Origin of the sequence: Cohnella sp. OV330 (assembly GCF_900112065.1) — a bacterium.
In the GTDB taxonomy this organism is placed as follows: domain Bacteria; phylum Bacillota; class Bacilli; order Paenibacillales; family Paenibacillaceae; genus Cohnella.
Map to the genome: position 1 here is coordinate 571597 of NZ_FOKE01000004.1, position 87014 is coordinate 658610.

The window sequence follows — 87014 nt, forward strand, 5'->3', positions numbered from 1 at the left end:
TCATGCCCGAGCCCTCCATCTGGCGGATCGGGTTGACGCGCGGCAGCGCCCGGCGGCGGACGAATACATGCGCCTCGGCAACGCCTGCGCCGAGCGCGAAGTTGGCATTGTCGAAGGCGGATGCGCCGCCGCCGAGCACGGCGATCTTTTTGCCGCGAAGCGCCGCGAAGTCGATCGCCTGCGACGTATGCGCGTAGAGATGCGGCGGCAGGCTGTCCGCGATCATCGGCGGCACATGCCATTCGCCGCCGCCCTGGATGCCCGTGGCCAGCACGACCTTGCGGGCGAGCACCGCAGGCGATGGCGCGCCCGCGCCTTCGAGATGCAGACGATGGAGCCCTTCGCCCGCAGGCTCCACTAGCTTCAGCTTCGTCTCGTTGACGACGGGCAGATTCAGCGTCTTGCGGTACCAGCGCAGGTAGTTCATCCAGTCGCCGCGCGGAATTTTGTCGATCCGCTCCCAGCCCTCAGCACCAAACTGCGCTTCCCACCAGGAACGGAACGTCAGCGACGGCACGCCCAGATCGATCGAGGTGAGATGCTTGGGCGTCCGCAGCGTCATCATCCGGGCATACGTCTCCCACGGGCCTTCCGCGCCTTCGGGATTCTCGTCGACGATCAGAATATTATAGATCCGCTCGCGCAAGAGGCCGAAAGCGATCCCTAATCCGCTCTGCCCGCCGCCGACGATGACCGCGTCGTAGACGTGGCCTTCCGGATGCGCCATCGGACGGACCCAGGTCGCTCCGCCGAACGCCAGATAGGCAAGATCGGTTTTCACGCGCTCGTTCAACGCTTCAAGGCTCATCGGGATCCTCCCTTTCCTAGGCGAACGAATGGATCTGGATCGCCGATTATGTCACTATTGCAAACATCTCTTGTTAGCTTATTCCTATCTTAGCGTCTTCGGCTGGCGATGGACAGTGCGGAGCGACAAGGATTGTAAGGATCGCTAAATTTCGTTTGACGCATTGTACGCGATCACGAGCAATGCACCGAGACAGCATGTCCGCGTCGAGGCCGATGCAAAGAAAACGACACCCGGGACGGGATTAGCCCGTTCAGGTGCCGTATCTATAACGCGCCGTATGGCCTCGGAACTTCTAAGAATCACTTCAACGCGCCTGCATCCGCAAAGTCCATGAACCGATCCCAATCGTACGCCGTCAGGTCGTGGCCGCCGCTGCGCAGATGATAGCCCATCCGCTCTCCGAACAGCGGCGATTCCGGCGCCGGGAAACTTGCATCCCCCAAACCCTTATAGCCGTACAGCCGGTACGCCGGGGAGGCCTCTATAAGCGACGCGAACTCCGATGCGGGATCCGCCCACTCGTCCTGCACGGCGCTCGCTACGTACACGGAGCGCGGCGCGATCGCCGCGAGCAGCATGTGCTGGTCGACGGGCAGCGCCTCCTCGCGGCCGTTGAAGGATTTATAATTGCCGTTGAACCAGTGCGGGAACCGCTCGTTGATCGCTTGGATCGTCTCGCCGCGCTTGCCTCTCGACAGCGCGGCCCCCGTGCTGCCGGATTCGTTGCTCACGACCAGCGCGAAGCGCTCGTCCAGGGCCCCGGCCCAGAGCGCGGTTTTGCCGCCCCTGGAATGCCCCGCGACGGCGACCCGGCCGGCATCGAGGTCCGGGTCCGTCGCCAAATAATCCATTGCGCGGCGCGCCGCCCATGCCCAGGCTGCGATCGTAGCCCAAGCATCCTTCGGGCGTTCGCCGTCGTATTCGTCGAAGATGCCGTGCACCCCGTTGCGATGGCCCTCGTCGACGTCCGGATCCGCATCCTCGAGGTCGAGCGCGGCCGCCGCGTATCCCCGGGCGACGATCCGCTCCGCGGGCCAGAACATGGAGATGGCGCGCCGCTCCGGATCCAACTCCGTGACTCCCCGATTGTTGAGAAACAAGAAGGAAGGATAAGGCCCTTTTCCCTCGCTCGGGACGAAAAGCACCAGGCGGATCTTCCCCGTCCCTCCCGGGCCTTCGAAGCGAATCTCGACCTGCTTGCGGACTGCGGCGCCGTTCATCGTGCCCGGCGTGACGACGGTCTCAAAAATCTGGGATGCCGGCCGATCGACCGGTTCTCTGCCGTATACGTACGTGCGGAACAATTCCAAAATTTCGGGTCGCCTCGTGTTATGCCACTCCTCGACCGTCTTGATCGCGTTCCCGTTTAATCCCTTGAGAACATCCGGTAACCCGCGCTCATCCGTCATATCGTCCTTCTCCATCCTCTCCAGAATGTGTAAACCGGTACGAGGCCCCGATATTGCTTCAGTAATAGAACCGACGATTCATTTGCCATTTTATAATAGCGCTTTCTTCGGGCAAATTAAAACCGCTTCCCCCAAAAAAAGGGAAGCGGTCGCGATTCGTATTTTATTCGGTGGCCCGGATCAGCACGCGCACGCCGTTCTGCGCCAGGCTGAGCTCGTCGCCCGTTATCGGCTCCCCGGTCTCGGCGTCCTGGTAAGCCCGGCCGTCCAGCTTGACGCGTTGGCTCGCGCCGCTGTAATTTTCCACGAACACATAATCCGATTCGCCGTCCGTGCGGACATGCGCCGTCACGCCGCGCGGCAGATCCGCCGCGATCGCCCTCGGCAGTGCCAGCCTGCCTGCGAGCTTGGCGTACAGCGCGTCAAGCAGCGCGGCGTCGGCCCGGGTCGCGAGGTAAAAAGCGCTGCCTCGGCCAAGGGAGTTGACCGTGAGCGCAGGGCGACCGGCGTAAAAGTCGTCGCGATACGTCGCCAGCGCCGTCGCGCCTTCAAGATGCACGAGCTCGCACAACTCGCGCGACTCGTACGTCTCCGTTAAGCCGAGCGCGTTGCCTTCGATCGGGACGAGCGCGTTGCGTTCGTCGTCGTACAGCGAGTCGATCTCCTCCGCCCAGATGCCGAGCGTCCTGCGGAGCGGCCCGGGAAATCCGCCGAGATGGCACAGGTCATGCTCGTCGACGACGCCGCTCCAGTAGGTAGCGACGAGCGTGCCCCCCGCCTCGACGAAGCGCTCCAGGCGTTCGCCTATAGAGGCGCGGCACAGATACATCATCGGGGCTGCGATCAGGTCGTAGCGGGAGAGATCCCGCTCTTCCTCGGAGCCGATGATGTCCACCTGAATGCCGAGCGACCACAGCGCGCGGTAGTGCTCCATCAAGGTGTCTTCGTAATGAACGCCCGCATTGCGCGGCCCTTGCGAATCGTTGACCGCCCAGCGGTTGTCCCAGTCGGTCAAAAGCGCGGCGCGGGCATTTACGCCGGTCCCCGCCGCGTCCGCGATTCGCTTCAGCGTCTCGCCCAGGTCCGCCACATCGGCGAAAACGCGCGTATGCTCGTGCCCGACATGGTCGACGACCGCGCCGTGCAGCTTTTCGCTCGAGCCGCGGCTTTTGCGCCACTGGAAGTACTGCACCGAATCGGAGCCATGGGCGACGGCCTGCAAGGAAGCCAGCTTGTGCATACCAGGCTTTTTCAGCTTGCTGATCGGCTGCCAGTTGGTCATGCTCGGCGTGCTCTCCATAAGCAGGAACGGCTTGTCCTTGAGCGAGCGGAACAGATCGTGATTGTACGCGAACCAAGCCGCGACTTCGATGTCGTCCCGCGCGCCGTGCCACTTCGGATAGGCGTCCCAGGAGACGACGTCCAAGATGTCGGCGAACTTGCGGTAATCCAGTCCTTCGTAGCCCTCCATCAGATTGGTCGTGACGGGCAGCTCGGGGTTGTACGGACGCACCGCCGCGATCTCGTGGGCGCAGAAGTCGACCGTACGCGCGGTCACGAAGCGCCGCCAGTCGAGATTTTGCGCGTGCACCATGTTCTCCCCCCGCGGCGACGGCGACTCGATCTGGGACCAGCTCGTATACGTGTGCGCCCAGAAGGACGTCCACCAGGCGGCGTTCAACGCTTCCAGCGTCCCGTATTCGGCCTTCAGCCAGTCGCGGAACGCTTCCTGGCAATAGTCGCAATGGCAATCTCCGCCGTATTCGTTGGAGATATGCCAGCCGACGACCGCCGGATGCCCGGCGTACCGCTCCGCCAGCTTGCCGTTCATGATCGCCGTCTTTTCCCGATATACCGGCGAGCTGTAGCAGTGGTTGTGGCGAAAGCCGTGCAGGTTGCGCACGCGTTCGGCGTTCACTCTCAGCACTTCGGGGTAGCGCTCGGACATCCATGCCGGCCGGGCGCCGCTCGGCGTCGCGAGCCAGGCGAAGATGCCGTTCGCCTCGAACCGTTCCAGCACGCGGTCCAGCCAGTGGAATTCGAATCTGCCTTCTTCCGGCTCGATCGCCGACCAGGCGAAGATGCCGACCGCCATCACGTTGCAGCCGGCCAGCTTCATCAGCCGGATGTCCTCCTCGAGCACCTTCGGATCATGCTGCCATTGATCCGGATTGTAGTCCGCGCCATGCATGAATCCCTTGATCTTGCCGCTCGCCGGCGCATATCGCTTCGCCATCTCGTCTCGCTCCTTCGCACTTGTGCTTGTCGCTCATTGCTAACGCTTTAAAACTAAACTATAGTCTGATTGTAGGCGTACAATCGGTATAATCGCTAGCATAATGCACGTCAAAATAAGCACAAAATGAACATGGAGGAAAATCGATATGCAACTCCCGTTCCGGCTGTCCCCGTCCGTTCATCGCGAGCGGCTCCCGGTCAGCCTTTACTGCGTAGGCGCGCATGCCCAGCATCCGGTAGACCGGCCGGCCGGCTTTCCCGTCATGCAATGCTTTATTGCCTTCGGAGGACGGGGCCGCTTTGAATTTTCCGGCGGGGACCGTCTGTCGATCGAAGCCGGCCAGGCCCTGCTTCTTCCCGCGGACGAAGCGCATCGCTACGAGCCGTTCCCGAGGGAGCCGTGGCTGCTCGGCTTCGTCGGTTTCGAGGGACCCTGCGCGCCGGACATCGCGGACGCATGCGGATTGCCGCTGCGAACGGCCTTTTCGCTCAAAGAGACCGCAGCGCCGGCTGCGGCCTTACGTGCGCTATGGCGGCTCGCGGAGCGTGCCGATCCGGACGCCGCGCGCCTGCTGTCGGCCCGGCTCTACGATCTGCTGCTGCTGCTCGGCTCGCTCGTCGCCGGACCGGCGGCTCCGGCCGCGCCGCCTCGCGCGCGCCAGTCCGACGCCGCGCTCGAACGCGCCGTCCATTATCTGCACGAGCACTTCGCCGAGCCGCTCGTCATGTCCAACGTCGCCAGCGCGGTCGGTTATTCGGTCCAGCATTTCCAGCGCCTGTTCCGCGAAGCTTATGGCGAACCGCCGCTTGCGTACCTCCGCCGCATCCGGCTCCATCAGGCCGCGGTATGGCTGGAAGAGGATCCGCGCGCCTCGGTATCGGATACGGCGGGAAGGATCGGCATGGACCCGAACTATTTCATCCGTTCGTTCAAGCAAGCCTACGGCGTTCCGCCCGGCCGCTATCGCAAGGATAAAGGGCCTTAATCTCGCCGGCCGGGGTCGGCGCCTTCCGTCAAATACCGTACCGTATATCCGTTGCGGAATTTGCCGTCCGGATCGAGCCGCGCGACCAACCGCTCGAAGTCCGGCAGCCTGGCGTAATGCGGGCGCAGTTTGTCCGGCGGCATGACGAACAACTTGGCCCAGTGCGGGCGAGCACGGTAAGGTTCGAGCGCCTCCTCGATCAGCGGAAGCAGTCCGGAGACAGCTTCCTGGTCGGGATTCCACGTAAAATGGATGCCGACCGAATCCCGCCCGTAGCTAGGACTCATCCACAGCTCGTCCGCGGCGACCGTGCGGATCTCGGATACGTAGAGCAGCGGCGCGATCCGCGTCCGCAGCCGTTCGATCGCGCACAGCGCATCGTATGCGGCGGCGCGCGGGACGAAATATTCGCTCTGCAGCTCTTCGCCCGCGCTCGGCGTGAAGTTCAAGCGGAAATGAGGCAGCCGCTCGTACCATTTCCCCACGATACCGAGCTGCTCGCTGCATGGATCGGCCGACAGTCCGGGCACCGGATGCTTGCGCGCTGTCGCGCGGGTCGCGCCGTGGAACGACGGCTCGTCCCAGCGATGCGCCCCGTCCGTCTCCGTTCGTTTGATCCACACCTGATTAAACGAGGCCTCGCGCCAATCCGTGAACAAGCTGACGCTGTATCCGGCAGAGAATACCGCGTCGAGCCCGTCCTCCAGCGCCGCGAGCGGCAAACCTTCGTAGACCGTCTGGCTCATGCGGAAAGCCGGTATGACGTTAAGCGTGATCGCGGTCACGATCCCCAGACAGCCGAGTCCGACGGCAGCCCCGGCCAGCGTCCCGTCCCCGTCGTCGCGCGAGATCGCGATTTTCTCCCCGTCCGCCGTCACGATATCCAGCGCGTGCACCGACGTCGCTAGGTTGCCGTTAAGGTCGCCGGAGCCATGCGTGGCGGTCGCGCATGCGCCGGCGACCGTAATATGCGGCAACGAAGCCAAGTTGGGCAGCGCATACCCGCGCTCGTCCAGATAAGCGCACAATTCGCCGTACCGAATACCGCCCTCAACCTTAACTCTGCCGTTCGTTCGGTCTAGTGCGACGACCCGGTCCAGCCGCTCCAGCGACAGCATCGTCCCGTCCGTATCGGCGATTCCGTTGAATGAATGTCGCGAACCTAACGCTTTCACGCGGCGGCTGCGCGCCACCCGCTCCTGGATCTCCTCTACGCTTTCCGGAAAAACGATCTCGGAGGCCCTGTATTCATAATTGCCGGCCCAATTGCGATCGTATGTCGGGTCTTTTCGCATCGTCACTTCCACCCTTCGAGAAAAGGATTACGTTTTCACCTCTTAACATAACACGATTAAGCGTCGCCCGCTCGGCATGTTTACAGCGCGAAAAAGACGCCTGGCGCGGCCAATCCGCGACAAGCGTCTTCGGTCAACGAGGACTGCAACAGCCGAGAGACATTCGGCCGCCGCTATCGCTTGAGTCGATTGCGAGCGGCTTTGCGCGCCCGCGGCGCCCTCGCTTTCGGCCGCCGGCTGTACGCCATGATCTTTCGATACATGCGCTTGTCGGACAGCGCGTTAAAGATGGATCTGTCGGGACGCGAATTGACCTCGATGATCCACGGCTTCAGCGACCGGTCGATGCCGATGTCGACGCCGTACGCGCGAAACTGAGGGAAATAACCGCTCAAATGGCGGCTGACTCGAAGCGCAAGCCCTTCCAGCCGCCCCTTGTAGCCTTGGCGTTTGGCAGCCGGGATGGCAGGCGAGAGCAAGGCGTCGGCCGGCATCGGCTTGCCGCCGTTGTGATAGTTGGTCACGATCTTGTTCGCCATGGCGAGCCGACCGACGATGCCGGTCGCCTCCCAGGCTCCTCTCGGATTGCGCTGCACCATAATGCGAAGATCGAACGGCCGGCGCTTGTATTGAAGCAGCGGGATCCCCATCTGCACCAGGTATATTCTGTTCGCCCGGGCCTTGTCGAACGCGGCATAAGCTTGTTCCAGCTTCGGGTAGACGCGGCTTCGGGTGCCGTGCCGGAGTTGGTACCCTCCCTTGAACCTGGACATTTTGAAAATGCCGTAGCCGCCGGTGCCATGACTCGGTTTGATATAGACGGCCGCATAACGCCCCAACATTGTCCGAACAGCCTTCAAGGAAGCGATCGCGGTCGGAGGCAGATGCCGCGCCGTCGCCCGATCCTTAAGCATCAGCTTATATTTGCCCATCTTGTTATTCCCGTGCATGATCGTCCCCCGTTTTCCGCATTTGGCCCCGTTTTCTTTATATGCGGCGGCGACTCCGGTCTCCTATGCGTTTGACGGCGTGTTTTTCATGCGACGGCGAAATTCCGCGCCATAAAAAAGGTACGCGCCCGTAACCGGACGCGCACCCCATGTAAATTCAAATTGCCGATGCCTTGTTTAGACCGCCTTGCCCATATACTGACCCAAAATTTGCGAGATCACTTCGCGCTTCACGGGCTTGCTCACGTATTCGTCCATGCCGGCTGCCAGGCATTTTTCCCGATCGCCCTTCAGCGCGTTCGCGGTCACCGCGACGATTCGCGGGCACTTGCCGGGCGCCGACCGTTCCTTGATCGCGCGCGCCGCGTCCAGGCCGTTGATGACGGGCATATGAATATCCATGAAAATAAAATCGAACGATTCGCGCAGCGCCGCCTCGATGACCTCTTTGCCGTCGGCGGCCACCGTTACGTGATGCCCCATTTTTTCGAGCATTTTTTTCAACACGAGCGTATTGATCGGATTGTCTTCGCCGACCAATATTTTCGCTTGGGCAGCGCCCGCTTCATTCGTCAATGCGGCTTCGGGCGCCAATTGATCTGCAGTGGACTCGTGCAGTTGGATGGTGAATTGGAAAGCGGAGCCGCTCTTGCCGTCGCTCTCCGCGCGAATCTCCCCGCCCATCAGCTCGACGATGCGCCGGCTGATCGAGAGCCCGAGGCCCGTGCCTTCGTGCTTGCGCATCATGAAGCTGTCGATCTGCGAAAACGGCTCGAAAATCTCCTCCAGGCGTTCCGGCGGGATGCCAATGCCCGTATCCGTCACGGTAAACGCGAGCATCGGCGTTTTTCCTTTTAATTTTTTGACGGCGATCGACACCTTGCCGCTTGACGTAAACTTCACCGCATTGCCGAGCAAGTTGAGCAGCACTTGCTTCAAGCGATCGGCATCGCCGTAAATGTAATCGGGAACGTCGTGATGGATGGCGTACGACAGCTCGAGATTTTTTTCGTCCGCCTTGGCCGAGACGACCGACATGCTGTCCGTGATGCATCTCCTCAAATCGAAGGACGTCTCCTGCAGCTCGCTTCTGCCTGCCTCGATCTTCGACAGATCGAGAATATCGTTGATGATCGCGAGCAGCGCCTCTCCGCTTTTGCGTATAATCTCGGCATACGCCTTGCTTTCCTCGTCGAGGTCCGAATCGAGCAGCAGGTCGGTCATGCCGATGACGCCATTCATCGGCGTGCGGATCTCATGGCTCATCATAGCCAGAAACTCGCTTTTCGCTTTGTTGGTGGCTTCCGCCATTTCTTTGGCCAGAACGAGCTGTTTTTGCTCCGATATATCCTTGCAGATCAGGTAGAAGCCGATATTGCGGTTGCTGACGAAAATCGGGGCGATGCTCGTAATCACCTCGACGGTCTCGCCTTCCTTGGTGACAAGCGTATCGATGCTTTGCTCGACGGTGGCGTCATGAAGCGCGTCCGCCAATATGCGGTCCACGTTCGGCTGACCGATAATGTTGGCGAGCTCCATCCCGATGAGCTCCTCCGCGATGCAATAGCCCGTCAGCTTCTCGGCCACGGCGTTTCCGTTGATCACGCGTCCCTGAAGATCGAAGGAAATAACGGCGTCGTGGTTGTATTTTTTGAGCGACGTATATCGCTCGACCGATTCCTGCAGCTGGATCTCGGATATTTTCTGCTTCGAGATGTCGATGACCTGCAGAATATAATAAAGCGGGGTACCCTCGTCGTTGCGGAACAGGCGAACGGACATCAACGTCCACAGCGTCGCGCCGTCTTTTCTGAAAAAACGCTTTTCCATCTGCCACTCGACCTCGGTCTCCCCCATCGCCTCTTTTAGCTCTTCGATGGATTTGATCGGGTCGTCCGGATGCGAGAAGCAACCGAACAGCTGCCCTTCGAATTCTACCTTGCTATAGCCGAAAATCCGCTCCATCGCGGGATTTACCGTTAAAAAAAGTCCTTTCGGATCGAGTAGCGCGACGCCGAAGGACGCATATTGAAACACTTGACCGTTGAAGGAATTCTGATCCAAGTTAACGCGATGCATGCCGTTACCTCCAAGTTTGTACCGTCTGCCGCCAAAACGTATGCAGGCATAGTTTTGATCTAATTACCCTTTTCAAATCATTTTGAAACAAAAAGGCAGCGAGCGTCCGGAAAAGACGTTCCGGACGCCCGCTGCCAAAGAATACGGGCTATGCTAAGAAACGGGCTGGCCTGCCGCCTTCTGATACGACCTGCCGGGGCTTAAGCCGAGCGATTGCGCGGTCGATGCTTGAACGTCGCGGAGGAGCTCCGGATTTTTAAGCAAGGAAGCGCCGTAAGACGGGATCATTTCTTTTAACTTCGGCTCCCAAGCTTGAATTTGCTGCGGGAAGCACTTTTTAATGACGTTCAGCATGACCGAGACGGCGGTCGAAGCGCCCGGGGATGCGCCAAGCAGCGCGGCCACCGAGCCGTCGGCGGCCGTCACGACCTCGGTACCGAATTGCAGCGTGCCTTTGCCGCCTGCGGCCGTATCCTTGATGACCTGGACGCGCTGGCCGGCTACGACCAAGTCCCAATCTTCGCTTTTCGCGTCCGGCACGAACTCGCGCAGCTCCTCCATACGCTGTTCTTTCGACAGCATGACCTGTTGGATCAGGTACTTGGTGAGCGACATGTTTTTGGCGCCCGCCGCCATCATCGTGACGAGATTGTGCGGCTTGACCGAAGTGATCAGATCGAGCATCGAGCCCGTCTTCAGGAACTTCGGCGAAAAGCCGGCAAACGGTCCGAACAGCAGCGACTTCTTGTTGTCGATGAAGCGGGTGTCGAGATGCGGTACCGACATCGGCGGCGCGCCGACCTTCGCCTTGCCGTACACCTTGGCGTGGTGCTTGGCGATGACGTCCGGATTGTTGCACGACATGAACAGACCGCTGACCGGGAACCCGCCGATGTGCTTGCCTTCGGGGATGCCGGTTTTTTGAAGCAGGTGCAGGCTGCCGCCGCCGCCCCCGACGAAGACGAATTTGGCGGCATGCCGCTCGACGCGGCCGTTATCGGCGCGAACCTTCAATTCCCAGGCGCCGTCGCGAGTGCGCTTGATATCGTCCACTTTATGCTTGTACTTGATCTCCACGCCATTTTTGTTCAAGTGCTCGAACAGCATGCGCGTCAAAGCGCCGAAGTTGACGTCCGTGCCGGCGTCGACCTTGGTGGCCGCGATCGGCTCGCTTCCGCTCCGGTTTTTCATGATCAACGGGATCCATTCCTTCAGCTTGGCATGGTCCTCGGTATACTCCATGCCGTGGAACAATGGATTCGCGGACAACGCTTCGTAACGTTTTTTCAGGAACGACACGTCTTTTTGCCCGTGCACGAGACTCATGTGAGGCAGGGCCATTATGAAGTCCTGCGGATTGCGAATCAGCTTGCTCTCGACGAGGTAGGACCAGAACTGCATGGAATCCTGGAACTGCTCGTTGATGCTGATCGCCTTGCTGATATCTATCGATCCGTCCGGCTTTTCGACGGTATAGTTCAGTTCGCACAGCGCCGCGTGTCCCGTGCCGGCGTTGTTCCATTCGTTCGAGCTCTCTTCGCCCGCGCTCGCGAGCTTTTCCAGCACGGTGATTTTCCAGTTCGGCGCCAATTCCTTCAGCATGGCGCCCAACGTCGCGCTCATGATGCCCGCGCCGATCAAGATTACGTCTGAACTCGTTTGTCCGTTACTCATTATGACCATCCTTATATCTTAAGATTTGCTCGAATTTTGATCCAGGTCCGATTAACCTTATCTATTTTAACACTATTACCATCCGACTTTAATAAATGTTTACTATAGAGATGATCGATATAAGTTATTTCATTGCCCTCAAACAATTGGAGGCAAAGTGGGTCAATGCTTTTTGGTTGCGCAAAAAAACCGTACTCTTCGCAAATGGAGGAAAGATGCTTCCATTTCACTAAAGAACGGTTTCTTTGCGTTATGGCGAAGAGCCTGAAACGGGAGCGCCGAATGCAGACGGACAAGCGCTTTGATGCACAAGAATTGTGCATATGCGAAGCAAGTGCGCCTCCCCGCTAGCGTCGCTCCCCGCGTGCATGCGGATCTTCAAACCAAAAGCTCGGGATAGTTCCACGCATACGATTGGAAACAGCCGCTGCTCACATTGCGGTGCCCCGCGACCGGGCGATACGGTGCGGCAAAGCGCGCGTAGGCTTCGTCCCGATAAATAATCGCCATCGCCTCGAACAAATCGACGGGCCACGTATCCGCGCCGAGCGGGACCGGCATGTTCTGCTTCTCCTCGCCGAAGGGCCATTCGCCGGATCGGCCGTCAGCGTAGCGAAGGAAGGTATCGAGCGCTCGCTTGATGCTCTTGCCTCCGGGCGTCGTCCAACGGAAGAGATCCTCCCCGGTCGCGTCCAGCACGAGCTTCGCCGCGGCCGTCATCGGCGCCAGGGCGAAATAATGGTACCACATGGCGTTGGCGCCTCTGGCCGCTTCCTCCGGCAAGAAGCCGTCCTTCGCGATCGCATGATCGATGTGCGCCTTCAACTCTTCCGTCGCCGCCGCGAACGCGGCGTCGTCTCCCGTTAACCGATGGAGCGCGAGACGCGCGTACAGGCTCCAGTCCCACCAATTGTTGCGGCCTTCGATGCTTTCCCATGCGCCGAGGCACACTTGCTTCAACCAGCCTTCGAACCGGTCGCGCGCTTCGCGGCTCCAGGCCTCGAACGGCTCGAGCCACAATCCCGCGCGGATGAAGCCGACGCCTAGGTAGGCCGACACCAGCGGTCCGTCGTGTCCGCCGATCTCCCGGTTTACGCTTGCCCAGCCGCCCAGAATGTCCGCGGCTTTGGCCGCGTAGGCAGCCTCCCCGGTGATCCGGTACGCCAGCGCGGTCGTATAGGCAGCCTGGGCATCGGGCTCCATTAACCGTTTGCCCGTCTGATGGCCCTCGCGATCGTAATAAAAACCTGGGATCGACCAGACAGGCACCGCGCTGCATACCGTCTTGAGGCTTGCCTGCGCTTCGCGGAGCAGCGCTTCGACCGCGGGCGCTTGCGACGTCGACATGGCGATCAAACTTCCTTTCATCACTCATCCTATGTTGCATCATAACTTTGATATTTTCCGATGAACATGCACGTTATATCGTTCGCATATCCATTCTTTCACGCCGGGGGGAAGCGTTAGGACAAGCTCTTCTTCAATCGGTATTCGCGCGGCGTCGTGCCGAATTTCTTTTTGAACGAACGGAAGAAGTGGCTCTGGTTGCTGAAGCCCGACTGCTCCATGATCTCGTTGACCGTATAGTTGCCCTTCTCGAGCAGTTGCATCGTCTGTTCGAGCCAGCTCCAGCACTGCCGTATGGAAACGGTACCGGTCGTTAGAGACCAGCTTCAGCTTGTTGGCGTTCGCCTCGGATACCATGGGTGATCCTCTCTATCCATCCCGTCATTCATCCGCTTCTCGTAAAAAACGATCGTCATCTTGTCGTTAATAACCTTGCTTCCCTCGGTTTTCCTGTAGCCCAGTTTTTCGTACAGGTAACAAAGGCCCGCCTCCTGCAGGATGGTAGCCAGCTCCCACTTCTCGGCATCTGCGTATTGTCGCTCGATCAACTCGAATACGATTTGCGCGATCCCCCGGCTTTGGTACTCGGGCAACAGGAAGATCGGACTAACCCGGTACGTTTTATTTGGCTTTTTAACGATTCGAATCGCCCCCACCGACAGAGAGGAAAGAACAATGAGGTAGTATTCGGTAAAAGGTTGTTGAAGCCTTTCGACGATTCGCTCGACCTTTTCGTTGGCCGGATTCGTATCGAAGTCTTCGTACTTACGCAGCAATGGCATAAACGCTCTGATTTGCATTTCATGAATAAGGGATGCATCCTGAATGTCCGCTCGTACCAGCCCTACACTAAACTGATCATGGCCCTCGTCCAGGCAACCGAACGATACGCTCCGCGGTAAATTCGTATCTTTAAGCCTCTCGTAAGCTTCAACAATATCCGGTCGATGCTTTTTCGTGAGTATCCAGCCGCTTATTACATTCATAACGATCTCGACTTCGTTTTTATCGCGCTTCGACAGATCGTCTTCCGAAATCTCGATGGGCTCCCCGAAATGCTGCGATAACGCGGACGCGATCTGCAGCCACTCCGTTTCCGCGAGCTCCTTAAATTGCGCGAGGAGCTTACAATGGTTCGGTTCCACGGTCATTCTCCTTTGTCGTGCAGGATCTTCATCTTATTCCATGCCGCGCGCCCCGTATCCTGCTTCTGCTGTATAATGGGCAGAACGCAACTTCATTCAAAGGCGGTTAGGATTTGGCTTCTTCCCATTCACCCATCGCATATTTATATACCTATGCATCGCACGAGGACGAGCGTTCGTTATGCCGGCTGGAGCTGCGCGCCTTGTTCGGCGTCGATCCGGAACTGCCTGTTTTTAAAAGCAGCGTCACCATCGATCCCAGCCGAAGCCCTTTTATCAGAGAACGGATCGAGGTCATGTACGAAGGCGACAGCATCAGCGATATCGCGCTTCAAGCGGCCGATATGACTGCCCTTTCGACTTCGTTCAAGGTATTGTTCGTGAAGACGAACGATCTGGCGGCGGATGAAAAAATGACGTACGAGGATCAACGTGAAATCGAGCGGCAGGTCGGCATGCGGATCAAAGGCAAAGCCGATATGCGCCATCCGGATCGCATGTTCGGCATCGCGACGATGGGCGGGCGCTGGTACTTCGGCCCTTATGAGAAAAACCGTTCCGTATGGCTGACCCATATGAACAAACCTCGCAATTACTCGATGGCGCTCCCCGCAAGACTCGCGAGAGCGGTCGCCAATATCGCGGTTCCGCGTCCCGAAGGCGTCTTGGCCATCGATCCCTGCTGCGGCATCGGGACCGTTCTCGTGGAGGCGCTCTCGATGGGCATCGACATGGTCGGGCGCGAGATCAACCCGCAGCTGGCGGTCGGCGCGCGCGAAAACCTCGCCTTTTTCGGACTCCAAGGCGAGGTTGTCTTCGGCCCGATCGCCGAAATTAGCACCAGCTACGATGCGGCCGTCATAGACTTGCCGTACAATCACGTTTCCAAAATTACCGCCGAGGAGCAGCTGGCCATCCTGCGGCATGCTCGCCGGATCGCAGGCCGCGTCGCGGTCGTCTCCATCGAACCGATCGACGACATGCTGACGGCTGCGAGGCTCGCTATAGCGGATCGCGGTATCGTCAAAAAGGGAGCATTCCGCCGACACGTGATGCTATGCCTTTAAAGTGCGGCGAATTGGATCCTTGAATGATGGACGCGGTTCGCAGGCAGCGTCGAGCGGACGATCGAGCTGGAGCGGGAATCCTGATCCATTAGGGTGCGATCGTCAATGATCGTAAACCGGCTCAATCGAAAGCATACGAGGCAAACCGCCTGGCGTTCGCCATGCTCGTCCAGACGTCCAGGCTCTCCCCGCCCATATACCAGAAGCCGTAACCGGCTACGCCGAACGATTCTCCGAGTCCGACCTTTAAAGACAGCGAACGACCGTCCTCCAGCCAGATGCGATGCAAAGACGCGGCCGTCCCGTAATAGGCGTAATACTGGCCCATCGCCTCCTCCCAACTCGCTTTGGCTTGCATCCCCGTCACCCGCGCATTCTGCTGCAGCAGGCTGATCTCCTCCGAGACGGTCATGCCGGCTTCGCTTTTCCAGTCCCGGTTGTACAGCGGCAGCGCCAGTACGACCCGTGCGGCGGACACCTGCTTTAACAGCGTCGTCAAGCCGAGGCGAAGCCAAGGCAGCGAGGACACCGAGCCCGGATCGCCGCCTCCCCAATGCTCGTCGTAGCCCATCAGCACGATATAATCGGCGGCCTTCCCCAGCGCCGCATAATCGAACACGTCCGTCCAATCCGTACCGAAGTCGGGAGAGACATTCACCGATAAGACGGCGCGAAGGTCGTCCAATGCCTCGCTCAATTCGGAGATGAAGGCGGTAAAAGATTGACGGTCGCCTGGCGCCATGTTCTCGAAGTCGATGTTGAGCCCGTCCAGGCCGTACTGCCGGACCAAGGCGGCCAACTGTAAAGCGAACGCGCTTCGCCGTCCGGCGTCCGACAGCATCGCATGCGTGGCGGCTTGGTCGGACCGGTTGCCGACCATCGTCCACACTCGCTTGCCTTTGGCGTGCGCCCAAGCGACGAGCGCGGCGTCCGTATAGTCCGCGACCGTACCGCTCTTGTCGAGGAAAAAGGAGCGCGGCGACAACGTATTGATGCCGGAGGCGAGAACCTCCTTTTCGTACTGCGCGGCCGACTGCCCGTATTGCCAGCCGAGCTGGATCGGGGCCGCCTGCGCAGCCTGAATCTCCGCCGCCCATCCCGGATACGACCACATCCGGTCGAGCAGAACGGCCGCTTCTTGCCTCGTCATCGGAGACGCCGGCCGAAAGCTGCCGTCGTCGTCTCCGCCCATGAGGCCGAGCTGCCGCAGCCGATATACGGCTGGCAGCGACCAAGCCTGGATACGCGCCTGGTCCCGGTAGAACGGCGCGGATGGCGCCGCGCCGGCGGCGAGCGCTTGCTTCAAGGCGCGCGCGATCAGCACCGCCGCTTCCTCGCGCGTCACCGGGCGGTTCGGCTCAAACGAGGAACCGGAGGTCCCCTTTGCCAATCCGATTTGGACCGCGGACTGCACCCATCGGTAAAACCACGCCGTCTTCGGAACGTCCGAGAAAGAAGAAATCGCGCTCTCGACAGGCTCGATGCGCAGCAGCCTGTCCAGCATCGTCATAAATTCCGCGCGGGTGACCGGCTTGTCGGGCTCGAACCGACGCTCTCCCGTGCCGGTCACGATATGTAGGGCCGCCATGTTCGAGATCGCTTGGGCGGCGAAGTTGTCGCGCACGTCGTCAAAAGGAAGCGCGCTCGAGACGGAGAAGGAAGCGGCAGCAGCCGCCGGCGTTAACCAGGGCACGCCCATCCATCCCGCCAGCACGCCGGCGAGCGCCGCGGCCGCGGCGCCTTGCGCGACACGTCGGCCAGTTTAGACAGCATCAGGTATCACGCTCTCCGATCGTTGATAGACTCTCGCACTCTATCGTAATCAATCGGAGATCGGATACCTATCCTCAAATAATGGCAAGCCCCTTCTGCCTTCTACTCTTTGACGGAACCAAGCGTAATGCCGTGAATGAAAAACCGCTGCAAAAACAGATAGACGACCAGCACGGGAATCATCGCGATAAATATTTTGGCCGCGTTCAGCGTCTGGTTGGACAGCTCGTTCATCCGCTTGTATTGATCCTCCGTCATGTTCGCGGCGTCGATGACGACGACCAACTGCTGAATGAACGTCTGCAGCGGGTAATGATCCTGCCCCGAAGTTAATACAAGGCCGTGGAAAAACTCGTTCCAGTGATACACGATGGTGAACAAGGTCACCGTGGCCAGCACGGGGACCGCGAGCGGCACGTAGATCGCAAATAGCATCCGCCAAGGCCCTGTGCCATCGACCAGCGCCGCTTCGTCCAGCTCCTTCGGCAGATTGCGGAAGTAGTTTACGATCAGGATGACGTTGAACACCGGCACCCCGCCGGCGAGCACCAAGCCCCAGATCGTATTGTATAGGCCCAGCGCTTTGACCGTCATATACCACGGGATCAAGCCGCCGTTGAACAGGAGCGTAAAAACGAGGATCCACATGAATACGTTCCGCGGTCCGAACTCCCTGGTATTCCTCGAGAGCGGGAAGGCCATCAGCGTCGTGATCGCAATGGTGATGACGGCGCCGAGCGCGACCCGCTGAATCGAGATCCAGAACGAATGGAAGAATCGGCCGTCGTTCATGATTTGTTCGTAGGAATTAAAGTTGAAGCCGACGGGCCACAGCCAGACTTGACCCGCCGTGGCCGCGGACTTCTCGCTTAACGATACGGCCAGCGTGTACCAAATGGGCAGCAGACAGAGGAAAGCGACGAGCAGCAGCGCGATGACGAGCAGTCTGTCGAACAACCGCGATCGCAGGCCGGCGTTCTGTATCATAGCGGCCCTCCTTCCTTAAAAGATGCGATAGTTCGCGAATTTGGATGCCAGCAAGTAGGAGACGACGATGAGGACGAAGCTGACGACCGACTTCAGCAAGCCTACCGCGGTCGCAAGACCGTATTGCATATTCAGCAAACCTTCCCGATACACCCAGGTGTCGATGATGTCGCCGGTCGAATAGAGCAGCGGGTTGTATAGGTTGAAGATTTGATCGAATCCGGCGTTAAGGACGTTGCCGAGACTGAGGACGGCGAGCAGGACGATCGTCGTTCGAAGCCCGGGCAAGGTCACGTGCCACATGCGGCGAAGTCTCGAGGCGCCGTCGATCGAGGCCGCTTCGTAGAGCGAAGGATTGATGCCGGTCAGCGCCGCCAAATAAATAATCGTATTGAAGCCGAATTCCTTCCACACGTCGCTGCCGACGACGATGTAGGGGAACAGGTCCGCGCGGGCGAAAAAGAGAACGGGATCCGCCCCGAAGGCCGACAACAGGGTGTTCACGGGACCGGTATACGAAAAAATGTCGAGCAAAATGCCGGATAAAATGACCCAGGACAAAAAGTGAGGCAAGTAGACGATCGTCTGGATCCAGCGCTTCATCGCCATGAAGCGAAGCTCGTTCAGCAGGATGGCGAACGCGAGCGGCACCGCGAGATTGGCCGCGATTTTCATGACGGCGATGAAGACCGTGTTGCCGAAAATTTGCGCCGTGTCGTTCAGGTCGAACATGTACCGGAAATTATCGAACCCGATCCATTCGGACCGGAAAAAGCCTTGTCCGGGATTGAAGTCTTCGAATGCGATCACGATCCCGAACATGGGAACGACGCTGAGCAGGATCAGCCACACGAACCCGGGCAGGAGCATGAAGTAATAATGCTTGGCGAACGTACGGTTTCTCATCCCGTGTCTCCTCTCTCTATCGCCGCTAAGGCAATCGCGCAAGACGCCGGAATGTCCGGCGTCTCCGACAACGGCTGCCTTTACTTGACCGCTTCCTTCACTTCCTCGGTAATCTTGTCGCCGCCTTGCTTTTTCCAGTCGCTGACGAACTTGTCGAAGTCGTCCAGCGGCGCGGCGCCCATGATGATTTTGAGGAAGGTTTCGTCCTCCAGCTTTTTCAGGTTCGACCAGCGGCTCTCCATCGTCTTGGTCTGCGAGTAGAGCAAGCTGTACACCTTGTTGTAGTCCTGCTCCAGCGGCGACGAGCCGACGAGCAGCGAATAGATCCGGCTCCAGGTGCCCATATCGGCCTTCGGATCCCAATTTTGGATGTCCATGTTGTCGTACGGCTCTTTCTTAACCTTCGTGACGTTTTGAATATCGGCCGCAAGCAGCTTATAGCCCGGATCCGTGAAGTCCTCCGGCTTCTTCGTGCCGGCCAGCACTTCCTTCAGCGCCTTCGCGGAATACTCGCTCTCGTCGGTGTAGGACATCGGCACGCGCAGCGGGTAGAAACCGACCGGCACGCTGATATCGAACTTGGATTCGTCCCGAACGAGCAGATTCAGCATTTTGACGACCGCTTCCGGATGCTCGTAGCCCTTCCGGACGACGACGAAGAGCGTGGACGGCGCGCCCATGTGAGCGTTGAACTGCCCGTCCGCGTCGAGCGGCAGCAGGTACGCCTGCCAGTTCGCGTCGGGGTTGTTCTTGATCGCGTCCGGCAGCGGGCCGTAGCCCATCCACCAAGGGGCGAAGAAGATCCCCGCCTGGCCGCTGACGATCGGCTCGTAGGCGCTCTTGCGGATGCCGATCTCCTTGTCGATCAAGCCTTGCGCGTACATGTCGCGCAGCTTGCCCAGCGCTTCCTTCGTCTCCGGCAGCGTCGAGCCGTAGACGGGGTTGCCCGCTTCGTCCTTGAGCCAATAGCCGGGATAAGACTTGTAAGCGCCGAAGATCGGGTCAAGGCCGAACGTGTTGTTGGTCGATTCGAGGAAGTTGGCGTACAGCTTGCTGCCGTTCTGCTGGCCGGAGATGCCGATCGTGTCCTTCTTCCCGTTGCCGTCCGGATCCTGTTCCACGAACGCTTTGGCGACCTTCTCGAGGTCCGCCATCGTTTTCGGCGGCTCAAGGCCGAGCTTGTCGAGCCAGTCCTTGCGGATCCACATCTCGTGCACGCCGTCGGATTGCACCTGGATGCTCGGGATCGCGTACATCTTGCCGTCGAACGTGACCGACTCCATCGATTTGCCGCCGGTCTTTTCCATGAAGTTTTTCATCGCCGGCGACGCGTATTGGTTGAATACGTCGGTCAGATCCGCGAGCTGTCCGGACTTCACCATCTCCCTGAGCTGCGTGTCCTTTACGACGAGGGCATCGGGCAGGTCGCTGCTAGAGATCGCCAGGTTAACCTTTTGGTCGTAGTTCGTGCCGGAAGCGGCCTGCCAGGTTACCTTGGTGTCGATGTTCAAGTTGTCCAGAATGTATCGCGAATATTGGTTGTGCTCCGGCGTATCGCCCGCGGGCAAGCTGTTGTCCGTCGGGTCCACCGCTTTGCCGTACGTCAGCGTGATCTGCTCCGGATATTTGCCGAACGGATCCTGGGTCTCGGCGCTTGCGGCAGGCGAGCCCGATCCGGCGGATGCGGTTGAGGCCGCGGTTGAGGCTTTGGTTGAGGCTTTGGTTGAGGCCGCGTTATTGTCGTTGTCCGATTGGCTGCACGCGCTCAGCGCGACGGCCATGAGCGTCACGGCCAGCGTTGCGGATTTTTTGTTCAAGGTGTTGCTTCCCCCTTCGTTTCGCGCTTTATTAATGAAGCAAAATCAATATAGCACGGTTGAAAGCGCTCTTAAGATGGAGCGGATGCCGAGGATCAGGGAGAGAAATGAACGGCGCTTGTCTCCGTCGGCCGAATCTCCCCCTCGTCGCCGCCATCTGTCTACCCTTGCCGATGCCTGGTCCGATATTCGCTCGGGAGCATGCCGGTCTGATCCCTGAACGTACGGCTGAAGTACTTCTCGTCGGCATAGCCCGTGTGCTCGGCCACCCATTGAATCGGCTTCGTCGTCTGGACGAGGTACTCCCTGGCTTTGTCGATCCGGGTTTTGCGAAGGTACTCGTTAAAAGAATAGCCGACGACTTCCTTGAAAACCTGATTGAAGTAGCTGCGGCTCAAGTTGACCCGCTTCGCGACGTCGATGGCGAACAAAGGAAGCGCCAGCTCGTCATGGACGATCTTCACGGCGGTCGAGATGCTGCCGCTCACCTCTCCGCTCAGATGCGTCTGTCCCGACGCCGCCCTCGACATCTCCCTGAAGGCGTCCAGCCAAACCACGCATTCTTCCCAGCATGCGAGCTTGTCGGGAAGCGCCGCACGGGTCTGCGATACAGCGCGGTATATCCGGTTCCACTCGACGGTGCAGCCGTAAAAAAGCTGCGTCAGCTTCTCGGCCGGCAGCCGGAGCGCAAGCAATCGGCGCTGCAACTCCTCGAAGCTCGTCTCGTCATGCAGCCAGCGAAACGCGTGCAGCAGCTCCCGCGCTTCCTCGATGTCCCGCGCGCATGGAGCGGCGCGCTCGCCGCGAAGCTGCGCGAGGTCCAGCTCGATCGGCTGCGCCTCGCGGCCGTCGCAGTCGTAAAAGAAGTCCAGCTGCCGGTAGCGGTTCAAGCCGAGCTGCAGCTCCGCGATCGATTCGCCGGCCGCGTGGCGGACCCGAACCAGACGCCAGTCCGACGGCAGCAAGTCCGCCTGAACGGGGGGCCGTCCGGTCCGCTCCGCCGCTCCGCCGAGCCGGTCCTCTTCATTCGCCGGCAGCCACAGCCTGACAAGCGGGTCCACGTCCGCCCGCCAGCAGCCGGCTCCTTCCGGCGCTGAAGGCGGCGCCTTCGCCCCGGCCGGCTCCCGCAGCGCAAGCCATGCGTAGGCGTCGCTGCCCGGGAATCGCTCTTTGGGCGCGGCAGCGTCGTCCTTCATTCGGCCGGTCTTGCCGGGGACGATCCGCGCCCGGATTCGCGCCAGCACCTCGCCGAAGTACTCCTGTTCAAGCTGGACCTTCGCGATATAGTCGATGGCGCCAAGCCGAAGCGCTTCCTGAATGTATTCGAAATCCTGATGCAAGGTGAGCACGGCGACGGCCACGTCGGGGTACCGCTCGCGCACGATCCGAATTAGTTCGATGCCCGACATGACGGGCATGGCGAGGTCGGTGATCAGCAGCTCCACCCGATTGGAAGCGATGAATTCAAGCGCCTTCTCGCCGTTCGCGGCCTCGCCCGCGATCCGCATGCCGAATTCGTCCCACGGCATCGCGGTGATGAGCCCTTTGCGTACCAGATTATCGTCGTCCACGATTAACACATGGATCATTCAATCGTCCTCCTTGATCGGCAGCCGGATGACGATTCGGGTCCCTAGGCCGAGTTCGCTTTGCACCCGCATCTCGGCCCGGCCTTCGTAATGCGACTCCAGCATCCGTTTGACGTAGTTCATGCCGATGCCCATCCCGACGCGATGCCGCTCCGTCTGCTCGCCAGCCAGCAGCGCCGCGATCTTTTCCTCGGAGATGCCTCCCCCGTTGTCTTGGATCGAGAGTTCGAGCCGATCGTTCAGCCGGACCTCCACTTCGATCCTGCCTTCGTCATCGAGCCCGTGATACAGCGCGTTCTCGACCAGCGGCTGAAGAATGAACCGGGGCACCTGAACGTCGAGCAGCTCGTCCTGCACGTGAAGCCGGACATCGAAACGGAAGTTATATCGGATCTGCTGAAGGATGAGGTACTGCTTAAGGGAGTCGACCTCCTCGCGAACGGTGGAGAGGCTGTCTCCTTTGCGGAGGTTGTAGTAAAGCAGCTTGTTCAGGGAAGTCACGAGCCGGTCGATCTCCTGCTGGCCGTTCATGACGGCCAACCAGTGCGCGGTGTCCAGCGTATTCATCAGGAAGTGGGGATTGATCTGATACAAGAGCTTCTCGATCTCCAGATCCGCCCGCCGCTTCTCTTTGCTCTCGACCTCCGCGAACAGGTCCGCGATTTGCGACTTCATCTTGCGGAATTGCCCGAGCAGCGCCTCGAATTCCGGGATGTTGGTCCGCATCGTGACCGCGTTGAGATTGCTGTTCGCCATCCACTTGATCTCCTTGCCGAACCTCGCCAGCGGTTTGTATACCATCTTCCACAGAAGCCAGCCGATGGAGAGGCTGACCGCGATCAGCAGCAGCGCCATGACGAGCATCTTGACGATCCAGGCGTTCTTCTCCTGGTTGTAGCCCGCTTTAGGCACGAGCGAGACGACGCTCCAGCCCTGCGTGCTGACCTGCCGGTACCAATAATAGCCCGAGGAGACGCCGGCGCTCTGAGAAGGCGCTTTCAGTTCGGCGAACGCCGAATTTTCCGGGAAGTCGTCGCCGAGTTCGCTATAGGCGACGCGTCCGTCGTTATCCAAAATGAGATGGTACGTATGCTTGCTGACGCCGTCCAGGTCGAGAATGCTCTGCGTGAGCTTGAAGCCCGATTCGACGTAAATGTACGCATCCTGCCGATCCGGCAGGTCGACCTTGCGAAGCGCGGAGAGCACGTACTGGTCGTTAAAGCGGTCGTTGCTCACATGCGGGCCGAAATACGTAATGCCATAGTAGGAAGCGAGCACGGGCAGACGGTCCAAATCGAACGAATCCTTGACGCCCGACGATTCGAAGAGCATCGACCGGTCCTTTTGAAAGTAATACATCGTCAGCCCGATGTTTGGGTTCGTAAAGGTAATGAGATTAAGCTGATATTTGATCTGGTCGGTCAGTTCGCTTCTCGCATACGGCTCGTCCGCGGTCATGAACGCCTCCAGCTGCCGGCCGATATCCCCTGCGAAGGCGAGCTGCTGCGATACGTGATTCAGGTTGCCGAGCGTGCTTTCCAGGGACAGCTCGACTTGCTTCAGATTGCTCTGGATGCCTGCCGTCAGTTTTTTGTCCAAAATGGACGCGATCGTGTTGTAAGACAAGTAGCAGGTAAAAACGAAAGGAATCAAGGTCGCGGCGGCAAACAAAAATAAAATCCGATTTTTGAGCGTGAGTCGCTCCACATCCGTCCCTCCCTTCACGGGCGCTGTCCGCAGCGAGCCCGAAAGTCCCCGGGAACTCTCCCAGGGACCTTCGGATCGAGCATCGGGATCAAGAATGCCGCAGCCAGACGTTCATCTCGCCGGGCTCGCGGTTGCCCCACAGGTAGTAGGGGACGGCCTTGATGCGGACGGCTTTCTTTTGCTTGCTGAACGGACGATAAGGAAGGCCTTCCTCCCAGCCGGCAACGTCCGTGACGAAGCCGTCCCCTTCGACGACGACGCAGCCGCCGAGCAGCTCGGACGTCTGCCGCTCCGACAGGCGCGGCGCCTCGGCCAGCGACAGGGAGGCCAGCGGCGTGCCGTTGTCCGCTTCTTCCACGCAGTAGACGAGCGGTCCCCGTTGGATGGCGGCTTTGCCCGCGTCCGCGCGAATGAGCGGATTCGCGGCGACGAGCGCCGCTTGGATCGGCAGCAGCCAAGATACTTGATCGCCTTCGCGCCATGCGCGGTCGACGAGCGCGTAGCCCCGATCGACGCGGTAGTCGAGCGGCTCTCCGTTCACGTGCAGCATCGGGCGCTCGCCGTTGAACCTGTTCGGGATGCGGAGCGCGAGCTCGAACGCAACTTCGGCGCCTTCCGGGCACGCCGGCAGAGACACGTCGAACTCGACCTTGCCGTCCCAAGGCAGCGCCGACCGCTGCGTCAGCGCGACCTTGCGGCCTTGCGTTTCAAACGAGATCTCGCTGCCGATAAACAAGTGGACGCGGACCGAACGACTGTCTTCGGACACGTCGTAAATGTAATCGTCCAGCGAGCCGATCAAGCGGGCGACGTTCGGCGGGCAGCAGGAGCACCCGAACCACTTCTGCCGCACCGGCTTCACATGGTGCCGGTCCGGATTTTTAACGCTCGCTTCCGGCCATACCTCAAGCGGGTTGACGTAAAAGAAATGCTTGCCGTCCTTCGCCATGCTGCCGAGCACGTTGTTGTAGAGCGCCCGCTCCATGACGTCGGCGTATTCGCTCTTCGCTTCCAGCTGGAGCATTCTGCGCGCCCAGAAGATCAGGCCGATCGATGCGCAAGTCTCCGCATAGACGGTATCGTTGGGCAGATCGTGGTCGAACGTAAACGCTTCGCCCAGATGCGTCGCGCCGATCCCGCCGGTGATGTACATCTGCTTGCCCGTCGTATTCGCCCACAGCCGTTCGCAGGCCTCGCGCAGTCCGACATCGCCGTTCAAGCGGGCGAGGTCGGCCATTGCCGTATACAGGTACACCGCCCGAACGGCGTGTCCCACGGCGACCGGCTGCTCGCGAACCGGGAGATGGCTCTGATAAACCTCCAGATTCGGCGCCCCCTGCGACCAAATATTTTTGCGGCCGCGGCGCTCCCACTCTTCGTTGTAATAGCTCGGCTGGCTCCCGCGTTCGTCGATGAAAAATTGGCTCAGCTTTAGGTAGCGCTCTTCCCCGGTCGCCGCATGCAGCTTGACGAGCGCGAGCTCGACCTCGGGATGTCCGCAGTACGCGCGCATTTGCCCCGGCTTCGTCCCGAACAAGCCGTCGATCAGGTCGGCGAACCGGCAGGCGATGTCGATCAGCTTGCGCTTGCCCGTCGCCTCGCAATAAGCCGCCGCGGCTTCGAACAGATGGCCCGCGCAGTACAGCTCGTGCGCTTCGTACAGATTCGTCCACGCCCTGCCGGGCTCCTGAATCGTGAAGTACGTGTTCAGATAGCCGTCATCTCGCTGGGCTTGGCCGATCAGGTCGATCGCTTCGTCGGCGATTCGCTCGAGCGCCGGGTCGGGGCGGCGCCGAAGCGAATACGCGACCGCCTCCAGCCATTTATACAGGTCGCTGTCCTGGAAGATCCAGCCCCCGAATTCGCCTTCCTCCAAGCCTGCGGCGATCCGGAAATTGCGAATCGAATAGCTCGGCTCGGCGTCCTCGATCCGGTCGTTCAACGCTTCCCATTGATAAGGGATCACCGTGCCGCGAACGAGCTCGATATAATCGTTCCAAAATCCGTCGTTGATTTGGACCTTCGGATGATGCATGGCCGTCCACCTCTTCTTATATAAATTGACTCTTCATGTTTACGAGTTTATTCTTTTTTATATGGAGACGACAGGAACAGATTAAGCATGATCTTATACAAATTGAGACTGATCGCGGAGGTCGATCCCTTGAGCGAAATCGACATCGTCGAACTTCGAACGCCGCCGGTCCCTTATTATTGGGAATCCGGCCGCTCGGATTTTCGCGTCGGAGACCGGCATCCGAACCGGCGAAATCTGGGCTTGTACGATCTGCTGCTCGTGGAGCGCGGCGCGCTGTACATCGGGGAGAACGGCGTCGAATGGACGCTGCGAAAAGGAGATACGCTGCTGCTGCTGCCGGACGGGGAGCATTATTCGGTCCAGCCTTGCGATCAGGAGACCGTCTTCTATTGGATTCACTTCGAGCACGACTACTGGCAGCGAGGGGCGCATGCCGCGAAGCCGGACGGCTCGCTCCCGTCTTCGATGCCGTTCAGCAATCCGTACGCGATCCGCATTCCGAAGCACTTCACCCTGCCGAATCCGGTTGCTTTCGAGCTATGCCGACAGCTGCTAGGGCTGACGGTGGGCGATTCGTTCTGGGAGGAGCGGTCCTTGTTCGCGAAGCTGCTGTCCCTGCTGGAGGACGGCGCGCTCGGCCATTCCGTCCCGCCTGCCATTCGCCTCGCTGAGAAGACGGCCGCTTATATTCAGCAGCATTACCAGGAAGAGATCACGAACGAGTCGCTTGCCGAAGCGCTTCACTTTCACTCCACCTACATCGTTCGCTGCATGAAGCAGAAGTACGGCATGACGCCGGTTCATTACTTGCTCGAATTCCGCCTTGAGCGCGCGAAGCGCCTTCTTTTGACCACGGAATGGTCGGTGGAGCGGATCGCCGAAGAAGTCGGTTTCCGCTACGCGCCTTACTTCTCGACCTGCTTCAAGCGCCAGGCCGGCTTGACCCCTGCTCTGTTCCGCAAGTATTATTGCCGAGTCGGTCCCGAATAAGAAAACAAGCTTCCGGGCGACAACCCCCGGAAGCTTGTTTTTGCGCTTATCGCCCGACGGCGTCCGTCGCGCATTCACCATGAAGAAGTTTAGCACCAACATTTGTACCGTCAGCCTTTTTCCGCGCCGGACGTGCCGTAGACGAGCTGCGGCATGCCTGGATTCGCGTTGACCCCCAGATACATCCGGCAAAACGTACGCTGGATTCGGAACCCGGCTATTTCCGCCATTTGAATGCCATGAACGTTCGGACAAGGCAGATCGAAAAAAACTTTGCCTCCCCCGACGCTGGACAGCAGTGACGCGAGCAACGTCTCGGCGGCTTGGACGTCCGATGCCGCCCACGGTCCGATCTGCACCGCCTCATAGCCTTGATGGGCCATCAAATACCCTGTTATTCCGCGATCGTCCCGCGTCACGAAGGCGTATATATGTTCCCGCGCCCGCAATCGCTTGAGGACGGTTCTTCGATCCGCGCCGAATATCGCCGCGTCGTAGACCGCGATCTCTTCCAGATCCGCTTCCGTTAACGACCGGACCTCGCCCCGATATTCGGAAGCAGTAGCGCCCTTCGACTCGCGTTTGGACGGCGACGCCTCCAGCTCGTATCTGCGAACGTCGTACTCCTCCGCGAATCCGAGCGGGACATAAACCTTTTTCCCCATCGCCGTGGCGTCCAGCTTGATGCAGCGCACGCCTTGGTCGCGCAGATGTCGAATGCCCAGCTGAAGCAGCTGCGTCGCGATGCCTCTCCCCCGATCGTCCGGATGCACCAATACCATGCCGATCCAGCCGAAGCGATCGCCGTAACGGATCGTCGTCATCGTCGCAGCCTCTTTGCCGTCGTACTCGGCCAGAAAACAGCCTTCTCGGTCGTAGAAGAGGTAGTCCTGCCAATCCCGATCCGTCTGGTTCCAGCCTGCGATATTTTTGAGCGTCATCGCGAATGGGATGTCGCGCTCGGACAGCTCGCGGACTCGGAGCCCGTTCATTGCCCGGCCTTGCGAGCGTTCTTCGCCCTGACCTGCTCCGTGATCCGATCCACTTCTTCGAGGTACTTGATCCCTTCCTGCAGCATGAGCTCCAACACCTTGCTCCCTTTCTCCGCGGTCGCGTCCTCAGGGAAGCCCCAATACCCGTCTGGCGTAATATCGCCGACGTCGAAATAATCCATGAACGCCTGTGGCACGAATGCCGGATCCTCTTGCCGTTGGATGTCCGCGACATATTCCGGGTGAAGATGAAGCATCAGCGAGGTCTCCATCTCGCCTGCGTGAATGTCGTTTTGAACATGGTTAAATATCTCGTGATATCTCGGTCTGGCCACTTCGCCGGCATAGAGCAGAATGACCTGGAATTCCCCGAGCTCCCGGTTCAAATTCCGAACCGTGGGCTTGATGATCCAGTTGCCGCCGTGGAAGTTCGCGATGATCAGCTTGCCGAAGCCTGAAAACCGCAAAGACTCGGCGATATCCCGGAGCACCAGCGCAAGCGTGTCCGACTTGAGATAGACCGTTCCTTTGCCCTTCCGATGCTCGATGGACGAGGAGATCGCGACCGCAGGCAGCAAATAAGCGTCGAGCGCCTCCGCCAATTTTCTCGCATAGCGTTCGGCGAAGATCGTATCCGTCCCGACCGGCAGGTGACTGCCATGCTGCTCGGTAGCGCCTACCGGAAGCACGGCGACCCGGCAATCCGACGCTTCGAAATCTCTTTTCGTATGATAGACGGTCAGCATGAAAACGCCTCCTTTCATCTCATTATGAGAGGCGTCTTCCCCACATCCAATGGTCCATTTTTTATGTTTTATAGGGCATTTATATACAAGCCGATTCGAACTTATCGTTTGACGAAGCATAGACTGGATGTTATATTGTGCATATACGATATACACAATCTTAAAAGGAGGCACGTCATGCTTGCATTGGATATTCAGAACCTAAACAAGAAATACGACCATTTCCAGTTGAAAAACGTCACGTTCCAGCTTGAAAAAGGCTATATCATGGGGTTTATCGGCGCTAACGGCGCAGGGAAAACGACGACGATCAAGTCGATCCTGAACATGATCCAACTGGATAGCGGCGATGTGCGTATCATGGGCAAACGCATGGCCGAACACGAGCTGGAGCTGAAGCAAGACATCGGATGCGCGTTCGGCGGCATCGAATTTTATACGCGAAGCAAAATCGGCAAGTTGACCGAAGTCATTAAGCCATTTTATAAAAATTGGGACGACGATACGTATTACGGTTATTTAAAAAGATTCAAATTGGACGAAAATAAAAAAATAGCCGAATTGTCGACCGGCATGAAAGTCAAATACAATTTGGCCATCGCCTTGTCGCACGGCGCGAAGCTGCTCATTCTCGACGAACCGACCAGCGGACTCGATCCGGTCGCGAGGGACGATTTGCTGGATATTTTCCAGACGCTCGTCATAGACGGCGAGATCAGCATTCTTTTCTCGACGCATATCACGTCGGATTTGGAGAAGTGCGCGGACTTCATTACTTACATCGATAACGGACAGATTATTAACAGCGCAGACAAAGAGGAATTCAAAGCGTCCTACCGCTTGCTGAACGGCAAGGAGAGCGAGCTGGGCCAGGTGAAAGACAAACTTATTTCCTATAAAATCAATTCCTTCGGCTTTACGGGACTCATTCACGCGAAAGACTTCGATCCGGCATCCGAAATAAGATCCGCCTTGCCGACTCTCGAGGAGATTATGGTTTACTTTGCGAAAAAGGAGGAAGCGTATGTATAATTTATTGGTAAAAGACTTCAAATTAGGCGTAAATCCGTGGTACTTGGCGATGCCCGTGCTGACAGGCGCGTTGATGCTCGTCCCCGGCTGGATTTATTTCCTTGTTCTCTTGTATTTTTGCTGGATTACGATTCCGAACATGTTTGCCGGATTTCGCACGCACAACGATCTGATGTTTACCGCGATCATGCCCGTCACCAAAAAAGACATGGTCAAAGCAAGAGTGCTCGTTATCGTCTGCCTGGAGCTGTTGCATTTCGCATTTGCGATCCTCTTCGGCGCGATCAACCGTTTCTTGTATCCGAATTTTGAATATTACTTCTTTGCCCCGACGGTCGGTTTTTTGGGATTATGCTTCGTCATGCTGGCGATTTTTAATCTCGTCTTCTTTCCGATCTATTTTAAAACGGCGTACAAACACGGCAATGCGGCGATTGCTTCGATTACCGCAGCGATGCTTTTTGCCGCCGGCGCGCAATGGTTAGGAATCGCCAACGCAGACGTGTCGACCGTGATTAACGATACCGGTACCGGCCATCTTGCGGCTCAATCGTCCGTTCTTATCGCAGGGATCGCGATATTCGCTTTATTCACGATGGCGGCATACCGCATGGCAGTGCGACATTTCCTGAAAGTGGAGCTATGATGAACGTAGCGATCTCAAGCAGTTCCGAAAAACCGATTTATCAGCAGCTGTTCGAACAGATCAGCGCTCAAATCTTGAAGGGCGAGCTCCCAAGCGGCTATTGTTTGCCTCCGATCCGTCAGGCGGCTCAGGAGCTGCAGATTAGCGTCATTACCGTTAAAAAAGCATGGGAGGAGCTCGAACGGAGCCGGTTGATCCATACCATCACGGGCAAAGGCTGTTTCGTGGCCGAATTCACGAACGAGGAGATGCTCCGCATGCGAAACGAGATGATATCGAAGCAGATGGCCATCGACGCCTCGTACTACAAGTCGTTCGGTCTCACCTTGGAGGAAGTCATCGCGATGATGAAGGAGATCTATCAATAGCGTTCAAGCGAGAAAAATTTCTTTCAATTCTTCCGCGGTTTCTTTAATGAATTGATTCACCTTCTGGGCGGTGAAGTAGATCGGTTGGATGCGGGGTTCTTGGCCGGGGTCGTTCAGCCATTCCGATTTTTGGCGGCTATATGCGACGACCTCCTCCCTTGTCACCAGGTACTCCAAGGCAAACCCTTTTGCTGTAGAAAGTCTCTGAAGCAAATTCCTAGCGTCCATCGATCTTTGAAGCTCGAATTCAACTTGACTGACTTCCCGGGTAAAGATGCTTCGGAGAACTCCTCCACCTGCTGCTTCGGTACATTCCCGTTCAAATTCGGCATACAAAGTATCTGTCCATCTCACATCCGTATAGATGTGCGTAAAATAGCCCAGCACAAAGTCCTGCCATGCCGGCTCCGGGCGTTGGGACGAATAGGCATTAAATTGGCGAACGATCCATACCTTCTCGGGAAGCATCCCGTTTTGAACGAAATGCGTCTCGCCTTTTTCTTCTCTGGAGATTTGCCCTCTTACGTGAACGGCATCCGGGGCGATGCTGCCCAGAAGAAGGTCCGGCGAAGGGTTTCCGTCGAACATGAGATCCGATATCGCAAAATGGACCATGGGCCATGGCATTTGAAACGCCTCCAATAACTACAATCCAGATATTCCTATTTTATTAGTCATATTACAAGACAAGCAATATTGAATGGCTGCGTTCAAACTAAAGAAACGGCAAAGACGCGGTTCCGCTTCGCTACATGAAGCAGAATCGCGTCTTTGAATTTGTAAGGTGGTTAAGCAGGGCCCGGGGGCCGGATCAAGCGTAGACTCGCACTTCGACGATCTCCGCGTACGCGCTGCCGTTGGTCGCTTCGACGACGATGCGCAGCCGGTTCGTGCCGATGGCCGCATCGAATCGATGGACGCATTTGCGCTTGTAATTGCCGCGTCCTTCGGCGATGGTCACCCATGCTTCGCCTTCGCGCGCCTCGACGCGGTAGTCCCTGACGAGCGACGGCATCGTCTCGTACGGCGTGATATGGTGATGAAGATTGATCAAGTCGTCGTTCACGTCATCGTTAAACACGATGTGAAGCTCGCGGATCGGCGTCGCGTCGCTCCAAGCGAGCTCCAGCCATTCCGGGCGATCTTCCGCCATCCGCTCGGACGACCACAAGTGCGGCCCGCCGTACGGACGGAGATAGCCGTCGATCGCCTTATCTGCGGCGAAGGCTTCGGTCGGAGCCGTCAGTCGGATACAGGGCGCGGCATGATCGAATTCGTGCTTTCTCCACTCGACGAGCGGCTGCCCCGGCTGATGCTCTTCGTTCGGCCGCGGGGTGCTCGATGGACCGCTCTTCCGATAAGCGAGCACGCCCGAGCTCGGGCGGTCTGCGATATGCAGCGCAAGCGCTTCGTTCGCCTTGACGACGAGGAACGCATTGCGCGCCGTCTCCGGCGCCCAGCTTAAGCTAAGCTTCGCCCACTGCAGGCTGCCGGCGGACAAGGCGACCGACGCCTCCGCGAGCTTGGCATGCGGCAAGTAGTTTTCCGGTCGGCCGGTGTCCCAGAGCTCGACGACAAGCGTCGCGTCCGTCGTGGCGTCCACGAGCAGCCCGATGCCGTCCAGCGCCGGATCGACCGGCAAGGTGATGCCGATATCAGCCTGGAGCGGGATGGCATACGACGGCTGTTCGATGCCGAAGCGGCTACGCTCGCTGGACGCCGAGACGCTTGCTTGCCGGGCCAGGTCGTTCTCGTCGTCGCCGCGCAGCCCGATGATCGAAGCATCCTGGCGCAGCAGCGTCTGCTGGAGCTCGCGCAGATGGCTGCCGTGAAGCTCGCGAGGCGTGATGCCTTTGGCCGCGCACAGCGCGGCGCCGGTGCCGGCGGCTTCGCCGATGACGGCGCACGTCGCCATGACGCGCGTCGTGCCGAACGCGACGTGCGACGCGCTGATGTCGCGGCCGGCCATCAGCATGTTGTTCACGTTCGCCGAATAGAGCGAGCGGAACGGAATGTGATAGACGCCGTCCGAGTACAGATGCTTCGAGCCCGACTCGGTCGCATACACGCCCTGCGGCGGGTGCAGGTCGATCGACCAGCCGCCGAACGCGACGCGGTCGTCGAATTCCCGCTGCGCCAGGATGTCGTTCTGGTTCAGTACGTAATCGCCGACGAACCGGCGGTATTCGCGCTTGCCCGGCAGAGCGCCGACCCACTCCAGCGTCATGTTGTCCGCGTCGAACTTACCGGAATTTTTAATGTAATCCCAGATGCCGTAAATGACCGACCAAAGCTCGTCGCGAATCCGTTCGTTGTCGTGGACGGTATCGTGCTCGCCGCCCCATTCGATCCACCAATACGCGCAGCCGTTATCCCCGCTCCGTATGATGCGCCGCTCGGGAATCGTCGTCTTCGTTACGTCGATCGCCATCCGCGGCGGCGTATACTTGACCGGATGCCCGGCGTCCTTCGTATAGAAGAGCAGCGTGCTGCCGAGCGTGATGTCGTCGGCGACCTCCGGCGCCCATTCTTCGCCGAATTCCTCGCGGGCCTCTCGTCCCAGCCGATACTTGGCGCCGGCCAGAAAGCCGACCAGCCCGTCCCCGGTACAGTCGAGATACACCGCGCTTTCGAAGCGGATGCGCCGCTCCGACCCCATCATCCCGCCGATCGCCGCACGGATCCTCCGGTCATCGGCTTCTCCGTCCGCTTCTACCTCGTGCACGTCCGTATTCAGGAACAGTTGAATGTTCGGCTCCGCCTTTACGGCCTCGAGCACGACCATATCCCAGAAGTATGGATTGCCGTCCTTATTGCGGAACTGGTTTTCGACGAACAGCTCGCCCATGATGCCGGTCTCTCTCGCATAGCGCTGGGTGCCGTGCGAGGTCGCCCCGCAAACCCAGACGCGCACCTCGCTGCTGGAATTGCCGCCGAGCACCGGACGGTTGTTGACGAGCGCGACGGTCCGCCCGAGCCTCGCAGCCGCGATCGCCGCGTTCACCCCCGCCAACCCGCCTCCGACGACGGTAATATCCGTTTTTACGGTTTCGCTCCGCATTGCCGACCTCTCCTCCGAATCGTTCGTTTATCCTCTGTTTCATCTTAAATCTCCCGCTTGCCAAATAACATGCACCCTATTACGATAACCATATCCGAAATTTCACAGACGAACGGAGCTTTCGCATGAGAATCGATTGGTCATTGCGTCCGTTGGCCTATATGTACTGGTTTAAAAAAAAGCAATTTCAGCTGGCGCAAGATACGGATCCGGCATGGACGATGTTCGCGGTCGAGCGCGGCCGGTTCGCGTACAGAATCGGCCCGCAGTCGGGCGAAGCCGGGTTCGGCGACATCGTCGTCTGCCCGCCAGGCACCGTCTTTCACCGGCGCGCGCTGTCGCCGCTGACGTTTCATTTCATCAAATTCGATTGGGCGCTTGCGCCTGTACCTGAAGAGGCAGATGGACTCGGCGGAAAGTGGACGGTCCACGACGGGGAGCGACTCATGTCGACCTATCGGTACATGAAGGAGATCGGTGGCGCCATTCGGCAGGAACCTGCGCTCGGCCGGATGAAGCATATGATGGAGGATTTGTGGCGGCTGATGGAAATCGAGCGGAGCCGCGCCGAATCGGCCGCGCGTTCGGCGGCGGACGCGCCCGCGCCCGATATGGAGGAAGCGCGCAAATGGCTGCTCGAGCGTGCCTATGAGCCGCTGGCGATGCGCGCGCTCTCGGATGCGCTCGGCATCAGCCCGGTCCAGCTGACCCGACGCTTCCGCGCGGCATACCGGACGACGCCGACCGAGTTCGTGACCGGACTGCGGCTCGGACGCGCCTGCCGGCTGCTGGAGGAGACGACGCAGCCGCTCGACTGGATCGCGCAGCAGTGCGGCTACGAGAACGGGTTTTATCTCAGCCGCGTATTCAGCGCCAAGCTCGGGATCACGCCGTCGGCCCATCGGCGGCTTCATCGCGTCTGATTGGTTTAAGGGGCGAAGAAGCAAGCGCGACGCCGCGCGGCCAGTGCGCAGCGAGCGCAGTTGTGCGGTAAAACCGCGTAACTCCGGACAAAACCCGAGCTGCGAGCGCAGTTATGCGGTAAATCCGCGTAACTCCAGACAAAACCTGGGCTGCGAGCGCAGTTGTGCGGTAAAACCGCGTAACTTCTGACTATCCCTGGGCTGCGTGTGCAGTTATGCGGTAAATCCGCGTAACGCTGTGCTGATGAGAGCAAATACGCACTATTGCTACCTCCATCTATTTAGCCCCCTAATCCCTTTGGACACTTTCTCCGACTCCTATTACACTAGAGAGAGCGGAGGAAATGTCGGTGAAAAGACGTTTTTACGGTACGGAAGCATTAAAGAAGGAATACGTGGGGCTGGTGGTCTCCGGCTATCGAACGGAGCACGTTGCCAGACAACATGGCTTATCTCCTTCAACACTTTCACGCTGGGTACGTCAATACTGGGACGAGGTGGAAGCTGAATTGACCAAGAAAATGGAACACGCAGAGCAGCTCGCCAAAGATAGCAAGGATCTGCAGAAAAAATACGACCAAGCCATGAAGATGCTCGGCGAGAAAGAACTTGAAATCGCCATTCTAAAAGACCTGCTAAAAAAACGACATCTCGCTCGACTCCCGACTCGAAGTCGCCTTCTGCTGGACGAAGCGCGGCTACCCCGTTCGGAGAGTCTTGAGGCACTGTAAGGTTGCGCCAGCTACGTATTACTACCGGTTGGAGCATCCCAAGACCAAGCGTACCTCCAAAGGAGGCAGGCCCATCCTGGTTATTCTTTATCCAAGGACGGTGTACGAAGCTACACCCAGCAATGGGACGAGGACCGATTTACATTGGAAAGCAAGGACGGCGTGTTCACCGGTACGATAAACGGGAAGGAAGCGTTGGGCGCGACGAACGGTGTTACCGTCGTCACCGATCTGCGGGGGCATGTCCTGGAGATCATCGGTATCGATGCCGTGCCGGTAGACGTCGACATGACGGTAGAAGAACATGGATATCGATTCACGATCAAGCCAAATGAAGTATACGCGATTGACGTTAACCGTGTCTTTTCAATGTAGCAAGTGCCGTTCGATTATCCGTTTACGGCGCGGCATACGTAAAGGCTTTGAATGATAGGCCCTGACTGACCCGGACTTCGTGCGGCTTCAGGCGGGTCAGTTCGGATCTTTATCCTTCTTCAGTTCCAAATAGATCATGTCCAACCGCTCAATGATTCTTTCCCCGTTTTGTATCTGTTTCTTCAAGCAGGTGTGGATCGTACCGAGTCCCACCACGACCAAGATCATAAACACACCAAAGTAAAAAATCATGGGTTTCACCGCTTTTTTCGTTATTACCTGTCAACGTTTATAAACGTTTGGTTTCTTCCGCTTCAAACTCCGCGTTTCTAATTTTCATCGTTTTTATTTGATTGCGAACAAAGTTACTTCCAGCAATCAAAAGTACGGCACCAGCAATTAAAATAATGATCCCAAATGTTCTTGTGGATTCCGTAACATTCCATACGATGCTCGGTGTCAGCGCCTTAAGCGTTAGGGTGTCTGTAACGCCTTGCCCTTTAAAAGATAAAAAGATCAACACTTTTTCTAAACCGCTTAAAACTATAATTAAGATGCCGGAAATGATTAGCTTAGTAGCAAGACTCTTCAACCGTTTCTCCTCCTTCCACAATTTACCACACATTAAATTTGTATCTCGAATCCGTTTCATCGATCAACTCCGGCGTAATCCCTTGACTCGATATAAAAAGATAAAAACGCTCGAAAACTTCAAGATCTTTCAAATACACTTCAACGTAATAACAGTCGGCGATGAGTGCTACCATCTTCTCTGGGTCTTTACGAATTCATTCCAATCATTAACTTCAGGTTCGTCTGAAGTGGATTCGTAATCCCTATCTAAAGCAATGAATTCACCGAATATAGCATATACGTTATTATCGCGAAGTTCTTTTAATAGCTTTTCTTCATCCGTGAATTTCATGTTTAATTCACTGTCTAACTTCTGATTAATCGTCTCTAAATTATCGATGTACCACCGATATTTATAAGCATCCAACGATGCAAAAATGCTGGACGTCAGGATATTGTCTCCCTGATCGGTTTGAAATCTCACTCCTCTAATTGACATTTTCGATCTCTAGTCCATTTATTTACATTCAACTTCTGTAACGCATCATTCCATACACATTCAAACTCGTCTTTATTTATTTCAAATCCAAAAAATTCCGGGTTCATATTAATCTCTGTTAAAGGAGGAACTTCACAAATCCCAAGCATTGAGTTTAACTCTAATTCGGTATCGGCTAATCCAATTTTGCCGTTTCTAAATAGTTCAATTTTCCGTTTTTCAAACTTACTTTGATCTAACTCGGAATAAAGAAGTACAGGATCTTCAATTTCCTGGTGAAACCAAATTACCTTGATAAACAGATTAATCGTCTCCCTTTTTTAGTATTGCTTCTAATTCTCTTAAATGTTTAATTCTATGTTCAGGTTGTATGGTAATCTCCACTCTCCATGGCTGATTCACTTCAAACCAAATGGTTTTCATCCCGGCTTTCCCTGCGCCTTCAATGTCGTTCGTTGGATGGTCGCCAATATACAAGCATTGCTCAGGACGAAGCCCGAGCTTATTCAATGCCATTTCAAATATTCGATTGTCCGGTTTTTTAACGCCAGCTTCCTCAGAAACGAGAATGAAGTCAAATAAATCCCGAATTCCTAATCGATCGATTTTTCCATATTGGATAGCCGTTCTTCCATTTGTGATAAGACCCAACTTATACTTTTGCTTGATATAGCTCATGATTTCTGCCGCATGTTCCATTAATAAAGCATTTTTTACATAATGCACATTATAGTAGTTCATCAATTCATTATGTTCAGGTTTGGATAGCCACGGCAGCTTCTCGAGCAATTCCGAAAATAATAAATTTTTATCTTTATAACCGTCTTGATCCAAGTCAATGATTCGTGTCGCTATAGAATCCATATTGGGATCATGGGCGAAGTATGTATTTACGAATGACGTAGTGAAATTTTGAAAAGTACGCGTTCGATCTAAAAGCGTATTATCCAGGTCAAAAATAATGGCTTGAATGTTTTTCATGTTCTCCTCCGTTCAATTCTGTCTTGTTTCACCTCGGAAAAGCTTTGAATTAATAAAGCAAAAATAGAAACGATCACTATGATAAGCTGGTTAAAATTAATTTGTTTCTTTGTATACCATTCTAGTAATAAAAATCCTCCAAGTATCATTAGCAATGAAGCTAGATTACAAAGCATGACAACTAATAGTAATTTGTTTTTTTCTTCTCTGAATTTAATTTTTAGACGATCTTTGAATCTTTCTATGAGGTATTTATTCACGAAAACAGTTATGCAAATGAAAAATGCAAATCCCAATATACCGACTGTATATCGAAATATTGAGACATCTCCTTGAAGTACGGGAATTAAAAAGAAAAAGACTAAAAAACCAAGCGCAGTTGTATACGATAATATTTTCATTATTGACGCTTCTTTCTCGATTGGTTGTGAAAACACTTTTTCATGCATTCCTCAAATTTCCACTTTTGAAGTATTTCGTGAAGAGAATAACAATCCCTTCAAACTTAAAAAAATGGAGATTCAACGCCGTCGGCAAATTGAACTCGCATGCACGGCCCCGCCGGCTTCTTCCAACAGACGTCATTCTCAAAAACAGCTCAAAATTACGCTATTCTCTTACCTCGTCCATCGCCCGCTGCCCCGCATCATACGCGGCACTCAAAAATAGCTCAGAATTGCGCTATTCTTGTACTCACAGCCACCGGCCGCTCCCGCGCAACACATCTTGTGCTCATAATAGCGCAAAATTGCGCTATTTTCGTACCCAAGCTCCCACCACCACCAACCGCTTCCCACCGCTCGCGTGACCCCAGGTTGATCGAATCGATAGCGGAACGGCAAAAGAGCCGCCCCGTCATCTCGTGACTTTTGGGACAGCTCTATTCTCAATCATGATTATTTAGTTTTCCCATCTCATTCAAAGCTCGACCATCGCCTTAATTACCTTCGATTCAGGCTTCAGCCATTCCTCGAACTGCCCGATCATGTCGTCGAGCGAAGCCCGATGCGTGATATAGCGGTTTACGTCAACGCTCCCGGCACGGATGACCTCAAGCACCCTTTCGAAGTCCTCCCTGGTCGCGTTGCGGCTGGCCATCAGCGTCAGCTCGCGCTTGTGGAACTCGGGATCGTGGAACTGAATATTGGCGCTGACCAATCCGACGTAAACGAGCCTGCCTCCATGCGCGGCATATCCAAAAGCAGCGGCCATCGACTGCGCATTCCCCGTCGCGTCGAATACGACGCTGGGCAGCTCTCCGCCGTTTACCTCTAGCAGGCTGCCGAGCGGATCCGCAAGCGCGCCTACGACTTCGTCGACGCCGGCCCATTCGCGGCAGAACGCAAGCCGGTCCTCATTGATGTCCATCGCGATGACTTTGGCGCCCCGCGCCTTCGCGAACGCCATGACGCCCAGCCCGATCGGGCCGCCGCCGATGACAAGCGCAGTTTCTCCCGCCGCGAGTCCCGACCGGCGCACCGCATGCGCGCCGATGGCGAACGGCTCCAGCGTCGCGGTCTGGTCGAGCGTCAGATCGTTCGCCCCGATCAGATGCGAGACCGGAACCGAGATCCGCTCCCGCATGCCGCCGTCGATATGTACGCCGAGCACCTTCATATCCGTGCAGCAGTTCGTCTTGCCGCCGCGGCAGGCGATGCAGGTCCCGCAATGCATATACGGAATGACGCTGACGCGATCGCCGATCCGAAGCCCTTCCTCGTTCGGACCGATCGCTTCGATGACGCCGGCCAGTTCGTGACCCAATATGCGCGGATAAGAAAAAAAGGGTTGTCTGCCTTTATATGCGTGCAGATCCGTCCCGCAGATGCCGATTCTCTTCAAGGCTACGATCGCGAAGCCGGGAGTAAGCACAGGCTCAGGCAAATCGTCTACAAACGCAAAACGTTCGACCTCCGCGCAGATGATGCCTTTCATGACTTGTCGCCCCCGATCCCCAAGTTGTACTCATCGCGACCGCTGACCCATGTCCGATTATGCACAGGCTGAAGGATCGCGAGCACGTCGGCCAGCAGTTCTTCGTCGATCGGCTCCTCCGTCCATGCTGCGTTTTTCTGAATGTTGGCCGGATTGGCCGTGCTGACGAGCGTCGTCGGAATTCGGTCGTTCGACGTGGAAAATTGGATCGCCAGCTTGGCGATATCCGCTCCCTGCGACTCGCAATATCGCGCGGCATCAAGACAAGCAGCCTTCAACTCCGGCGAAGCCGGATGCCAGTCCGGCGTGCCGCGCGTACCGAGCAGTCCCATGGAAAGCGGCGAAGCGTTGACCAATCCTACGCGGCTGGCTTCGAGCATGGGCAGCAAACCCAGTAGACTCGTATCGTTCAGCGAATAATGACAGTAAGAGATGATACAATCGACATCGACGCGCGGTATGAAGGTTTCGAATAACTGCAAAGGAAGACCGCAGATGCCGCCGAACCTGATCTTGCCGAGCTCTTTCAGCCGCTGCAGCGCCGGTATCGCTTCGTTCATAATGACGTCTGCCGGCACGAACTCGATATCGTGCAAATACAAAATATCGATCTCGTCCACGTTCAGCCGCGCAAGACTTTCGTCTACGCTCGCGACGATCCGCTCATGCGAGAAATCGAACGCATCCGCTCCGTAGCGGCCCGCTTTCGTCGACAGCACGTACTTGTCGCGCGGAATATCCTTCAGCGCTTTGCCCAGAACGGTCTCCGCCTTGGTCAAGCCGTAATAGGGCGAGACGTCGATATAATTGATCCCTGCATCGACCGCCGCATGCACCGTCCGGATGCTCTCTCCCTCGTCGGTATCTCGGAATACGGACCCGAGCGAAGAAGCGCCGAAGCTCAATACGGAGACGTCCAGGCCTGTTTTCCCCAATTGACGATATTTCATATTGCCATTCACCCCGTTGTCAAAAATCGCTTACCCCCGAATCAAAGCCGGTAAAAGGTCTTGGCATTCAATCCGAACAGCTTCTCCCGCTCCGCGTCTCCCCATGTGTCCGGCTGCGCGCGCTCCAAAACCTCGACCACCTCGTCGTAACCGGCCGCCAGCAAGCAGACGGGCCAATCGCTGCCGAACATCACTCTGTCCGGTCCAAAGCAAGCCAGTACATGACGCACGTAGGGGATAAATTGTTCCGCCTTCCAATGCTCGTGATCCGCTTCGGTGACCATGCCCGACAGCTTGCAGTATAAGTTCGGGTACTCAGCCAGCTGCTCGATCTGGCTCGCCCATGGCGCCATCAAACCTTCGGCGATGCGCGGTTTGGCGATATGATCGATCACGCCGTGCAGGCCCGGCACCTGCTTCACGAGTTCGATCAGCGGATCGAGCTGATCGCACTTCACGAGCAGGTCGACGGCGGCGCCTCGTTCCGCGTAGCTCCGCAGCGCCTCGACATATGATGGGGCGAGAATCGCGCCGGCGTCTGGCATGTCCTGGATCATGATGCGGAAGCCGACGAACTTCGGATGCCGGGCGAATCTTTCGTAGTGGGCGGCATGCCGGTCATCCGTCAAATCCAGAAACCCGACGACGCCAAAGATCGACTCGTCTCCATCGGCGAGCGACAAAAGGAAATCCGTCTCCTCCGGCGTCGGCGCCGCTTGAACGACAATGGTTCCGTCCAGCCGGTGCGCATCCAAATGAGGCTTAAGATCGGATGGTAAAAAGTCTTTATGCAAAACCGGAATTTCCGGCGTGAGCCAGCCATAATCTCCACGATCGATCTTCCAGTAATGTTGATGCGCATCGATTCTCATCCGGTATCTCCCTTTCACAGAGGTGTTGTAACCGTTCTCCATCTATTCTAGCATGCGAATTCAAATGTAAAATTGCGTCCGCTTGCAATTTTATATCCTTTTTTGATATTTTGAAAAGAAATCGACGATCGCAGGTGCAGACCGTATGAAGCCTATTTTCAAACCGTTTACCGTCGCGCCGTCCTTTCCCTTCTCGTTCGTCTACAGGGACACCAAAACGGAGCAGCGCGAGCTCCCCGACCATTTGCACGACTGGTACGAGATGGTTTACGTTCACGGCGGCAAAGGGACGTTTTTTATCGATCGCACTTTTTATGACATGCAGGCGGGCAGCTTGTACCTGATTCCGGCCAACACGATCCATCGCGCCTTCCCGGACGCGGAAGATCCGGTCACGTCCACCGCCTTGTTTTTTAATCCTGCGTTGGTGCAGGCGCCGTCGTATGGAGAGCCGTTCTCTTATATGCAGTGCTTTGATTGGAGCCGGCAGCACCGGAGGCATGAATTGAAATGCAGCTTTGCCTTGCGGGAAGAGTTCGAGCGCTGCCTGCAGGAAATTGACGAAGAACTGCGGGGTTCGGAGATCGGGGGACGGCATGCCGTTTCCTTGCTGGTTCAGCGGATCCTGCTGTCCGTCCATCGGGAGCTCGGGGTTGCCGGAGGAGGCGAAACCAACAAACCGCCTGCGATCGGGCCGCTTTGGATGCGAGACACGCTGCTATACATTGATGAGCATTTCTCTAAAGAGATCGGACTTCGTGAGCTGAGCAAGCGGGCATCCGTCAGTCCGGCGCACTTCAGCCGGGTGTTCAAGCAAATGACCGGCATGAACGTCACCGGCTTTATCGCCGCGAAACGCATCGTCAAAGCGAAAGAGATGCTGATCTGGACGGATCAGAATGTCGCGCAGATCGCCGCCGCATGCGGCTTCGATAGTCTGCCCCACTTCCATCGGCTGTTCAAGCGGATCGCAGGCGGGACGCCTGCAACCTACCGGCGAGGGCCTTCGAGATGAGAGCGAACGATGCAATGCAAAAAGAACAGTCCCGGATATGGCGTTCAGTCCCGGACTGTTCGATGTTTTATGCCCTTTTTGCGGACAGCATGACCGATAAAAATCTACGTTCCGACGCGGGCAGCAAATACTTCTCCAGCGTCGGGGCGTAGCCGCAGCTGTGGTTACCGAGCCCGCTCTGCGCGGCGTCCAGCTTGAGGATCGTCTCTTGAAGCGGCGTTAGCTCATGCCGATGCTTCGCGCTCGCGAGATCGGACGTCGCGTAATGGTGCGCGCTGAAGTTCATCGGCGCGCGGTTCGCTTCAACCAGAAGCCCGAAGCCGTCGGCGTCCTCGCAGCGGACCCAGCGAACGTCCGCCTTGTTCCCGTTTTCCTGAGGCTTAATGTAAGGCACGTACTGCTCAGCGACCGAACCGGCATAGACGCCGAGCTTGCCGCTCTCCTGCCGGTCGGCATAGCACTCGTGCGGGCCTCGGCCGAACCAGGTCAGCCGATCGAGCTCGCGAGGCAGGCGCAGCTCCAGGCCGAATCGGGGAAGCGTAGGCAGATCGGAGCGCAGCGCCTCGAGCTCCGCTTCGACGAGCAGCTCGCCCGCTCCGTTCACCGTGTAATCAATGCTTGCCAGAAAAGCCGTCCCCTGGCCTCTCGCGCCGAGCGCGAACTCAGTGCATAGGCGAATCGCTTCGCTACCGTCCAGTCTTTCGATGGCGGCGTGACGTAGATCGTGCGTAAGCCGGTCGTATCCGGCCGCAAGCCACGCCTTCGCCAGATGCACGTCGTTGTCTACCGGCGCGCGCCAGAGGTTTACGGACGGACCGGAAAGCAGCAGCTCTCTGCCGCCGCTTTTCCAGCTCGTAAGCTTCCCTTGGTTCAGATCGAATACGAACTCGTCGTTCTCTCCCCGAACGACGGCAAGCCGTGCTGAAGCACCTGCCTCATTTAGGATCAGAAGCTCCGGAGGCGGCGGGACCGGCGCGTCTGAAGCAGCGGCGCTGACAATGCCTAGCGGCAGATCCGCCCACGCGATCTCGAAGCCTTGTTCGGCCCACGGGGTCCCCTCGCGAAGAAGAAAGCGAACCCGCAGCCAGTATTCACCGGATTCCGCCGGCAGCTCTGCCTTCGATGCGAGGCGAATCGACTCGCGCTCGCCCGGCAGCGTCCTGAGAAGCGGCAGCTGCCCGCTCTTCAGCGCCTCTCCTTCGCGATAGAGCGTCCATTCGCCCGCTAAATGCGCCAGGTTCAGGAAATCGTATCGATTCTCCAAGACGAGCGCTCCCGTACCTTCGTTCCAGGAAACGACCTTGACCGGCTCGATCGCCTTCTTGAACTCCAGCAAAGACGCCTTCGGCGTGCGGTCCGGGAAAAGCAGCCCGTCCAGGCAAAACGATCCGCTGTGCGGCTCATCGCCGAAATCCCCGCCATACTGGTAAACCTTGCCGGTCTCAGGAGACGTACTCGCAGATGGCTCGGCTAACGGTATGGCGGACGGCTTGGCAATGCGCCCCGCATCCGCCGCGGCTGCCGCCTCCGCTACCTCGATCGCCATGTCCGCCCACTCCCAGATCAGCCCGCCGAGCAGGCGCGGATACGCGTAGATCGCGTCCCAATATTCCTTCAGATTGCCGGTCGAATTGCCCATCGCATGGCCGAATTCGCACATCAAGTAAGGTCTGGGGTCGTCCTTGAGCCCCTCCTCGACGATCGTCCCGACGGCCGGGTACATGCTGCTGACGATATCGACGACCGGCGCGTCGTAGGCGCGTTCGTAGTGAATCGGCCGCGTCCCGTCCTTCTGTCTGACCCAATCCGCCATCGCATCATGGTTCGGACCGTAGCCCGACTCGTTGCCGAGCGACCAGACGATGACGGACGGGTGGTTTTTGTCTCGCTCGACCAACCGTCTCGCCCGCTGCACGAACGCCTCTCTCCACGCCGGCTGGTTGGCCAAGTAACCCTCGTCGCCGACAAAATGAAAACCGTGCGTCTCCAGGTCCGCCTCGTCGATGACGTACAGGCCGTACCGGTCGCACAGGTCCAGCCATCTCGGATCGTTCGGATAGTGGGACAACCGGACTGCGTTGATATGATGCCGCTTCATGAGCAGGACGTCCTCGAGCATCGCTTCCTTCGTCGTGACATAACCGAGTCGGGCGTCGAATTCGTTGCGGTTGACGCCTTTGACGACGATCGGCCGCCCGTTGACGAGCAAGCGCCCCTCTGCGATCCGGATATTCCGGAAGCCGACAGCGATCCGTTTGACCTCCGCGACGCGGCCGTCCTCGTCAATGACTTTCAATAATAAGACGTACAGGTTCGGCGTTTCGGCCGACCAGGGACGGGCGGACGCGACAGGCTCGCGAAGCCGAAGCTCGCGGGATTCGCCCGGAAGCAGCAAAGACGCGAGCGGCCAATCGGCAGCAAGCGCGGCGTTCCCCTCCGGATCTACCAGGAAGGCTTCGATCCGTCCGCCTCTCGCCTGATCGCGCGACAGATTAGAAATTTGCAGGCAGACGTCCAGCTCTGCGGTCTCTCCGTCCGGTCGCCAGCTCGTCTTGACGAATGCGTCCAGTACGGTGACCGCCGGCAGCGACAAGAGGTACACGTCCCGGAAAATACCGCTAAGACGCCACTTGTCCTGGCTCTCCAGGTAGCTCCCGTCCGACCATTGGTAAACGCGGACCGCAAGCAAGTTAGAGCCAGGACGAAGCGCGTCCGTCACGTCGAACTCGGACGTGTTGTGGCTTCCTTGCCCATAGCCTACGAAGCTCCCATTCATCCAGACGTGGAAGGCCGAATCGACGCCTTCGAACGACAGCCGGACGTTGCGCCCCTCCCACCCATCGGGAACGACGAACGCGATGCGGTAGCAGCCGACCGGATTATTCGCCGGCACGTGCGGGGGATCGATCGAAAAAGGATACGGGCAGCTCGAGTAGTGCGGAATGCCGTACCCGTGCATCTGCCAGTTCGAGGGGACCGGAAGCAAGTCCCAGCGATCGTCCGCATAGTCGGCACCCTCGCATTCGTCGGGGACGGCGGACGGCGATTCGAAATAACGGAACCGCCAGGTGCCGTTCAGCAGCAGGAAATAAGGAGAAGACTCCCGCTCGCCTGCCATCGCGTCGCCCGTCCCGCCGTAGGGAATGAGATCGGCCCTTGGGGGCTCGGCGTTCCGCTCCAGCACCGCTAGGTTCGCCCAGTCGGGCCGGACGTCGGACGCCGCCTGCTTCATACGGCCGCCAGTCCGGTCATTCAGAGGCTCGTTCATCGGAACAATCATAGGCTCGTCCATCCGCTCATACGCCGCCTCTCCTTACGCGTTCAAAAAATCGCTCTCCGCCGACCTGCCCGCCCTTCAGCACCAGCTCGAGTCCGTCGAGCCTCGCATCGTCGGCATATGCGCGGCACAAGGGCACGCCCGGCGCCAGCGTCCGGAGACATTCAAGCGCATAAATGCCCAGCGCCCGGGTCACGTAGCCGGACGTATCGCCTCCAGCGACCAGAATGCGCGTAAGGCTCGTCCCGACGGCCAGCGCGCGGGCCAGGCCGCCGAGCTCCGAGCCGAGCAAGCGGCTGCTGTCCTCCGGCCGTAGCCCCTGCGCAGTCAGCGCCCGCCGCAGCTCGGCGATGCCCGGATCGTCCGGTCCGGCGGCCGAATACAAGATCACGCTTCGGCCCTCGTCCAACAGCGCCTTCGCCTCCGACAGCAGCCGCGTCCTCGCTGCTTCCGCCTGCTCGGGCCGTATCAGCTCAAGCGCCGGAATGCGAATGGACGCGAAGCCATCTTCCTCGGCTTCGGCGATCTGCTTCGCGGTCGCGGGCGAGCAGCTGCCCGACACGACGAGCAGGCGATCGACCGGCTTCGATACGCCGACGACAGAACCTGCCGCTCCGTCCCCATCCTCTCCGTCCGACCTCTCTGCCTCCGACAATGCGGACAACGCCGCGCCCGAAGCATGCCACGCAGCACCGAGCGCATACTCCACGCCCGAGGAGCCGATGGCGAATAACGGACCCTCCCGTTTTTGCGCCTCTTGCCAGATCAGCTGTCCCGCGACGGCAAGCCGCCGCTCGTCGAGCACGTCGAACAGCACCAGATCGGGACGCTCTTCGGCGAGCACCCGCTCAAGCCGTTCGCCGGCCTCGGACGCGGCGCCGTCCAACGCGACGATATCCAGCAAGGAAGTCTTGAGCGAAGTCTGTCTCGCCAGAAGAACGCGCAGGTCCGATTCGTCCATCGGCGTGACGGGATGCCGGGACATCGTCGGATGCCGATCGAGCCGGAACACCTCGCCGCCCGGCGCCGCCGCGAAGTGATGGCCGAACACCGTATAGCGTCCCAGATAGGGCACGCCGGCAAGCACCGGCACGAAGCGCCCGCCGAACACGGCGCGTCCAAGCTCCGCGGCCTTGCCGATGCTTCCCGTTTCCGGCGACGAATCGAACGTGGAGCAGATCTTATAGTGAACGACAGCTGGATCGGCCCGCTTCAGGCGCTCGAAGATCGGCGGCAACTCGCGCTCCATCTCCTCCGGCGCGAGGGAGCGGCCGACGCCGGCGATGCCGAACGCGTCGAGCCCGGCGAGCAGCTCGCTCCTCGCCGTGCCAGGCGCTGCCCCTTCGTCCGGGGGGTCGAGGAACAGCACCGTGCGCAGCCCCTGCCGGAAAAGCGCCTCGAGCACGTCCGTCGAACCTGTGAAGTCGTCCCCGTAATAACCGATCAGGGGCCGCTTGGCGCGGCCCCCTCCTTCATCGCTGCGATCCCGTATACGCATGCCGTCTCAACCCTTTCCGTACTTCTCGATCGCGCGGGACAACTCGGGATGGGTCGTCGCGTACGTCTCGAGCGCGATGCCGGCCGCGGCCGCTTCCCAACCCTGGCGCATGCTCGCGAAACCGGCGGCTGGGCCGTCCGGATGAGCGAGCATGCCGCCGCCCGCGAGGTGCATCACGTCTACGCTTCGGATGGCCTCGTACGTCGGCGGAGCCGAGCCCGCCCACTGCGCCGAAGAGACGACCGGCACCGTCTCGTAGCCGCCGAACAGCGGGCGCGCGCACGCTTGAATCGAGCGCACGACGGATTCGTTGCTCTCGTAGAACTTGCTGTTCAGCCCGTTCACGTGAAGGTGGTCCGCTCCCGCCAGCCGGCACAGCTTCTGGAAGGCCGTAAATTCCATGCCGAGCCCCGGACTGCGGGTGAGCATGCCCCATTGATTGCGGTGCGCGTGGATCGGCACCTCGCTGTAGCCGTTCAGGTGCGCGAGTCCCGCGAAGCCGATGCTCATGACGCTCGCCATGACGCAGTTGCCGCCCGCTTCGACGACGGCGTCGTGATGGCGGCGCATCTCGTCGATGTCTCCGGTAATGTTGAACGCGTACATCGTCTTCTTGCCCGTGACGTCCGCCGCCCGCTCGATCGCGTTCATGACCGCCCTTACTTTCTGGTCCAGGGGCAGGTACGGCGGGTTGGCGTTCAGCTCGTCGTCCTTGATAAAATCGAGCCCGGCGACGGCCAGTTCGTAGACGAGACTGCCCAGGTCTTTGGCCGACAAACCGACGCTGGGCTTGACGATCGAGCCGAGGATGGGCCGCCCGTACACGCCGGTCAGCCTGCGGGTGCCGGAGAGACCGAACTTCGGCCCCGGGTACCGCCGGGCGAAGGCGTCGGGCAGCTCGATATCGAGCAGCCGCAAGCCGGATAGCTCCTGCAGCTCGAACAGGTTGCCCGCGATCGCGCTCATCAGGTTCGGAATCGAGGGACCGAAGTTGACGATCGGATACGATACGGTAATCTTGCCCCGCCTGTAGCGACCGTCATGGCCGAGAGGAGGCTTCGCTCCGGGAAGCAGCGGTGCCGAAGCCTCCTCCATCGGGACGATCTGCTCGATCCGCGCGCCGTGGCGCTCCTTCAGCGTCGCCGTCTCCCCCGGGACGGCCGTGAACGTCCCGGTCGATTGCTCGCCCGCGATCACCTCTGCCGCTCGCGCGAGCGTCCATGGCGTCTCGACGAAGTATTCCGCGACGACCCGCTCCGTGCCGCCGGCCGAAGCCCCCGACTCCGAAGCGCCTGCCGGCATCCCGTTCCAGACGCCGCTCATCGCGAAGCCTCCTCCGCGCGAGCGAGCCGCTCCAGCACCTCGCGCACTTGCTCGACGCCGAGGCGCGGGCTCGACAGCACCGGCTTGCCCGTCGCTTCGGCCAGCTTTTTCTCCATGCGCGCCATCGAACCTTGCGCGAGCACGATCGCGTCCGCATCGCCGGCCACCCGCTGCGCCGTCTCCAGAATGAGCCGGTCGTGCTCCTCCGGACTCCCGCCGTTCAGCGCCTCGAACGCGCCCGCGGCCAGCCCGTTCACCAGAGTGACGGCGCGCCCCGCCACCGCTGCCTCCTTCTCGATTAGCCTCATCGTCGGCTCGAGCGTCGAAGGAAGCGTCGCCAATACCGCGATCCGGTCATAGTTCGCCGCCGCCTTCGCCGCCATCGCCTCGTCGATCTTGACGATCGGCACGCCGATCAGCTTGCGCGCGTCGTCCGCCGCTTCGCCGACGGACGAGCATGTATTCAGAATGACGTCGGCCCCGAGCTCTTCGCCGTTGTGAAAGTATTGTACGAGCCTTCTAGCGACGCCCGGCGGCACATGCCCTGCCTTCACCACGTCGCCGATCAGGCTGTCGTCGATGATATTGACCAGCCGGACGTCCGGCAGCAGCTCCTGGAATACCTTCTTCAGCGGGTCGGCCAACCCTTGTCCCGTGTATACGGCAACGACCGTTTTCATCGTCCGAGCCCCTCCCTCACCATACGAATTCAGTCTCGATCCGGCGCAGCTCGCCCTCGCGCATCGGAGCCGTGTCGTACACCTTGCGTCCCGAATAGAACGGATGCTTCGTGCCGCGCGGCGTAATGCCGACGACGTCGTCGCCGCGCCATTCGGTCGCGAACGTCTGGCCGATCGCCGTCTCCACCGTCGTGCGCTCGGATAACGGGAACGTGATCGTAATCGTTTCCCCCGCGAACGCCTCGTTCAGCTGCAGGAACACTTCCTTCAGCCAGCGGCTCGGCTCCGAACCCCGTCCTTCGGATACCGCGCCTTCTCGCTCCCGAACGATGCGTACTTTGGCGAAGCCCGCCCATTCCGGAATGCGAACCTGCAGCGAACGAAGATCCTTGTTCACGCGAAGCACGACCTTGCCTTCGTGAGGCAAATACGACTCGACGTCCAGCCAAGCCGAACCGCGGTTGAGCAGGAAGTTGACGCTCACCTTGCCGTCCTTTTCGGTCACAATATTGCTCCAGCCCATATAGAGGCCGCGCGTTCCCGAGCCCAGGCAGCAGATTTGCAGGTCGTTCGTATGCCCGCGCCCGTGATTCACGTCGCAGCAAAAGTCGTTCGGCGCCGAATATCCGGCGAACGCGCCGCGCGTGCTGGCAGCCACGTTCGTGTAGCTGATCTGCCCGGCGACATTGTGAGAACGGTCGTCCGTCTCCTTCACCCAATCGAGGTCGAGCAGCTGCGATTCGGTCAGATGGTTGCGGATGAAGCGCTCCACGACGCCCCAATACTTCGTATAGCCGCTCTTCGCGAGCGTAATGCCGGTGGCGATCAGGTCGACGAGCGAGCAAGTCTCGTGCTCGTAGGCCTGCTCTTTCATGTCGCCCGGCGTCCAGCCGAAGGCGGTGCATTGCGTCAGCGCCCAGGCGTAGCTCTTCTCCGCGAACGCGATCAGCGAAGCGTCCCCGGTGAAGGCGCCGAATCTCGCGATCGCGTCGAGCGTGCCGAGCCGGGTGTGGAAGTGGCCGCTGCGGTATGCGAGCGCGTCGTTGAAGCTGCCGTCCTTGTTGAACACGCCGCTGCGCTCCACGATGAGCGCGACGAAAAACTGGCACAGCTCAAGCGCGTCCTGGCTCCCCGTCAGCTCGTGGTATTTCAGCAGCGGCATGACGAGCCGGCCGCAGAACGCCGCGGGATCGGGCGCCAGGCGCAGCAGCGTCGCGTTCTCGGACGGCCAGCCGCCCTCCTTGTATTCCGATGCCGGATAATACCATACTTCGCGCTCCTTGATCGCGATCCGCTTCAGCGCGGCGACGTGGCGGTCGGCCGCTTCCTTCACCTTGGCGTCTCCCGTCGCCATGTACCAGGTCGTCAACGACAGGATCACCGCACGCTGGTCGATCAGGTTGGCGTTCGGCTCCCAGCCGAAGTTCGGGTTTTCCTGCCGATAGCTCAATCCGTCGTCTTTGAAGAAGGTCATGAAGTTGTCGCGGTAGCGCTGCTCGGTCTCCGCGCCGAACGTCTCGCCGGACATATGCCGCGCCAGGATCATGCCGTCGATCATGCGGCCGTGAGAGGAGCCGAAGTCCCAGTCTCCGTGCGTCAGGTTGGCAGGATCGTTCATGAGGTTCGCCGCGAAAAACGGGATGCCGCCGTAATCCGGATCGGCCATGCCGGCTATCGCGTTCAGCGCATGCCCGGCCCTCTCCTCCAGCGTCAGCGTATCGGGTATCAGTCGTCGTGTCATCGCAGGTTCGCTCCTTTTATTTGCTCGCGCATTCGGCCTGGCCCCGGAACTCCCCGATCGTCTTGCCCGTTTTCTTTTTGAAAATCTGGCTGAAGTAACGGTAGTCCTCGTAGCCGACCATCTTCGCGATTTCATAGTTTTTGTAAGCGGGAATCTTCATCAGCTCGATCGATTTATGAATCCGGTAATCCGTCAGGTAGTCGACGAACGTATGGCCGATCGTCTTCTTGAATAACCGGCTCAAGTAATCCGCGTTGACGAAGCGCGTCTCGGCGATCTGCTGAAGCGACAGCGGCTGATCGAAGTGGGCTTCGACCAGCTTCACGATCTCCCTGACGAGGCGTTCGCCCTGCTTGCCTCCCGCCTGGCTGCCGTTCGACAGGATGGCGGGGACGATCTCCCGCTCGAACAGCTCGCTTGCGGAAGCGGGATCGTTGCGCTGCCGGATCATCTCGGAATAGGCGAGCGGGGCGCGGCCGCTGACGCTCTCCAGGCTGCAGCCCGAGAGCCGAAGCTGCTTTTCGATCGAATGGACGAGAATGACCGCGTTTCTCTGCATCCCCTCGACCGTCGTTTCGTCCGTCGCGATGCGATCGAACACCCGACCGAAAAGCTCGATTGCCGTCTCGCCGCCTCCCATCTGAAGCGCGAGCAGAAAAGCTTTTTCCGCCTCGTGCGGATACGAAGGCGTCCCCGAGGCGTCCGCCCCGCTCTCGCCAGCGAGCAGGACCGTTCCCGATTCGCCGAGCTTCCGCCCGCCGAGCGCCTCCCGCGCGGCCCGGCAAGCGTCCTGCAGATGCAGAGGACGCAGGCTTGACGAGCCCGCCGCTCCCAAGCTGAAGATCGCGCCGGCGGCTTCGCTCAGGAAGCCCCGTATCTCCGTCAGCAAGCGGCCCAGCTCGCCGCCGAACGAACGTCTCGCGCCGATCGCGCCGACGATCTCGGCGCGTCCGTCCGCGCCCGGCGTCAGCGCGAATGTCCAGTCGCCGCCCAGGTGGAATGCCCGCGACTGCTCGAGCCGCCCGCGCATCTCCGCCGCCACCTTCGCCGCATCGGGCCGCTCCTCGCGGTAAGCATCCGCTTGGGCGACAAACACGACGCACGCGCCCTCCGCCCATCCGGACGGCGGTATTGCCTGCTCGAGATCCGCCGCATCGCCGCCCGCGCGCTTTGTCAGGGCGTCGCGCAGCCAGCCGTCCTCCGTGTCGTCGCCGGGAACGGATGCGGCCGCCCGCTGCGCCTCCCGCCGCTCGATCTCGGCGAGCGCCTTCTCCAGCACGGCAGCGAGCTCCTCCTTCTTCACCGGCTTCAGCAAATAATCGAACGCCCGGTGGCGAATCGCTTCCTGCGTATATTCGAAGTCGGAGTAGCCGCTGATGACGATCGTCAGCAGCTCCGGCAATTCGGCGTGCAGCTTCCCGAGCAGCTGCTTGCCGTCGAGCCCCGGCATCCGCATGTCGAGGAACATCAGGTCGGGCTTCACCTCGAGCGCAAGCTCGTAGGCGTCCTGGCCGTCCGCCGCTTCTCCCGCCAGCTCCAGCCCGAAGCGTTCCCAGGGAACGAGCTGAATGAGTCCGCGCCGTATCCACTTCTCGTCGTCGACCACGAGAACTTTGCGCATGTCGTCAAGCCCCTCCCGATTGAATGTATCGTGCCGCCGCCCATGCTTTTTTCCAATTATCCTTCAGTGCTTGACCTAACGATCCTTCAGCTCTTGACCGAATGATCCTTCAGCCCTTGACCGAGCCCGCCGTCAATCCGTCGATAATGTAGCGTTGAAGCAGCAAGTACACGAGCAGAATCGGGGCGATGACGATGACCATGAAGGCGAACACGATGCCCCAATTCGTGTTGTACAGCGAGACGAAGTTGAAGATCTGCAGGACGATCGTCCACTTGGTGCTGTCCGTCATGAGGTAGAACGGCCCGAAGAAATCGTTCCATACCGACACCATGACGACGATCGTAACCGTGACGAGCACGGTGACGAGCAGCGGCAGAATGATCCGCCAGTAGAGCCGGAAGTATCCGCAGCCCTCCAGCAGCGCCGCTTCGTCGAGCTCCCGCGGGATCTGCTTCATGAAGCCGACGAGGAGAAATACCGCGAACGGCAGCAGTACCGCCGTGTAATACATGACAAGGCTGAAGTAGGTGCCGCGAATGTGCAGGTCGCCCATGAGCCGAATCGTCGGCACGATCGACACGGGGACGATCAGCCCCATGATGAAGACGAGGTACGCCGATCGCATGAACCGGTCGTCCCGACGTTGAATGACGAACGCCGCCATCGAAGCGAACAGCGTCACGCAGACGACGACGAGCCCCGAGATGAGGAAGCTGTTTTTGAAGCCTCGCAAAATGTTGCCTTTATCGAAAACTTCCTTGTAGTTATCCAAGTTCCACGTCGACGGAAGTCCCATTCCGAACAGGGCGGATTCCCGAATGCCCTTAAAGGAGTTGACGAGGATCATGTAAAAAGGCACCAGAATGACCAAGGCGCCGAGGAAGACGATGGCGCTTACGAACGTTTTGCGGCCCGGATGCTCCATTACATCTCCACCTCCCGCTTCTTCAAGGCCATCAGCACCGGCACGCCGACGACCGTCACGAGGACGAACAGCATCAGGTTGATCGCCGTCGAATATCCCATCTGACCCATGCTGAACGTGCTGCGGATGTAGGTGTAGAACACTTCCGTCGTGTAGCCGGGCCCGCCGTCGGTGAGCACCATGACCATCTCGAACACCTTCATCGAGCCGATGACGGACAAGAGGACGTTAACCGTGAACGAAGCGGCCAGCAGGGGGAACACGATGTGCCGGAACCGGCGCCAGTAGCTCGCCCCGTCGATCGACGCGCTCTCGGTGAGATCCTTCGGAATGAACTGCAGGCCCGCCAGATAGACGACCATCGCGAAGCCGGCCACGCGCCAGATGTCCGTGGCGATGATGGAGAAAAGCGCCCACTTCGGATCGTTCAGCCAGTCCTGGCCGAGCGAGCCGAGCCCGATCCAGCCGAGCGCCTCGTTCACGATGCCGTGCTCCGGATGGTAGATCGCGCGGAACACATAGCCGATGACGATCGGGGCGATGACATACGGCATGAAGAAGATCGTGCGGAACAGGTTGCGCATGCGGATCGCTTCGTTCATGAGCAGCGCAAGCCCGAGGCCGACCGCGTTCTGAAGGAGCGTGACCGCGGCGGCGAAGATCAGTGTATTGGACAAGGCTTTCCCGAGTCTCGGTTCCCCGAACAGCGCCTTGTAATTGTCGAGTCCGATGAATCGAATCGAATCGGCGTTGACGTTCCAGTCGGTGAAGCTGTAATAGACGCCGATCAAGGTCGGAGCGATGAAGAACAGAAGAAATACGGACAGTGCGGGAAAAGAAAAATAAAGCGGATATTTTCGTCTCTCCATGGGGTCTCCTCCTTGGCTCCCGGCGGCTGTCGCGGACGGGGGGCGTCGGCCCCTCGCCCGCCATTCTTAGCCGCTATGACGACTTAGGCTTAGAAGCCCGCGAGCACTTTCGCCTTGCCGTCTTTCTGGTAGTTGTCGCTGAATTCCTTGATCGCCTTGTCGATATTGCCGTCGAGGAAGAAGTTTTGCAGCGTCTTGGAGAAGTCCACGAAAGACGGCGTCAGACGGTTCTGGATGTTGACCTTGGATTTGCCGTCGTCGATGTATTTCTTGACGTCCTCTTGAACCGGATAAAGCTCGCTGGTCGCTCCCTTGAAGATCGGGATGCCCGGCTTGTTCGCGTAGAAGAGGTCGACATTTTCCGGCTGGAGCATGAACTTCACGAGTTCGATCGCTTCGGCCGCATGCTTCGCCTTATCCGGCACCATGAGCTGGTTCGGAGGCGTGATCATCGCCGTGCCCGTATCGGTTGCGGACGGGAAGGGGAAGAAGCCGACGCTCTTCGCGACGAAGTCCTTGCCGAACTTCTTCTCGAGCTGGGAGATGATGCCGTCCAGCATGAAGGTCATCCCGACCTTGCCTTCGCCGAACTCGTTCTGCAGCTCGTCGTACGTACCCGACATGACATTGTCCTGGTACAGGCCCAGCGCCTTCAGTTCCTTTTGCTTCGCGAACAGGTCCTTCAGCTCCGGAATGTCGGACAGCTTGAGCTCGTTCGCGTTGAGCTTCGCGACGCCCTCGTCGCCGATCGCCGGATCGACCTGCGTCACCCAGCCGGTATAATAGAACACTTGAGGCGGCCAAGCATCCTTGACGCCCTCGTAGAACGGCGTAACGCCGGCCGCTTTGATCTTCTTCGCGATCTCGACCAGATCCGCGTAGTTCGCCGGCGGGTTGACGCCTGCCTTCGCGAACACGTCTTTGTTGTAGAACACGCCCATCATGCCGGTCGACCCGTAAGGAACGCCGTAAATCTTGTCATCCTGCACTTGCGCCTGCTTGATGGAATCGATCACGTTGTCCCACACGCCGGATTCTCCGGACCATTCGTGCAGCGTCTCGTCCGCTCTCAGCTTCACGTACTGCTTCGTCCCCGGCTGCATGAGGAACAGATCCGGGAAGTCTCCCGTGGAAAACCGCGTCTTGATCAGATTGTCGTAATCGCCGCCCGGCAGCGCCTGAAGCTCCACCTTGTTGCCCGTCTTCTGCTGGTAGGCGTCGAAGATCTTCGTGAACGCCGTCGTGTCTTCCGTATTCGAGATCACGAACGTTAACGTGACCGGGTCTTTGGCCGGCTTGGCGCTGGCAGCTCCGCTTGCTGCCGGGGACGATGCGCCGCCTGCGTTATTGTTGCCGTTGCCGCCGCCGCAAGCGGCCAGCGCCGCCGCGCTTACTGCCAGGACCATGACCGATGCTAACGCTCTCGACTTTCTCATTCGAGCAACCCCTTCATCTCGTAATCGCTTACAACTTGATTATAGGGAAGCGCTTTCCCGACTCCCATTCACGAAATCGACCGTTTATGTTGAATATTCCGACCTTGCCGGCGGCAGCGCGGAATCTCTGACGTTCGGGAGAATGAGCGTGATGCTGGTGCCGACGCCCTTCTGGCTGTCGATCCGAAAAAACATGCGCTCCCCGAAGCGGATCGCGTATCGCGTATAGACGTTGCGCACGCCGATGCCGCCCTCGGCGGCCGAATCCGGCCATACCTCCCGGTGCAGCTGCCAGTTCAGCTTCGCCCTGAGCTCGCCGAGGCGCGCGTCCGAAATGCCGACCCCGTCGTCCGAGACGGTGAGATGAACGCCGTCGTGCTCGCTCCGGGCGGCGATTCGGATCGTTCCCTTCCCCCGCTTGCGCTCGATGCCGTGAAAGACGGCGTTCTCGACGAGCGGCTGCAGCGTCATCTTGAGCAAGGGGAAACCGTAAAGCGCCTCTTCGATGTCCAGTTCGTAGACGATTTTATCGTCGAAACGGATGCCTTGAATTTTCATATAGGCGTCGATCTGCTCCAGCTCCTCTTGGAGCGTCACGATCTCGTCGCGGTTCCTCGTATTGTAGCGGAACATGTCCGCGAGCGCCTGCGCGACCTCGCCGATCTCGCCGACCTTGTAGTAGTCCGACATGGCGCGGATGCTGTCGAGCGTGTTGTAGAGGAAATGCGGATTGATCTGCGAGTAAAGCATCTTGAGCTCCACTTCCTGCAGCTTGATCTGGTTGACGTACTTCGTCTCGATCAGCGTCTGCAGTTCGTCCTGCATGGCGTTGAAGTTCGCGGCGATGCGCCCGATCTCGTTGTTCGGTCCGACCGCCACCCGTTCGGAGAAATCGCCGCGCTTCAGCCGGTTGACCGTCTTGTACAGGTTGAGGATCGGCTTCGTGATGACTCTTCCGAAAAGGACGGACAACAGAAACGTGAACGCGAACGCGACCAAAGCGGTATAGAGCACGGTCGTCTTGATGCGGTCGAGCGGGCCGAAGATTTCGCTTCTCGGCATGACGAGCACGATCTTCCAATTCGTATAGTCCGATCTAGTATAGGAAGCGAGCATATCCTCGCCGCCCTTCGCGAACCAGAACTTGCCCTTCGTCCCGTTCGCCCGCTCGACGAGCTCGGCTTCGGGCGCGTTGTCGGGCAAGCTTCCGGAGGCATACACCGCCTTGCCGTTCTGGTCGAAGACGACGATTCGGCTGCCGGCCGACAGGTCGTCGCTTTGTCCGATCGTTCGAAAAAGCTCCTCGCTGTACTCGACGCGGACGACGATAAATCGCTCGGGATTGGAGAAGTCCCGGATCAAAATAGACGACGAATAAGCCGTGTTATCCGCATCTATGCTGCCGTCGCCGTCGCTGCGCCCCGTGAAGTACACGCCGCCGTCGGTGGCGATCGTACGCAGGAACCAGTCGGCATTGCGAATCTTCGCTTCGGCCGGCGGCTTAAAGTCGTCGGAGGCGCCCAGCAGCTCGCCGGTGCTGTAATAGATTTGGAAACGGCTGAAGCCTCGGATCGGCGTGGCATTGAAGCTCTTCAGGTATAAGTTAACGAGATTTTGGCGGAACAGAAATTTCTGCTGCTCGCTCATCTCGGCATAGGCGTTGATGCCGTCGATATATTGTTGGTCGTAATAGGGGGCTAGCAGCAAATTGCGCTTGCTGTGAAAGTCGTTGTCCATGTTGTTTTCGATTTGGCCCACGATCTGGGAACCGGCCGATTCGATCCGATCGGCCATCGTCTGGTAAGAGATATAGAAGGATGCCGTGCCGACGAGCGCTATGCATAAAAGAATGACGATAAAATAACTAAAGAGCAGCGTCGTGCGGATCTGGGAGAACCAGGAACGAACCCTCCCGATGATCCATCGACCGGCGTTCGTTCCCATAGGCGATTCTCCCTTTCTCCGTGCTTATCTGCTCTCGAATATGTTCTCTTTATACCACTGTCTACGTTTCACGTTCAATAGATTCGACGGTCAGGGTACAATTGGCAGCGTATGAACCGCCAAGCGTCTTAACCGCCAAATTGGCTGATGAATGCGTACGAGCCCGATCCGAGCTCGAAACTCGTTTTCCCTTCTTCGGCGGGTTGACCGTCTACGACGATGCCGCTGCCCGGAACATGAACGATTGCCGTCGCGTTCGCTGGAACCGTGACGCGGATCTTGAAGACGCCGTCCGCGCCCAGCGTCCAGGCCGATTCGAACGTGCCGTATAGCGAATTGTAGGAAGCCTCGACCTCCGTGATCCGGCCGCCCGGACGAGGCGCAATGATCGCGCGGCGGAAGCCCGGGGCCGATGGATCGGCTTCGATGCCGCCCATATAGCGATACATCCACTCGCCGACCGAGCCGAGCGAGTAATGGTTAAAGGAGTTCATCGACGGCGTCTGGAAGCCGTTGTGCTCGGTCCAGCCGTCCCACCGTTCCCAGATCGTCGTCGCGCCGTGCTTGATCGAGTACATCCAGGACGGGAACTCTTCCTGCGTCAGCAGGCCGTACGCGACATCCAGCCTTCCGTTGTCCGTCAGCGCAGGCAGCAGGTAGCCGACGCCGAGGAACCCGGTGGACAAGCGGCCGCCGCGGGCAGCGATATTTTCGGCGAGATGGCCGATCGCCAACTCCCGAAGCCGTTCGGTCAGCAGGTCGAACTGCAGGGCGAGCACGTATACCGTCTGCGTTTCTCCATGAATGCGTCCATCCTCCGCGACGAACGCCCGGATGAATGCGTCCGCGATGCTCCGATGCAGATTCGCGTACGTTTCTTCGTCGTCGCGCTTGCCAAGCACGCCGGCGATCAGGCTCAGCAGCTTGGCGCTATAGGCGAAGTAGGCCGTCGCCAGCACCTCGTTCGGCGTATCCGCCTCGATCGACAGCCAGTCTCCGTAGTTTGCATAGTCGGGGCGGATCAGGCCCTTGCTGTTCGTCCGCAAATACGCGACCCAACGGACCATCGCTTGATAGTGCGTTTCCAGAATGCGCGTATCCCCGTACATCAAGTACAACGTCCATGGAATGACGACGCCCGCGTCGCCCCAGCCCGCATTGTCCGGCGCGAACCAGTTCAGCCTCGTATTCCACATCTTGTGCCGGATCCAGCCCGCGTCCGGCGCCACGTCGGTGAACGCGCCCGACGGCTGCTGGCAATCGATCATGTCCCACATGAATTTCGTGAAAAACCGGGATACGTCCATGTTGTACGAAGCCGTCCGCGCGAAAATCTGGGCGTCGCCGGTCCATCCGAGCCGTTCGTCCCGCTGCGGGCAGTCGGTCGGCACCGAGAGGAAGTTGCCCCGCTGTCCCCATGAGATGTTCGAGATCAACTGGTTGACCATCGAATCGGACGTCCGCAGGCTTCCCGTCGGACGCGTGTCCGAATGAACGACTTTGCCGACGATCGTATCCAGGTCCGGCTCGCCCGGATAGCCGATCAGCTCGACATAGCGGAAGCCGTGGAACGTGAAATGCGGTTCGTACCGCTCTTCGCCTTCGCCTTTCAAAATGTAATGCTCCTGCTGAACGGCGACCCGCAGATTGTCCAAATAAAGCGAGCCGTCCGGATTCAGCATCTCGGCATGGCTCAGGGTCACTTTAGTTCCCCGCGCGCCGCGGACGCGCAGCGCCGTCCAACCGACCATGTTTTGCCCCATATCGTATATATAAGTACCTTGCTCCGTCTTGCGGATCGAGATCGGCTTCATCTGCTCGGTCACGCGGATCGGAGGCTCTATCGACGCGGTCAGCAGGCCGTTATAGCCCGCGCGAACGTCCGGCCGCTCCCAGCCCGAATCGTCATAGCCGGGTTGATCCCAGCCCGTCAGCTCCAGCCGCGCGTCGTATGTCTCTCCCTTGATCATGTCGGAGTAGACGATCGGTCCTTTGGCGGTGCGCCAACTGGCATCGGTCTCGACGGATTCGCGCCTGCCTTCCGCGTATTCGATATTCAATTGGAGGAGTAAAAAAGGACGTTCCCCATACACGTGATTGCCCAGAAATCCGACGGTCCCCGAGTACCAGCCGTCGCCGAGCACGGCGCCGATGACGTTGTCTCCTTCGTTTAGCCAAGGGGTCAAGTCGTACGCTTGCGTCTGCACGCGCTTGTCGTAATCGGTAAAGCCCGGGGCGAACAAATCGCCGATCCGGCGGCCGTTGATATGCAGCTCGTACAGGCCGAGCGCGGTCGCGTAAACCGTGGCCCTACGAACTTCGCCGCTCGTCCGGAACGGTCTGCGAACGTACGGCGACGGTTGGAGCTCTACGTTCGGCTGCGCCTTGCCGCCGATCCAGGACCCTTTCCATTCATCGCGGGAGAGGAGCCCCATCGTCCAGAAAAAGGCGTCGCTCCAATCCGAAGCGACAGCGTCGCGGTTCCAGGAACGCACCTTCCAGAAGTATTGTCCTTCCGATTGGAGCGGCTTTCCCTCGTAAACGACGTGCGTCGTCCTGTCGGAAGCGACCTCGCCGCTGTCCCACATATCCCCCTCATCGCCAGCAAGCGCTTCCAACGATGAGGCGACCAGAATGCGGTAGGCGGATTGCGCTGCGCCTCGCTCGTCCGAATGCAGCTTCCAGAAGAAGCGGGGCGCCTTCTCGTCCAGTCCCAGCGGATTGATCATATACTCCGTCCGGCCTTCTATGACTTGCCATTTCACGTTCATTCCTCCAATGCCTTTAGTTTAGTCGTTTTGTTAAGAAAAAATCATTTTGTTAAGTTCAAATTTTAGTTATTCATTCTAAACCCCATCCTATCACCACGCTCAATAAGCGTCAATAATTAGAATAAAGCTCTAACTGTTCTATGAAAAACTTAATAAAACTAAATTTAACTAAACAATAACTAATAGACTTGCCACAAACAGCTAAACGAAATAAACTAAACTTAACAAAAGTCGAGGAGTAATGATCGTGAAGATGGAGGATATCGCGAGACTGGCGGGCGTATCGAAAGCCGCCGTCTCCCTTGCCTTTAGCGGCAAGCCGGGTATCGGGGACGAGACGAGAGCGCGCATTTTGAGCGTCGCCGGGAAGGCGGGTTATAAACCGAGAAGAAGCGTTCAAGCGCAGGAAGCAGCGACGATCGCGGACGCGGCTGTCGAAGAAGCATCGCCTGCGCTGCTGTTTTTGGTCATCGCGAACGCCGGCATCGTGACTTCTCAATATGACCGGCAGCCTTTTTTTCGCGAGCTGATTCACTATCTGGAGCAAGGCTCCCGCGCCGGCGGCTTTTCGCTGCTCATCTCGGCCATCGATATGGCGCGCTTCGACGACGATCTTCGGGCCATTGCGGACGTCCATTCGGATCGGGGCGTTATACTGCTTGGCACTAATTTGGATAAAAAGACCTTATCGCGCATCGCGGAGCGCCTGCCTAAGCTAATCGTTTTGGACACTTGCTTCGAGACGCTCCCCATCCCGTTCGTATACACGAACAACGCGCTTGGCGGCTATCAAGCCGGGACTTGGCTGTGCCGATCCGGACATCGGTCCATTGGCTACGCCGCCTCGGACGTTCGCATTCCTAACTTCGACGCCCGCCGGAGGGGATTCGACGATGCGATGCGGGAAGGGTCGATCGCGGTTGCCTTCGAGCATGAATTTTCTGTCGACCCGATGATACCCGCCGCCCAGGAGGCTTTCCAAACTAAAATCGAAAAACTGCGGAACGAAGGCAAGCCGCTGCCGACCGCGTTATTTTGCGAGAGCGATTTTATCGCGATCGGCGTCATGAAGTCGCTGGCGGAGCTTGGCATCCGGGTTCCCGAAGAAGTAACCGTCGTCGGTTTCGACGATATCGCCGAAGCGGTCATCGTATCGCCAGAACTGACGACCGTGCGCGTAGACAAAGAGAAGATGGTCCGCTGCGCCGTTCGGCTTGCGACCTCTTTTAACGAATCGCCATCCGTCGGGGGCATCAACATTTCCGTCGATACGGCCCTGATCGAACGCCGTTCAAGCGCTCCGCCGCCTTCGGCTTGAACGAACGCATGCACTCTCAATCTACCGCAGCGGTTCCGGTCCACGGGACGGCGGATTTTTGCATGGCCTTGATATCCTGAAGCGGCGGCAGGCCGAACAGCCTTCGATATTCCCGATTGAACTGCGAAGGGCTCTCGTAGCCGACGGCCAAAGCCGCCGTCGTCGCGCCCACCGGTCCGCTCAGCATCATGCGTCTCGCCTCCTGCAGCCGAAGCTGCTTCTGATACTGGAGAGGTCCGATCGTCGTGATCGCTTTGAATTTGTGATGCAGCCCCGAGGTGCTCATGTTGCAGGATTTGGCGAGTTCCTCGACGGTGAAGGACCGCGCGTAGTTTTCCTTGATCCACTGAATCGCCTTGCCGACGCCGTCCGCGCGTTGATCGAACAGCACCTTTTGCAAAAACAAATGGCCGAATTCGCCCGAGAGCAGGTTAAAAATCATTTCTCTTTTGAGCAGCTCGGACAGGAAACGCGCGTCGTTAGGTTTATCGATCAGCCTTAGCAGCCTAGCGAAAATATCGAGCAGCTCGGCATCCGATCTCCCGACAAAAGCGCCGGCGTTAAGCCCCTTCTCTTTGGCCCCCGCGTTCATTCCCGCCTCCATGACCACGGAAGCGATCTCCTGCGTCGTAAAATCGATGCGCAGTCCGATATAAGGCGTCTCCGCCGTCACCCCGACGACCTGCGAGGAAGCCGGAATATCGATCAGCGACGCCAAGTAATCGCCCGCCGCGTAATGATACACCTCTTGACCCAAATATAGCTTCTTCTCCCCTTGAAGGATCAGACAAAAAGAGGGCGTCAACACGCCCGGACTTCGCTGCGTTTCCCGGCTGTACTTGACGATGGAGAAATACGGAACGACGGTTGGCGTACGCCCTTCATTCAAAGAGACCCGATGCGTCATGAAAAGGAGCTGTTCAAGCGCCTTTTTATGAATGGACACCGGCTTTTCTGGCGCCTGCGCACGGCGATCCACATCCGACTTCGGCATGCAAGCTCAGCCTCCTTTCTTTCTTTCATTTATCATATTGCAGCTTTAGGCAATTTTCAAGCAGGAACGGTCTACTTCCTTCCTCCGAATCGATCCATAATACAGATCAGAGCCACACATTCTATCGGGGAAAGGAACATGCTTCTATGCAGCAATCCAAAGGCATCGTTTTAACGATTATTATCGCGTGCCAGCTTCTCGTCGTCCTGGACGCCTCCGTGATGGTGACGTCGATCCCGGAGATCGGCCGCTCGCTTCATATGTCGACCGTCAGTTTGACCTGGGTTCAAAACAGCTATATTTTAGCCTTCGGCGGATTTCTGCTGTTAGGCGCTCGGGCAGGGGATCTGCTGGGTCGCAGAAGGATGCTCGGCGTTGGCATCGGGCTTTTTACGCTGACATCTCTGCTTGCCGGCTTGGCGCCGACTGCCGAAGTATTGCTTGTATCCCGGGCATTTCAAGGCTTTGCGGCCGCACTGGCCACGCCGGCTGCGCTGGCTCTGCTGTCGGCCACGTTTACGGAGGAAAAGGAGCGTTCTAGGGCGATCGCGATGTACAGCGCGGTAGCCGGGGCAGGCGGCGGCATCGGCCTTTTGCTCGGCGGATTTTTCACCGATTTTATATCGTGGCGCGTCGGGATGTTTATCAATGTACCCATCGGCATCGTTTTAATGTATCTGACGTGGCGGTATGTGCAGAAGTCGGAGACGAGAACAGGACGGTTCGATCTATGGGGCGCGCTGACGTCGGTCGTCGGCATGACCGCGTTGGTTTACGGCTTTGTCCAGGCAGCCAGCCAAGGCTGGGGGGACGCGGGAACGTGGATTTGGCTCGGCGCGGGGATTGCGTCGCTGACAGCCTTCGTGCTCGTCGAAAAAAAAGCGGCCGAACCGATCGTTCCGCTGCGATTGTTCGCGAATCGTCAGCGCTCCGGCGCTTATCTGGGAAGGTTCCTGCTGGTCAGCGGCAACTTTTCGCTCTTCTTCTTTATCCCGCAATATTTGCAAAATGTGCTTGGCTTCGGGTCGCTTGAAGCAGGCTTGGCCTTCCTTCCCTTTTCCGCGGCCCAATTCGGAATGATGTTCGTGATGCAAGGCCTGGTCCGCCGCTACGGCAACCGGAAATTGTTGATCGTCGGTCTGCTGCTCGCGATTCTCGGGACGCTCTGGATGAGCCGAACCATCGCCGTCCAAGCGGCGTTCTTTCCGGAAATGTTCATCCTGATGGCCGTCATGGGCATCGGCGCCGGCTTGGTATTCCAGCCGCTCACCGCGCTCGGACTCTCGCACGTGGACGCTCGCGATTCCGGAGCGGCTTCGGGCTTGATCAACGTCGCGCATCAAAGCGGCGCTTCGCTCGGCTTGGCGGTGCTCATCACGGTATTTAACGGGGCGATTCATGCCGCTCAGCCTTCCAAGCTGCAATTCGCGCATGCGGTCTCGCATAGCTTGCTCGGATCCGCCGTGTTTCTTGCAGCCGCCCTGGCGGCGTCCATCCTTCTGCTCATGCCGGCACGCGCTTCGGCTCGGGGGCCGAGCCGAGTCAGCGCGCGTCGGCGCTAACCATTTTAGTAGTATCAGAACTGATCCGCGATGTCCGTCCATTCCGTCAAATCGGGCAGCTTCTGAATTCCCCAATAATCGAGAAGCATGCGGATGGCTTCATCCTTGTCCGTCGTCGAATAGCTGTAGTGATTAAAGGTTCCGTCGTTGCGCTCCAGGCGAAGTTCGACGCTGATCCCGCCGTCTGCCTCGGGAGACGGTGCAGCCTGCAAGTAGACGCTTCCGCCAATCGGAATATTGGGCTCGATGACGATAAAGTCATCGGGCTCTTGTTCGAATCCCGCCATGATGTCAACGATGAGCGAAGCCTCTATCGCCTCGTTTTCATAAGCGGCCCCTTGCGTCGTTAGGGTATAGGTAACGTCGTTGCGGTCATTAAATTCCGGATTTACAGTCGAGTTCATCTTTTCTTTATCCTCCTCAAAAGCGATCGTCTATTTCCACGCAGAGATTCTGCATTCATTCGACAACCGCACAGCATAATAAACGAAGCGAGGAACAGCACTATTAACTTACCCCAAATATTGACTCCTTTCCACTTCCATCCAGCTCACGAGCATCATATTTACTTACTATTATTGAGTTACGTCAATATATATAGTATAATAGATTTATCCGGAAGGGAGCGATTCACCATGTCCGATCTAACGACTTCTAAAATGGAAATAGGAATCAGCACTTTTCTCGAAGCCGCCCCGAGAGACGGCGGCGTCACGCACGCCGAGCGGCTGCGGCAGGCGGTCGAGGAGATCAATCTGGCCGAGCAAGTCGGCCTTGACGTTTATGCGATCGGCGAGCATCACCGCGCGGATTACGCGAGTTCCGCGCCGGCCGTCATTCTGGCCGCAGCCGCGGCCACGACCAAGCGAATCCGGCTCTCTAGCGCCGTGACCGTCTTATCCTCCGACGACCCGGTCCGCGTGTACCAGGCGTTCTCGACGCTGGACGGCCTGTCCAACGGACGCGCCGAGATTATGGCCGGCCGCGGCTCGTTTATCGAATCGTTCCCGCTGTTCGGGTACGACTTGAATCATTACGACAGCCTGTTCGACGAAAAGCTGGAGCTGCTGCTCGCGATTCGCGAATCCGAGAAGGTCGATTGGCGCGGCGGCCATCGCCCGGCCATCAAAAATCTCGGCGTCTATCCGCGCGCCGTTCAGGAGCCGCTGCCCGTATGGATCGGGACCGGCGGCAACCCGGAGTCCGCGGTCCGCGCCGGTACGCTGGGCCTGCCGGTCGTCTTCGCCATCATCGGCGGCATGCCGGAGCGGTTCGCGCCGCTCGTCGCCCTGTACAAGGAAGCGGCCGCGAAGGCCGGGCACGACGTGAGCAAGCTGCAGATCGCGACGCACTCGCACGGCTTCATCTCGGATACGACCGAAAAGGCGGCCGACTTGTTCTATCCGTCGACGGCAGCCCAAATGAACACGATCGGGCGCGAGCGCGGCTGGCCGCCTTACACCCGAGATTCGTTCGACGCCGCCCGCAGCCTGCGCGGCGCCCTCTATGTCGGCGACCCCGAGTACGTCGCGGAGAAGATCGTGCTGCTGCGCAAAAATTTGGGTCTTACGCGCTTCCTTTTGCACGTGGACGTCAGCACCCTGCCCCATCGCGAGCTGCTTCGCACGATCGAGCTGCTCGGCACGAAGGTGGCGCCGATCGTACACAAAGAGCTGGCCCGCGAAGCCGCGCAAAAGTAATCGGCGCCAAACGCCTCATAAGCACAAAGACAGACGAAGACCGGGCGGTTGCCGCCCGGTTTTTTGCCGTCCTATTCTAACCATGGCATGTTGACAACCCGTCTAGGTGTCCCTACTATTTAGATCACAGGATACCGACCGCGGACATGCGGGATAAGGAATGGTGAAATGAGCGAAGAACAGGTGCGGCCTCCGGTCAAAGCCACGACGTTAAAGGATATTGCCGAACAGACCGGCTTTACGGTCAATACGGTTTCCCGCGCGCTTAAAAATAAAGGAGATATCTCCGCGGCCACCATCAAGCTGATTCAACAAAAGGCGCAAGAGCTCGGTTATATCGGCAACCTCATGGCCAGCTCGCTTCGTTCGGGCGTCACCAAAACGATCGCCGTCATCGTCGCCGACGTATCGAATCCCCATTTTTCCATCGCCGTCAAAGAGATCGAGCGCGCCGCGCGGATGCAGGATTATACGACGTTCATTTTAAATTCGTATGAAGATCAGGATGTCGAGAAGAAGGCGATCCAATCCGCCTTGTCCAAAAACGTGGACGGCATCATTATTTGTCCTTCTCAAGGCAATGCCAACAACTTGGCGTTTCTGGAACGCACGGGAACCCCCTTCGTTCTGCTGGGTCGCCATTTGGAAGACGATACGATGGACTATGTCGTGAGCGACGACGAAAAGGGCGGTTACTTGGCCACCAAGCACCTCCTTGAGCTCGGTCATCGGGACATCCTTTTCCTGAATGCGCACCGTTCGATCTCCAGCTCGCGCGAGCGTCTGTCCGGCTATGCCCGAGCGCTGGAGGAAGCGGGCATTGCCGCGAATCCCGCGCTCATCCGCGAAGTATCCCACCTCTCCGGCGGCGTCCGAATCGAGCTGACGGAAGTCATCAGATCGAGGCTGCCTTTCACCGCGTTATTCGCCTTTAACGATATGATGGCCTGGGAGGCCATTTTTGTCCTGAACAAGCATCAGATCAAGGTGCCCGACGAGATAAGCGTCGTCGGCTTCGACAACATACAATCGCGATTCTTCATTCCCTTTCCATTGACGAGCGTCAGCAACTCCAAAGGGAAAACTTCCCGCAAAGCGTTCGAGATTCTGTTGAAACGGATCCATAAGCAGAATCCCGGGAAACGCTATCACGAAGTCGTGGATACGCGGCTCGTCGTCCGGGACAGCACGAGATCGCTTCTATAGCGTCGCCCAATAAGATCGTCAAGCGTTGGTTTACAGGGACTCGCCTCCCTGCTAAGCCAACGCTTTTTTATGCATTGACAGCGATTCCAAACTGCTTTAATGTTTACATTATCGTTAATGTTAACGTTAACGTCATCCTACGCAGAGGAGAATCTACACATGGCGCTTGATTTGAAGCTTGGCATCAACATGGGCTTTGCCAATAACAAATACCCCGAGCCCCAAGTTTGGACCCGTATCGTCGCCGAAGAAATGGGACTCAAATACGTACAATTTGTCGCCGACCTGCTTAACGTCTATTTGCCTGACGACATCGTCGAAGAGCAGACCGAGCAGATTATCGAAAATGCGGATAAATACGGTTTGTCGATCACCAGCAGCTTTCTCAGCTCGTTCACCCGGGTGAATCACTTCATGCATCCCGATGCCAAGCAACGACAGGCCTGGCTGGCTTGGTTCAAAAAGTTCGCGGTTATTTCCGCCAGAATGGGCGCCAAGATGACGGGCGGACATCCCGGCATTCTTACTTTCTCCGACTATGACAGTCCTGCGATCCGGGAAGAACGAACGGCCGAAGGCATCAAGTATTGGCAAGAGCTCAGCTGGTTTTGCAAAGATCTCGGCATGACTTGCATGATTTTCGAGCCGATGTCCATTCCCCGGGAGTACGCCAATACCGTCGAGGAGACGCGAGAGCTGCTCGCCAGGCTGAACGATGGAGCCGGTATTCCTTTTAAGCTCTGTCTGGACCCCGGCCACGCGCCGCATCCTGACGATCGCGATCCGTATCGTTGGATTCGCGAGCTGGGCAGCTTGTCCCCCATCATCCACCTGCAGCAGACGGAGGCCGGACATAGCCGGCATTGGCCGTTCACGAAGGCTTACAACGACATCGGCATTATCCATGCGGACAAAGTGATCGAAGCGCTCGAAGCGTCCGGCGCGACTGAAGCGGAACTTATCTTCGAAATTTATCACCGCGAGGCTTGGTCTACAGAGTTTAATATTATTCCCGACCACCAGGAGTCGGTCGCTTACTGGCGGCAATACGTCAAGCAATAACAGAAGCAGCCGAAGGAGACCAAAAAATGGCGGAAAACGGCAACGACGCGCCTGCGACGGCGGATGTGCTTGTATGCGGACATATCTCGATCGATATTATCCCTAAGTTTCTCCCTGGCGAATCGGATCGCGGCCGATTGACGCCCGGCTCGCTGATCGAGGTCGGCGAAGCGGAATTTTGCACAGGCGGGGCTGTATCGAATACGGGGATCGCCCTGCATCGGCTGGGTACGAATGTACGGCTTGCCGGGAAGGTCAGCGACGATTTTTTCGGAAGCCTGACCCTTAAGCTGCTTGGGGAAGTTCATCCTTCGCTTACCAAGGACATCGCCCAGGCTGCAGGAGAAGCCAGTTCGTATACGCTGGTTATCAATCCGCCCGGAACGGACCGTACTTTTATTCATTGTCCCGGCACCAACGATACGTTCTCGGCGCGAGATATCGCTTGGGACAGGTACGGCGGGGCGCGCCATTTCCATTTCGGCTACCCGCCGCTCATGAAGGGCATGTACGACGACGGCGGCGACCGGCTGACCGGCATCTTGAAGACCGCCCGGGATCATGGGATGACCGTTTCGCTGGACATGGCCATGCCGGGAAAAGGAACTGCGGCTTATGCGGCCGATTGGACCGGGCTGCTGTCCAAGGCGCTTCCCTACGTCGACGTGTTCATGCCAAGCCTTGAAGAGATGCTCATGATGGTGAACCGAGATCGATATGAGCGAATGGCCTTAAAAGGCGATCACCTTTGCGAATCGATATCCGTAGAGACGATCCGGGCGCTTGCCGCAAGCCTGCTTGCCATGGGCTGCAGTGTCGTCGTGCTCAAACTAGGCGCTTCGGGCTTGTACATGCGCAGTGCTGCGCAACTGTCTTCTATGTTCGCGGATCGGCTGCCGCCCTCAATGGGAGAGGCCTGGACCGACCGAGAGCTATGGGCGCCTTGCTTCCGGACTGCCGTAGCGGGTACGACGGGGGCCGGCGACTGTACGATCGCCGGCTTCATCCAAGGTCTGCTTTTGCATCATGGACCCGAGGAAACGATGACGGGCGCAGTGGCGGTGGGCGCCTGCAGCGTCGAACATCTGGGAGCTACGAACGGGATTATACCGTGGGATCAGGTTCAGTCAAGAATCCGTGCAGGCTGGGACCGGCTCCCCGTCGGCAGACCGCTTGCGGGCTGGCGCTGGGAAGAGAAAACCGGGACATGGACGGGACCTGAAGATCGCCGCGGCAACGCATAAAGGAAAAGAATCATATTCTGGGATTTTATCCATCGGAGGAACGGGCTATGGCGCAAAAACAGATCAAACGGACGAAGCTAGGCGTTATCGTAGGCAATCGGGGCTTCTTCCCCGGCCATCTGTGCGAGTCGGGGCGAACGGAAATTCTCCGCGTACTGGAGGAGGAAGGCATCGATGCGGTCGTATTAGATGTCGCGGATACGAAATACGGCGCGGTCATGACGCTGGACGATGCCAAAGCCTGCGGAAATTTATTCAAAGCCAACCGCGAACATATTGACGGCATCCTCGTCACGCTCCCCAACTTCGGGGACGAGAAAGCCATCGCGAATACGATTCGCTACTCTGGCCTGGACGTACCCGTACTTGTCCATGCCTTCAATGACGACATGACGAAGATGGGCATCCAAGACCGTCGCGACAGCTTCTGCGGGAAAATGTCCGTGTGCAACAACCTGAAGCAGTATGGGATTTCCTTTTCCTTGACCACCTTGCATACCGTAGATCCGTCGAGCGAAAGCTTCCGCAAGGATCTGCGCCGCTTCGCGGGCACATGCCGCGTCGTCCGGTCGCTCCGCCACGCCCGTCTGGGCTCGATCGGCGCCCGGCCGGCTTCGTTCAATACGGTTCGGTATAGCGAGAAGCTTCTTGAGCGCTCCGGCATTACGATCGAGACGCTCGATCTGTCCGAAGTGTTCGGCCGCGCGAATAAACGCAAAGATAGCGATCCAGCCGTCAAACGCAAGCTGGAGGAAATCGCGGCGTATGTCGACGTGAAGGGATTCCCCCAGGACAACCTCTTCCGCATGGCGTCTCTAGGCGTTGTCGTCGAGGAATGGATGAACGAAAACGACCTCGCCGGCACTGCGCTGCAATGCTGGACGTCCATGGAGGAGTACTTCGGCATCGTGCCCTGCACGATCATGAGCATGCTCAGCAGCAGCCTGATTCCCAGCGCATGCGAGGTCGACATCACCGGCCTGGTCGGCATGTACGCGCTCCAACAGGCATCGGGCAGACCGAGCGCGCTGCTCGATTGGAACAACAATTATGGGGAGGATCCGGACAAAGGCGTCGTATTCCACTGCAGCAACCTGCCGAAGGAAGTCTTCGAAGAAATTCATATGGACTACCACGAGATTTTATCCGGTACCGTAGGCAGGGAGAATACGCTCGGCACGATTCAAGGGCGGATTAAAGCGAGTCCCTTCACGTACTGCGGCATCACGACCGATGATTTGAACGGCGGCATCGCGACTTATACAGGCGAAGGAATATTCACCCGCGATCCGCTGCTGACGTTCGGCGGCTACGGCGCCGTCCAGGTGCCGAAGTTCCAGAAGCTGCTTCGTTATATTTGCGAGAGCGGCTTCGAGCATCACGTCTCCTCCAGCATGTCGTCGGTCGCGGATTCTCTGGAAGAAGCGTTCGGCAAGTATATGGGCTGGAAAACGTATCGGCATGGGGCTGAGAATCTATATTAACTGAAAGGGCACGGACCTCCGAGGGCGAGATTCCAGCAAGTTCTGCTTGCTCGCCGTAATGTCGGAACAGCGTCTTTTTGCTTAAGCCTGCTGCTTAGGCGATCTCCGGCAAAAATCGATTGCATTGTTTATCACACAAAATGGGTGAAGCAATGATAACATCGCTTCACCCAAATCCATTGATCTGCTGCTTCATCAAATGCCTATTTACCGTTTGCTCGTGATATCCATCGATAGAGTGGCCCTTAGCGATCTCGGACGCGCGGACCCTCTATAATTCGCATGAGAATATCCGCATCCGGCATTTGATGATCGTCATCGATGGGCATGTTGAGCGTAATCAATGCGGATAAAAGGGTCAAGAAGGCGGAAATGAGCTTGCGGGTATCCCCTTGCGCGATATCTCCCATCCGCTGCCCTTCCTCGAACAGAGGAAGCAGCTGCTCGATATAGCGCTTCGCGGTAAATTGTTGCAGCAGTTGTTTGGCTTCATCCGGCACGTCTTCGGCGGTATTGGCGTGCTGAATCAGCTTGAATGGAAATTGCGCGCTCTCCTCCTTCAGAATGCTTGCGGTAAAGGTGCGAAGTTTGTCAAAAGGGGAACCGGGAAGATCGTAGATACTCTTCATCGCCTGGGCCGTCTCCTCGGCAACTTGCCGAATTAAGGTGATGTACAGTTCTTCCTTCGATTCGAAAAAGCGGTAGAGCTGACCGGCGCTCAGTTCGGCTTCTTCGGCGACCATGCTCATCTTGGCTCCATGCAAGCCGCGCACGGCAAATACCTTTAGGGCTGCTTCTACGATTCGCTGCCTTTGAGCTTCTCGCCGTTTAATCAATTGTTCTTCGGATAAGGGCGACAACGGTTAGGCACTCCTTTCAGCTTAGATACTTGCGATAACGGATCAACTCGAAGGCATAAGTTGGTCCAATGCAGCGAAGGTGGCTCCCTCAAATGAAGGGATCGTTTGCGACAGTCGCTCAACAAGCGGTCGATCCGACTCCTCGATCCAGCGGTCCAGCCATCGCTTAGCTTCGCCGGAGCCGCCTGCAGCCGTCATGGCTGCCACCATGTCCGCATTAAATAATTGTTGCGGGGATAAGAACAAAGAGTTGATGAGCCAATATAATCCCGATATACCGTGATTGGCGTTTTCCGTAGACCATTTCAGAATATGATCGAAATAATTCTGCGCGAACGCCAAGCCTTGAATCGGCTTCGCACCGAAATATTCCACGCCTTTCCACCGCAGGTCGGACACGACATTTAACCACCAGGCCGCCTCAATGCAATCCTGCATCCGCTGAAGGACATCAAGCTCGAAGCGAGGTTTGGGTTGATTCAACTGACGCCGAACACACGCTTCAAGGATCTCCGCTTCAATCGCAGCCAGCGTCATTCCTTGGCCGTAAACAGGATCAAGTTGGCAGAAGGCGTCTCCCATGATCAGCAGTCCCGACGGCCAATGCTGCATCTCTTCAAAATGCTGCCTGGACAATTCAAGTAACCTAAATCCGCGCGGTTGCCCGATCGGTTCGAGTCCGTTCAACGCATCATTCAATAGCGAATTCCCTGAATGGCGTATTTCTTGTTCGAATAACGCCGGCTCGGTGGAGGGATATCGGCCATTTAAGTTCCAGAGTACCATTTCTGCGATATCGTTTTCAATGATCGAAAAAGCGCCTGCATGCGCTGCAGCAAGAGGATCGCCCTCTATACGAATCATATCCAACGCTTCCTTGCGCCCGGCTGGGATGCGGTAACGGCGAGTACTATAACCCAGATCGATCTTTAATCGCTCAGGCTGAGGAACTTCGTACCCGAGCTCCGAGAGCCATTGAACGGTTTTGGAGAATCGTCCGCTAGCGTCGATAATCAGATCTGCCGTCATCGTGAACCGTTTACGATCGCCCGATTTACGCTCCCTGATTACGATGCCGGTTATCCGAGAGCGATCTTCGGACGTTTGAAGCTGCGTCACTTCGTTCAAATCAAGCAAGCGAACATTTTCAGTCCTTCGAATATAGCCTCGTATGGCCCATTCGAGCAGGGCTCTGCTGAAAGTAGCATTGTGATTTTGTTCGACTGCGGCCATACAGCCGTAGGGGTTAAAGAGATGCGCGCATTTCCCGCGAGTGGGATGAGCCCCGTTTTTAATTAATTCATCGATAAAGTCAGGGAATAAGCGGTTTAGAATCAATCTGCTGCGAGGCGTGAGACGGTGCGGCTGAAAGGCCTGAGGCGTTCCGGGACGATTTTCGGGTTCCTGAGGAAAAGCGTCCCGGTCCACGATCACAACCTCTTTATAAAATCCTGATAGCACCTTCGCTGCCAGCAGTCCGGCGATACCCCCGCCAATAATAATTGCGCGTTCCGTGTTCATAAAGTCATTCCTCCTCCTTGATTTATTCTCATTTTCGTTTTATATTTTAAGAATGAACGGTTCATTCTTAAATTAATCGATTTGTTTGGTACTGTCAAATCTTTCGAAAATCTCAAGGATAGGGTGGTGGGTGAGCGGAAATGAGGACAATTCTGGCTTGCACGAATTTAACGAAGAACTACGGCAAACACGATGCCGTCCGAAATCTCGAAATGAAGCTGAACGAGAATACCATTTATGGACTCCTCGGCCGCAATGGCGCCGGTAAAACGACCTTACTGAACATGATAACAGGCTGTCTATTCCCCAGTTACGGCCAAATTGAAGTTGCGGGTTTTTGGCTTAAGAAAGGGGAGACGCCGCAGGATGTTTGCTATATCCGGGAAAAGAATCTGTTCTTTGGCGGCGCAAAGGTCATGGAGATCCTTCAACTTGCATCTGTGTTTCACAAAAATTGGGATTGGTCCTTCGCACACGAGCTGCTTAGAATGTTCAACCTCAATCCGAATAAGAAAATCCGCCAGCTCTCGAGAGGAATGGAATCCCTGGTCGGAAATATCATCGGTCTGGCAAGCCGTGCGAGACTTACGATTTACGACGAACCGGTACTTGGTCTCGATGTACTGATGCGTGAAAGGTTTTACCGTATCCTGGTCGAGGATCATGCGGAACACCCGCGTACGATTCTGTGCTCGACCCATCTGATCGACGAAATAGCGATGGTCATTCAACAGGCCTATATCATGGATTCCGGCTCCATTCAGTTACACGACGAGGTAGACAACATCCAAAAACAGTCTCATTTGTTGAAGGGGGACCCGGAAACCGTTGAGAGCTTCATTTACGGCAGGCAGGTCATCTATCAAGAGACATACGGCAAAGGCCTTCTGGCTGCGGTCTATGCAACGCTCGGCGATTCGGATCGACAGCTGGCTAATGAACTCGGCATTTCCATCGAAAGCCTGCCGCTTCAGAAATTCTTCTCCTACTTGATCGAAGGGGGACAGCGAATTGAATAAAACGAGCGTACTGTTGAAGGCATCCTTTCTGCAACTCAGGCTCTATCTGTGGATTATTTTAGGCATACTCGCCGTAAGTGTCACTACGGATCTAATCATCAGTCTCGCGATGGGACCGGGAGAGAACGCTTCGGTGTCGGCCGGAAATTTGCTCAATGTGTTCTTGATCTTTGTGGGCAGCGTCCTTCCAGCAAGCTTTTTCAAGCGGCTACTTCATTTAGGCGCAACTCGTAGAGAGTACTATGTTGGCGTCTTATTGGTCTATGCGGTATCGGCGGCCTTCTTCGCCGTACTCAACATCGTTTGGTTCCAACTGGAGATACACGTGATTCGCAATTATGAGCATACGTTTAACATTCTCGAAATTTTTCACTGGGATCAATTCGGCATCATCGGAATGTTTGTGTACCAGTTCGGGGCATATCTGTTGCTGGTGTCGCTTTTGAACTTATTATTCTCCGGACTTCGCCATGCTGCGGGCTGGACGATCTGGGCAGTCTTTATTGCGGCGATACCAGTCTTCACGTCGATCGCGCCGCTTCGGAGTAAACTTGTCGATGGAATTCTGACACTGCTGTCCAATAATTCCCTTGTGCAAGGATTCGGATTGACATTCGGAGTGGCAAGCGTGCTTCTCGCCGGCGGTTGGTGGTTTACAACGAGGCGCTCCTTCATGTAAGCCGCAATATAAGCAGAGCGAGAAAGAAGTATGATCCTCGGCCTGTTGTTTCCAAGTTATAAACACAATTTGGGTGAAGCGATTTTAATATCGCTTCACCCTAAGGGCTGCCCCTTCCCGCTCTCGCCTTCCCGGACAAGGCGTCGTTTTTGGACTTGTTCCGCAAACCGGCCGAGCGGGAAGCCAGCGAGAGCCGGACGGCTTCCGTCATCGCGTATATCCGCTCCGATTATACGGCCTCAGCAAGCTGCGGATCGAAGCCAAAGGCAGCCGAGCGTCCATTACTCATCCCATTTGGAATGAAGGACATGATCGCAAAAGTTGGGACGCTTAAATCCCGGAAGAAGCACTTCGCACACGTCGGCGTTTATCGTTCCGTACGTAGTTTCCGGTTTGTGTTTAAAGCCTTCCAAGAATGCATGCAAAATGTTGTGTTTGAACTGATTTCGAGGAAAAGCCTCGACGACTTGCTGCCGCGCTTCTGCTGAGATGAGATCGAAGTTCTTCCCGACCACGTCGTAACCGACGCCAAAATTCATAAGCGCCACTTCGGTTTCCTTGTATTCGGCGATTCCGATGGTCGTATGCAGGGCAACAGCATCCCATACAAGGCGAATGGCGTTTTCCGGAACGCCGCGACTTTTAAGAAAATCGCGGGCAGCATTAGCCCCATCGACCTCAAAGCGTTTGTCCTCGCTCCTGTATGCGGGAGTAAGGCCGAGATCGTGGAATAGCGAACTGATATAAAGCAGTTCAGAATCGTATTTGATTTGATTCTGGTTACCCTTCATCGCCGCAAACAGAAATACCCGGTTCGAGTGGTTCCACAGCAGGTCGTCGCCATGCTCACGCAATAATTCAGCGGCTTCGACGGCTAGTTTACTATCGGGAATCTTTATATCGGCGATTAAATTCGACATCGTTTTCTTCCTCCAGTTTTGTTGGTTTTGTTGTACATCAGTGAAGACAATTGAAGGGTTATATTTGTGACAATAGTATACGCTTCGGCATACAGAGAAAAACCCGGCCTATGGAGGCCGGGTTTTTACGCGAGTAAGGGGCTATTCCTCGAGTTCGACAGCAAGCACATGGACGTACGACGTCGGCCGCTTGTCAGGCAGGCGCACGATCAGCGTTCCGTAAGGCTGTTCGAAAGGAACCTCCCCGGCCCCGAGCAGCCTCACCGACTTCACCTTGTCCGCCTCCGTCAAAGTGCGAACGATCGCTTTTCCGTCTTCGGGCCAGCGCATCTGGAAGGCGTACAGGACGTTACCGCGTCGCGTAAAACGGAAATCCGCAGGCGTCCAATCGACAGCGTCCTCCTTAAAATGATCGATGACGACGCTTGAAGGCCCCTCGCCGGAGTCGCGAAACGGGCGCGTGCCATAGACCGCTTCCTCGTTTACGCTTCTCCATGCGGCCATTTCCCGAAGCAGATAGGTGCATTCGTCATCCAGCGTGCCGTTCGGCTTCTGCGGGATGTTGAGCAACAGATTCCCGTTCTTAGAGATGATGTCCACCAAAATTTCAATGACATGCGCAGGCGTTTTATAAACTGCGCGGACGTTATAGAACCATTCTCCTACGCAAGTATCGGTCTGCCAGGGCTCCGTCTTGATGTCGCTTTCTTGGCTTCGTTCGATATCCAGAATGCCGATGGAATATACGCTCTGCCGCCGATCCTTCTGATTGTATACCGCCTGGTTGACGCCGCCGTGCAGGCTCGCGCTCTTATTGTACAAGTAGGCGACCGCCTCCAAACCGGCTTCGAACCTTGCCGCACCGTCCGATTCCGTCGGACTCTCCCCGATTCTCCCGAATGGAAGGGCCCCGTCGGAATACAGCAAATCCGGTTCATACCGATCGATCAGTTCTTTCATGACCTCCAGCCAATGCCGGTGCCAGCTTTCGTTCGGCGTATACCAAGGGTCCAGGTCCCACATGCCTTTGTTCGGGTCATAGTGCTCCCGATTGGGCAAGTATAAGTCTTCGAAGGCCGGGTCGTTGCCGTCGTAGGGAACGTTAGCGTATGGTCCCTTTTTGTCGCTGCCTTTGTTCGGCGCGTACCAACTGTAGGTCGCCCCCATATGCTCGGTCAGGCCGAAAGGCAGTCCCTTTTTTATGGCCGCGGCCTTCCACAAGGCCACAATGTCCTTTTTCGGCCCCATTTGCACCGCATTCCATTTATGCCATTTTGAATCATAATTAAAAAAATTGTCATGGTGCATCGCCTGCGCGACAAAGTACTTGGCGCCCGCTGCTACGTACAATTCCATTAAAGCTTCGGGATCGAACTTCTCGGCCTTCCAAAGCTGTACGATGTCCTTGTATCCGAATTCAGAGGGATGGACGTACACGCGAGCGTGATAACGATACTGTTCGGTATCTTCCATGTACATAAAGCGAGCATACCAGTCGCCGACCATCGGGACCGACTGAGGCCCCCAATGGGACCAGATGCCAAGCTTGGCATCTCTGAACCATTCCGGACACTCGAACGTCCTTAAGGAATCGAAGGTCGGTTTAAACGGTCCATTTTCAAAATCAGCTTTCAATACAAGCACCTCCGGCTATCCGCTTCAAATTAAGACAGCCCCATGGTAGCATCCATGTGCTATCCTGAAGAAGATACAAACCTAACTTTTGCTTGTATAAAACTAACCATCCGTGCAGGTGAATCATATGAATAACGGACTTGCTCGCAAGCGGCTTCTGCAGATGTACCTGTCCAACTTGCAGGTTAACGTGACCGCGTTAGGATTTAATCCGGTCTGGTCCGATTGGCGCGACATCGATTATACGCCGGACTATAACAAGTTTTACTTCATTTCGGACGGAGAAGGCTGGCTTAAAATCGGCGACCAGGAGCTTTATCCGAAGCCGGGCCAGTTGGCCCTTATGCCTGAAGGTATCCGACAATCCTATTCCGCCATTAACGACAAGCCTTATACGAAATACTGGTGTCATTTTACCGCGAAGATCGGAACGATGAACTTGTTCGACTTGATTCGTCTCCCCTGGATGATCGACGTACCGGTGAATGACGACCTGCCCGCGTATCTGTTTAAAGAGATGCTCCGTCTCGAACGCACGGACTCCCTCTCCTCATCGCTGAATCTGAACGCTTGTCTGTTGAGGCTCGTCGGATACTTCCTCGACCGGTCCGTTCAAATCGACATTCAGCTCGCGCACGCCGAAACTTCCGACATACTCCGGGCAGCGCTGGCTTACATCGACGATCATTTTCAGCGGAACATTACGATTCAGGAGCTGGCGGATTTGACGCATATGCATCCCAATTACTTTATTCGCCTGTCAAAAAAACATTTCGGCACGACGCCGATCCAATACGTCAACCGCAAAAGAATCGACAAAGTAAAGTGGCTGCTCGCTTCTACCGACCTAACTTTATCCGCGATCGGCGAGCAGGCGGGCATTCCGGATTCTTCTTATTTGTCTAAACTATTCAAGTCGACGACCGGCCTCTCTCCGACGCATTACAAAATGCTCGCCGGACAGAAGCGCATTTGAAGAGCATGCAGGAGTTAAAAAGAGAATAGTGGGTTTCAACACGCCGCCGGACACTTCGACCAGCGCCTCGATCACTTCCGGATCGGATATGATAACGTGCAGAGCTTTATTCGTCAGCAAAGTGAACGGGGTTGACACCCGGTCGATTCCGCAAAGAAAAGGGCGAGTAACTGTCATACTTGACCCCGATCGAGCTGGCTTGACGTGTCTCTTTTGTACTGCAATGCATCATCATCTTCAAAACGGTCTTGCAGAGCGCCAAAGCGGCCGTGCCTTATCTTATAATTTGAAGGTTTTAGCAGTGTTGTTTGGATATTAAAAGTTGCGTGTAATTCTGTTTTAATAAGTTAAAACTTGGAGTGCATACTGTGGTATCTAAAAGTAATGAATCTCCTCTTACTCTCGTAACCTTGGAAGCTCGAAAGGAAGAATTGCAAAAATGGATTTCATTTTTTCAAAAGTCTAAAGACGAGTATAGAGTACGACAATATCAAAAATACCTGACCGATACCCTGCACGCTATTGAAAACTGCAAAAAAAGTTAATCGTTGTCATAAAAAATTTCACTTGATCATGAGCGTTGTTGGGCTATTCTTCTTAAGATGACCTCCCATTGACTTTAATGAAAAAGCCGTTTTCCACAAATGCCCCATTCTGACATGGGGGTGTCCGCTGCGCTCCCGATCCAGCCATCCATCGTCCTGTTGTTCCTTTCGTTGTGCCTGCTGTTCCGAGTTGATCTGCTGAATAGGTGCATCCATCTCCATCGGTATATGAAGAATTACCGCCCACAACACTTCGATATACCCTTTGGAGCGGCTTCGCCCCGACCAGCGTAAACCGGGAATCATTACGAATAGTGCACTTTTGCCATTAGACCATCTAAGGTGTTAATCTCCGGTTAGCTGAAAAGCCGGGATCTCGTCGGCAGGATGTATAATTAATCTTTCGTCTCCCGTTAGGATTCCTGTAGAGCGTTAATCTTGCGCTTTGCACAAAAACGAGCGCCCTTGGTAAGATGGGTTAGTCACGGGTCATAGCCCTTTAACCATCTTAAGGAGGTCGCTCTATCTTTAAGTTTAAAGCTCAAACTAAACAAAATCAACTACTCGAACGCATTTCACCCCAGCACCTTGTCGTCGGAATCGACATTGCTCAGCAGTCCCATTTTGCACGCGCCGTCAACTTCCGAGGGATTCTGCTTGGCACGCCTCTTCACTTTTCTAACGACGACGCCGGCTTTAACCTTCTTCTGAATTGGATGAAAAATCTGCAGGAGACGCACCAATTAAACGACGCCATCATTGGTATGGAACCCACTGGCCACTATTGGCTTAGCCTCGCTGCCTGGCTCAAAGACCGCAACCTCGAGGTCGTGTTGGTAAATCCTCATCTCGTCAAAAAGAACAAGGAAAACCGGGACAATACACCTTCTAAAAGCGACGTCAAAGATGCCTTTGTTATCGCCGATTACAAACTTTGATTCATTAAAAATTGAATGATTTTTTCTTTGGCACCTGTGCCCGATTGCGGTGTAAACACACTCATTCGTAAACTTGTATGATCGGCAACCATAAAACTGGTTTCCTCAAAATTCAAGTGTCCTAAACTTGGGTGAATAATAGTCTTCAGTCGACTATTCTCTGCTTTGACATTGTGCAGAGCCCACCATAATCGAAATTCATTGCTTTCGTTTTTAAGTTCATTCACAAGTTGCTCGACCCAAGGATCGTCTACTAGTTTACTATAGACAGTTCGGAAGCTGGCAACCATTCCTTGGGCGGCAGTGGCCCAGTCCGTAAACGTCTTTTTTATTTCTTCATTTGTAAACATAATACGCAACATATTGCGCTTATAAATATCAATACTACTGTAGTCCAACGAGAGCTTTGAGGCAGCTTTATTCCATGCAACCACATTCCAGCGAACATCCATAATCGTTGCCGGAGAATATTCAAGGCTGTCTAAAACATGCTGCAGCATCGGATCGACAGCCTCCATGTAGCCTGGAAAACTTATTGGCGGTGCCTGCCCGGCAAGTGTATAGAGATGCATCGTTTCTTGTTTATCCAGCTTTAAGGTTCTTGCTAAACTATTAAGCACTTGTACAGAGACTTGTATTGGACGTCCCTGCTCTAGCCACGTATACCAGGTTAATCCGATTCCTGATAGAGAAGCAACTTCTTCCCGTCTTAGACCCGGAGTGCGGCGGTGAGCTCCTTCGGGTAGTCCAACCTGTGAGGGCAAGATCTTTGCTCTGCGCGTTTTAAGAAAATCTCCGAATTCTTTGGATCTGCGTTCAGCGTTATCCATCGCATTGATTTCCTCTCTTTTCTATCCTGGTAGTAATGATACCCGTACAGATTCACTCCTATTTCAATTATAGATGAAGTAATAAGCTTAATCTCAAATCGTTACAAAAAGGAGTCATTATGAATAAAACGAAGCATACCAAACAAGCATGGATCATCACCGGGCCTACGTCAGGTATCGGCCGTCGCACTGCTCTAGAACTCGCGAAACAAGGTACCGTCGTGTTGGTAGGCCGCGACCCCGACAAGCTCCGTGCGCTTAAATCGGAGATCCATGCATTGCCAGGCGGCCAAGCTTTATCAGTCGTATGCGACTTTTCCGACATTCGAAGTGTGCACCGAGCAGCAGCAGAGATCATCGCCCTTATGCTTCCAATCGCCGGCCTGGCTAACAATGTGGGCATTATGCCCTTGCGGAACGGGCGAAGCGCGCAAGGTTGGGATCTCGCTTTCGCTACAAATCACCTTGGACCCTTCGCATTTACGGAGGCGCTTATCCCACATTTGCCAGACGGCACAAACGTGGTGTTCACCTGCTCGGGAGTTGAGGACCCGGCGCGCAAGCCTGCGGTTGCCGCCGGGTTCCGCGGCGGACGCTACATCTCTGCCGAAGCGAGCGCACGCGGCGAATGGAAATCCGGCGGTTCTAAGATGCCGGGCTATGATGCTTATGCAACCTCCAAGCAGTGCAATCTCGCGACGGTTTTCGCTTTCGCACGCGAGGTGCCGCGTCTGCGATTTAACGCAGTTGAACCGGGTTTCAACCCCGGCACCGGTCTTGGTCGTGATGCGAATGCCATCCTCCGGTTTATCGCAAAGTATGTAATGTCTCCACTAGCTCCCTTTATCAAGTACTGGAGTACACCGAAGCGCGCCGGTCGAGTTATAACCAAGGTCCTGACCGACAAGTCTGATGCATCCGGTGTGTATTATGACGAGAACGGAAGGCCGATGCTTGCTTCCACACAAGTACGCTCAGATGATTTTATCAATCGAGTCGTAACTGAAACACGCAAGCTGCTGTCCACTTTTACCGAGACTCAAGTCAGGTGAGATAGCGGCTTCCCCAATAGCACTGGTGCTCATGTATTGTTCGCAACCCTTATGAATTAATGTTCCTTCATCACCCATAGCTGCATATTTTTTCGCCGCCACTTGTGGCACGGTTCACCGCGATTAATCTTCAACTAACCTGCCAGTTAGCTGAATAGCCTGCCGGATCTTGCCGGCAGGCTGTGTAGTTGAACTATCGTCTCCCGTAGGGAAACAAATCAATCGCCAATAAACCGCCCCTGCGGCCTTAGAACTGCGCACAAGGTATTGTTAAATTCTCGATGTTATCCTCAAATAATATCCATCAGGATCCAATATTCTAAAATCGGTTGTACCCCATGGTCTTTTCGTTAATCCTGTATGAATCGGATAATCACTATCTTGAAATTTTCTGAAGTAGTTCTCAATTTCATTAACCTCCAATACTATTTCAACACCAACACCCTTTCGCTCGGAACCAGTTGCCTGCCTTAAATAATGATTGTCATCAAGTTGGGTCATCGCACCTAATCCAATGATAGAACCACCATTTCTCACTGATATGTATCTCTCAGTTTCTTTTTCTTTTAGAAACCCTAAAACTTTTGTGTAAAATTCAGCTGATTCTTGCAAATTTGATACAAACAATTCTACTCTCATAAACAATGGCGCACCCTCCTTCCGTAGGCTCCTTATCATCTGAGCTGTTGCTCCTAAACTTCCCTTTACTTCAATAAACGAAGGCAACTGATCGTGTGTCCAGCTGCCTTCGTGTCAAGATTGAGCTATCGTCTTCCGTTAGTTGAACGTGGCGCATTATTTAGTGCACTTTATAATAAAAGCAGGAGGAATTAATGATGCCTTTTTATGTGTGTACCACACTGCAGGATCTCCCGATTTAATTTCCTCTTGGATGACAACATCTTCAACTACCTTTTCAATTTTAAAGCCCGCTTGAATTAGCTCATTAATATACGTGCTGAGTTTCAGTTGATTCATTATTGCCGGACTATCCCATGGTTCACACTGTTGAAGACCTTCCTCATGGTACGACTTACCGATCACTAGTTCTTCACCCTTCTGTTCAATTCGACTATGAAGCGGATGCTCCCAGCTAAAGATAAATATTCCACCGGGTTTCAAGTAGCTGTAAACATTCTGGAGTGTCTTTCGCAAATCAACAGTCCAACCAATCGCATAGATCGAATAAACGATATCGAAATGCTCGATTGGGATGCCAGGATTATGTTCCATCGCTCCTTGAAAAAGATTTAATTTTGTTTCATAGTCCGAAAGCAGATTCCGTGCAGTTTCGATTTGGGTATCGGATAAATCGATCCCCCAAAGCTCTGAGGCTCCATATGAGTCCATATACTTTAGAGAGTGTCCACTTCCACAACCGATTTCCAATACCTTTCTATCAGTAAGATCACCAAATAGGTTTAATTCGTTCTCTGTGGGTAGAAATGGTCCGTAAATAGGAAGTGCGGTCCTTCCATAAAAACGTGGAGCTGCTTCATCCCAACTTTTTTTATTGGATAATATATAGTCTTCTTTTATGGATTCCAACATGGAATATTTCCTCCTGGCTAAATGTAATATCCAATCTATTCCACGTGCTTATTGTGTTATCCTGCCATTTAGCTGAACAGCCTGCCGTATCTCGCCGGCAGGCTGTATAATTGAACTATTGTTCCTCGTTAGGATTCCTGTAGAGCATTAATTTTGCGCTTTGCACAAAAACGAGCGCCCCCGGTAAGATGGGTTAGTCACGGGTCATAGCCCTTTAGCCATCTTAAGGAGGTCGCTCTATCTTGAAGTTTAAATCCCAAGCCAAACAAAATCAACTGCTCGAACGCATTTCAACCCAGCACCTTGTCGTCGGGATCGACATCGCCCAACAGTCCCATGTTGCGCGCGCAGTTAACTTTCGCGGGATCTTGCTTGGCACTCCTCTCCACTTCTCTAACGACGATGCCGGCTTCAATCAATTGCTTCAGTGGATAAAAGATCTGCACAAGACGCACCAACTCAACGACACCATTATCGGCATGGAACCAACAGGCCACTACTGGCTCAGCCTTGCTGCTTGGCTTAAGAATCGAAGCCTCGAGGTCGTGTTGGTAAATCCTCATCTCGTCAAAAAGAACAAGGAAAACCGGGACAATACACCTTCCAAAAGCGACGTCAAAGATGCCTTTGTTATCGCCGACATGGTGAAAAACGGCTACTACACTTTCATCAAGGAATCCAGCGAAGTGTTCATGGAACTGCGCGTCCTCATGGCGAACCGGGAGACCATCATCCATCGTCTCGTCAGCGTCAAGAACCAGATCCACCGTTGGGTCGACATTGTGTTTCCAGAGCTGCGGCAGGTGTATAAGCACCTTATTGGCTCTGGGGCGCTGGCTACACTGCGTCTCTTTCCAACGCCTGCCGATCTTCAAAAGCTCACCGTTCGCCAGGTAGTCGACGGCTGGAAAACGGTCATGAAGCGGCACAGTGGTGAACGAAGAGCTGGCGAGTTGCTAGCGCTGGCAGCGCGCTCAGTCGGCGCCAAGCATGCCGAAAAGGCCTACAAGCTTCATCTGCAACAGCTACTGGCCGAATATGATCTGGCTATAGAACAGCTGCAGGTAATCGAGGATGAAGTCTCGGCTGCACTGGCTCGGATCCCACTGGCCAAGCCACTGCTGGCGATAAAAGGCTTGAGCACACTGGCAGTTGCCGGTATTCTGGGTGAAGCTGGCGACCTTAGCGGCTACGCACATGGAAATGCATTGCTGCGGCATGCCGGCCTCAACCTAGCTGAGGCGAGCTCAGGCAAGTGGAAAGGTCAGATGTCCATTAGCAAACGGGGCCGACCGAGACTTCGACATGCCCTGTTCATGGCAACCATGGCCCTCATCATGAATGATGAAGCGTTTAAACGACAGCACGAAATGAATGTAAAGACGAAAAGTATGAAGCCCATGCGCTCAGTGATGAAGCTCTGCGGCAAGCTTGCTCGCCTTCTGGTTGCCATGGCACAGCGTGGCGAAGCTTACGAACCAAAGCGTGCTCTTCCTATGAAACAAACTGCTTAACCGCTTTTCAATTGGCACGAAAACTGGCTTATTCGCAGGGTCTCAAGATTGCACGGAGTACCGGATTGCGTTGAACAAAAGGGCACAGACCCGTACCGTTAGGATAACCGGCCTCCACCCACCGGATAGGCGTGACGAAGGAATGAAAGGGCATGGACCCGTCGAGAAATGGGAGTGTAAGCCTCCGGAGGTACGTGGAGTAGCGTGCAGCAGAACATTAAAAAGAGGAGCGAAAACTCGCCCCTTCTGTTCCCCCATGCATTTTGGTAGCCGGATTTGACGGTACATAGCCCCTTCTATCCGGATAGCCATTTATCCATTGGTGAGATCCTGCGAATAAGCGAGCATTCGTAAGAAAACTACATTTTACCGAGGGAGTTCAATCACCAAGCTAGTGTTCGTATTATCTTCAATTTTTCACAACGAAATCAGCACATGCACAAGTCGATCTCTGCTTGTACGCATACGATAATGAAATGCCATGCAAGGAAAGTTTCAATGCAATAGCATTCTCAGATTGAGCCAAGCCAGATAAGTAGGAGGGACGAGTAGTGTCCATTCAATTTCTTGATTTACGAATCTCGGAGGCTAGAAATAATAGCTCAGGTACTTCTCCCGTTCCGACTACGCCTACTCTATTTGGAGATATCGGTCTTCAGACGGCAGCCGTTGTCGGAACAGCTAATCAAAACAATGTAAGAGTAGCCTTGTGGGGAACCGTAGGAATAAGTGCAGCAAGCGCAGGCTTGATTACAATCACTGTAGAAAGAAACAGCGGAGACACGCCAGGATCAGGCTCATTGATTTACACATTAACTACCGGTTTAGCCGCTCGCGAATTTATTACTTTTCATGCTGGCGACTTCCCCCCTACAGCCGAAGTAACGAATCAAATCCGTTATACAATGTTTTTAAGTTCATCCGTCGCAGGCATGAACCTTGATGGGCCTATCAGTTTTGGCGGAATTGCAGCAGCAGGAACAACAGACGGTTCACCATAGGCGGGTTCAAGTGCCTAGGGCCAGGAGATGGACCACCAAGTCATCCATTCAACTGATTGCAGGTAGCCGTGCCTATTGCGCTATCCTGCCAGTTCGTATTATGAGGTCACCAGATGTTTCTGGTCGACCTCATTTTCATGTGGTCGTAAGATAGCGGTAGCCGGGGATCGAACGTTTCTGCCCGTGGGACTCGGATCCCGAGAGCTATTCCGTTCATCCCCCTACTTGTTACACCATGCTTAGGCTAGTTGGGGCTCGACCCCGAATCACATGCGATGATGTGGACGACAAGAAGGTTAGGGGCTGCCGGCGAATTCGTAGTGAGGAGTGGTTATATGAATCCGGTCATTGGACTGGATGTATCCAAAGGAGAAAGTCACGCGCAAGCCTTTGCCGAACGGGGCATGCCGCATGGTAATACGTTTCGGTTTGAGCATAATCTTGAGGGGCTAGCCTCGTTCCTGACCTATGTACAAGCCCTCGAATCGTTTACCGGAAAGCGGCCGGCCATTGTTCTTGAAGCAACAGGTCACTACCATAGCCCAATCGTTCAGTTTCTGGACAAGCATCAATATTTGTATATCGTCATCAATCCGTTAATCTCACATCAGGCGAAAAAGACAAGTCTTCGTAAAGTAAAGACAGATGCAGCGGATGCCTACCAGCTGGGGGAATTGTTCTACAAGGAAGAACTTGAACCGTATAAGCGGCGAGGACAATTCTTGATGAATTTACGCTATCTGACCCGGCAGCGCGAATCATTAACGGATATGTATGTGCTGGCCAAGCTGCAATTCCAGGCCGTTCT

The 87014-nt window shown here is 56.6% G+C and carries 73 protein-coding genes and 1 pseudogene (1 of these 74 running past the window's edge); 25 read left to right on the forward strand and 49 right to left on the reverse strand.

The annotated features are described in order from the left end of the window. The 3 genes from BM235_RS12550 to BM235_RS12560 all read right to left on the reverse strand — a co-directional run. Positions 1–808: the 5' portion of an FAD/NAD(P)-binding protein gene (locus BM235_RS12550; RefSeq protein ID WP_090113336.1), read on the reverse strand. It extends 620 nt beyond the left edge of the window; only the first 808 of its 1428 coding nucleotides appear in the window; its start codon is at positions 806–808; the stop codon falls past the left edge of the window. 302 nt (positions 809–1110) lie between these two features. After that, positions 1111–2220, reverse strand: coding sequence for a glucuronyl esterase domain-containing protein (locus BM235_RS12555; RefSeq protein WP_090113610.1), 1110 nt, complete (start codon positions 2218–2220; stop codon positions 1111–1113). A gap of 163 nt (positions 2221–2383) precedes the next feature. Continuing rightward, on the reverse strand, positions 2384–4456 hold the full coding sequence (locus BM235_RS12560) for a beta-galactosidase (protein WP_090113338.1): 2073 nt from the start codon (positions 4454–4456) through the stop codon (positions 2384–2386). Positions 4457–4604: 148 nt separating this feature from the next. Between BM235_RS12560 and BM235_RS12565 the strand changes: the two genes are divergently transcribed. Beyond that, positions 4605–5444, forward strand: a complete 840-nt coding sequence (locus tag BM235_RS12565; protein ID WP_090113340.1) for a helix-turn-helix transcriptional regulator — start codon at positions 4605–4607, stop codon at positions 5442–5444. Here the strand turns inward: BM235_RS12565 and BM235_RS12570 are convergent. The 7 genes from BM235_RS12570 to BM235_RS12600 all read right to left on the reverse strand — a co-directional run bounded on the left by BM235_RS12570 (position 5441) and on the right by BM235_RS12600 (position 13775). Beyond that, positions 5441–6739: an FAD-binding protein gene (locus tag BM235_RS12570; protein ID WP_090113342.1), complete on the reverse strand. Its 1299-nt coding sequence runs from the start codon at positions 6737–6739 to the stop codon at positions 5441–5443. The two genes, BM235_RS12565 and BM235_RS12570, sit on opposite strands and share 4 nt — an antisense overlap. A 173-nt stretch (positions 6740–6912) precedes the next feature. After that, positions 6913–7689 carry a YheC/YheD family protein gene (locus tag BM235_RS12575; RefSeq protein WP_090113344.1) on the reverse strand — a complete coding sequence of 259 codons (777 nt, stop codon included), beginning with the start codon at positions 7687–7689 and terminating at the stop codon, positions 6913–6915. 177 nt (positions 7690–7866) lie between these two features. Then, on the reverse strand, positions 7867–9768 hold the full coding sequence (locus BM235_RS12580; protein WP_090113346.1) for a PAS domain S-box protein: 1902 nt from the start codon (positions 9766–9768) through the stop codon (positions 7867–7869). 153 nt (positions 9769–9921) lie between these two features. Further along, positions 9922–11442: a malate:quinone oxidoreductase gene (locus tag BM235_RS12585; protein ID WP_090113348.1), complete on the reverse strand. Its 1521-nt coding sequence runs from the start codon at positions 11440–11442 to the stop codon at positions 9922–9924. Between the two features lie 378 nt (positions 11443–11820). Then, positions 11821–12789 carry an alginate lyase family protein gene (locus BM235_RS12590; protein ID WP_158543726.1) on the reverse strand — a complete coding sequence of 323 codons (969 nt, stop codon included), beginning with the start codon at positions 12787–12789 and terminating at the stop codon, positions 11821–11823. A 116-nt stretch (positions 12790–12905) separates the two neighbouring features. Next, positions 12906–13052, reverse strand: a complete 147-nt coding sequence (locus BM235_RS12595) for a helix-turn-helix domain-containing protein (RefSeq protein ID WP_090113363.1) — start codon at positions 13050–13052, stop codon at positions 12906–12908. Positions 13053–13115: 63 nt separating this feature from the next. Beyond that, on the reverse strand, positions 13116–13775 hold the full coding sequence (locus BM235_RS12600; protein WP_090113613.1) for a GNAT family N-acetyltransferase: 660 nt from the start codon (positions 13773–13775) through the stop codon (positions 13116–13118). 272 nt (positions 13776–14047) lie between these two features. Between BM235_RS12600 and BM235_RS12605 the strand changes: the two genes are divergently transcribed. Next, a complete protein-coding gene (locus tag BM235_RS12605) occupies positions 14048–15001 on the forward strand; it encodes a TRM11 family SAM-dependent methyltransferase (protein WP_255374340.1) in 954 nt (317 codons plus the stop codon). Positions 15002–15122: 121 nt separating this feature from the next. On the opposite strand, the gene BM235_RS12610 is transcribed toward BM235_RS12605, so the two are convergent. From BM235_RS12610 to BM235_RS12640, 7 genes are all read right to left on the reverse strand, one after another. Then, entirely contained in the window at positions 15123–16694 is a 1572-nt protein-coding gene (locus BM235_RS12610; RefSeq protein ID WP_158543725.1) for an S-layer homology domain-containing protein, read from the reverse strand. A 182-nt stretch (positions 16695–16876) separates the two neighbouring features. Further along, the gene (locus BM235_RS12615; RefSeq protein ID WP_090113366.1) at positions 16877–17761 is read right to left on the reverse strand and encodes a carbohydrate ABC transporter permease; all 885 of its coding nucleotides are present in this window, start codon (positions 17759–17761) and stop codon (positions 16877–16879) included. A gap of 15 nt (positions 17762–17776) precedes the next feature. Next, on the reverse strand, positions 17777–18667 hold the full coding sequence (locus BM235_RS12620) for an ABC transporter permease (protein ID WP_090113369.1): 891 nt from the start codon (positions 18665–18667) through the stop codon (positions 17777–17779). An 80-nt stretch (positions 18668–18747) separates the two neighbouring features. Further along, complete coding sequence (locus BM235_RS12625) at positions 18748–20448, reverse strand: extracellular solute-binding protein (RefSeq protein WP_090113619.1); 1701 nt, start codon at positions 20446–20448, stop codon at positions 18748–18750. Between the two features lie 197 nt (positions 20449–20645). After that, on the reverse strand, positions 20646–22073 hold the full coding sequence (locus tag BM235_RS12630; protein WP_090113371.1) for a response regulator transcription factor: 1428 nt from the start codon (positions 22071–22073) through the stop codon (positions 20646–20648). Beyond that, a complete protein-coding gene (locus BM235_RS12635) occupies positions 22074–23780 on the reverse strand; it encodes a cache domain-containing sensor histidine kinase (protein ID WP_090113373.1) in 1707 nt (568 codons plus the stop codon). 88 nt (positions 23781–23868) lie between these two features. After that, positions 23869–25815, reverse strand: coding sequence for a glycoside hydrolase family 127 protein (locus tag BM235_RS12640; protein WP_090113375.1), 1947 nt, complete (start codon positions 25813–25815; stop codon positions 23869–23871). Between the two features lie 129 nt (positions 25816–25944). On the opposite strand from BM235_RS12640, the gene BM235_RS12645 reads away from it, so the two are divergent. Further along, a complete protein-coding gene (locus tag BM235_RS12645; RefSeq protein WP_255374342.1) occupies positions 25945–26808 on the forward strand; it encodes an AraC family transcriptional regulator in 864 nt (287 codons plus the stop codon). A 110-nt stretch (positions 26809–26918) separates the two neighbouring features. Here BM235_RS12645 and BM235_RS12650 read toward each other — a convergent pair whose 3' ends face one another. Further along, a complete protein-coding gene (locus tag BM235_RS12650; RefSeq protein ID WP_090113379.1) occupies positions 26919–27800 on the reverse strand; it encodes a GNAT family N-acetyltransferase in 882 nt (293 codons plus the stop codon). Then, positions 27797–28546 (reverse strand): creatininase family protein, encoded by a 750-nt coding sequence (locus tag BM235_RS12655; RefSeq protein WP_158543724.1) that lies wholly within the window; start codon positions 28544–28546, stop codon positions 27797–27799. Before BM235_RS12655 ends, BM235_RS12650 begins: the two co-directional genes overlap by 4 nt. A gap of 177 nt (positions 28547–28723) precedes the next feature. Between BM235_RS12655 and BM235_RS12660 the strand changes: the two genes are divergently transcribed. The 3 genes from BM235_RS12660 to BM235_RS12670 are packed head-to-tail and all read left to right on the forward strand — an operon-like array spanning position 28724 to position 30592. Continuing rightward, positions 28724–29578, forward strand: a complete 855-nt coding sequence (locus BM235_RS12660; protein WP_090113383.1) for an ABC transporter ATP-binding protein — start codon at positions 28724–28726, stop codon at positions 29576–29578. Further along, on the forward strand, positions 29571–30224 hold the full coding sequence (locus BM235_RS12665; protein WP_090113385.1) for an ABC-2 transporter permease: 654 nt from the start codon (positions 29571–29573) through the stop codon (positions 30222–30224). The genes BM235_RS12660 and BM235_RS12665 overlap by 8 nt, the downstream gene beginning before the upstream one ends. Beyond that, positions 30224–30592, forward strand: a complete 369-nt coding sequence (locus BM235_RS12670; RefSeq protein ID WP_090113622.1) for a GntR family transcriptional regulator — start codon at positions 30224–30226, stop codon at positions 30590–30592. The genes BM235_RS12665 and BM235_RS12670 overlap by 1 nt, the downstream gene beginning before the upstream one ends. Positions 30593–30595: 3 nt before the next feature. On the opposite strand, the gene BM235_RS12675 is transcribed toward BM235_RS12670, so the two are convergent. Both BM235_RS12675 and BM235_RS12680 read right to left on the reverse strand, forming a co-directional pair. Continuing rightward, positions 30596–31219 carry a hypothetical protein gene (locus BM235_RS12675; protein WP_090113387.1) on the reverse strand — a complete coding sequence of 208 codons (624 nt, stop codon included), beginning with the start codon at positions 31217–31219 and terminating at the stop codon, positions 30596–30598. 184 nt (positions 31220–31403) lie between these two features. Beyond that, a complete protein-coding gene (locus tag BM235_RS12680; RefSeq protein WP_090113389.1) occupies positions 31404–33653 on the reverse strand; it encodes an FAD-dependent oxidoreductase in 2250 nt (749 codons plus the stop codon). Positions 33654–33778: 125 nt separating this feature from the next. Here BM235_RS12680 and BM235_RS12685 point away from each other — a divergent pair, with 125 nt between their 5' ends. From BM235_RS12685 to BM235_RS12695, 3 genes are all read left to right on the forward strand, one after another. Continuing rightward, positions 33779–34576, forward strand: a complete 798-nt coding sequence (locus BM235_RS12685; protein WP_090113400.1) for an AraC family transcriptional regulator — start codon at positions 33779–33781, stop codon at positions 34574–34576. Between the two features lie 350 nt (positions 34577–34926). Then, positions 34927–35307, forward strand: a complete 381-nt coding sequence (locus BM235_RS12690) for a transposase (RefSeq protein ID WP_255374343.1) — start codon at positions 34927–34929, stop codon at positions 35305–35307. 144 nt (positions 35308–35451) lie between these two features. Beyond that, complete coding sequence (locus BM235_RS12695) at positions 35452–35682, forward strand: hypothetical protein (RefSeq protein WP_090113402.1); 231 nt, start codon at positions 35452–35454, stop codon at positions 35680–35682. A 289-nt stretch (positions 35683–35971) separates the two neighbouring features. Here the strand turns inward: BM235_RS12695 and BM235_RS12700 are convergent, their stop codons facing one another. From BM235_RS12700 to BM235_RS12730, 8 genes are all read right to left on the reverse strand, one after another. Next, positions 35972–36334 carry a hypothetical protein gene (locus BM235_RS12700; protein WP_143106675.1) on the reverse strand — a complete coding sequence of 121 codons (363 nt, stop codon included), beginning with the start codon at positions 36332–36334 and terminating at the stop codon, positions 35972–35974. Positions 36335–36442: 108 nt separating this feature from the next. Continuing rightward, positions 36443–36754 carry a DUF2691 family protein gene (locus BM235_RS32955; RefSeq protein ID WP_090113406.1) on the reverse strand — a complete coding sequence of 104 codons (312 nt, stop codon included), beginning with the start codon at positions 36752–36754 and terminating at the stop codon, positions 36443–36445. Next, positions 36736–37062 (reverse strand): DUF6881 domain-containing protein, encoded by a 327-nt coding sequence (locus BM235_RS32960; protein WP_369803510.1) that lies wholly within the window; start codon positions 37060–37062, stop codon positions 36736–36738. Before BM235_RS32960 ends, BM235_RS32955 begins: the two co-directional genes overlap by 19 nt. After that, complete coding sequence (locus tag BM235_RS12710) at positions 37058–37735, reverse strand: HAD family hydrolase (protein ID WP_090113409.1); 678 nt, start codon at positions 37733–37735, stop codon at positions 37058–37060. The genes BM235_RS32960 and BM235_RS12710 overlap by 5 nt, the downstream gene beginning before the upstream one ends. After that, the gene (locus tag BM235_RS12715) at positions 37732–38184 is read right to left on the reverse strand and encodes a hypothetical protein (protein ID WP_110468863.1); all 453 of its coding nucleotides are present in this window, start codon (positions 38182–38184) and stop codon (positions 37732–37734) included. Before BM235_RS12715 ends, BM235_RS12710 begins: the two co-directional genes overlap by 4 nt. 469 nt (positions 38185–38653) lie before the next feature. Further along, a complete protein-coding gene (locus BM235_RS12720; RefSeq protein ID WP_090113413.1) occupies positions 38654–39670 on the reverse strand; it encodes a zinc-binding alcohol dehydrogenase family protein in 1017 nt (338 codons plus the stop codon). After that, a complete protein-coding gene (locus BM235_RS12725; RefSeq protein ID WP_090113415.1) occupies positions 39667–40620 on the reverse strand; it encodes an aldo/keto reductase in 954 nt (317 codons plus the stop codon). The genes BM235_RS12720 and BM235_RS12725 overlap by 4 nt, the downstream gene beginning before the upstream one ends. 41 nt (positions 40621–40661) lie before the next feature. Next, entirely contained in the window at positions 40662–41492 is an 831-nt protein-coding gene (locus tag BM235_RS12730; protein WP_090113416.1) for an amidohydrolase family protein, read from the reverse strand. Positions 41493–41637: 145 nt separating this feature from the next. On the opposite strand from BM235_RS12730, the gene BM235_RS12735 reads away from it, so the two are divergent. After that, positions 41638–42507 (forward strand): AraC family transcriptional regulator, encoded by an 870-nt coding sequence (locus BM235_RS12735; protein WP_090113423.1) that lies wholly within the window; start codon positions 41638–41640, stop codon positions 42505–42507. 67 nt (positions 42508–42574) lie between these two features. Here BM235_RS12735 and BM235_RS12740 read toward each other — a convergent pair whose 3' ends face one another. The 11 genes from BM235_RS12740 to BM235_RS12790 form a co-directional block, all read right to left on the reverse strand. After that, on the reverse strand, positions 42575–45787 hold the full coding sequence (locus BM235_RS12740) for a glycoside hydrolase family 2 TIM barrel-domain containing protein (protein WP_158543723.1): 3213 nt from the start codon (positions 45785–45787) through the stop codon (positions 42575–42577). A 16-nt stretch (positions 45788–45803) separates the two neighbouring features. Continuing rightward, entirely contained in the window at positions 45804–47282 is a 1479-nt protein-coding gene (locus BM235_RS12745; protein WP_090113426.1) for a four-carbon acid sugar kinase family protein, read from the reverse strand. A gap of 6 nt (positions 47283–47288) precedes the next feature. Beyond that, the gene (locus tag BM235_RS12750; protein ID WP_369803505.1) at positions 47289–48605 is read right to left on the reverse strand and encodes a ribulose-bisphosphate carboxylase large subunit family protein; all 1317 of its coding nucleotides are present in this window, start codon (positions 48603–48605) and stop codon (positions 47289–47291) included. Further along, positions 48602–49285 (reverse strand): aspartate/glutamate racemase family protein, encoded by a 684-nt coding sequence (locus BM235_RS12755; RefSeq protein ID WP_090113428.1) that lies wholly within the window; start codon positions 49283–49285, stop codon positions 48602–48604. Before BM235_RS12755 ends, BM235_RS12750 begins: the two co-directional genes overlap by 4 nt. Before the next feature lie 16 nt (positions 49286–49301). After that, positions 49302–51026: a glycoside hydrolase family protein gene (locus BM235_RS12760; RefSeq protein WP_090113430.1), complete on the reverse strand. Its 1725-nt coding sequence runs from the start codon at positions 51024–51026 to the stop codon at positions 49302–49304. Positions 51027–51042: 16 nt separating this feature from the next. Continuing rightward, complete coding sequence (locus BM235_RS12765; RefSeq protein WP_090113432.1) at positions 51043–52647, reverse strand: response regulator transcription factor; 1605 nt, start codon at positions 52645–52647, stop codon at positions 51043–51045. A 109-nt stretch (positions 52648–52756) separates the two neighbouring features. Further along, a complete protein-coding gene (locus BM235_RS12770) occupies positions 52757–53575 on the reverse strand; it encodes a carbohydrate ABC transporter permease (RefSeq protein WP_090113434.1) in 819 nt (272 codons plus the stop codon). Beyond that, positions 53575–54444 (reverse strand): carbohydrate ABC transporter permease, encoded by an 870-nt coding sequence (locus tag BM235_RS12775; RefSeq protein ID WP_090113436.1) that lies wholly within the window; start codon positions 54442–54444, stop codon positions 53575–53577. Before BM235_RS12775 ends, BM235_RS12770 begins: the two co-directional genes overlap by 1 nt. Positions 54445–54533: 89 nt before the next feature. After that, the gene (locus BM235_RS12780) at positions 54534–55880 is read right to left on the reverse strand and encodes an ABC transporter substrate-binding protein (RefSeq protein WP_090113439.1); all 1347 of its coding nucleotides are present in this window, start codon (positions 55878–55880) and stop codon (positions 54534–54536) included. An 84-nt stretch (positions 55881–55964) separates the two neighbouring features. Continuing rightward, the gene (locus BM235_RS12785) at positions 55965–57824 is read right to left on the reverse strand and encodes a cache domain-containing sensor histidine kinase (protein ID WP_090113441.1); all 1860 of its coding nucleotides are present in this window, start codon (positions 57822–57824) and stop codon (positions 55965–55967) included. Between the two features lie 128 nt (positions 57825–57952). Further along, entirely contained in the window at positions 57953–60595 is a 2643-nt protein-coding gene (locus BM235_RS12790) for an alpha-L-rhamnosidase (RefSeq protein WP_090113444.1), read from the reverse strand. A 253-nt stretch (positions 60596–60848) separates the two neighbouring features. Between BM235_RS12790 and BM235_RS12795 the strand changes: the two genes are divergently transcribed. Next, on the forward strand, positions 60849–61913 hold the full coding sequence (locus BM235_RS12795) for a LacI family DNA-binding transcriptional regulator (protein ID WP_369803511.1): 1065 nt from the start codon (positions 60849–60851) through the stop codon (positions 61911–61913). 16 nt (positions 61914–61929) lie between these two features. Here BM235_RS12795 and BM235_RS12800 read toward each other — a convergent pair whose 3' ends face one another. Further along, positions 61930–62907 (reverse strand): AraC family transcriptional regulator, encoded by a 978-nt coding sequence (locus tag BM235_RS12800; protein WP_090113447.1) that lies wholly within the window; start codon positions 62905–62907, stop codon positions 61930–61932. A gap of 146 nt (positions 62908–63053) precedes the next feature. On the opposite strand from BM235_RS12800, the gene BM235_RS12805 reads away from it, so the two are divergent. Then, positions 63054–64469, forward strand: coding sequence for an MFS transporter (locus BM235_RS12805; RefSeq protein WP_090113449.1), 1416 nt, complete (start codon positions 63054–63056; stop codon positions 64467–64469). A gap of 14 nt (positions 64470–64483) precedes the next feature. Here the strand turns inward: BM235_RS12805 and BM235_RS12810 are convergent, their stop codons facing one another. Beyond that, positions 64484–64873 (reverse strand): hypothetical protein, encoded by a 390-nt coding sequence (locus tag BM235_RS12810; RefSeq protein ID WP_090113451.1) that lies wholly within the window; start codon positions 64871–64873, stop codon positions 64484–64486. 231 nt (positions 64874–65104) lie between these two features. Between BM235_RS12810 and BM235_RS12815 the strand changes: the two genes are divergently transcribed. The 5 genes from BM235_RS12815 to BM235_RS12835 all read left to right on the forward strand — a co-directional run bounded on the left by BM235_RS12815 (position 65105) and on the right by BM235_RS12835 (position 71165). Continuing rightward, positions 65105–66169, forward strand: a complete 1065-nt coding sequence (locus BM235_RS12815) for an LLM class flavin-dependent oxidoreductase (RefSeq protein WP_090113454.1) — start codon at positions 65105–65107, stop codon at positions 66167–66169. Between the two features lie 168 nt (positions 66170–66337). Beyond that, a complete protein-coding gene (locus BM235_RS12820; protein WP_090113457.1) occupies positions 66338–67375 on the forward strand; it encodes a LacI family DNA-binding transcriptional regulator in 1038 nt (345 codons plus the stop codon). Between the two features lie 159 nt (positions 67376–67534). Then, a complete protein-coding gene (locus BM235_RS12825; protein WP_090113459.1) occupies positions 67535–68437 on the forward strand; it encodes a sugar phosphate isomerase/epimerase family protein in 903 nt (300 codons plus the stop codon). A 26-nt stretch (positions 68438–68463) separates the two neighbouring features. After that, positions 68464–69681: a carbohydrate kinase family protein gene (locus BM235_RS12830; protein ID WP_090113462.1), complete on the forward strand. Its 1218-nt coding sequence runs from the start codon at positions 68464–68466 to the stop codon at positions 69679–69681. 47 nt (positions 69682–69728) lie between these two features. Beyond that, positions 69729–71165, forward strand: coding sequence for an L-fucose/L-arabinose isomerase family protein (locus BM235_RS12835; RefSeq protein ID WP_090113465.1), 1437 nt, complete (start codon positions 69729–69731; stop codon positions 71163–71165). A 245-nt stretch (positions 71166–71410) separates the two neighbouring features. Here BM235_RS12835 and BM235_RS12840 read toward each other — a convergent pair whose 3' ends face one another. Both BM235_RS12840 and BM235_RS12845 read right to left on the reverse strand, forming a co-directional pair. Then, positions 71411–72025, reverse strand: a complete 615-nt coding sequence (locus BM235_RS12840; RefSeq protein WP_255374344.1) for a TetR/AcrR family transcriptional regulator — start codon at positions 72023–72025, stop codon at positions 71411–71413. A gap of 42 nt (positions 72026–72067) precedes the next feature. Then, positions 72068–73546 (reverse strand): NAD(P)/FAD-dependent oxidoreductase, encoded by a 1479-nt coding sequence (locus BM235_RS12845; RefSeq protein WP_090113468.1) that lies wholly within the window; start codon positions 73544–73546, stop codon positions 72068–72070. 140 nt (positions 73547–73686) lie between these two features. On the opposite strand from BM235_RS12845, the gene BM235_RS12850 reads away from it, so the two are divergent. Together BM235_RS12850 and BM235_RS12855 are read left to right on the forward strand one after the other, a co-directional pair. Next, on the forward strand, positions 73687–74565 hold the full coding sequence (locus tag BM235_RS12850; protein ID WP_090113470.1) for an ATP-binding cassette domain-containing protein: 879 nt from the start codon (positions 73687–73689) through the stop codon (positions 74563–74565). Next, positions 74558–75244 carry a hypothetical protein gene (locus BM235_RS12855; RefSeq protein WP_090113473.1) on the forward strand — a complete coding sequence of 229 codons (687 nt, stop codon included), beginning with the start codon at positions 74558–74560 and terminating at the stop codon, positions 75242–75244. Before BM235_RS12850 ends, BM235_RS12855 begins: the two co-directional genes overlap by 8 nt. A gap of 281 nt (positions 75245–75525) precedes the next feature. On the opposite strand, the gene BM235_RS12860 is transcribed toward BM235_RS12855, so the two are convergent. Together BM235_RS12860 and BM235_RS12865 are read right to left on the reverse strand one after the other, a co-directional pair. Next, positions 75526–76164: an HD domain-containing protein gene (locus BM235_RS12860; RefSeq protein WP_090113475.1), complete on the reverse strand. Its 639-nt coding sequence runs from the start codon at positions 76162–76164 to the stop codon at positions 75526–75528. 141 nt (positions 76165–76305) lie between these two features. Further along, positions 76306–77799 (reverse strand): alpha-L-fucosidase, encoded by a 1494-nt coding sequence (locus BM235_RS12865; RefSeq protein WP_255374345.1) that lies wholly within the window; start codon positions 77797–77799, stop codon positions 76306–76308. A 127-nt stretch (positions 77800–77926) separates the two neighbouring features. On the opposite strand from BM235_RS12865, the gene BM235_RS12870 reads away from it, so the two are divergent. After that, complete coding sequence (locus BM235_RS12870; RefSeq protein ID WP_090113481.1) at positions 77927–78775, forward strand: AraC family transcriptional regulator; 849 nt, start codon at positions 77927–77929, stop codon at positions 78773–78775. 1069 nt (positions 78776–79844) lie between these two features. Further along, positions 79845–80246 (forward strand): annotated as a pseudogene (locus BM235_RS12880) (transposase); the annotation flags it as partial. Here BM235_RS12880 and BM235_RS12885 read toward each other — a convergent pair. Then, complete coding sequence (locus BM235_RS12885) at positions 80246–81088, reverse strand: helix-turn-helix transcriptional regulator (protein WP_090113487.1); 843 nt, start codon at positions 81086–81088, stop codon at positions 80246–80248. The pseudogene BM235_RS12880 and the gene BM235_RS12885 overlap by 1 nt on opposite strands. Before the next feature lie 119 nt (positions 81089–81207). On the opposite strand from BM235_RS12885, the gene BM235_RS12890 reads away from it, so the two are divergent. After that, complete coding sequence (locus tag BM235_RS12890; RefSeq protein ID WP_090113490.1) at positions 81208–82140, forward strand: SDR family NAD(P)-dependent oxidoreductase; 933 nt, start codon at positions 81208–81210, stop codon at positions 82138–82140. A gap of 270 nt (positions 82141–82410) precedes the next feature. Here the strand turns inward: BM235_RS12890 and BM235_RS12895 are convergent, their stop codons facing one another. Next, complete coding sequence (locus tag BM235_RS12895) at positions 82411–82779, reverse strand: VOC family protein (RefSeq protein WP_177244227.1); 369 nt, start codon at positions 82777–82779, stop codon at positions 82411–82413. 156 nt (positions 82780–82935) lie between these two features. Continuing rightward, positions 82936–83691 carry a class I SAM-dependent methyltransferase gene (locus BM235_RS12900; RefSeq protein WP_090113496.1) on the reverse strand — a complete coding sequence of 252 codons (756 nt, stop codon included), beginning with the start codon at positions 83689–83691 and terminating at the stop codon, positions 82936–82938. Between the two features lie 242 nt (positions 83692–83933). Here BM235_RS12900 and BM235_RS12905 point away from each other — a divergent pair, with 242 nt between their 5' ends. The 3 genes from BM235_RS12905 to BM235_RS12910 all read left to right on the forward strand — a co-directional run. Further along, the gene (locus BM235_RS12905) at positions 83934–85205 is read left to right on the forward strand and encodes an IS110 family RNA-guided transposase (RefSeq protein ID WP_090113498.1); all 1272 of its coding nucleotides are present in this window, start codon (positions 83934–83936) and stop codon (positions 85203–85205) included. A gap of 551 nt (positions 85206–85756) precedes the next feature. After that, complete coding sequence (locus BM235_RS31655) at positions 85757–86206, forward strand: hypothetical protein (RefSeq protein ID WP_143106676.1); 450 nt, start codon at positions 85757–85759, stop codon at positions 86204–86206. Between the two features lie 335 nt (positions 86207–86541). Then, positions 86542–87014, forward strand: a 473-nt coding sequence (locus BM235_RS12910) for an IS110 family transposase (RefSeq protein ID WP_143106677.1), incomplete at its 3' end; no start/stop codon positions are given.

Bases quoted from the DNA above. Each gene is read 5' to 3' on its own strand.
- BM235_RS12735 (WP_090113423.1), top strand. From the start codon at position 41,638: ATGAAGCCTATTTTCAAACCGTTTACCGTCGCGCCGTCCTTTCCCTTC.
- BM235_RS12650 (WP_090113379.1), bottom strand. From the start codon at position 27,800: ATGAACGGGCTCCGAGTCCGCGAGCTGTCCGAGCGCGACATCCCATTC.
- BM235_RS12710 (WP_090113409.1), bottom strand. From the start codon at position 37,735: ATGAAAAACATTCAAGCCATTATTTTTGACCTGGATAATACGCTTTTA.
- BM235_RS12675 (WP_090113387.1), bottom strand. From the start codon at position 31,219: ATGCCATGGCCCATGGTCCATTTTGCGATATCGGATCTCATGTTCGAC.
- BM235_RS12780 (WP_090113439.1), bottom strand. From the start codon at position 55,880: ATGAGAAAGTCGAGAGCGTTAGCATCGGTCATGGTCCTGGCAGTAAGC.
- BM235_RS32955 (WP_090113406.1), bottom strand. From the start codon at position 36,754: ATGTCAATTAGAGGAGTGAGATTTCAAACCGATCAGGGAGACAATATC.
- BM235_RS12560 (WP_090113338.1), bottom strand. From the start codon at position 4,456: ATGGCGAAGCGATATGCGCCGGCGAGCGGCAAGATCAAGGGATTCATG.
- BM235_RS12900 (WP_090113496.1), bottom strand. From the start codon at position 83,691: ATGTTGGAATCCATAAAAGAAGACTATATATTATCCAATAAAAAAAGT.
- BM235_RS12815 (WP_090113454.1), top strand. From the start codon at position 65,105: ATGTCCGATCTAACGACTTCTAAAATGGAAATAGGAATCAGCACTTTT.
- BM235_RS12810 (WP_090113451.1), bottom strand. From the start codon at position 64,873: ATGAACTCGACTGTAAATCCGGAATTTAATGACCGCAACGACGTTACC.
- BM235_RS12700 (WP_143106675.1), bottom strand. From the start codon at position 36,334: ATGAAACGGATTCGAGATACAAATTTAATGTGTGGTAAATTGTGGAAG.
- BM235_RS12630 (WP_090113371.1), bottom strand. From the start codon at position 22,073: ATGATCCATGTGTTAATCGTGGACGACGATAATCTGGTACGCAAAGGG.
- BM235_RS12620 (WP_090113369.1), bottom strand. From the start codon at position 18,667: ATGAGAAACCGTACGTTCGCCAAGCATTATTACTTCATGCTCCTGCCC.
- BM235_RS12565 (WP_090113340.1), top strand. From the start codon at position 4,605: ATGCAACTCCCGTTCCGGCTGTCCCCGTCCGTTCATCGCGAGCGGCTC.
- BM235_RS12890 (WP_090113490.1), top strand. From the start codon at position 81,208: ATGAATAAAACGAAGCATACCAAACAAGCATGGATCATCACCGGGCCT.
- BM235_RS12895 (WP_177244227.1), bottom strand. From the start codon at position 82,779: ATGAGAGTAGAATTGTTTGTATCAAATTTGCAAGAATCAGCTGAATTT.
- BM235_RS12745 (WP_090113426.1), bottom strand. From the start codon at position 47,282: ATGCGTATACGGGATCGCAGCGATGAAGGAGGGGGCCGCGCCAAGCGG.
- BM235_RS12825 (WP_090113459.1), top strand. From the start codon at position 67,535: ATGGCGCTTGATTTGAAGCTTGGCATCAACATGGGCTTTGCCAATAAC.
- BM235_RS12685 (WP_090113400.1), top strand. From the start codon at position 33,779: ATGAGAATCGATTGGTCATTGCGTCCGTTGGCCTATATGTACTGGTTT.
- BM235_RS12655 (WP_158543724.1), bottom strand. From the start codon at position 28,546: ATGCTGACCGTCTATCATACGAAAAGAGATTTCGAAGCGTCGGATTGC.
- BM235_RS12585 (WP_090113348.1), bottom strand. From the start codon at position 11,442: ATGAGTAACGGACAAACGAGTTCAGACGTAATCTTGATCGGCGCGGGC.
- BM235_RS12715 (WP_110468863.1), bottom strand. From the start codon at position 38,184: ATGCATGAAAAAGTGTTTTCACAACCAATCGAGAAAGAAGCGTCAATA.
- BM235_RS12725 (WP_090113415.1), bottom strand. From the start codon at position 40,620: ATGAAATATCGTCAATTGGGGAAAACAGGCCTGGACGTCTCCGTATTG.
- BM235_RS12850 (WP_090113470.1), top strand. From the start codon at position 73,687: ATGAGGACAATTCTGGCTTGCACGAATTTAACGAAGAACTACGGCAAA.
- BM235_RS12680 (WP_090113389.1), bottom strand. From the start codon at position 33,653: ATGCGGAGCGAAACCGTAAAAACGGATATTACCGTCGTCGGAGGCGGG.
- BM235_RS12750 (WP_369803505.1), bottom strand. From the start codon at position 48,605: ATGAGCGGCGTCTGGAACGGGATGCCGGCAGGCGCTTCGGAGTCGGGG.
- BM235_RS12845 (WP_090113468.1), bottom strand. From the start codon at position 73,546: ATGAACACGGAACGCGCAATTATTATTGGCGGGGGTATCGCCGGACTG.
- BM235_RS12765 (WP_090113432.1), bottom strand. From the start codon at position 52,647: ATGCGCAAAGTTCTCGTGGTCGACGACGAGAAGTGGATACGGCGCGGA.
- BM235_RS12805 (WP_090113449.1), top strand. From the start codon at position 63,054: ATGCAGCAATCCAAAGGCATCGTTTTAACGATTATTATCGCGTGCCAG.
- BM235_RS12835 (WP_090113465.1), top strand. From the start codon at position 69,729: ATGGCGCAAAAACAGATCAAACGGACGAAGCTAGGCGTTATCGTAGGC.
- BM235_RS12640 (WP_090113375.1), bottom strand. From the start codon at position 25,815: ATGCATCATCCGAAGGTCCAAATCAACGACGGATTTTGGAACGATTAT.
- BM235_RS12830 (WP_090113462.1), top strand. From the start codon at position 68,464: ATGGCGGAAAACGGCAACGACGCGCCTGCGACGGCGGATGTGCTTGTA.
- BM235_RS12740 (WP_158543723.1), bottom strand. From the start codon at position 45,787: ATGATTGTTCCGATGAACGAGCCTCTGAATGACCGGACTGGCGGCCGT.
- BM235_RS12870 (WP_090113481.1), top strand. From the start codon at position 77,927: ATGAATAACGGACTTGCTCGCAAGCGGCTTCTGCAGATGTACCTGTCC.
- BM235_RS12665 (WP_090113385.1), top strand. From the start codon at position 29,571: ATGTATAATTTATTGGTAAAAGACTTCAAATTAGGCGTAAATCCGTGG.
- BM235_RS12615 (WP_090113366.1), bottom strand. From the start codon at position 17,761: ATGATACAGAACGCCGGCCTGCGATCGCGGTTGTTCGACAGACTGCTC.
- BM235_RS12625 (WP_090113619.1), bottom strand. From the start codon at position 20,448: ATGGCCGTCGCGCTGAGCGCGTGCAGCCAATCGGACAACGACAATAAC.
- BM235_RS12860 (WP_090113475.1), bottom strand. From the start codon at position 76,164: ATGTCGAATTTAATCGCCGATATAAAGATTCCCGATAGTAAACTAGCC.
- BM235_RS12570 (WP_090113342.1), bottom strand. From the start codon at position 6,739: ATGCGAAAAGACCCGACATACGATCGCAATTGGGCCGGCAATTATGAA.
- BM235_RS12800 (WP_090113447.1), bottom strand. From the start codon at position 62,907: ATGCCGAAGTCGGATGTGGATCGCCGTGCGCAGGCGCCAGAAAAGCCG.
- BM235_RS12720 (WP_090113413.1), bottom strand. From the start codon at position 39,670: ATGAAAGGCATCATCTGCGCGGAGGTCGAACGTTTTGCGTTTGTAGAC.
- BM235_RS12790 (WP_090113444.1), bottom strand. From the start codon at position 60,595: ATGAACGTGAAATGGCAAGTCATAGAAGGCCGGACGGAGTATATGATC.
- BM235_RS12730 (WP_090113416.1), bottom strand. From the start codon at position 41,492: ATGAGAATCGATGCGCATCAACATTACTGGAAGATCGATCGTGGAGAT.
- BM235_RS12600 (WP_090113613.1), bottom strand. From the start codon at position 13,775: ATGAATGTAATAAGCGGCTGGATACTCACGAAAAAGCATCGACCGGAT.
- BM235_RS12590 (WP_158543726.1), bottom strand. From the start codon at position 12,789: ATGTCGACGTCGCAAGCGCCCGCGGTCGAAGCGCTGCTCCGCGAAGCG.
- BM235_RS12575 (WP_090113344.1), bottom strand. From the start codon at position 7,689: ATGCACGGGAATAACAAGATGGGCAAATATAAGCTGATGCTTAAGGAT.
- BM235_RS12775 (WP_090113436.1), bottom strand. From the start codon at position 54,444: ATGGAGAGACGAAAATATCCGCTTTATTTTTCTTTTCCCGCACTGTCC.
- BM235_RS12755 (WP_090113428.1), bottom strand. From the start codon at position 49,285: ATGAAAACGGTCGTTGCCGTATACACGGGACAAGGGTTGGCCGACCCG.
- BM235_RS12760 (WP_090113430.1), bottom strand. From the start codon at position 51,026: ATGACACGACGACTGATACCCGATACGCTGACGCTGGAGGAGAGGGCC.
- BM235_RS12580 (WP_090113346.1), bottom strand. From the start codon at position 9,768: ATGCATCGCGTTAACTTGGATCAGAATTCCTTCAACGGTCAAGTGTTT.
- BM235_RS12885 (WP_090113487.1), bottom strand. From the start codon at position 81,088: ATGGATAACGCTGAACGCAGATCCAAAGAATTCGGAGATTTTCTTAAA.
- BM235_RS12785 (WP_090113441.1), bottom strand. From the start codon at position 57,824: ATGGGAACGAACGCCGGTCGATGGATCATCGGGAGGGTTCGTTCCTGG.
- BM235_RS12555 (WP_090113610.1), bottom strand. From the start codon at position 2,220: ATGACGGATGAGCGCGGGTTACCGGATGTTCTCAAGGGATTAAACGGG.
- BM235_RS12770 (WP_090113434.1), bottom strand. From the start codon at position 53,575: ATGGAGCATCCGGGCCGCAAAACGTTCGTAAGCGCCATCGTCTTCCTC.
- BM235_RS12820 (WP_090113457.1), top strand. From the start codon at position 66,338: ATGAGCGAAGAACAGGTGCGGCCTCCGGTCAAAGCCACGACGTTAAAG.
- BM235_RS12660 (WP_090113383.1), top strand. From the start codon at position 28,724: ATGCTTGCATTGGATATTCAGAACCTAAACAAGAAATACGACCATTTC.
- BM235_RS12795 (WP_369803511.1), top strand. From the start codon at position 60,849: ATGGAGGATATCGCGAGACTGGCGGGCGTATCGAAAGCCGCCGTCTCC.
- BM235_RS12595 (WP_090113363.1), bottom strand. From the start codon at position 13,052: ATGCAACTGCTCGAGAAGGGCAACTATACGGTCAACGAGATCATGGAG.
- BM235_RS12670 (WP_090113622.1), top strand. From the start codon at position 30,224: ATGAACGTAGCGATCTCAAGCAGTTCCGAAAAACCGATTTATCAGCAG.